This is a genomic window from Variovorax sp. V15 (assembly GCF_041154425.1).
GTDB lineage: Bacteria > Pseudomonadota > Gammaproteobacteria > Burkholderiales > Burkholderiaceae_C > Variovorax > Variovorax guangxiensis.
The window spans coordinates 5,306,887-5,417,886 of record NZ_AP028659.1 but is presented as its reverse complement, the minus strand read 5'-3'; the positions used below and the strand labels follow the sequence as shown (position 1 = coordinate 5,417,886).

The 111,000-nt window shown below is 68.5% G+C and carries 105 protein-coding genes and 1 tRNA gene (2 of these 106 cut by a window edge); 55 read left to right on the top strand and 51 right to left on the bottom strand.

What is annotated here, in order from left to right; genetic code table 11:
* The 12 genes from ACAM57_RS25885 to ACAM57_RS25830 all read left to right on the top strand — a co-directional run.
* Positions 1 to 670, top strand: the 3' portion of a protein-coding gene (locus tag ACAM57_RS25885; protein WP_126023001.1) for an ABC transporter permease. It extends 95 nt beyond the left edge of the window; only the last 670 of its 765 coding nucleotides appear in the window; its start codon lies off the left edge, out of view; it ends in the stop codon at positions 668 to 670.
* A 21-nt stretch (positions 671 to 691) separates the two neighbouring features.
* Positions 692 to 934, top strand: a complete 243-nt coding sequence (locus ACAM57_RS25880; RefSeq protein ID WP_019654412.1) for a BolA family protein — start codon at positions 692 to 694, stop codon at positions 932 to 934.
* A 42-nt stretch (positions 935 to 976) separates the two neighbouring features.
* Complete coding sequence (murA, locus tag ACAM57_RS25875; RefSeq protein ID WP_369659444.1) at positions 977 to 2,269, top strand: UDP-N-acetylglucosamine 1-carboxyvinyltransferase; 1,293 nt, start codon at positions 977 to 979, stop codon at positions 2,267 to 2,269.
* Between the two features lie 28 nt (positions 2,270 to 2,297).
* Entirely contained in the window at positions 2,298 to 2,939 is a 642-nt protein-coding gene (gene hisG / locus ACAM57_RS25870; RefSeq protein WP_093196366.1) for an ATP phosphoribosyltransferase, read from the top strand.
* Positions 2,940 to 2,957: 18 nt separating this feature from the next.
* Positions 2,958 to 4,328, top strand: coding sequence for a histidinol dehydrogenase (gene hisD, locus ACAM57_RS25865; RefSeq protein WP_369659443.1), 1,371 nt, complete (start codon positions 2,958 to 2,960; stop codon positions 4,326 to 4,328).
* Between the two features lie 38 nt (positions 4,329 to 4,366).
* Positions 4,367 to 5,221, top strand: coding sequence for a hypothetical protein (locus ACAM57_RS25860; protein ID WP_369659442.1), 855 nt, complete (start codon positions 4,367 to 4,369; stop codon positions 5,219 to 5,221).
* 5 nt (positions 5,222 to 5,226) lie between these two features.
* A complete protein-coding gene (locus tag ACAM57_RS25855) occupies positions 5,227 to 5,577 on the top strand; it encodes a hypothetical protein (RefSeq protein ID WP_126023007.1) in 351 nt (116 codons plus the stop codon).
* Entirely contained in the window at positions 5,574 to 6,671 is a 1,098-nt protein-coding gene (gene hisC, locus ACAM57_RS25850) for a histidinol-phosphate transaminase (RefSeq protein WP_369659441.1), read from the top strand. The genes ACAM57_RS25855 and hisC overlap by 4 nt, the downstream gene beginning before the upstream one ends.
* A complete protein-coding gene (gene hisB / locus ACAM57_RS25845) occupies positions 6,668 to 7,294 on the top strand; it encodes an imidazoleglycerol-phosphate dehydratase HisB (protein ID WP_369659440.1) in 627 nt (208 codons plus the stop codon). The genes hisC and hisB overlap by 4 nt, the downstream gene beginning before the upstream one ends.
* Positions 7,295 to 7,313: 19 nt before the next feature.
* Complete coding sequence (gene hisH, locus ACAM57_RS25840; RefSeq protein WP_369659439.1) at positions 7,314 to 7,973, top strand: imidazole glycerol phosphate synthase subunit HisH; 660 nt, start codon at positions 7,314 to 7,316, stop codon at positions 7,971 to 7,973.
* Positions 7,974 to 8,036: 63 nt separating this feature from the next.
* On the top strand, positions 8,037 to 8,777 hold the full coding sequence (gene hisA / locus ACAM57_RS25835; protein ID WP_093299818.1) for a 1-(5-phosphoribosyl)-5-[(5-phosphoribosylamino)methylideneamino]imidazole-4-carboxamide isomerase: 741 nt from the start codon (positions 8,037 to 8,039) through the stop codon (positions 8,775 to 8,777).
* 19 nt (positions 8,778 to 8,796) lie between these two features.
* Positions 8,797 to 9,969 carry an AAA family ATPase gene (locus ACAM57_RS25830; RefSeq protein WP_369659438.1) on the top strand — a complete coding sequence of 391 codons (1,173 nt, stop codon included), beginning with the start codon at positions 8,797 to 8,799 and terminating at the stop codon, positions 9,967 to 9,969.
* Positions 9,970 to 9,978: 9 nt separating this feature from the next.
* Here the strand turns inward: ACAM57_RS25830 and ACAM57_RS25825 are convergent, their stop codons facing one another.
* Positions 9,979 to 10,896: an amino acid ABC transporter substrate-binding protein gene (locus ACAM57_RS25825; protein WP_369659437.1), complete on the bottom strand. Its 918-nt coding sequence runs from the start codon at positions 10,894 to 10,896 to the stop codon at positions 9,979 to 9,981.
* An 11-nt stretch (positions 10,897 to 10,907) separates the two neighbouring features.
* Positions 10,908 to 12,212, bottom strand: a complete 1,305-nt coding sequence (locus tag ACAM57_RS25820; protein WP_184635111.1) for a dicarboxylate/amino acid:cation symporter — start codon at positions 12,210 to 12,212, stop codon at positions 10,908 to 10,910.
* A gap of 170 nt (positions 12,213 to 12,382) precedes the next feature.
* Here ACAM57_RS25820 and ACAM57_RS25815 point away from each other — a divergent pair, with 170 nt between their 5' ends.
* The 9 genes from ACAM57_RS25815 to tatC all read left to right on the top strand — a co-directional run bounded on the left by ACAM57_RS25815 (position 12,383) and on the right by tatC (position 17,296).
* Positions 12,383 to 13,216 carry a D-hexose-6-phosphate mutarotase gene (locus ACAM57_RS25815; protein ID WP_369659436.1) on the top strand — a complete coding sequence of 278 codons (834 nt, stop codon included), beginning with the start codon at positions 12,383 to 12,385 and terminating at the stop codon, positions 13,214 to 13,216.
* A 26-nt stretch (positions 13,217 to 13,242) separates the two neighbouring features.
* Positions 13,243 to 14,028, top strand: a complete 786-nt coding sequence (gene hisF / locus ACAM57_RS25810) for an imidazole glycerol phosphate synthase subunit HisF (protein ID WP_126023015.1) — start codon at positions 13,243 to 13,245, stop codon at positions 14,026 to 14,028.
* Positions 14,029 to 14,085: 57 nt separating this feature from the next.
* Positions 14,086 to 14,484, top strand: coding sequence for a phosphoribosyl-AMP cyclohydrolase (gene hisI / locus ACAM57_RS25805; protein WP_184605003.1), 399 nt, complete (start codon positions 14,086 to 14,088; stop codon positions 14,482 to 14,484).
* Positions 14,481 to 14,876: a phosphoribosyl-ATP diphosphatase gene (locus tag ACAM57_RS25800; protein WP_126023016.1), complete on the top strand. Its 396-nt coding sequence runs from the start codon at positions 14,481 to 14,483 to the stop codon at positions 14,874 to 14,876. Before hisI ends, ACAM57_RS25800 begins: the two co-directional genes overlap by 4 nt.
* Before the next feature lie 13 nt (positions 14,877 to 14,889).
* Positions 14,890 to 15,279, top strand: a complete 390-nt coding sequence (locus ACAM57_RS25795) for a hypothetical protein (RefSeq protein ID WP_126023017.1) — start codon at positions 14,890 to 14,892, stop codon at positions 15,277 to 15,279.
* Positions 15,269 to 15,628, top strand: a complete 360-nt coding sequence (locus ACAM57_RS25790; protein ID WP_369659435.1) for a histidine triad nucleotide-binding protein — start codon at positions 15,269 to 15,271, stop codon at positions 15,626 to 15,628. The genes ACAM57_RS25795 and ACAM57_RS25790 overlap by 11 nt, the downstream gene beginning before the upstream one ends.
* A gap of 65 nt (positions 15,629 to 15,693) precedes the next feature.
* A complete protein-coding gene (tatA, locus tag ACAM57_RS25785) occupies positions 15,694 to 15,942 on the top strand; it encodes a Sec-independent protein translocase subunit TatA (RefSeq protein WP_093196339.1) in 249 nt (82 codons plus the stop codon).
* Positions 15,943 to 15,958: 16 nt separating this feature from the next.
* Positions 15,959 to 16,420, top strand: coding sequence for a Sec-independent protein translocase protein TatB (tatB, locus tag ACAM57_RS25780; RefSeq protein ID WP_019654392.1), 462 nt, complete (start codon positions 15,959 to 15,961; stop codon positions 16,418 to 16,420).
* A gap of 66 nt (positions 16,421 to 16,486) precedes the next feature.
* A complete protein-coding gene (gene tatC / locus ACAM57_RS25775; protein ID WP_184635118.1) occupies positions 16,487 to 17,296 on the top strand; it encodes a twin-arginine translocase subunit TatC in 810 nt (269 codons plus the stop codon).
* 158 nt (positions 17,297 to 17,454) lie between these two features.
* Here the strand turns inward: tatC and ACAM57_RS25770 are convergent, their stop codons facing one another.
* The gene (locus ACAM57_RS25770; protein ID WP_369659434.1) at positions 17,455 to 18,615 is read right to left on the bottom strand and encodes a trypsin-like peptidase domain-containing protein; all 1,161 of its coding nucleotides are present in this window, start codon (positions 18,613 to 18,615) and stop codon (positions 17,455 to 17,457) included.
* A 294-nt stretch (positions 18,616 to 18,909) separates the two neighbouring features.
* On the opposite strand from ACAM57_RS25770, the gene ACAM57_RS25765 reads away from it, so the two are divergent.
* From ACAM57_RS25765 to pdxA, 3 genes are read left to right on the top strand one after another with little or no spacing between them, the layout of a single operon-like run.
* Complete coding sequence (locus ACAM57_RS25765; protein WP_184635122.1) at positions 18,910 to 20,265, top strand: MFS transporter; 1,356 nt, start codon at positions 18,910 to 18,912, stop codon at positions 20,263 to 20,265.
* Positions 20,262 to 21,035 carry a Nif3-like dinuclear metal center hexameric protein gene (locus tag ACAM57_RS25760; protein WP_369659433.1) on the top strand — a complete coding sequence of 258 codons (774 nt, stop codon included), beginning with the start codon at positions 20,262 to 20,264 and terminating at the stop codon, positions 21,033 to 21,035. Before ACAM57_RS25765 ends, ACAM57_RS25760 begins: the two co-directional genes overlap by 4 nt.
* Positions 21,032 to 22,072: a 4-hydroxythreonine-4-phosphate dehydrogenase PdxA gene (gene pdxA, locus ACAM57_RS25755; protein ID WP_369659432.1), complete on the top strand. Its 1,041-nt coding sequence runs from the start codon at positions 21,032 to 21,034 to the stop codon at positions 22,070 to 22,072. Before ACAM57_RS25760 ends, pdxA begins: the two co-directional genes overlap by 4 nt.
* On the opposite strand, the gene mscL is transcribed toward pdxA, so the two are convergent.
* The 3 genes from mscL to ACAM57_RS25740 all read right to left on the bottom strand — a co-directional run bounded on the left by mscL (position 22,073) and on the right by ACAM57_RS25740 (position 27,813).
* Positions 22,073 to 22,504 carry a large conductance mechanosensitive channel protein MscL gene (gene mscL / locus ACAM57_RS25750; protein WP_126023023.1) on the bottom strand — a complete coding sequence of 144 codons (432 nt, stop codon included), beginning with the start codon at positions 22,502 to 22,504 and terminating at the stop codon, positions 22,073 to 22,075.
* 59 nt (positions 22,505 to 22,563) lie between these two features.
* On the bottom strand, positions 22,564 to 25,053 hold the full coding sequence (locus tag ACAM57_RS25745; protein WP_369659431.1) for a tetratricopeptide repeat protein: 2,490 nt from the start codon (positions 25,051 to 25,053) through the stop codon (positions 22,564 to 22,566).
* A gap of 177 nt (positions 25,054 to 25,230) precedes the next feature.
* Positions 25,231 to 27,813 carry a beta strand repeat-containing protein gene (locus ACAM57_RS25740; protein ID WP_369659430.1) on the bottom strand — a complete coding sequence of 861 codons (2,583 nt, stop codon included), beginning with the start codon at positions 27,811 to 27,813 and terminating at the stop codon, positions 25,231 to 25,233.
* 795 nt (positions 27,814 to 28,608) lie between these two features.
* Here ACAM57_RS25740 and ACAM57_RS25735 point away from each other — a divergent pair.
* The 7 genes from ACAM57_RS25735 to ACAM57_RS25705 all read left to right on the top strand — a co-directional run bounded on the left by ACAM57_RS25735 (position 28,609) and on the right by ACAM57_RS25705 (position 34,044).
* Positions 28,609 to 29,412: a LuxR C-terminal-related transcriptional regulator gene (locus tag ACAM57_RS25735; protein WP_369659429.1), complete on the top strand. Its 804-nt coding sequence runs from the start codon at positions 28,609 to 28,611 to the stop codon at positions 29,410 to 29,412.
* Positions 29,413 to 29,589: 177 nt separating this feature from the next.
* Complete coding sequence (gene petA / locus ACAM57_RS25730) at positions 29,590 to 30,207, top strand: ubiquinol-cytochrome c reductase iron-sulfur subunit (protein WP_126023027.1); 618 nt, start codon at positions 29,590 to 29,592, stop codon at positions 30,205 to 30,207.
* Between the two features lie 14 nt (positions 30,208 to 30,221).
* On the top strand, positions 30,222 to 31,658 hold the full coding sequence (locus ACAM57_RS25725; protein WP_126023028.1) for a cytochrome bc complex cytochrome b subunit: 1,437 nt from the start codon (positions 30,222 to 30,224) through the stop codon (positions 31,656 to 31,658).
* Between the two features lie 36 nt (positions 31,659 to 31,694).
* On the top strand, positions 31,695 to 32,468 hold the full coding sequence (locus ACAM57_RS25720; protein WP_184635135.1) for a cytochrome c1: 774 nt from the start codon (positions 31,695 to 31,697) through the stop codon (positions 32,466 to 32,468).
* Positions 32,469 to 32,564: 96 nt separating this feature from the next.
* The gene (locus tag ACAM57_RS25715; RefSeq protein WP_007835362.1) at positions 32,565 to 33,176 is read left to right on the top strand and encodes a glutathione S-transferase N-terminal domain-containing protein; all 612 of its coding nucleotides are present in this window, start codon (positions 32,565 to 32,567) and stop codon (positions 33,174 to 33,176) included.
* Positions 33,177 to 33,333: 157 nt separating this feature from the next.
* Complete coding sequence (locus ACAM57_RS25710) at positions 33,334 to 33,903, top strand: ClpXP protease specificity-enhancing factor (protein ID WP_184635137.1); 570 nt, start codon at positions 33,334 to 33,336, stop codon at positions 33,901 to 33,903.
* Positions 33,904 to 33,968: 65 nt separating this feature from the next.
* Positions 33,969 to 34,044: transfer RNA gene (locus tag ACAM57_RS25705), tRNA-Thr, on the top strand.
* A 44-nt stretch (positions 34,045 to 34,088) separates the two neighbouring features.
* Here ACAM57_RS25705 and ACAM57_RS25700 read toward each other — a convergent pair.
* From ACAM57_RS25700 to ACAM57_RS25660, 9 genes are all read right to left on the bottom strand, one after another.
* A complete protein-coding gene (locus ACAM57_RS25700; RefSeq protein WP_369659428.1) occupies positions 34,089 to 36,257 on the bottom strand; it encodes an SWIM zinc finger family protein in 2,169 nt (722 codons plus the stop codon).
* A complete protein-coding gene (locus ACAM57_RS25695; protein WP_184635141.1) occupies positions 36,254 to 37,378 on the bottom strand; it encodes a VWA domain-containing protein in 1,125 nt (374 codons plus the stop codon). Before ACAM57_RS25695 ends, ACAM57_RS25700 begins: the two co-directional genes overlap by 4 nt.
* Positions 37,375 to 39,843, bottom strand: coding sequence for a DUF5682 family protein (locus ACAM57_RS25690; protein WP_369659427.1), 2,469 nt, complete (start codon positions 39,841 to 39,843; stop codon positions 37,375 to 37,377). The genes ACAM57_RS25695 and ACAM57_RS25690 overlap by 4 nt, the downstream gene beginning before the upstream one ends.
* A 278-nt stretch (positions 39,844 to 40,121) precedes the next feature.
* The gene (locus ACAM57_RS25685; RefSeq protein ID WP_369659426.1) at positions 40,122 to 41,261 is read right to left on the bottom strand and encodes an AAA family ATPase; all 1,140 of its coding nucleotides are present in this window, start codon (positions 41,259 to 41,261) and stop codon (positions 40,122 to 40,124) included.
* 8 nt (positions 41,262 to 41,269) lie between these two features.
* On the bottom strand, positions 41,270 to 45,421 hold the full coding sequence (locus tag ACAM57_RS25680) for a DUF4132 domain-containing protein (protein ID WP_369659425.1): 4,152 nt from the start codon (positions 45,419 to 45,421) through the stop codon (positions 41,270 to 41,272).
* A 208-nt stretch (positions 45,422 to 45,629) separates the two neighbouring features.
* A complete protein-coding gene (locus tag ACAM57_RS25675; RefSeq protein ID WP_369659424.1) occupies positions 45,630 to 46,778 on the bottom strand; it encodes a diguanylate cyclase in 1,149 nt (382 codons plus the stop codon).
* 149 nt (positions 46,779 to 46,927) lie between these two features.
* Positions 46,928 to 47,779 carry an SDR family oxidoreductase gene (locus tag ACAM57_RS25670; RefSeq protein ID WP_126023243.1) on the bottom strand — a complete coding sequence of 284 codons (852 nt, stop codon included), beginning with the start codon at positions 47,777 to 47,779 and terminating at the stop codon, positions 46,928 to 46,930.
* 176 nt (positions 47,780 to 47,955) lie between these two features.
* Positions 47,956 to 49,677, bottom strand: a complete 1,722-nt coding sequence (recJ, locus tag ACAM57_RS25665) for a single-stranded-DNA-specific exonuclease RecJ (RefSeq protein WP_369659423.1) — start codon at positions 49,675 to 49,677, stop codon at positions 47,956 to 47,958.
* Complete coding sequence (locus ACAM57_RS25660; protein ID WP_369659422.1) at positions 49,674 to 50,642, bottom strand: hypothetical protein; 969 nt, start codon at positions 50,640 to 50,642, stop codon at positions 49,674 to 49,676. The genes recJ and ACAM57_RS25660 overlap by 4 nt, the downstream gene beginning before the upstream one ends.
* A 55-nt stretch (positions 50,643 to 50,697) precedes the next feature.
* On the opposite strand from ACAM57_RS25660, the gene ACAM57_RS25655 reads away from it, so the two are divergent.
* The 3 genes from ACAM57_RS25655 (at position 50,698) to ACAM57_RS25645 (ending at position 53,336) form a co-directional block, all read left to right on the top strand.
* On the top strand, positions 50,698 to 51,954 hold the full coding sequence (locus tag ACAM57_RS25655) for a lipoprotein-releasing ABC transporter permease subunit (protein WP_369659421.1): 1,257 nt from the start codon (positions 50,698 to 50,700) through the stop codon (positions 51,952 to 51,954).
* Positions 51,947 to 52,624: a lipoprotein-releasing ABC transporter ATP-binding protein LolD gene (gene lolD / locus ACAM57_RS25650; RefSeq protein ID WP_369659420.1), complete on the top strand. Its 678-nt coding sequence runs from the start codon at positions 51,947 to 51,949 to the stop codon at positions 52,622 to 52,624. Before ACAM57_RS25655 ends, lolD begins: the two co-directional genes overlap by 8 nt.
* A 115-nt stretch (positions 52,625 to 52,739) precedes the next feature.
* The gene (locus tag ACAM57_RS25645; RefSeq protein WP_369662478.1) at positions 52,740 to 53,336 is read left to right on the top strand and encodes an ATP-dependent Clp protease proteolytic subunit; all 597 of its coding nucleotides are present in this window, start codon (positions 52,740 to 52,742) and stop codon (positions 53,334 to 53,336) included.
* Between the two features lie 145 nt (positions 53,337 to 53,481).
* Here ACAM57_RS25645 and ACAM57_RS25640 read toward each other — a convergent pair whose 3' ends face one another.
* Positions 53,482 to 53,871, bottom strand: a complete 390-nt coding sequence (locus ACAM57_RS25640) for a RidA family protein (RefSeq protein WP_369659419.1) — start codon at positions 53,869 to 53,871, stop codon at positions 53,482 to 53,484.
* Between the two features lie 200 nt (positions 53,872 to 54,071).
* Between ACAM57_RS25640 and ACAM57_RS25635 the strand changes: the two genes are divergently transcribed.
* The 9 genes from ACAM57_RS25635 (at position 54,072) to ACAM57_RS25595 (ending at position 64,760) form a co-directional block, all read left to right on the top strand.
* Entirely contained in the window at positions 54,072 to 55,646 is a 1,575-nt protein-coding gene (locus ACAM57_RS25635) for an ABC transporter substrate-binding protein (RefSeq protein WP_369659418.1), read from the top strand.
* A 20-nt stretch (positions 55,647 to 55,666) separates the two neighbouring features.
* Entirely contained in the window at positions 55,667 to 56,926 is a 1,260-nt protein-coding gene (locus tag ACAM57_RS25630; RefSeq protein ID WP_369659417.1) for a lactonase family protein, read from the top strand.
* 11 nt (positions 56,927 to 56,937) lie between these two features.
* Positions 56,938 to 57,879, top strand: coding sequence for an ABC transporter permease (locus tag ACAM57_RS25625; protein ID WP_369662477.1), 942 nt, complete (start codon positions 56,938 to 56,940; stop codon positions 57,877 to 57,879).
* Positions 57,880 to 58,056: 177 nt separating this feature from the next.
* On the top strand, positions 58,057 to 58,896 hold the full coding sequence (locus tag ACAM57_RS25620) for an ABC transporter permease (protein WP_093196271.1): 840 nt from the start codon (positions 58,057 to 58,059) through the stop codon (positions 58,894 to 58,896).
* Entirely contained in the window at positions 58,896 to 59,942 is a 1,047-nt protein-coding gene (locus ACAM57_RS25615) for an ABC transporter ATP-binding protein (protein ID WP_184635164.1), read from the top strand. The genes ACAM57_RS25620 and ACAM57_RS25615 overlap by 1 nt, the downstream gene beginning before the upstream one ends.
* A 142-nt stretch (positions 59,943 to 60,084) precedes the next feature.
* Positions 60,085 to 61,062: an ABC transporter ATP-binding protein gene (locus ACAM57_RS25610; RefSeq protein ID WP_369662476.1), complete on the top strand. Its 978-nt coding sequence runs from the start codon at positions 60,085 to 60,087 to the stop codon at positions 61,060 to 61,062.
* On the top strand, positions 61,059 to 62,360 hold the full coding sequence (locus ACAM57_RS25605; protein ID WP_369659416.1) for an amino acid deaminase: 1,302 nt from the start codon (positions 61,059 to 61,061) through the stop codon (positions 62,358 to 62,360). The genes ACAM57_RS25610 and ACAM57_RS25605 overlap by 4 nt, the downstream gene beginning before the upstream one ends.
* A 10-nt stretch (positions 62,361 to 62,370) precedes the next feature.
* Entirely contained in the window at positions 62,371 to 63,282 is a 912-nt protein-coding gene (locus ACAM57_RS25600; RefSeq protein WP_126023046.1) for a MurR/RpiR family transcriptional regulator, read from the top strand.
* Positions 63,279 to 64,760: an amidohydrolase family protein gene (locus ACAM57_RS25595; RefSeq protein ID WP_369659415.1), complete on the top strand. Its 1,482-nt coding sequence runs from the start codon at positions 63,279 to 63,281 to the stop codon at positions 64,758 to 64,760. The genes ACAM57_RS25600 and ACAM57_RS25595 overlap by 4 nt, the downstream gene beginning before the upstream one ends.
* Positions 64,761 to 64,766: 6 nt before the next feature.
* On the opposite strand, the gene ACAM57_RS25590 is transcribed toward ACAM57_RS25595, so the two are convergent.
* Both ACAM57_RS25590 and ACAM57_RS25585 read right to left on the bottom strand, forming a co-directional pair.
* The gene (locus ACAM57_RS25590) at positions 64,767 to 66,017 is read right to left on the bottom strand and encodes a lactonase family protein (protein ID WP_369659414.1); all 1,251 of its coding nucleotides are present in this window, start codon (positions 66,015 to 66,017) and stop codon (positions 64,767 to 64,769) included.
* Between the two features lie 29 nt (positions 66,018 to 66,046).
* Complete coding sequence (locus tag ACAM57_RS25585) at positions 66,047 to 67,579, bottom strand: BBE domain-containing protein (protein WP_369659413.1); 1,533 nt, start codon at positions 67,577 to 67,579, stop codon at positions 66,047 to 66,049.
* A 313-nt stretch (positions 67,580 to 67,892) separates the two neighbouring features.
* Between ACAM57_RS25585 and ACAM57_RS25580 the strand changes: the two genes are divergently transcribed.
* On the top strand, positions 67,893 to 68,087 hold the full coding sequence (locus tag ACAM57_RS25580; protein ID WP_126023050.1) for a hypothetical protein: 195 nt from the start codon (positions 67,893 to 67,895) through the stop codon (positions 68,085 to 68,087).
* A gap of 38 nt (positions 68,088 to 68,125) precedes the next feature.
* Here the strand turns inward: ACAM57_RS25580 and ACAM57_RS25575 are convergent, their stop codons facing one another.
* Positions 68,126 to 69,076 (bottom strand): LysR family transcriptional regulator, encoded by a 951-nt coding sequence (locus tag ACAM57_RS25575; RefSeq protein ID WP_369659412.1) that lies wholly within the window; start codon positions 69,074 to 69,076, stop codon positions 68,126 to 68,128.
* 134 nt (positions 69,077 to 69,210) lie between these two features.
* On the opposite strand from ACAM57_RS25575, the gene ACAM57_RS25570 reads away from it, so the two are divergent.
* Both ACAM57_RS25570 and ACAM57_RS25565 read left to right on the top strand, forming a co-directional pair.
* Complete coding sequence (locus tag ACAM57_RS25570; RefSeq protein ID WP_184635175.1) at positions 69,211 to 70,107, top strand: amino acid ABC transporter substrate-binding protein; 897 nt, start codon at positions 69,211 to 69,213, stop codon at positions 70,105 to 70,107.
* 3 nt (positions 70,108 to 70,110) lie between these two features.
* Positions 70,111 to 71,406 carry an aminotransferase class V-fold PLP-dependent enzyme gene (locus ACAM57_RS25565; protein WP_369659411.1) on the top strand — a complete coding sequence of 432 codons (1,296 nt, stop codon included), beginning with the start codon at positions 70,111 to 70,113 and terminating at the stop codon, positions 71,404 to 71,406.
* On the opposite strand, the gene ACAM57_RS25560 is transcribed toward ACAM57_RS25565, so the two are convergent.
* The 6 genes from ACAM57_RS25560 to ACAM57_RS25535 are packed head-to-tail and all read right to left on the bottom strand — an operon-like array spanning position 71,394 to position 77,359.
* Entirely contained in the window at positions 71,394 to 72,845 is a 1,452-nt protein-coding gene (locus ACAM57_RS25560; protein WP_369659410.1) for an aldehyde dehydrogenase, read from the bottom strand. The genes ACAM57_RS25565 and ACAM57_RS25560 overlap by 13 nt on opposite strands.
* Positions 72,846 to 72,885: 40 nt before the next feature.
* Positions 72,886 to 73,605: an ABC transporter ATP-binding protein gene (locus ACAM57_RS25555; protein WP_369659409.1), complete on the bottom strand. Its 720-nt coding sequence runs from the start codon at positions 73,603 to 73,605 to the stop codon at positions 72,886 to 72,888.
* Positions 73,602 to 74,354: an ABC transporter ATP-binding protein gene (locus ACAM57_RS25550; RefSeq protein WP_369659408.1), complete on the bottom strand. Its 753-nt coding sequence runs from the start codon at positions 74,352 to 74,354 to the stop codon at positions 73,602 to 73,604. Before ACAM57_RS25550 ends, ACAM57_RS25555 begins: the two co-directional genes overlap by 4 nt.
* The gene (locus tag ACAM57_RS25545) at positions 74,351 to 75,289 is read right to left on the bottom strand and encodes a branched-chain amino acid ABC transporter permease (RefSeq protein ID WP_369659407.1); all 939 of its coding nucleotides are present in this window, start codon (positions 75,287 to 75,289) and stop codon (positions 74,351 to 74,353) included. The genes ACAM57_RS25550 and ACAM57_RS25545 overlap by 4 nt, the downstream gene beginning before the upstream one ends.
* Positions 75,286 to 76,164, bottom strand: a complete 879-nt coding sequence (locus ACAM57_RS25540) for a branched-chain amino acid ABC transporter permease (RefSeq protein ID WP_184635186.1) — start codon at positions 76,162 to 76,164, stop codon at positions 75,286 to 75,288. Before ACAM57_RS25540 ends, ACAM57_RS25545 begins: the two co-directional genes overlap by 4 nt.
* Before the next feature lie 4 nt (positions 76,165 to 76,168).
* Positions 76,169 to 77,359, bottom strand: coding sequence for an amino acid ABC transporter substrate-binding protein (locus tag ACAM57_RS25535; RefSeq protein WP_369659406.1), 1,191 nt, complete (start codon positions 77,357 to 77,359; stop codon positions 76,169 to 76,171).
* 229 nt (positions 77,360 to 77,588) lie between these two features.
* On the opposite strand from ACAM57_RS25535, the gene ACAM57_RS25530 reads away from it, so the two are divergent.
* Entirely contained in the window at positions 77,589 to 78,545 is a 957-nt protein-coding gene (locus tag ACAM57_RS25530; RefSeq protein ID WP_369659405.1) for a helix-turn-helix domain-containing protein, read from the top strand.
* On the opposite strand, the gene ACAM57_RS25525 is transcribed toward ACAM57_RS25530, so the two are convergent.
* Positions 78,520 to 80,181, bottom strand: coding sequence for a SulP family inorganic anion transporter (locus ACAM57_RS25525; RefSeq protein ID WP_369659404.1), 1,662 nt, complete (start codon positions 80,179 to 80,181; stop codon positions 78,520 to 78,522). The genes ACAM57_RS25530 and ACAM57_RS25525 overlap by 26 nt on opposite strands.
* A 122-nt stretch (positions 80,182 to 80,303) precedes the next feature.
* Here ACAM57_RS25525 and ACAM57_RS25520 point away from each other — a divergent pair, with 122 nt between their 5' ends.
* Together ACAM57_RS25520 and ACAM57_RS25515 are read left to right on the top strand one after the other, a co-directional pair.
* The gene (locus tag ACAM57_RS25520) at positions 80,304 to 80,933 is read left to right on the top strand and encodes a DUF4337 domain-containing protein (protein WP_369659403.1); all 630 of its coding nucleotides are present in this window, start codon (positions 80,304 to 80,306) and stop codon (positions 80,931 to 80,933) included.
* A gap of 176 nt (positions 80,934 to 81,109) precedes the next feature.
* Positions 81,110 to 81,364: a hypothetical protein gene (locus tag ACAM57_RS25515; protein ID WP_369659402.1), complete on the top strand. Its 255-nt coding sequence runs from the start codon at positions 81,110 to 81,112 to the stop codon at positions 81,362 to 81,364.
* A gap of 13 nt (positions 81,365 to 81,377) precedes the next feature.
* Here ACAM57_RS25515 and ACAM57_RS25510 read toward each other — a convergent pair whose 3' ends face one another.
* A complete protein-coding gene (locus tag ACAM57_RS25510) occupies positions 81,378 to 81,623 on the bottom strand; it encodes a hypothetical protein (RefSeq protein WP_369659401.1) in 246 nt (81 codons plus the stop codon).
* A 234-nt stretch (positions 81,624 to 81,857) separates the two neighbouring features.
* Between ACAM57_RS25510 and ACAM57_RS25505 the strand changes: the two genes are divergently transcribed.
* Positions 81,858 to 83,177 (top strand): Nramp family divalent metal transporter, encoded by a 1,320-nt coding sequence (locus ACAM57_RS25505; RefSeq protein WP_369659400.1) that lies wholly within the window; start codon positions 81,858 to 81,860, stop codon positions 83,175 to 83,177.
* Between the two features lie 16 nt (positions 83,178 to 83,193).
* On the opposite strand, the gene ACAM57_RS25500 is transcribed toward ACAM57_RS25505, so the two are convergent.
* Entirely contained in the window at positions 83,194 to 83,685 is a 492-nt protein-coding gene (locus ACAM57_RS25500) for a hemerythrin domain-containing protein (protein ID WP_369659399.1), read from the bottom strand.
* A 311-nt stretch (positions 83,686 to 83,996) separates the two neighbouring features.
* Between ACAM57_RS25500 and ACAM57_RS25495 the strand changes: the two genes are divergently transcribed.
* Both ACAM57_RS25495 and clsB read left to right on the top strand, forming a co-directional pair.
* A complete protein-coding gene (locus ACAM57_RS25495; protein WP_184635207.1) occupies positions 83,997 to 84,149 on the top strand; it encodes a hypothetical protein in 153 nt (50 codons plus the stop codon).
* A gap of 35 nt (positions 84,150 to 84,184) precedes the next feature.
* Positions 84,185 to 85,414 carry a cardiolipin synthase ClsB gene (clsB, locus tag ACAM57_RS25490; RefSeq protein ID WP_369659398.1) on the top strand — a complete coding sequence of 410 codons (1,230 nt, stop codon included), beginning with the start codon at positions 84,185 to 84,187 and terminating at the stop codon, positions 85,412 to 85,414.
* Here the strand turns inward: clsB and ACAM57_RS25485 are convergent.
* From ACAM57_RS25485 to fusA, 7 genes are all read right to left on the bottom strand, one after another.
* A complete protein-coding gene (locus ACAM57_RS25485; RefSeq protein ID WP_184635211.1) occupies positions 85,407 to 86,279 on the bottom strand; it encodes an SDR family oxidoreductase in 873 nt (290 codons plus the stop codon). The genes clsB and ACAM57_RS25485 overlap by 8 nt on opposite strands.
* A 32-nt stretch (positions 86,280 to 86,311) precedes the next feature.
* Positions 86,312 to 86,947 carry an isochorismatase family cysteine hydrolase gene (locus ACAM57_RS25480; protein ID WP_369659397.1) on the bottom strand — a complete coding sequence of 212 codons (636 nt, stop codon included), beginning with the start codon at positions 86,945 to 86,947 and terminating at the stop codon, positions 86,312 to 86,314.
* A 26-nt stretch (positions 86,948 to 86,973) separates the two neighbouring features.
* Complete coding sequence (locus tag ACAM57_RS25475; RefSeq protein ID WP_369659396.1) at positions 86,974 to 87,246, bottom strand: hypothetical protein; 273 nt, start codon at positions 87,244 to 87,246, stop codon at positions 86,974 to 86,976.
* Between the two features lie 142 nt (positions 87,247 to 87,388).
* On the bottom strand, positions 87,389 to 87,892 hold the full coding sequence (locus tag ACAM57_RS25470; RefSeq protein WP_369659395.1) for a DUF421 domain-containing protein: 504 nt from the start codon (positions 87,890 to 87,892) through the stop codon (positions 87,389 to 87,391).
* Positions 87,893 to 87,903: 11 nt separating this feature from the next.
* Positions 87,904 to 88,446: a DUF421 domain-containing protein gene (locus tag ACAM57_RS25465; protein ID WP_369659394.1), complete on the bottom strand. Its 543-nt coding sequence runs from the start codon at positions 88,444 to 88,446 to the stop codon at positions 87,904 to 87,906.
* A gap of 125 nt (positions 88,447 to 88,571) precedes the next feature.
* The gene (locus ACAM57_RS25460; RefSeq protein WP_369659393.1) at positions 88,572 to 89,045 is read right to left on the bottom strand and encodes a hypothetical protein; all 474 of its coding nucleotides are present in this window, start codon (positions 89,043 to 89,045) and stop codon (positions 88,572 to 88,574) included.
* Between the two features lie 127 nt (positions 89,046 to 89,172).
* Entirely contained in the window at positions 89,173 to 91,236 is a 2,064-nt protein-coding gene (gene fusA / locus ACAM57_RS25455) for an elongation factor G (protein WP_369659392.1), read from the bottom strand.
* A gap of 335 nt (positions 91,237 to 91,571) precedes the next feature.
* Here fusA and ACAM57_RS25450 point away from each other — a divergent pair, with 335 nt between their 5' ends.
* Entirely contained in the window at positions 91,572 to 93,143 is a 1,572-nt protein-coding gene (locus ACAM57_RS25450; protein ID WP_369662475.1) for a transporter associated domain-containing protein, read from the top strand.
* Positions 93,144 to 93,158: 15 nt separating this feature from the next.
* Positions 93,159 to 93,767, top strand: coding sequence for a flavin reductase family protein (locus tag ACAM57_RS25445; protein WP_369659391.1), 609 nt, complete (start codon positions 93,159 to 93,161; stop codon positions 93,765 to 93,767).
* A gap of 17 nt (positions 93,768 to 93,784) precedes the next feature.
* Here ACAM57_RS25445 and ACAM57_RS25440 read toward each other — a convergent pair whose 3' ends face one another.
* The 7 genes from ACAM57_RS25440 to ACAM57_RS25410 form a co-directional block, all read right to left on the bottom strand.
* Positions 93,785 to 94,591, bottom strand: a complete 807-nt coding sequence (locus tag ACAM57_RS25440) for a lysostaphin resistance A-like protein (RefSeq protein WP_369659390.1) — start codon at positions 94,589 to 94,591, stop codon at positions 93,785 to 93,787.
* Positions 94,592 to 94,641: 50 nt separating this feature from the next.
* The gene (locus ACAM57_RS25435; RefSeq protein WP_369659389.1) at positions 94,642 to 95,466 is read right to left on the bottom strand and encodes a ChbG/HpnK family deacetylase; all 825 of its coding nucleotides are present in this window, start codon (positions 95,464 to 95,466) and stop codon (positions 94,642 to 94,644) included.
* A 13-nt stretch (positions 95,467 to 95,479) separates the two neighbouring features.
* A complete protein-coding gene (locus ACAM57_RS25430) occupies positions 95,480 to 97,090 on the bottom strand; it encodes an ArnT family glycosyltransferase (protein WP_369659388.1) in 1,611 nt (536 codons plus the stop codon).
* On the bottom strand, positions 97,087 to 98,142 hold the full coding sequence (locus ACAM57_RS25425) for a glycosyltransferase family 2 protein (RefSeq protein WP_126023071.1): 1,056 nt from the start codon (positions 98,140 to 98,142) through the stop codon (positions 97,087 to 97,089). Before ACAM57_RS25425 ends, ACAM57_RS25430 begins: the two co-directional genes overlap by 4 nt.
* Positions 98,139 to 98,735 carry a phosphatase PAP2 family protein gene (locus ACAM57_RS25420; RefSeq protein ID WP_369659387.1) on the bottom strand — a complete coding sequence of 199 codons (597 nt, stop codon included), beginning with the start codon at positions 98,733 to 98,735 and terminating at the stop codon, positions 98,139 to 98,141. The genes ACAM57_RS25425 and ACAM57_RS25420 overlap by 4 nt, the downstream gene beginning before the upstream one ends.
* A gap of 168 nt (positions 98,736 to 98,903) precedes the next feature.
* Positions 98,904 to 99,356 carry a hypothetical protein gene (locus ACAM57_RS25415; protein ID WP_184635231.1) on the bottom strand — a complete coding sequence of 151 codons (453 nt, stop codon included), beginning with the start codon at positions 99,354 to 99,356 and terminating at the stop codon, positions 98,904 to 98,906.
* 180 nt (positions 99,357 to 99,536) lie between these two features.
* Positions 99,537 to 100,169: an OmpA family protein gene (locus ACAM57_RS25410; RefSeq protein WP_369659386.1), complete on the bottom strand. Its 633-nt coding sequence runs from the start codon at positions 100,167 to 100,169 to the stop codon at positions 99,537 to 99,539.
* A 275-nt stretch (positions 100,170 to 100,444) separates the two neighbouring features.
* Here ACAM57_RS25410 and ACAM57_RS25405 point away from each other — a divergent pair, with 275 nt between their 5' ends.
* Positions 100,445 to 100,771, top strand: a complete 327-nt coding sequence (locus ACAM57_RS25405) for a hypothetical protein (RefSeq protein ID WP_126023074.1) — start codon at positions 100,445 to 100,447, stop codon at positions 100,769 to 100,771.
* Between the two features lie 92 nt (positions 100,772 to 100,863).
* Here the strand turns inward: ACAM57_RS25405 and ACAM57_RS25400 are convergent, their stop codons facing one another.
* From ACAM57_RS25400 to paaD, 9 genes are all read right to left on the bottom strand, one after another.
* Positions 100,864 to 101,424, bottom strand: coding sequence for an isoprenylcysteine carboxylmethyltransferase family protein (locus ACAM57_RS25400; protein WP_369659385.1), 561 nt, complete (start codon positions 101,422 to 101,424; stop codon positions 100,864 to 100,866).
* Between the two features lie 29 nt (positions 101,425 to 101,453).
* On the bottom strand, positions 101,454 to 102,212 hold the full coding sequence (locus ACAM57_RS25395; RefSeq protein WP_184636695.1) for a glucose 1-dehydrogenase: 759 nt from the start codon (positions 102,210 to 102,212) through the stop codon (positions 101,454 to 101,456).
* 29 nt (positions 102,213 to 102,241) lie between these two features.
* Complete coding sequence (gene paaZ / locus ACAM57_RS25390; protein WP_369659384.1) at positions 102,242 to 104,314, bottom strand: phenylacetic acid degradation bifunctional protein PaaZ; 2,073 nt, start codon at positions 104,312 to 104,314, stop codon at positions 102,242 to 102,244.
* 153 nt (positions 104,315 to 104,467) lie between these two features.
* Positions 104,468 to 105,199, bottom strand: a complete 732-nt coding sequence (locus ACAM57_RS25385; RefSeq protein WP_369659383.1) for an ABC transporter ATP-binding protein — start codon at positions 105,197 to 105,199, stop codon at positions 104,468 to 104,470.
* Entirely contained in the window at positions 105,196 to 107,106 is a 1,911-nt protein-coding gene (locus ACAM57_RS25380; protein WP_369659382.1) for an ATP-binding cassette domain-containing protein, read from the bottom strand. Before ACAM57_RS25380 ends, ACAM57_RS25385 begins: the two co-directional genes overlap by 4 nt.
* A complete protein-coding gene (locus ACAM57_RS25375; RefSeq protein WP_126023079.1) occupies positions 107,103 to 108,131 on the bottom strand; it encodes a branched-chain amino acid ABC transporter permease in 1,029 nt (342 codons plus the stop codon). Before ACAM57_RS25375 ends, ACAM57_RS25380 begins: the two co-directional genes overlap by 4 nt.
* Before the next feature lie 131 nt (positions 108,132 to 108,262).
* Positions 108,263 to 109,408 carry an ABC transporter substrate-binding protein gene (locus ACAM57_RS25370; RefSeq protein ID WP_184635247.1) on the bottom strand — a complete coding sequence of 382 codons (1,146 nt, stop codon included), beginning with the start codon at positions 109,406 to 109,408 and terminating at the stop codon, positions 108,263 to 108,265.
* A 170-nt stretch (positions 109,409 to 109,578) separates the two neighbouring features.
* Entirely contained in the window at positions 109,579 to 110,664 is a 1,086-nt protein-coding gene (gene paaE, locus ACAM57_RS25365; protein ID WP_369659381.1) for a 1,2-phenylacetyl-CoA epoxidase subunit PaaE, read from the bottom strand.
* Between the two features lie 13 nt (positions 110,665 to 110,677).
* Positions 110,678 to 111,000, bottom strand: the 3' portion of a protein-coding gene (gene paaD, locus ACAM57_RS25360; protein ID WP_369659380.1) for a 1,2-phenylacetyl-CoA epoxidase subunit PaaD. 205 nt of this gene lie beyond the right edge of the window; only the last 323 of its 528 coding nucleotides appear in the window; its start codon lies off the right edge, out of view; the stop codon is at positions 110,678 to 110,680.

Here is a 111,000-nt window from a genome sequence, read left to right as displayed (position 1 = left end):
CGCGCTGCTGTACCTGATGGTGTTCGGCCACGTGCTCGAAGATCACGTGAAGGTCTACGGCACGGTCGGCTACACCGCCTTCCTCGTTCCGGGCCTGGTGATGATGAGCGTGCTGCAGAACGCCTTCGCCAACAGCTCGTCCTCGATCATCCAGAGCAAGATCATGGGCAACCTGGTCTTCGTGCTGCTCACTCCTCTTTCGCACTGGGGCTGGTTCTTCGCCTACGTGGGCTCGTCGGTCATCCGCGGGCTGGCGGTGGGGCTGGGCGTGTTCGTGGTGACGGTGCTGTTCGCGCAGCCGAGCTTCGTCGCGCCGGTGTGGATCCTGGTGTTCGCGCTGCTGGGCTCGGCCATGCTGGGCACGCTGGGGCTCATCGCCGGACTCTGGGCCGAGAAGTTCGACCAGATGGCGGTGTTCCAGAATTTCCTGATCATGCCCATGACCTTCCTGTCGGGCGTGTTCTATTCGATCGGCTCGCTGCCGCCGTTCTGGCAGAACGTCAGCCACCTGAACCCGTTCTTCTACATGATCGACGGCTTCCGCTACGGCTTCTTCGGTGTGAGCGACGCCTCGCCCTGGCTCAGCCTGGGCATCGTCGGCACCGCATGGCTGGTGGTGAGTGCCATCGCCATCCATCTCCTGCGCATCGGCTACAAAATCAGAGGCTGAACGCCTCCTTCCACGACTCCCATGACCGCTGACCAGCTCCAAGCCATCATCACCGCCCACCTGCCGTGCGAGCACATCTCGCTGGAGGGCGATGGCCGACATTGGTACGCGACCATCGTCTCGGCCGAATTCGAGGGCAAGCGCTCGATCCAGCGCCACCAGCGGGTCTACGCCACCCTGGGTGCGAAAATGCACACCGACGAGGTGCATGCGCTTTCGATGAAGACATACACGCCGGCCGAATGGGCGGCGGTGGAAAAATGACTCCCCGGCCCCTGGCGGCCTCCTGATTTCGCTGGAACTTCGATGGACAAACTTCTGATTCGCGGCGGGCGAGAGCTCCGCGGCGAAGTACTCATTTCCGGCGCCAAGAACGCAGCGCTGCCCGAACTGTGCGCGGCCCTGCTGACCGACGAGCCCGTGGTGCTGCACAACGTGCCGCGCCTACAGGACGTGTCGACCATGCTCAAGCTGGTACGCAACATGGGTGTTTCGGCCGAGCGCGATGACAACGGCACCGTGCAACTCAACGCGGCCGAACTCACCAAGCCGGAAGCGCCCTACGAGCTGGTCAAGACCATGCGCGCCTCCGTGCTGGCCCTGGGCCCGCTGCTGGCGCGCTTCGGCCACGCCAAGGTGTCGCTGCCGGGCGGCTGCGCCATCGGCTCGCGGCCGGTCGACCAGCACATCAAGGGCCTGCAGGCCATGGGCGCCGGGATCGTGGTCGACCACGGCTACATGGTCGCGCGCCTGCCGGCGGGGCGCACGCGGCTGAAGGGCGCGCGCATCCTGACCGACATGGTCACCGTCACCGGCACCGAGAACTTCCTCATGGCCGCCGCGCTGGCCGAGGGCGAGACGCTGCTGGAGAACGCCGCGCAGGAGCCCGAGATCGTCGACCTGGCAGAGATGCTGATCCGCATGGGCGCGAAGATCGAAGGCCACGGCACCAGCCACATCCGCATCCAGGGCGTCGAGAAGCTGCACGGCTGCGAGCACGCCGTGGTGGCCGACCGCATCGAGGCCGGCACCTTCATGTGCGCCGTTGCGGCCACGGGTGGCGAGGCCTTCCTGCGCCACGCGCGTGGCGACCACCTCGACGCCGTGATCGACAAGCTGCGCGACGCCGGCTGCACCGTCAAGTCCGAGAAGGACGGCGTGCGCATCGCGTCCAGGGGGCCGGCGTACGAGCACCTGAAGGCGCAGAGCTTCAGCACCACCGAATACCCGGGCTTCCCGACCGACATGCAGGCCCAGTTCATGGCCCTGAACGTGATCGCGCGCGGCGCCTCGATGGTCACCGAGACCATCTTCGAGAACCGCTTCATGCACGTGAACGAGATGGTGCGCCTGGGCGCCCACATCCACGTCGAAGGCAAGGTGGCGATGGTCGAGGGCGTGCAGCAGCTCTCGGGCGCCACCGTGATGGCCACCGACCTTCGCGCGTCCGCCAGCCTCGTCATCGCCGGCCTCGTGGCCGAGGGCGAGACGCTGGTCGACCGCATCTACCACCTCGACCGGGGCTACGACCGCATGGAAGCCAAACTGCGCGGCCTCGGCGCCGACATCGAACGACTGACGGGAGCCGCAGCCGCATGATCACCTTCGCATCACAGGAGTCGCAATCGTGATCACGCTTGCTCTGTCCAAAGGCCGCATCTTCGAGGAGACGATGCCCCTGCTGGCCGCCGCCGGCATCGAGGTCACCGAAGACCCCGAGAAGTCGCGCAAGCTCATCCTCGGAACCACCCGCCCCGACGTGCGCGTGGTGCTGGTGCGTGCCTCCGACGTGCCCACCTACGTGCAGTACGGCGGCGCCGACCTCGGCGTGACCGGCCTCGACGTGCTGCTGGAGCACGGCAACCAGGGCCTCTACCAGCCGCTGGACCTGCGCATCGCCGCCTGCCGCCTGAGCGTGGCCGTGCGCGCCGACTACGACTACGCCTCGGCCGTGAAGCAGGGCTCGCGCCTGCGCGTGGCCACCAAGTACGTGGGCCTGGCACGCGACTTCTTCGCGAGCAAGGGCGTGCACGTCGACCTGATCAAGCTCTACGGCAGCATGGAGCTCGCGCCGCTCACCGGCCTGGCCGACGCCATCGTCGACCTGGTCTCCACCGGCAACACGCTCAAGGCCAACCACCTCGTCGAGGTGGAGCGCATCATGGACATCAGCGCCCGCCTGGTGGTGAACCAGGCCGCGCTCAAGCTCAAGCGCGAGCCCATCCGCCACATCATCGACGCCTTCGCCTCTGCCATTCCTTCCGCCTGAAACCTTCCGTCCCGTTCCATGACCTCGAAAGCAGCCCCCCTCCGCCTGTCCACGACTTCAGCCAGCTTCGACGCTGAATTCAAGGCGCGGCTGCATTGGTCGGCGGACGCCGACGCGGCCATCGAGAAGGTGGTGGCGGACATCCTCGCCGACGTGCAAAAGCGCGGGGACGAGGCGGTGCTCGAATACACCCGCCGCTTCGACGGCCTTGGTGCGATCGCCATGTCCGAACTCGAACTGACGCAGGCCGACTTCAAGGAAGCCTTCGACTCACTGCCCGCCGAACAGCGCGACGCGCTGCAGGCCGCGGCCGACCGCGTGCGCAGCTACCACGAGGCCCAGAAGAAGGCCAGCGGCGAGAGCTGGAGCTACCGCGACGCCGACGGCACGCTGCTGGGCCAGAAGGTCACGCCGCTGGACCGCGTGGGCATCTACGTGCCGGGTGGCAAGGCGGCCTATCCGTCGAGCCTGCTGATGAATGCGATTCCGGCCCACGTGGCCGGTGTCGGCGAAATCATCATGGTGGTCCCCACGCCCGTGAAGGGCAGCGTGGCGACGGGCGGCGCGGGCGGGCAGTCGTCCACGAAAGGCGAGCGCAATGTGCTGGTGCTTGCCGCCGCCTACGTGGCCGGCGTGACCCGCGCCTTCACCATCGGCGGTGCCCAGGCCGTGGCCGCGCTGGCCTACGGCACCGCCACGATCCCAGCCGTCGACAAGATCACCGGCCCCGGCAACGCCTATGTGGCCGCCGCCAAGCGCCGGGTGTTCGGCACCGTGGGCATCGACATGATCGCCGGCCCCAGCGAGATCCTGGTGCTGGCTGACGGCACCACGCCCCCCGAGTGGGTGGCGATGGACCTGTTCAGCCAGGCCGAGCACGACGAGCTGGCCCAGAGCATCCTGCTGTGCCCCGACGCGGCCTACATCGACCGCGTGCAGGCCGAAATCGACCGCCTGCTGCCCACGATGCCGCGCGCGGAGATCATCGCCGCCTCGCTCAACGGCCGCGGCGCGCTGATCCACACGAAAAGCATGGAAGAGGCCTGCGAGATCAGCAACCGCATCGCCCCCGAGCACCTGGAGGTGAGCAGCAGTGAGCCGAGCCGCTGGGAGCCGCTGCTGCGCCACGCCGGCGCGATCTTCCTGGGCGCCTTCACCAGCGAGAGCCTGGGCGACTACTGCGCGGGGCCGAACCATGTGCTGCCCACCAGCGGCACGGCGCGCTTCTCGAGCCCGCTGGGCGTGTACGACTTCCAGAAGCGCTCCAGCCTGATCGAGGTCAGCGAGGCCGGCGCCCAGGTGCTGGGCCCCATCGCCGTGACGCTGGCCGAGGGCGAAGGCCTGCAGGCGCACGCCGAGGCCGCGCGGATGCGGCTGCGTAAGATCTGAATTCCAACAACAACCCGCATGCGGGGGGAGAACGCCTGATGATCGATCGTCTTTTCGGTTTGCGTTTGTTCGGTTTCTTCGGTTCGCGCCCGTTCAGGTTCGCCGCCACTGCCATCGCCGGCGCCGCGCTGCTGGCCGCCTGCAGCCAGATGCCGCAGGCGCCGCGCGAATCGGTGGCCGCTACTGCCACGCCCAGCGCCGCGCCGGCGGCGCCCGCGCCGCAACTCGGCACGCAGTGGGGCGAGGGCATCGAATCGAAGACCCGCACGGTCGACGCCAAGCGGCTTTCCAGCCGGCCGGACGACGTGGCCTCGCTGGGCTACAACGAAGCCTCCGCCGTGCGCCGCGCGGTGGGCGGCAATCCCGAGCGTCGCCTGAACCTGCTGCTGGCCGACGGCGACGTCGAATGGTCTGTGCTCGACGAAGACGGCCGCCCGCTGCCGCTGCAGCGCGCCCGCCGCGGCGCCGGCGGCGACGACATGTTCCGCCTGGCCGGCGTCGAGGGCTCGCGCTACACGCTGCGCTTTCGTAACCTGAGCGAGCGCAGCTACGAGGTGATCGCCACGGTCGACGGCCTGGACGTGCTCAACGGCAAGCCCGGCAGCCTGCGCAACGGCGGCTACGTGCTGCGTCCGCTGCAGTCGCTGACCATCGAAGGCTTCCGCAAGAGCCAGAACGAGGTCGCCGCCTTCCGCTTTTCCGCGCCCGGCCGCGCCTATGCCGCCAACACCGAGGCCGGCGACGCGCGCAACATCGGCGTGATCGGCGCCGCGCTGTTCGAGCTGGAGGAGCGCGACGCGCCCCGCCGCCAGCGCCGCGACGCAGTCCCGGCGCAGCCCAGCGCCTTCCCGGCCGACGGCGCCTACGCGCCGCCGCCGCGCTACCGCAAGTGAGCCCCATGAAGCGTGCCGCCTTCCTGCTGCTCGCGCTGGCGGCGGCCGCAACCGGCGCGCAGGCCATGAGCATCCGCGAACTGCGCACGCTCGAAGCCGGCGAGAAAGATGGCAAGGCCTACGCCAGCTATTACCTCGTCGGCGTGCTCGAGGGGCTGCGCGAAGGCGTCGAGGCTTCTCAGCGCAATGGGCAGAAGCCCATCTTCTGCATCGAGGGCCGCCGCCTCGAGCCTTCCATGGCGCGCTCGCTCTACCAGACGGAGCTGAGCCGCAACGCCGACAGTTACGAAGCCGACATGCCAGTGCAACTGGTCATGGCCGGCGCCCTCCGCAACAGCTACCGCTGCACCCGATGACCGCTGCTCCTTCCGAATCCGCCCGCCTTCCGCTCGACCGCATCCGCGAGGACGTGCGGTCCATGAACGCCTACGCGGTGCAGGACGCCACCGGCTTCATCAAGCTCGACGCCATGGAGAACCCCTTCGGCCTGCCGCCCGCGCTGCAGGCCGAGCTCGGCGCGAGGCTGGGCGCACTGGCGCTCAACCGCTACCCGGGCGAGCGCGGCGCCGACCTGCGCCGCGCGCTGGCCGCGCATGCGCAGATGCCCGAGGGCTTCGAGCTGATGCTGGGCAACGGCTCGGACGAGCTGATCTCGCTGCTGGCCATCGCCTGCGACAAGCCCGGCGCGACGGTGCTCGCGCCGGTGCCCGGCTTCGTCATGTACGCCATGAGCGCCAGGCTGCAGGGGCTGCGCTTCGTCGGCGTTCCGCTCACGGCCGACTTCGAACTCGACGAGGCCGCCATGCTGGCCGCCATCGAGCGCGAGAAGCCCGCCATCATCTACCTCGCGTACCCGAACAACCCGACGGCCAACCTCTGGGACGACGCGGTGCTGGAGCGCATCGTCGAGGCCCAGGGCGCGCAGGGCGGCCTGGTGGCGATCGACGAGGCTTATCAACCCTTCGCCGCGCGCAGCTACATCGACCGCCTGGCAAGGCACGGCCACGTGCTGCTGATGCGCACGCTCAGCAAGTTCGGCCTGGCCGGCATCCGCCTGGGCTACCTCATGGGCCCGGCCCCGCTGGTCGCCCAGATCGACAAGGTGCGCCCCCCCTACAACATCAGCGTCCTGAACTGCGAGTGCGCGCTCTTCGCCCTGGAGAACGCCGACGTGTTCGAGGCGCAGGCCCGGCAGATCCGCGAGGAGCGCGAGCGCCTGATGATGGGGCTCGGCCGCCTGCCCGGCGTGAAGACCTGGCCTAGCGACGCCAACATGATCCTGCTGCGCGTACCCGATGCCGCCAAGACCTTCGAGGGCATGAAGGCCCACGGCGTGCTGGTGAAGAACGTTTCTAAAATGCACGATCTGCTCGCAAACTGCCTGCGCCTCACCGTCGGAACGGCCGACGAGAATGCGCGGATGCTCGCGGCACTCGAAGCCTCACTATGACCACCCCCACCAACACGGCCGCCACGGGCGCTGCCGATCGCACCGCGACCGTCACCCGCAACACCGCCGAGACGAAGATCACCGTCAGCGTCAACCTCGACGGCACCGGAAAGGCCAGGCTCTCCACCGGCATCGGCTTCTTCGACCACATGCTCGACCAGATCGCCCGCCACGGGCTGATCGACCTCGAGGTCGACTGCCAGGGCGACCTGCACATCGACGGCCACCACACGGTGGAAGACGTCGGCATCACGCTGGGCCAGGCGGTGGCCAGGGCCGTGGGCGACAAGAAGGGCATCCGCCGCTACGGCCACGCCTACGTGCCGCTGGACGAGGCCCTGAGCCGCGTCGTCATCGACTTCTCGGGCCGCCCGGGCCTGGAGATGCACGTGCCCTTCACCAGCGGAATGATCGGCGCCTTCGACAGCCAGCTCACCTACGAGTTCTTCCAGGGCTTCGTGAACCACGCCTTCGTCACGCTGCACATCGACAACCTCAAGGGCGTCAACGCGCACCACCAGTGCGAGACGGTGTTCAAGGCCTTCGCGCGCGCCATGCGCGGCGCGCTCGAGCTCGATCCGCGCTCGGCGGGAATGATCCCGTCGACCAAGGGTTCGCTCTGAGGACGGCGGCCTGAAAGCTATGAAATCTGTAGCAGCCAACACCGTCGCGGTCGTCGACTACGGCATGGGCAACCTGCACTCCGTATCGCAGGCCGTGCGCCACGCGGCCGACCAGATCGGCGTGGAAGTGTTCGTCACCTCCGACCCGGACGTGGTCCGCAAGGCCACCCGCGTGGTGCTGCCGGGGCAGGGCGCCATGCCCGACTGCATGCGAGAGCTGCGCGACTCGGGCCTGCAGGAATCGGTGCTCGAGGCGGCGGCGAGCAAGCCGCTGTTCGGCGTGTGCGTGGGCATGCAGATGATGCTGTCGCGCAGCGACGAGGGCCCGACCGACGGCCTCGGCCTCATTTCCGGCGAGGTGGTCAAGTTCGACCTGGCCGGGCGCCTGCAGCCCGACGGCAGCCGCTTCAAGGTGCCGCAGATGGGCTGGAACCAGGTGCGCCAGGCCCAGCCGCATGCAGTGTGGGCCGGGGTGCCCGACCTCAGCTATTTCTATTTCGTCCACAGCTTCTATGCCCGCCCGGCAAACCCCAAACACAGTGTGGGCGAGGCGGAATATGGCGCGAGCTTTACCGCAGCCATTGCACGCGATAACATTTTTGCAACCCAGTTCCACCCGGAGAAGAGTGCGGACCATGGGCTGCAGCTATATCGCAATTTCCTCCACTGGAACCCCTGAACCTGTTTTCCCGACCGGGCCGAAGCTTTGACAGCCCGGAATTCGCATACTCGCGTCACTTCCATGCTCCTCATTCCCGCCATTGATCTCAAAGACGGCCACTGCGTTCGCCTCAAGCAGGGCGACATGGATCAGTCCACCATCTTCAGCGAAGACCCCGCCGCCATGGCGCGAAAGTGGGTCGATGCCGGCGCGCGGCGGCTGCACCTGGTCGACCTGAACGGCGCCTTCGCCGGCAAGCCGCAGAACCACGCGGCGATCAAGGCGATCCTGAAGGAAGTGGGCGACGACATCCCGGTGCAGCTCGGCGGCGGCATCCGCGACCTCGACACCATCGAGCGCTACATCGACGACGGCCTGCGCTACGTGATCATCGGCACCGCCGCGGTCAAGAACCCCGGCTTCCTGAAGGACGCCTGCAGCGCCTTCGGCGGCCACATCATCGTGGGCCTGGACGCCAAGGACGGCAAGGTCGCCACCGACGGCTGGAGCAAGCTCACGGGCCACGAGGTGGCCGACCTGGGCAAGAAGTTCGAGGACTACGGCGTCGAGTCGATCATCTACACCGACATCGGCCGCGACGGCATGCTCTCGGGCATCAACATCGAGGCCACCGTCAAGCTCGCGCAGGCGCTCACCATCCCGGTGATCGCCTCGGGCGGCCTGTCGAACATGGCCGACATCGACCAGCTCTGCGCCGTCGAGTCCGACGGCGTCGAGGGCGTGATCTGCGGACGCGCCATCTACTCGGGCGACCTCGACTTCGCCGCCGCGCAAGCCCGCGCGGACGAGCTGACCGCCTGACGCTCCCGCCGCGCAGCGCGTGCTCTCCGCGCTCGCCATCGCCAACTACCGTTCGCTGCGGCAGCTGACCGTGCCGCTGGGCCGGCTCACGGTCGTGACCGGGGCCAACGGCAGCGGAAAGTCGAGCGTGTACCGCGCGATGCGCCTGCTGGCCGACATCGCCAACGGCGGCGTGATCCGCTCGCTGGTGCGAGAGGGCGGGCTCTCATCCACGCTGTGGGCAGGGCCCGAGCGCTTCTCGGCCGCGATGCTGCGCGGGGAGGTGCCGGTGCAGGGCACCACGCGCAGCGAGCCCGTGGCGCTGAAGCTGGGCTTCGCCGGCGCCGAGGCCGACGACTTCGGCTACGCCATCGACATCGGCCTGCCGCCGCCCGTTCCTTCCACCGCGTTCTCGCACGACCCGCAGATCAAGCACGAGGCCATCTGGAGCGGCCCGCTGCTGCGGCCCTCCACGCAGCTGGTCGACCGCAAGGGCGCCGCGCTGCGGCTGCGCGAGGGCAAGGGCTGGCAGGCCATCGGCCGGCCCATTCCGGCCTTTGCCAGCATGATGACCGAGCACGCCGACCCGCGCGACGCGCCCGAGATGCTCACGCTGCGCGAGCAGATGCGCTCCTGGCGCTTCTACGACCACTTCCGCTCGGACGCCGAGGCGCCCGCGCGGCAGCCGCAGCTGGGCACCTACACGCCGGTGCTCGCCAACGACGGCGCCGACCTGGCCGCCGCGCTGCAGACCATCCGGGAGATCGGCGACAACGAGGCGCTGGACCGCGCCGTGGATGACGCCTTTCCGGGCGCAGGCATCGAGATCCGCGTCAACGGCGACCGCTTCGAGACGCTGATGCACCAGCACGGCCTGCTGAGGCCGCTGACGGCCGCCGAGCTCTCCGACGGCACGCTACGCTACCTGCTGTGGATCGCGGCGCTGCTCACGCCGCGTCCGCCCGCGCTGCTGGTGCTGAACGAGCCCGAGACCAGCCTGCATCCCGACCTGCTGCCCGCGCTGGGGCGCCTCATCGCGCAGGCGGCGCGGCAGTCGCAGGTGATCGTGGTGTCGCACGCGGCGCGGCTCATCTCGGCGCTGGACGACAGCGACGGCATGCAGCCGGTGGTGCTGGAAAAGCGCTTCGGCGAGACCCGCATCGCGAATCTCGACATGAGCGAGATCCCGCGATGGGAGTGGCCTGCAAGATAGCGGACCTGCCTATTCGGCCTTCACCGACATCGTCTGGATGATGGTTTCCAGTTGCGCGCTCATCGGCAGGTTGATGCTCTCGCCCGAGGGTAGCTTGCGCAGGAACCAGCGCTTGTACTGCCGCTCGATCTCGCCGTCTTCCGCGAGCACCTGGAAGGTGTCGACGACCACCTTGTTGAGCTGAGCATCGCCCTTGCGGTACATGATCCCGTAAGGGTCGTAGGAGAGGAAGTCGCCGACCACCTCGTAGTCGGCCTTCGCGGCATCCTTGGCGATCAGGCCGTAGAGCAGCACGTCGTCGGTGGCGAAGGCGTCGGCCTGGCCGCTCTTCACGAGGCCGAAGGATTCGGCATGGTCGCGCGCCACCTGCAGGTCGATGTTCAGCTTGAACTTCTGCGACAGGTCGCGCAGCGTCTTCTCGTTGGTGGTGCCGGCCGTCACCGCGACCTTGCGGTTGGCGAGGTCGCGGAAGGACTTGATCGGCGAGCCCTTCTTCACCAGCACCTTGGTGCCCGAGACGAACATCGTCGGCGAGAAGCTCACGCGTTTCTGGCGCTCGAGGTTGTTGGTGGTGGAGCCGCACTCCAGGTCGACCTGTCCGTTCACGACCGCGTCGATGCGCGAGTCGGAGGTGACGGGCACCCACTTGATCGCGAGGCTCCTGTTGACCGCGTCCTCGATGGCCGTCACCAGCGCGCGGCACAGCTCGATCGAATAGCCGATGGGCTCGCCGCGCGCATTGAGGTAGGAGAACGGCACCGACGACTCGCGGTAGCCGATGGCGATGGTGCCGCTTTCGCGGGCCTTGGCCAGCGTGCCGGTGAGCTGCTCCTGCGCCCGCGCGGGAGCGGCGGGCAGTACGGCAGCAAGAACCACGGCCGCCAGCAGCGCGGCGAAAGCGGATGGCAATGTGCCGATGCGCTTCATGGTGCTTCGGCTCAGGCGTGCGCCGGGTGGGCGAGGGTGGCGTTGGCTTCCTCGTCGAGCGCCTTGGCGTTGACTTCGGCGTCGGCCTCCGAGAGCAGCTCGCCTTCCCATTTGGCGACCACAGCCGTGGCGATGGAGTTGCCCACCGCGTTGGTGGCCGAGCGGCCCATGTCGAGGAAGGTGTCCACGCCCAGGATCAGCAGCAGGCCGGCTTCGGGAATGTCGAAGTGGTTCAGCGTGGCGGCGATCACCACCAGCGAGGCGCGCGGCACGCCGGCCATGCCCTTGGAGGTGAGCATCAGGATCAGCAGCATCGTGATCTGCGTGCTGATCGGCATGTGGATGTTGTAGGCCTGCGCGATGAAGAGCACGGCGAAGGTGCAGTACATCATCGAGCCGTCGAGGTTGAACGAGTAGCCCATCGGCATCACGAAGCTGGAGATCTTGCGCTTCACGCCGAAACGGTCGAGCGCCTGCAGGATCTTCGGATAGGCCGCCTCGGAACTGGCCGTGGCGAAGGACAGCAGGAAGGCTTCCTTGATGAGCACCAGCAGCTTGAGCACGCGCGGGCCCAGGAACAGGAAGCCCGCCAGGATCAGCACGCTCCACAGCACGAACAGGCCAAGGTAGAAGTCGCCCATGAACACCGCGAACTTCAGCAGGATGCCCAGCCCGTTGACCGCCACCGTCGCGGCCATGGCGGCCAGCACGGCCAGCGGTGCGAGCTTCATCACGTAGCCCGTGATCTTGAGCATCGCGTGCGAGAGCTCCTCGATGGCGGCGACCAGCGTCTTCGCCTTGTCGCCCAGCGAGGCCAGCGCCACGCCGAAGAACATCGAGAACACCACGATCTGCAGGATCTCGTTGTTGGCCATGGCCTCGACGAAGGACTTGGGCACCGTGTGGCTCACGAAGTCCTTGAGCGTGAACTTGGCGGTGGCGAGGTTGGCCGAGGCGCCGATGTCCGGCAGCGGCAGGCCGAGGTTCTCGCCGGGCTTGAGCAGGTTGGCCATGACCAGGCCGATGACCAGCGAGATCAGCGAGGCGGTGAGGAACCAGCCGATGGCCTTGCCAAACACGCGGCCCACCGACTTGGCGTCGCCCATGTGCGCGATGCCCACCACCAGCGTGGAGAACACCAGCGGGCCGATCAGCATCTTGATGAGGCGCAGGAAGACGTCCGAGACGATGGAGACGTAGTCCGCGATTTCCTTGGCGGCCTTCTTGTCCGGAAAGCTGGTGAAGATCATGTAGCCGACGATGATGCCCAGCACCATCGCGATCAGGATCCATGCGGCCATCGGCAGCTTCTTCATTCGTATCCCCTTTTGTCGTGTGAGAGTGGTTTTTTCCGGGAGCGCGGGACCGGCCTGCACCTTGTCTCCCGATGCAGGCCGCCACAGGGTATCCAAGAAGGCCCCGGGCGCGCAATGGCCCGGGATGCCAGTTCCGTGCCACTGCACGGGCGCTGCCTACAATTCCTCACATGGAAACCAGCCTGATCGAGTTCCGCGGCCAGCCCGCCATGCGCGCCACGGGCGCCGACGGAAGTACCGTCACCATCGCACTGCATGGCGCCCATGTGCTCTCGTGGACCACGGCCGACGCCGTGGAAAGGCTCTACCTGAGCCCTCGCGCGGTGTTCGACGGGCAGGCAGCCATCCGCGGCGGCATACCCATTTGCTGCCCTCAGTTTAACCAGCGCGGCATGTTGCCCAAGCATGGCTTCATGCGCAATTTGCCTTGGGAAAACGCCCCTTCCGACGACCCTCAGACCCTGCGCCTGACCCTGCGCGACAACGAGGCCACGCGCAAGCTCTGGCCGCACTCTTTCGAGGCACGGCTGGATGCCACCCTGAGCCCAGGTGGGCTGCGAACGGCGCTCGCTTTGGTCAACACCGATGCGTCGCCGTGGTCCTTCGCGGCCGCGCTGCACACCTATCTGCGCGTCGACGACATCGCCCAGGCGCGCCTCGAAGGCCTGCAGGGCGCCGATCGCTGGGATTCGCTGACCGACGAGCGCCATGCCGAAACGGCAGCGTCGCTGCATTTCGACGCCGAATTCGACAGCGTCTATGCCGCGCCCACCCAGCCGCTACGCTTGGCGCAACCCGGCGGCGCCCTCGAAATCTCGCAAAGCCCCACCTGCACCGAAACCGTGGTCTGGAACCCCGGCGCCGCGCTCGGTGCGAAACTCGCCGACATGCCCGAAGACGGCTGGCGCCACATGCTCTGCGTCGAGGCGGCCCGCATCGACGAGCCCGTGCTGCTGGCGCCCGGCGCCCAATGGCTGGGCTGGCAACAGCTGCGCGTTCTCTGATCACCCCACCGGTTCCTTACCCCACCATGCTTGCCAAACGCATCATTCCCTGCCTCGACGTCACCGGCGGCCGTGTCGTCAAGGGCGTCAACTTCGTCGAACTGCGCGACGCCGGCGATCCGGTCGAGATCGCCGCGCGCTACAACGCGCAGGGCGCCGACGAGCTCACCTTCCTCGACATCACCGCCACCAGCGACGGCCGGGACCTGATCCTGCCCATCATCGAGGCGGTGGCCTCGCAGGTCTTCATTCCACTGACCGTGGGCGGCGGCGTGCGCACCGTGGCCGACGTGCGCCGGCTGCTCAATGCGGGCGCCGACAAGACCAGCTTCAACTCGGCCGCCATCGCCGATCCGCAGGTGATCAGCGATGCGTCGCAGAAATACGGCTCGCAGTGCATCGTGGTCGCCATCGACGCCAAGCGCCGCAGCCCCGAGGAAGCCGCCACGCGCGGCGCGGGCTGGGACGTGTACAGCCACGGCGGGCGCAAGAACACCGGCCTGGACGCCGTCGAATGGGCCACCGAGATGGCGCGCCGCGGCGCCGGCGAGATCCTCCTGACCAGCATGGACCGCGACGGCACCAAGAGCGGCTTCGACCTGGAGCTGACCCGTGCGGTGAGCAACGCCGTGAACGTGCCGGTGATCGCCTCGGGCGGCGTGGGCAGCCTGGACGATCTGGCCGACGGCATCCAGACCGGCGGCGCCGACGCGGTGCTGGCCGCGAGCATCTTCCACTACGGCGAGCACACGGTGGGCGAGGCCAAGGCCCGCATGGCAGCGCGGGGCATTCCCGTGCGCATCGACCGCTGAATGACCCTGCCGAGGCCCGCCGGACGCCTGTTCGAGGGTCTTTGGCCATCCCCGACAATACCGTCCATGAACTGGCTCGATGAAGTGAAGTGGGACGCGAACGGCCTGGTGCCCGTGATCGCGCAGGAACAGGGCAGCAACGACGTGCTGATGTTCGCCTGGATGAACCGCGAGGCGCTCGAGAAGACCGCCGAGCTGGGCCGCGCGGTGTATTTCAGCCGCTCGCGCAACAAGCTGTGGTTCAAGGGCGAGGAGTCGGGCCACGTGCAGACCGTGCACGAGATCCGCCTGGACTGCGACAGCGACGTGGTGCTGCTCAAGGTCACCCAACTCGGCCACGAGCCCGGCATCGCCTGCCACACCGGCCGCCACAGCTGCTTCTTCAACAAGTACGACAACGGCGGCTGGAAGGCCGTCGAGCCCGTCTTGAAAGACCCGGAATCGATCTACAAGTGACGGCCACAGTGAACAACGACAGCACCTCCGACGCGCTCGCCCGCCTGGCCGCGGTCATCGAAAGCCGCCTGCCGGCACGCGGCGGCGACCCCGAGAAAAGCTACGTGGCGCGCCTGCTGCACAAGGGGCCGGACGCCTTCCTCAAGAAGATCGGCGAGGAGGCCACCGAGGTCGTGATGGCCGCCAAGGACGCCGACCACGGCGGCGACCGCTCGAAAATAGTGAACGAAGTGGCCGACCTGTGGTTCCACACCATGGTGGCGCTGGCGCACTACGGTTTTTCCCCGTCCGACGTCACGGCCGAGCTGGAGCGCCGCGAGGGCACCAGCGGCATCGAGGAAAAGGCGCTTCGCAAGGTGAAGGCGCGGGAAGCCGAAGCCCCCAACGATTGAAAGGACACCTGCCATGGCCAACGACATCGTGAACGTGGAACCCGACGACTCGCTCAAGACCTGGGGCTGGGTCAGTTACATCCTGCACCTGATCGTGGCCATCGGCGCCGTCGTGCCGGGGGCGCAGGCCTCCGTGCTGCTCCTGCTGATCGCGCTGGTGATCGACTTCGTCAAGCGCGACGACGCTGCGGGCACCTGGCAGGCCTCGCATTTCAGCTGGCGCATCCGCTCGGTGCTCTGGGCGGGGCTGCTGTACATCGTCACCTCGTGGCTCTGGCTGCTGTTTCTCGTGCCGGGCTGGATTGCCTGGAGCCTGATCTCGCTGTGGTTCCTCTACCGGATCGTGAAAGGCATGATCCGGATGAACGACGGCCGTCCCATGGAACCCAAAGATGTCATCTGATCCGAACTGCGTCTTCTGCAAAATCATCGAGGGCAAGATTCCCTCCCGCAAGGTCTACGAGGACGAGGACCTGTTCGGCTTCCACGACATCGCGCCCTGGGCGCCGGTGCATTTCATGCTGGTGCCCAAGAAGCACATCGCCTCGATGGCGCAGCTGACGCCCGAGGATTCGGCGCTCATGGGCAAGATCATGACCCTGGCGCCCAGGCTGGCCCTGGAGCAGGGCTGCAGGCCTTATCCGGAGGGGGGCTTCCGCGTCGTGGTCAACACGGGCGCGGAGGGGGGGCAGGAGGTTCACCATCTCCATGTCCATGTCATGGGTGGCCCCCGGCCATGGCTTCGCGGCTGACGGGCATTAGGACAAACTGTCACATTCCGCCCGACTAAAATCGGACACATTCTTAGGAGTTCTCCATGGGTTCTTTTTCTATCTGGCACTGGCTGATCGTGCTGCTCGTCGTGGTCATGATCTTCGGCACCAAGAAGCTGCGGAACATGGGGTCGGATCTTGGAGGCGCCGTCAAGGGCTTCAAGGACGGCATGAAGGACGGCGCGTCCTCCGATGCCCCGGCCGCCTCTTCGGCCCCCGCCCAGCAGGTGACCGGCCAGCCGGCCAACAGCGACAAGTCGGCGATCGACGTCGAAGCGCGTCAGAAGTCCTGAGCACGGGCAGCAGCACGTGCTCGACCTCGGCATTGAGAAGCTGGCGCTGATCGGCGTCGTGGCGCTGATCGTCATCGGCCCGGAAAAGCTGCCGCGCGTGGCCCGCACCGTGGGCACGCTGCTGGGCAAGGCGCAGCGCTACGTGAACGACGTCAAGGCCGAAGTCAACCGCTCGATGGAGCTCGACGAGCTCCGCAAGATGAAGACCACCGTCGAGGATGCGGCGCGCGACGTCGAGCACAGCATCCACACGGGCGCGAGCGAGTTCGAGAAGCAGTTCAGCGGTTCGGGCGAAACCCTCTCGGCGCTGGCCGAACCCGAGCCGCCGCCGCCGCCGGTTTACAAGCACCCCCGCAAGAACTGGCGCCTGAAGCAGGGCGCCACGCCGCAGTGGTACAAGGCGCGCAACGGCGTGCGCACCAAGGCGCTCTCGGGCGCGGCGCGCGTCGCGCGCTTCCGTCCGCACAAGATCAACTAAGGGCCGGGCTCCCACTACCGCGCTCCCGGGCGCCGGCCGGCGTCACGCTATCTCCTCTTCTTCCCAATGGCCGATTCCGACAGCAAGAGCAAAGACAAAGAAGACGAGCTCGCGGGCACCGAACAGCCGTTCGTGGCGCACCTGGTCGAGCTTCGCGACCGGCTGCTCTACTGCGTCTACGGCCTCGTGGTCGCGGGCATCCTGCTGGCCATCTGGCCGGGCCCGGGCGGCCTGATCGACCTGATCGCGCTGCCGATCAAGGCGCACATGCCGCACGACGCGAAGCTGATCGCCATCGGCGTGTTCTCGCCCTTCTTCGTGCCGCTCAAGGTGCTGATGATGGCGGCCGTGCTCCTGGCGCTGCCCTGGCTCATGTACCAGGCGTGGATGTTCATCGCGCCGGGCCTCTACAGTCATGAAAAGCGTTTCGCGCTGCCGCTGATCTTCTTCGGCAGCCTGCTGGCCTATGCGGGCATCGCCTTCGTGCAGCTCTTCGTGCTGGACAAGATGTTCAGCTTCATTCAGCGCTTCGCGCCGGCCGCGGTGCAGGCGACACCCGACATTTCCTCCTACGTCGAGGCGATCCTGTCGCTCTACATCGCCTTCGGCGTGGCGTTCCAGGTGCCGATCGTCGTCATGCTGCTGGTGCGTTTCGAGATGGTGACCATCGAGAAGCTGCGCTCCTTCCGCGGCTACTTCATCGTGGTCGCGTTCGTCGTGGCCGCGGTGCTCACGCCACCCGACGTGGTCTCGCAACTGGCACTGGCCGTGCCGATGTGCCTGCTTTACGAGGTGGGCATCATCGGGGCCAAGTACTTCGCCAGCACCGGCAAGAAGCCCGAAGAAGAACAGAGCGCCGACTCGGCTTCCAGCTAGTTTCCAGGGGTCTGGCGGCAGCATTCAGCCCACCCTGCGGCCGTCAACGTCCCCAAGAAAATCCAGAAACACCGCGGAACCGGCTTTGCCGGGCCGCTGGTGTTGCCCCTCGGAAGGGGGGCGCAGCGACACGAAGTGCGCGAAGCCTGGGGGTGAACCTATTCCTGTTGATTGGGCACCTGCCGCACCGGGCTCTTCGGCCGCAGGCCCGGTGTCACGTCCAGTTCCATCTTGTCGCTGCCGCGCTGCAGCGCGAAGCGCGAGGTGCTGCCGGGCTTCAGGCCGGCTACCGCGGTCAGCAGGGCCTGCACGTTGTCCGTCTTCTTCTCGCCCACCGAGGTGATCACGTCGCCCGGGCGGATGCCTGCCTTGGCGGCGGGGCCGTTCTGCAGCACGCCGGTGATGATCACGCCCGCGTCGGCCTTCACGCCGAAGGTCTCGGCCAGTTCGGGCGACAGGTCGCTCGGCTCCACGCCGATCCAGCCGCGGCGCACCTGGCCTTCCTTGACGATGCCCTCGAGCACGATCTTGGCCATCGACACCGGAATGGCGAAGCCGATGCCCATGCTGCCGCCCGAGCGCGAGTAGATCGCGGTGTTGATGCCCTGCAGGTTCCCGTTCACGTCGATCAGTGCACCGCCCGAGTTGCCGGGGTTGATGGCGGCGTCGGTCTGGATGAAGTTCTCGAAGTTGTTGATGCCCAGCTGGTTGCGGCCCAGCGCCGACACGATGCCGCTGGTCACGGTCTGGCCCACGCCGAAGGGGTTGCCGATGGCCAGCACCTGGTCGCCGACCTGCAGGCCGTCGGAGTCGCCCAGCACGATCACGGGCAGCTTGTCGAGCTCGATCTTCAGCACTGCCAGGTCGGTGTCGGGGTCGGTGCCGATCACCTTGCCGCGGGTGTGGCGGCTGTCGTTGAGCGTCACCTCGATCTCGTCGGCGCCTTCCACCACGTGGTTGTTGGTGAGGATGTAGCCGTCCGGGCTCACGATCACGCCGCTGCCCAGGCCCACCTGGGGCTGGTCGTCCTGGTCGCCGAAGAAGAAGCGGAACCACGGGTCGTTGCTGCGCGGGTGGCGCTGCGCGGCCTTGCTGGTGTTGATGCTCACCACCGCCGGAGAAGCCTTCTTGGCCGGCGCGCTCAGGCTGCCAGGCGCCGCGATGTTCGGGTTGCTCGCTGGCGCCTCGACGATGGAGACCACCCCGCCCAGCGAGGTCGCGCGCTTGTTGATCCACTCGGGCTTGAGCGTCGCGACGACGAAGTAGACCGCCAGCAGGACGGTCACGGCTTGGGCAAATAGCAGCCAGGTGCGTTTCATGAAAGATTGGTGAAAAAGGCGTTGGAAGACCGCATGCAGCGCGGCAATGTTGTCAATTGTCCCTCAACCGGGCGGACCAGAACCCGCTCCGGCCGGTCGAGATTCGGGCCGCCGGGGGACGTGAATCCGGGTTAACACTTACGATTACGGGTCGGCCCCACCCGGTCCGTCTGTTTTCCGGCCCCCGTGCCGCCTATCCGGCGGCTGCGGCCAGGCCTTCCGTCGGCGCGCCATTCTTCCGTTTTCTCACCCGGTCCTGCGGGCTGGCGCGCGGCCAAGACCTTCCTGCCAGCCATGACTTCAGAAGCAACCTTTCCGGACGGCGCGCAGCCGGTGCCGGCGCGCACGCTCGGTTCGAGCGACTACAAGACCCTCGGCCTGTCCGCCCTCGGCGGCACGCTGGAGTTCTACGATTTCGTCATCTACGTGTTCTTCGCCACCGTTCTGGGGGCGCTGTTCTTCCCGGCCGACATGCCCGACTGGCTGCGCCAGCTGCAGACCTTCGGCATTTTCGCGGCCGGTTACCTCGCGCGCCCGGTCGGCGGCATCGTCATCGCGCATTTCGGCGACATCTTCGGCCGCAAGCGCATGTTCACGCTGTCGATCTTCCTGATGGCGGCGCCCACGCTGGTGATCGGCCTGCTGCCGACCTACGCGAGCATCGGCGTCGCGGCGCCCCTGCTGCTGCTGGCGATGCGCGTGCTCCAGGGCGCGGCCATCGGCGGCGAAATGCCCGGCGCCTGGGTGTTCGTGGGCGAGCACGTGCCGGGCAAGCGCTACGGCCTGGGCATCGGTGTGCTGACTTCGGGCATCACCGGCGGCATCCTGCTGGGCTCGCTGATCGCGGTGGCCATCAACCGCCACTACTCGCCCGAGCAGGTGAGCGACTTCGCGTGGCGCATCCCGTTCATCCTGGGCGGCGTGTTCGGGCTGGTATCGGTGTACCTGCGCCGCTTCCTGCACGAGACGCCGGTGTTCAAGGAACTGGCCGGTCGCCGCAGCGCCTCGCGTGAGCTGCCGCTACGCACCGTGCTGCGCGAGCACCGCCTGGCCTGCGTGTACGTCGGGCTGCTGACCTGGGTGCTGTCGGCCGCCATCGTGGTCGTGGTGCTCTACACGCCCACCTATCTGCAGAAGGTGCATCACATTCCGGCCGCCATGGCGCTGGAAGCCAACGCGCTCGCCACGCTGACGCTCACGCTGGGCTGCGTGCTGGCCGGCTGGGCCAGCGACCGCATCGGCACCCGCACCGTGATGCTGATCGGCTGGGGCGGCCTGCTCGTCACGGCCTACCTGTTCTACAGCGGCCTGCCCGGGACGCCGGCGACGCTCTTCTGGCACTACGGCCTGGTGGGCCTGTTCGTGGGCACCATCGCCACGGTGCCGATCGCGGGCGTGCGCGCCTTTCCGGCGCCGGTGCGCTTCACCGGGCTCTCCTTCGCCTACAACATGTCGTATGCGGTCTTCGGCGGGCTCACGCCGGTGATCCTGACGCTCTGGCTGCAGCACGACACGATGGCGCCCGCGCACTACGTGGCGGCGCTGGCCGCGCTGGGCTTCCTGCTGGCGCTGCTGCCCCTGGCCGCGCGCGGCCATGCGATGCGCGACGGTGGCGTGGCGCCCGCGCACGGCGCGACAATGGGGCGATGAGCACAACCCGCCACGAACTGCTTCACGCATTCGACCTGCTGCTGGCCCCCGGGCGCTTCAAGGACTACGGACCGAACGGCCTGCAGGTCGAAGGGCGTACCGTGGTGCGAAAGATCGTCTCGGGCGTGACCGCCAGCCGTGCGCTGATCGAGGCCGCGATTGGCGCCGAGGCCGACGCCATCTTCGTCCACCACGGCCTGTTCTGGCGCGGCCAGGACGGCCGCGTCACCGGCTGGATGAAGCAGCGCCTCGGCCTGCTGCTGGGCCACGACATCAATCTCTTCGCCTATCACCTGCCGCTCGACGCGCACCCCGAACTGGGCAACAACGCCCAGTTGGGCCTGAAGCTGGGTCTCGTGGCGCACGCCGGCCCGGGCGGCCGCTTCGGCGAGCAGGAACTGGGCTTCGTCGGCACGCAGGAAGGCGGCGGGAGCTTCGACAGCGCCAAGGCGCTGGCCACCCACGTCGAGAGCGTGTTGAAAAGACCGGTGACGCTGGTCGAGCCGGCGCAGCGTGCCGTGAGGAACATAGCGTGGTGCACCGGCGGCGCGCAGGGCTACTTCGAAGCCGCCATCGCGGCCGGTGCCGATGCCTTCATCACCGGCGAGATCTCTGAGCCGCAGGCCCACTACGCGCGCGAGATGGGCGTGGCCTTCCTCGCCTGCGGGCATCACGCCACCGAGCGCTACGGCGCGCCCGCGGTGGCCGCGCACGTGGCTGCGCAGCTCGGGCTGAAGCACGAGTTCATCGACATCGACAACCCGGCATGAGCACCCCCATTGCCATCACCTTGGGTGACCCCGCGGGCATCGGGCCGGAAATCATCGTCAAGGCCTTCCGCGACGCGCCCGACGCCACGCATGGCACCTTCGTTGCCGGCGACGTGGGCATGCTGCGCAAGGCATCGCAGGCCCTGGCCGCCGATGGCCGGCCGGGCTGGCCAGTGCTGGAAATCGAATCCGTCGCCGAGGCCGCGACCGTACCGCCGGGCTGCATCCCGGTGCTGCAGGTGATCGCGCCGCCCAATGGCATCGAAACGGGCCGCATCAGCGCCGAGGCCGGCCGTGTGGCGGGCGAGTGCGTGGTGTGGGCCGCGCGGGCCGCGCTGCGCGGGGAGATCGGCGCCCTCGTGACCGCGCCGCTGCACAAGGAGGCGCTGTCGGCCGCCGGCTTTCCGTACCCCGGCCACACCGAGTTGCTGCAGGCGGAGGCGGCCGCGCATCTGGGGCGCACCGTCGCCGACGTGCCGGTGCGCATGATGCTGGCCAACGACGAACTGCGCACAGTGCTCGTCAGCATCCACATGTCGCTGCGCAAGGCCATCGAGGCGGTGCGCTTCGAGGGAGTGCTCGAAACGCTGCGCATCACGCACCGCGCGCTGAGCCACGCGCTGGGCCGCGCGCCGCGCATCGGCGTGGCGGGTCTCAACCCGCATGCGGGCGAGGGTGGGCTGTTCGGTTCGGAAGAGCGGGAAATCATCGCGCCGGCCGTCGAGGCTGCGCGCGCCGAAGGCATCGATGCCAGCGGTCCTCATGCGCCCGACACCGTCTTCATGCGCGCGCGCGCCAAGGCGGGAGTGCCGTCCAGCGGCGAATTCGACGTGGTGATCGCGATGTACCACGACCAGGGCCTGATCCCGGTCAAGTACCTGGGCGTGGAGAAGGGCGTCAACGTGACGCTGGGGCTGCCGCTGGTGCGCACCAGCCCCGATCACGGCACCGCGTTCGACATCGCGGGAACGGGGCTGGCCGATGCCTCGAGCCTTGTCGAGGCGCTGCGCATGGCCCGGGTGCTCGGGGGCGTTTGATCAGGAGCGTTTGAGGCTGTCGCGGATCTCGCGCAGCAGCACCACGTCTTCGGGTGTTTCAGGGGCTGCGGCGGGCGCCGGCTCTTCGCTGCGCTTCAGGCGGTTGATCTGCTTGACCATCATGAAGATGATGAAGGCGAGGATCACGAAGTTGACGGCGATGGTGATGAAGTTGCCGTACGCCAGCACAGGAACGCCTGCCTTCTTCAGGTCGGCCAGCGTGTTCGCCACCCCTGGCGGCACGGTGCCCAGCACCACGTAGAGATTCGAGAAATCGAGCTTGCCGAACACCACGCCCACCAGCGGCATGATGATGTCGGCCACGAGCGAGTCGACGATCTTGCCGAAGGCGGCACCGATGATCACGCCGACCGCGAGGTCGATGACGTTGCCCTTGACGGCAAATTCCTTGAATTCACTGAGGATGCTCATGATTCAAAAGGCTGCTGGAGCTCTGCTGTTGAAGGAGAGCCGAGTATGCCCGCGATTGCTCACTTCTCCAGCGCACGCGGTACCACATCGACATGCGCCGCCGGCAAACCTTCACGACTGCGCGCGGCAATCTGCCTGTAGCCGTCTTCCAGGTGGCGCACGAAGCGCGGCGTGTCGAAGTAGCCGCTGCGCGTGTCCTTGGCCCGCGCGAGCCGCGAGCGCAGCGAGGCCAGCTCCTCGGGGTGCGTGGCGTAGTGGATGGCCTTGCTCACGTATTCCGCGTGGTTCGTGGCCACCAGCTCCGGCAGTCCGATGGCATGCAGCAGGCTGCCCGCCATGCGCGACACCATCGTCGTGCCCGTGAGCGCCAGCAGCGGCACGCCCGACCACAGCACGTCGTTCGCGGTGGCACCGCTGCTGTAGGGAAAGGTGTCGATGAACAGGTCGGCCAGGCCGATGCGCGCCAGGTGCTGGTCGACCGGCATGCGCGGCGACACGATCAGCCGCTGGGCCGGCAGGCCCGCCTTCTCCCATTGCGCGCGCAGGTTCTGCTCGAAGCCGTTCGGGCCCTGCGCCAGCCACAGCACCGAGTTCGGAATGCCCTGCACGATGCGCACCCATGCCTCGAAGGTCTCGGGCTGGATCTTGAACGACTGCGAGAAGTTGCACAGCACGAAGGCGTCGTCGGGCAGGCCGTGTTCGGCGCGCGTGGGCCTGTGCGGGTTGGTCGGGCGCTTGGTGTCGATGACCTGGAAGGTCTCGGGCAGGCGCAGCAGCTTCTCGGAGTAGCAGTCTTCCGTGCCCGGCGGCGAGAGGAAGTTGTCGGACACCAGGTAGTCGTAGTTGGGCGTGCCGCTAGTACCCATGTAGCCCAGCCACATGAGCTGCGCCGGCGCCGCGTGGTAGGCCATCACCTGGGGCTTGGCTCCGCGCGTGTCGCCCGAGAGGTCGACAAGGATGTCGATTTCGTCGTCGCGGATGCGCTCGGCCATCTGCTGGATCGACTGGCCCTGCATGTCGACGAAATGCTCGACCGATGAAGCGATGCGTGCCCGCGCGGGGTGGCCGTCGTCGGGGCCGTAGGAGTACACGAAGACTTCGAACTCCTTGCGGTCGTGCTGGCCGTAGAGCTCGGCCGTCAGGTGCGCGACCGGGTGGTTGCGGAAGTCGAACGAGAAGTAGCCCACGCGGATGCGCGGCGAGGTGCGGCGCGCGCCAGCGTCGGCAAAGGGCCGAATGGCCGCGTTGCGGTCGGCCAGCAGGGCGGAGCGCTGCGTCCAGTTCATGAGGCGGCGCGCGTCGTCGTAGTTCGACATCAGGATGAACGACGAAACCGTCTGGTCGTTGCTCGGGTTGTCGAGCAGCGCCGCGATGCGCTCGCGCAGCTCGGGCACGCCGCTCCAGTCGGCAATGTGCGCCTTCTCGCCCAGCATCCACACCATGGCGGGCATGAAGTCGGGGTCGTCGCGCAGGCACTGCTCGAACTCCGCGATGGCTTCCTTCGACTGGCCGGCCATCACGTAGGTCACGCCCAGGTTGCACCGCGCGAGCACCTGGCGCGGATGCACCTCGAGCGCTCGCTTCAGCACCTCGATGGCGGTGTCGAAGCGGCCCAGGCGGAAGTTCACCGTGCCCAGGTTGTTCAGCAGCAGCTCGTGCTCGGGCAGGCTTTCGAGCGCCAGCCTGTAGAGCTCGGCCGATTCGCCGAAGCGCATCGACACGCCTTCGAGCGCGCCGCACACGCCGTAGAGCGCGGCCACGCCCTCGGGGTCGGACAGCGCCTTGTGGCGCTCCTCGGCCGGCCAGTTGCGCATGGCGCGCTGCATGGGCGCGATGGCTTCCTCGATGCGGCCGCAGGCCTGCAGCGCCCTGGAGAGCATGAAGGCGGCCTCGCAGTCCATCGGGTCGGCGGCGGCCTGCTCGTACGAGCCGAGCGCGGCGGCCCAGTCCTTCTGGTGCGCGCGGATCTTGCCGATGTTCTTGTGCGCGGCGGCGTAGCCGGGGTCCAGCGCCAGAGCCTGGCTGAACTGCGCGATCGCCTCGTCGAAGCGGTCCTGCTCCATGTCGATGGCGCCGGCGTTGTTCCATGCGGCGGGTGCCTGCGGCGCGAGCCGCGTGGCCTCGGCGGCGGCCTCGCGCGCCTGGCGGAACTTCTTCTGCTGGCGGTAGACCGCCGACAGGTTCACGTAGGCCTCGGGATAGTTGGGCTGCGCCTTGATTGCGCGACGCAGATCCTGCTGCGCCTCGGCCGGCAGGCCCATGTGCATGAAGATCGTCGCGCGGGTGTTGAAGTAGAAGTGGTGCGGCGAGCGCGCGATGGCCCGGTTCACGTAGTTCAGCGCCAGCTTCGGGCGGCCTTGCCGGTACAGCGCCTCGCCGCTCAGATGCAGCGCGTCGGCATGATCGGGAAAGAGCGACAGCAGCGCTTCGTAGACCTGCAAGGCCTCGGCGAAGCGGCCCACGCGATGCAGCGCCAGTCCCTGCTCCAGGAGCTGGCCGGCGTTCGCGGCCGGAATGGAGGGAGCGGGAGCGAGAGAAGGTGGGTTCATGAATCCGCGTGATGGACGGGTCGGCACAGGAGAGGGCCGCCGCTTCGGCGCCGGCCTTCGCGCGCAGCAGGGAGCCATGAAAAAGGCCGGTTACCCAGTATAGGGGCCGGCCTTTCGTTTGCATCCGCTGGCAATCCCGCGGCGCACACGCTGGCGCCACGTGAGTGCCGGGCCGGATTACCAGGACCAGGAGGCGCCGATGCCGCCGCCGACCTTGCCGCTGCTGCCGCTGCCGATGTTGACCTTGATCTGCGCGCCTTCGCCGATGCGGAAGCTGGCGGCTGCCGCGATGGCCGAGCGGCCATCGAAGGAGCCCACGCCCACGCCGATGCCGAAGCTCTTGCCCGCTTCGAGCGCCGGCACCGAGGCCGCGGCCAGCGCGATGGCCGCGCCGGTGCTGCTGGTCTTGCGCATGTCCTGCACCTCGTTGCGGACCTGGTTCAACTGCGACATGTTCGCGGCGTCCGTCGGCAGGATGCCGGGGGCCACGTTCTGCACGCGGCCGTTGGCGACCATGCCGTTGCCCGCCGTGATGGTGCCGCCCGCGGTCACGTTGCCGGTGACGTTGACCGTGCCCGCGTTCAGCGTCGTGACGTTGCCGGTCACGGCGTTGATCGTGGTGATGTTGCCGGTCTGCGTGTTCAGCACCGTGATGTTGCCGTTGGCCGCAGTGATCGTCTGGAAGTTGCCGGTGGTGGCATTCACCGAGCTGGCGTTCACCGTCGTGGCGCTGACCGTGCCGGCGGTCAGGGCGTTGACCGTGGCGCTGGCAGCCGACAGGTTGGTGGTACTCACGTTCGTCGCGCTCAGCGTGTTGATCGTGCCGCGGCTCGCCGTCAGGTTGGTCGTGCTGACGTTGGTGGCGCTCAGCGTGTTGATCGTGCCGCTGTTGGCCGTCAGGTTGGTGGTGCTGACGTTGGTGGCGCTCAACGTGTTGATCGTGCCGGCATTGGCTGTCAGGTTGGTCGTGCTGACGTTGGTCGCGCTCAGCGTGTTGATCGTGCCGCTGTTGGCCGTCAGGTTGGTGGTGCTGACGTTGGTGGCGCTCAACGTGTTGATCGTGCCGCTGTTGGCCGTCAGGTTGGTCGTGCTGACGTTGGTGGCGCTCAACGTGTTGATCGTGCCGCTGTTGGCCGTCAGGTTGGTCGTGCTGACGTTGGTTGCGCTCAGCGTGTTGATCGTGCCGTTGTTGGCGGTCAGATCCGTGGTGCTGACGTTGGTCGCGCTCAACGTGTTGATCGTGCCGCTGTTGGCGGTCAGGTTCGTGGTGCTGACGTTGGTCGCGCTCAGCGTGTTGATCGTGCCGTTGTTGGCGGTCAGGTCCGTGGTGCTGACGTTGGTGGCGCTCAGCGTGTTGATCGTGCCGTTGTTGGCGGTCAGGTCCGTGGTGCTGACGTTGGTGGCGCTCAGCGTGTTGATCGTGCCGTTGTTGGCGGTCAGATCCGTGGTGCTGACGTTGGTGGCGCTCAACGTGTTGATCGTGCCGTTGTTGGCGGTCAGGTCCGTGGTGCTGACGTTGGTTGCGCTCAGCGTGTTGATCGTGCCGCTGTTGGCGGTCAGGTCCGTCGCGCTGACGCTGGTGGCACTCAGCGTGTTGATGGTGCCGTTCGACGCCGTCAGGTTGGTGGTGCTGACGTTCGCCGAGCTCAGCGTGTTGATCGTGCCGTTGCTGGCCGTCAGGTTCGTCGTGCTCACGTTGGCTGAACTCAACGTGTTGATGGTGCCGTTCGATGCGGTCAGATTGGTGGTGCTGACGTTCGTCGAGCTCACCGTGTTGATCGTGCCGTTCGACGCCGTCACGTTGGTGGTGCTGACGTTGGTGGAGGTCAGCGTGGCGATGCTGCCGGTGTTCGACGTCAGGTTGGTGGCGTCGATGTTGGTCGAGGTGATGCCGGTCGCCAGCACATTCGTCGAGGTGACGCCGGTCGCCAGGATGTTGGTCGAGGTCAGCGACTGGATCGTGCCGTTGCTCGAGGACACACTTCCGGTGGTCACGCTGCCCGCGCTCACGGTGTTGGCGGTGATGCTGGTGGAGCTCAGCGTGCTGATCGTGCCGTTGGTGGCCGAGACGTTCGTGGCGCTGACGCTGCCTGCAGACACGGTGCCGGTGCTGATGCTCGAGGAGGTCAGGTTGGTAACCGTGCCGTTGGTGGCAGAAAGGTTCGTCGCCGTGACGTTGGCCGAGGACACGGTGCCGGAGGTGATGCTGCCTGCAGATACGGTACCCGCGGTGATCGTGCCGGTGCTGATGCTGGAGGAGGTCAGGTTGGTGACCGTGCCGTTGGTGGCAGAAAGGTTCGTCGCCGTGACGTTGGCCGAGGACACGGTGCCGGAGGTGATGCTGCCTGCAGATACGGTACCCGCGGTGATCGTGCCGGTGCTGATGCTGGAGGAGGTCAGGTTGGTGACCGTGCCGTTGGTGGCAGAAAGGTTCGTCGACGTGACATTGGTCGACGACACAGTGCCGGAGGTGATGCTGCCTGCAGACACAGTGCCCGCTGTGAGCGTAGCCGTGCTGATGCTCGTGGAGGTCAGGCTGGTGGCCGTGGCCGAGGTCGCGCTCAGGCTGGTGGTGGTGACGCGCGTTGCGGTGATGCTGCCTGCCGCAACCGTGCCAGAGGTGATGCTGCCCGAACTCAGGGTATTGATCGTGCCGTTGGTCGAGGTGATGGTGCCTGCGGTGAGGTCCGTTGCCGTCAGGTTGGGCGTGGAGATGCCATCGTCGGAAGTCAGTACCCCGTTGTTGGGGCCCCCGGTCACGTTGACATTGTTGCCACCGACGCGAACCTGGGCATGTACCACCGGCAAAGTCAGTACATAACCAGCGCTCAAAAGCACTGAAGCGAGAAGCTTGCTGACGGCCGGACGGCGAACAATGAAAGAGCGGACACTGGAGCGCTGGGATGTAGTCATTTGGACTTTCTTCCTTGAAGAAATCAGTTGCCATTTCTGGTCTTTCACACGCCCTCGTCGCGTGAAAGCAGGGTTGGGTTTCATCGAGTTACCCAATGCAACCGATGCTAGGAATCGAGGTCTTCGCTGAACATCACCGGTATCCGTAGTTATGGATGTATGCATGTCGACGGCGCGCCATCGACGCATGCATACATAGCCTGCAAAGCCAATGCACATGCGGGTTTGCGGCCATCGCATGAATCGCGTATTGACGTTTGGAGATGTGGTCTCGCACGCGTTTCGCGTGTCGCGGTGCTACGTAACAGGCGCGGTAACCCGCACGTAACAACGGCCTGAAAACGGCCTTCGCAAGGCCTTCGCGCGAGCTCGTTCTTCAGCTCGTTTCGGGCAATTTCTTCAATGAAATCAAAGTACTACACGCGTCCTTGCGTGATGTGCGCCGACGCTCGTCCGAGTGGGCATCGTTCCTGCGGTATCTGAAACGAAAGACAACATTTCGAAGCTGCCCACGGGTGGCGAAAGAGCCAGAGGACGTCGCGTGATCAATTTTTTCTTGGACATCGTCAACGGCATCAGCGCATGCAGCACGGACCAGGTCCGCTGCGGCAAGGCAGGAGAAGACGCAGCAGGAGCGCGGACATGGAAATGAACATCCACTACACCTCCTCGGCCGCATCGACGCCGGTACCCACGGCAGCGCAGTTGTATGGCGGCGTCTTCCATGCCGCACTGGTCGTCGCGGACGACGCTGCCTGCGCCGACCGCATGCGGCGCATCCTCTGCGAGCTCGCGCCGCATCGCCGCGTGGTGGTCGCATCGGGCCGGGCCGAGGCGTTCAATCTGCTGGCGGCATTGCCCTATGACCTGGTGCTGGTCGACATGCGGCTGCCGGGAAGCGACGGTGCCGCCGTTCTTCATCATGTGCGCCAGACCTATCCGCGCGTCGAGAGCATCGGCATGTCGGCGTCCGACGACCAGCAGCAGGTGAATGCCGCGATCGCGGCCGGCGCCATCGGGTATCTGCTTACCGAAGCCGACGACGCGGAACTCGCCTATCTGCTGCGCTCCATCGAACGCGGAGGCTCGCCGATGGATTCGCGCATCGCGCGGCGCATCCTCGGTTCTATCGCCGCGTCCGCGAAGGCGCGCACGATCGAGGCCATCCGCGTGCAGGGCCAGCCGCCGCAACAGCAGCAGAAGCACAAACAGCAGCCGCAGGGAGAAGCTCCCGATTCCAGGCTGCCGCAGGGCCTGCTGTCGCCGCGCGAACTCAAGGTGCTGCGCCTGATCGCGCAGGGCTGGAGCAACCGGCAGATCGCCGAAGCGGTGTACCTGTCGGTCAATACCATCGAGTTCCACGCGAAGAGCATCTATCGCAAGCTCTCGGTCAAGTCGCGGACCCAGGCGGTCCACGAGGCGATGCAGCACGGACTGCTGAACTGAAGTCCCCGCGGCGACAGTCTTCGTCGCCCTGTGCAGCCCCTGGCGGGCGCCCGCGGACGCGGCGCGCCCCGCCCGCGGCCGCCGGCCATGCGCATGGCGGCCATTGAATATCCTTACAGCGCCCCGCTACAATCGCGGGTTGACTCCTGCTCCAGCGAAGAAGACAAGAGGATCCCCATGAGTGACATGACCTCCGGCTCGCACCGGATCGACACCAGCAAGCGCACGTGGTTGATTGCATCCAGCTGCGCTGGCGTGGCGGGCGGCGTGGCCACCGCCATCCCCTTTGTTAGCACTTTCCAGCCTTCCGAGAAGGCCAAGGCTGCGGGTGCTGCGGTCGAGGTCGATATCTCGGGCCTCAAGGTCGGCGAGAAGATCACCGTCGAATGGCGGGGCAAGCCGGTCTGGATCCTCAAGCGCTCCCCCGAGCAGGTCGCGGAACTCCCCAAGCTCGACGGCCAGCTGGCCGATCCCCTCTCCAAGCGTCACCCCGACGAATTCACCCCCAAGTACGCACAGAACGAGCACCGCTCCATCAAGCCCGACGTGCTCGTCGTGGTCGGCATCTGCACCCACCTGGGCTGCTCGCCGACCGACCGCTTCCAGGCCGGTCCGCAGCCTTCGCTGCCGAACGACTGGGAAGGCGGCTTCCTCTGCCCCTGCCACGGTTCCACTTTCGACCTGGCCGGCCGGGTCTTCAAGAACAAGCCTGCGCCCGACAACCTGCCGGTGCCGCCGCACATGTACCTGTCGGACACCAAGCTCCTGATCGGTGAAGACTCCAAGAAGGCCTGAGGCGGAAGAAGAACATGGCTGAATTCCACGAGATTTCCCCCAACGCACCCGCCGGCGCCAAGCTGCTGAACTGGGTCGACAACCGTTTCCCGCTGAGCAAGCTGTGGAACGACCAGTGGGGCAAGTACTACGCGCCGAAGAACTTCAACTTCTGGTACATCTTCGGCTCGCTGGCGATGCTGGTCCTGGTGATCCAGATCGTCACCGGCATCTTCCTCGTCATGCACTACAAGCCCGACGCGAACCAGGCGTTCGCATCGGTCGAGTACATCATGCGCGACGTGCCGTGGGGCTGGCTGATCCGCTACATCCACTCGACGGGCGCCTCGGCGTTCTTCATCGTGGTGTACCTGCACATGTTCCGCGGCCTCATGTACGGCAGCTACCGCAAGCCGCGCGAGCTGATCTGGGTGTTCGGCTGCGCGATCTTCCTGTGCCTGATGGCCGAGGCCTTCATGGGCTACCTGCTGCCCTGGGGCCAGATGTCCTACTGGGGCGCCCAGGTGATCGTGAACCTGTTCGCCGCCATTCCCTTCGTCGGCCCCGACCTGGCCCTGCTGATCCGCGGCGACTACGTAGTGAGCGACGCCACGCTGAACCGCTTCTTCAGCTTCCACGTGATCGCCGTGCCGCTGGTGCTGCTCGGCCTGGTGGTGGCCCACCTGATCGCGCTGCACGAAGTGGGCTCGAACAACCCCGACGGCATCGAGATCAAGGCCAACCGCGGCCCCGACGGCCATCCGCTGGACGGTATTCCGTCGCATCCGTACTACACCGTGCACGACATCTTCGGCGTGGTGGTGTTCCTCACGATCTTCTCGGCGGTGATCTTCTTCGCCCCCGAGGCGGGCGGCTACTTCCTCGAATACAACAACTTCATTCCTGCCGACTCGCTGAAGACGCCGAACCACATCGCCCCGGTGTGGTACTTCACGCCGTTCTATTCGATGCTGCGCGCGACCACCGACGACATGGTCAACGTGTTCTCGCTGATCATCGCCGCGGCCGCCATCTGGAACTTCGTCAAGGGCAAGTCGGGCATGGGCCTGAAGATCGCGGGCATCGTCGTCGCGGCCGTGGTGATCTTCCTGCTCAAGACCTTCGACGCCAAGTTCTGGGGCGTGGTCGTCATGGGCGGCTCGGTCATCATCCTGTTCTTCCTGCCGTGGCTCGACCACAGCGAAGTCAAGTCGATCCGCTACCGTCCGGGCTGGCACAAGTATGTGTACGGCCTCTTCGTTTTCTTCTTCCTGATCCTGGGCTACCTGGGCATCCAGCCTCCCGGCGTCTGGGGCGAGCTGGCCATCGGTTCGTTCAAGCTGGACATCGCGCAGACCATCTCGCAGATCGGCACGCTCGTGTACTTCGGCTTCTTCCTGCTGATGCCGTGGTGGAGCCGCAAGGGCGAATTCAAGACCGTGCCCGAGCGCGTGGTCTTCGCCGCCCATTGATGAGAACCAGAAGCCAAGAGAGCTGAGAGAAACACGATGAAGAAAAGCATTTCCGGCTGGCTCGCGGTCCTGGGTCTCGCGCTGGGCCTGACCTTCTCCGCGGCGGCATCGGCCGAGTCCGGGGGGCTCGCGTGGGACAAGGCCCCCAACAAGACGAACGACGTGAGCGCGCTGCAGAACGGCGCCAAGCTCTTCGTCAACTACTGCCTGAACTGCCACTCGGCCGCCTTCATGCGCTACAACCGCCTGCAGGACATCGGCATCACCGAGCAGCAGATCAAGGACAACCTTCTGTTCACGACCGACAAGGTCGGCGAGACCATGAAGGCCAACATCGACGCGCGCCAGGCCAAGGACTGGTTCGGCACCACGCCGCCCGACCTGACGCTGGTCGCGCGCTCGCGCGCCGGCCACGGCGGCACTGGCGCCGACTATCTCTATACCTACCTGCGCACCTACTACCGCGACGAAACCAAGGCCACCGGCTGGAACAACCTCCTGTTCCCGAGCGTCGCCATGCCGAACCCCCTGTGGGAACTGCAGGGCGAGCGCCGCCCGGTCTACACCAAGGTCGAACAGCACGGCCACGAAACCGAAGTGTTCAAGGGCTGGGAGCAAGTCACTCCCGGCACCATGACGCCCGTGCAATTCGACAATGCGGTCGGCGACCTGGTGAGTTACCTGCAATGGATGGCCGAACCGGCTCAGAACACCCGCGTGCGCATCGGCGTGTGGGTGCTGCTGTTCCTGGCCATGTCGGTGGTATTCGTGTGGCGGCTGAACGCCTCGTACTGGAAAGACGTCAAGTAGTTCCGTGCACGCCGACCGGATACCTTCGGGCATCCGGTCCCACAGAGTGGGTTGCCAACGCGACCCACTCTTTTTGATTTTTAGGAGTCTCTCGCCATGATGGTCTTGTATTCAGGAACGACCTGCCCCTTTTCCCACCGCTGCCGCTTCGTGTTGTTCGAAAAGGGCATGGACTTCGAGATCCGCGACGTCGATCTCTACAACAAGCCCGAAGACATCAGCGTGATGAACCCGTACGGCCAGGTGCCGATCCTGGTCGAGCGCGATCTGATCCTGTACGAGTCGAACATCATCAACGAGTACATCGACGAGCGCTTCCCGCACCCCCAGCTGATGCCCGGCGACCCGGTCGACCGCGCCCGCGTGCGCCTGTTCCTGCTCAACTTCGAGAAGGAACTGTTCGTGCACGTCTCCACCCTCGAGAACCGCACCACCAAGGGCAACGAGAAGGCGCTCGAAAAGGCCCGCTCGCACATCCGCGACCGCCTCACGCAGCTGGCGCCCGTGTTCCTCAAGAACAAGTACATGCTGGGCGACAACTTCTCGATGCTCGACGTGGCCATCGCTCCGCTGCTGTGGCGCCTCGACTACTACGGCATCGACCTCAGCAAGAACGCCGCGCCGCTGCTGAAGTACGCCGAACGCATCTTCTCGCGCCCGGCCTACATCGAAGCACTGACCCCGTCCGAAAAGGTCATGCGAAAGTAATTAAGATCGCCCCCAGGCTTCGCGCACTTCGTGTCGCTTCGCCAACCCCCTTCCGGGGGCAACGCCTGCGGCCCGGCAGAGCCGGTTCCGCGGTGTTCCGCGAAGAGACGGTGGCCTGTCCGAGGCCGCGATTTCGCGATTGCACGGTACCAATTTCATGATCAACGCGCTCGAGTCGTCCTCCACCCGCCCGTACCTCATCCGGGCGCTGTACGAATGGTGCACCGACAACGGCTTCACGCCCTACGTCGCGGTGCAGGTCGACGAAACCGTGCAGGTCCCGCGCGAGTACGTGAAGAACGGCGAGATCGTGCTCAACATCAGCTTCGATGCGACCAGCTCGCTCAAGCTCGGCAACGACTTCATCGAGTTCAAGGCCCGCTTCGCGGGCACTGCGCGTGAAATCAGCGTGCCGGTGGGGCGCGTGATCGCGATCTACGCGCGCGAGAACGGGCAGGGCATGGCGTTTCCCGCGCCGGCTCCGGCCGTTTCGTCGGATGGCAACGTCGATGCGCCGATGCCCGTCCAGGCACCTGCGCGAGCGCCGCTGCGCGATGCCTCGCGCAGCAGTGGCTCCGAAGGCGATGCCGGCAAGATCGTCCACCTGGTGACGGGCGAAGACGGCAGCGAGACAGTCGATGCCGGCGCGCCCACCGACCCAGTCGACGAACCGCCGCGCCCGCCGTCGGGTGGCGGCGCCCGGCCGTCGCTCAAGCGCATCAAGTAGGCGGTCGCGAATGGCGCCTGGCGGGACCAGTCGGTACCGCCACTAGAATCACGCATTGGAATTCAGCCGCTTTAGCTCAATTGGTAGAGCACCCGCCTTGTAAGCGGAAGGTCGTCAGTTCGATTCCGACAAGCGGCACCAAGCAAGAAACCCCTGAGTCCTGAACAGCTCAGGGGTTTTCTTATTCATGCAGAGGCCGACTGTGCCACCCCCTGCATAGCCAACCCCAGCATCGCCAGTTGCCCCACCAGCGCCAGCCGCTGCGCCGAGCGCACGTTCTCGAGCACCGTTCCCAGCAGCGCAGCGCTGCGCCCCAGTCCGGCCTGCTTCAGCCGCAGCACCTGCGCCTGCGCCCGCGACAGTGCGCCGCCGCTCTGGTGCCGCAGGCCCTGGCGCAGCCACAGGGACAGTAGTTCCAGCGTGTCGCCGGCCAGCGCGTTCAGCGCGGGCGTCTCCTCGATGTCGCTTTGCAGGCCCAGCGGCTGCGGTGCGGCGGTTTCGACCTGGAGCACCACGGCGCGCTGATCGGTGAGCACGGTCAGCGGCTGCATGACAGCCTGGTCGCCCTGCAGGTGCACGGTGCCCGCCACCGCGCGCAATACACCGTGCTCGCCGGCCAGGGTGCGGGCCAGGGCGTCGACGGCACCGGGGGTCACCGAGCGATGCGGCAACGCCAGGCGCAGCCGCGATGCGTTGTCGTCCGCCGTGTCCTCCTCATCTTCCGTTTCCGGCGCCTGCCCCAGCCGCGCATGTAGCACCTGCGCCGCGGCGTCCCAATGGCATGACGCCACTTCCATGCGCTCGAAGGCCACCACGTGCAACTGGCCGGATGCGCCGGCCGAAGCGCCGCTCGCGGCCTGCCTGGGCTTCACGAAATCCGGCTGCGCCTCGCGCAGGTGCGCCACCAGCGCGGCCACGCTGTGCTGCCGCAGCGGCGCGACGAGGTCGTCCCACGACTTGGGCGACAGCGGCAGCACGCCGGTCTGCCGGGCGCCGGCGGTGATGTCTACCAGCCCGTTCGCGCGCCGGGTGGCGGTCTTGGTGATGACCTGTCCGCTCGCCAGTTGCCGCAGCGGAAAGCCCGCGACGCGCCGGTTCATGAGGCTGGGCGCCGCGCCGCCGGCGGAGGCGTCCGCCGTGCGTGACCATTGGCGCTCCAGCACGGTCACGTTCTGGGTGTCGGGGTCGGCAAAGAGGATGCTCGCGCCTTCGGCCGTCTCGTCCGACCAGAGCTCGGCGCCGAGCGAGACCAGCCGCAGATGGTCGAGCGCGACTTCGCCTTTCACACCGATGCCGAGGATCTGGCTGGCCGGCAGCGCGGGCCGGGCAGAAGAGCCATCCGGCGGATGGCCCGCGTGCGCCGCCGCCCGCAGCCGCGCCCACAGCTCGGTCGTCACGCGCAGCAGCCGCAGCGGCTCGAAGCGGCTGCTGCGCGCCTGTTGCGCCTGCAGGAGCTGCCAGAGTTCGTCGAGCGCGTCGTCCACCCAGCTCCAGCCCAGCGTGCGTGCCTGTTCGCGAACGGCCTCGAAGCGGGCGGCCAGCGCCATCGCGGGTTGGCTCGATCCGTCGAGCCAGAGCGACAGCAGCAGGGCGTCGATGCCCGAGCGCAGCGCGACGGCTGTCTCGCCCTGCATCACGGAGGGCGCCGGCGATGCAGCCGAATCCTCTTCGGACGACGCGGCCGGCTGCACCTCGACCATCACCTCCGCCGAGCCCGGCTCCAGCGCTCCGGCCTGCCGGAACGCCCACAGCGCGATCACCACGTGCGCGCAGCCGCCGCCCTGCTTGCAGTCGCAGCGCGCATGAACCAGCGAACTGCGCGAGAAGAAACGCACGCTGCACATCGGCAGGCGCGCCACCGGCGGCGCGCTCGCGCTGCGCCAGGCCTGCACGCCGACCACGGGACGCGCGGCGGCGAGCTTGACGGCCTGGTCGAGCACCGAGGGCGCGAAGCTCGCGGCCAGCGCGGCATCGTCGAACTGCGCGGGGCTCCAGGCGGCTTCGGGCTCGGGCGGTGAAGCTTCGACCGACGCGATCGATGCATCGCCCGTCGCGGGCGCCGCTTTCGCCAGCGCCTGATAGGCCAGCACCAGCATGACCCGGTGCCTGCACATGCCGCTGGCAGGGCAGCTGCACTGCGCGTCGCGCAGCGTGCGCCCCGGCGGCAGGCTGGTGCGCACGCCGTCGTCGAACTGCGCCTGCACCGTGCCGTCGGCGCCGGTCTCGAGCTTCGGCAGCAGCCCGGCCGCCACGTCCTTCTGCGCGCGCTTGACGAAGCCGGCGTTGGCCAGCGCGGTCAGCGCCTCGGGCGTGAGTTCGAGCAGGTCGGCCCTCGATGCGATGTCGCCGCTCATCCCTGTACCTTCTCGGCCAGCCAGCCGGCGAGCTGGCCCGGCGTCATCGCGCCGATCTGCGCGCCTTCGCGCACCAGCCGCGCCGCCATCTCGCGGTCGTAGTTGGGCTCGGCGTTGGAGTCGAGCGCGGCCAGCCCCAGCACCTTGGCGCCGGATTCCACCAGCGCCTTCACGCGCCGCACCAGTTCGTATTCGCTGCCGCCCTCGTAGAAATCGCTCACCAGCACCACGATGCTCTTCGAGGGGTTGGCGACCAGCGACTGCGCGTAGGCCACCGCCTTCGCGATGTCGGTGCCTCCGCCGAGCTGCACCTTCATCAGCAACTCCACCGGATCGGAGACGTCGGCGGTCAGGTCGACCACCGCCGTATCGAAGGCAACGAGGCGCGTGCGCATGCCGGGCAGTTGCCACAGGCAGGCGGCCATCACCGCGCTGTGGATCACCGAGTCGACCATCGAGCCGCTCTGGTCGATCAGCAGCACGATGTCCCACGGTTCCGCATGCCGCTTCGTGCGGCTGATGAACACAGGCCGCTCCACGTAGAGCTTGCGGCGCTGCGGGTCGTAGCGGTGCAGGTTGGCGGCCAGGGTCTGCCGGAAGTCGAAGTTGCGCGCCACCTTCATGCGCGAGCGGCGACGCCTGTCGCGGCTGCCGCTGAAGGCCTGGCGCACTTCGGTGGCGAGCTTCTCCATGATGCGCCGCACCACCTCGGCCACCAGCTTGCGCGCGGCGGCCAGCACCTCGGGGTTCATCAGGTGCTTGGTGTGCAGCACCGCGCGCAGCAGCGATTCCGAAGGCTCGATGCGCTCCAGCACTTCGAGGTTGGTCACCACCTCGTCAATGCCGTAGCGCTCGACGGCGTCCTGCTCCAGCCGCTCGATCACTTCCTTCGGAAAGAGCGTGTGGATGGTGTTGATCCAGTCGGGCGTGCTCAGCGACGACGGGCCCAGGCCCGCGCTGCGTTCGCCGCGGCTTTCGCGGTCGGTGTCGCGGCCGTAGAGCCAATCGAGCGCGGCGTCGGCGGCCTGCGCCTCGGCGCTGAGGCCGCCGCAGGCCGATTCGGCCGGATCGCCCAGCAGCAGGCGCCAGCGCTGCAGCGGATCGGGAATGTCGAGGCTCATGGGCGAGGGGCTTTCTCGGTGTCTTTTTCTTCTTCGTCTTCCAGCGTCACGCCCCAGGCGGCCAGGCGCGCGAACACCGCGTCCTCCACCCGGCGGGCTTCGGCCAGTTGCTCGGGCGGTGCCTCGCCGCTGCGGTGGGCGGTGAGGGCGCGGCGCGACAGGTGCGTGGCGTCGTGCAGCGCCAGCACCTGGTCGGCGAGCAGGCCGCGCTCCTGCGGCGGCAGCCAAGCGAAGGCGGCGCGCAGGCTGGGCATGGCACGCACGAAGTCGGCGTTGTCCAGGGCCTGCACGGTGCGGTCCATGCCGGCGACGAAGGCGGGCTCCGAAGCGAGTTGCTCGCGCGCGAGCGCCAGCAGACCGGTGAGTGCATCGCCGAGCACCGGCGCGGGCAGCGACTGCAGCAGCTGCATCGCCTCGGCCGCGCCGCTCTCGCCCTGCGCATGCGGGTCGTCGGTGCGGCCTGCCAGGCTCAGCGTCGCTCCCAGCGCAGCGCCTCGGCTCAGGGGGGAAGCGGCGGGGTCGGCGGCCTTGCGCTGCCACACTGCGAGCGCGCGGGCCGGCTCCAGGTCGAGCAGTGGCTGGGCGTCCGAAGAATGATCCTGCGCATGCGCCAGCATGTCGGCCACGATGCGGCGCAGTGCCAGATGCCCTTCGAGGTGCGACTGCATATCGGCCGGCGCGATGGCCGCAGGCGGCTCCAGCAGCCACAGCGCGCGGTCGAAGCCCGACTCGATCACCACGCGCAGCACCGGCGCATCGGCCATGCCCAGCATCTGGCCGTGGCGCAGCAGGGTGTGCAGCACCGAGAGGGCAGGGCCCAGCGCCTCGAAGCGCTGCTCGGCGGCGATCGCGCCGCGCAGTTCGCGCAGCAGCGTGTCGCTCAGCGCGGAAAGCCCCGCCCACGCGGCCTGGTTGAGGCCCTCGGCCAGCGGGCCGATGCGGCCCTGGGCCTGGCGCAGGTCGTCCTCGAGCCGGGCGCGCGCCGCATCGTGCAGGCTCGCGCCCCAGGCGCCGGCCTCGATCAGCGCCGCCTGCTGCTCCAGCGGCTCCGAGAGCGACCACAGCTCGGTGCGCTCGCCCGACATCGCGAGCTTCGGCCCCTGCGTGCGCCGCACGCCGGGCAGCCGCAGGATCGCGAGGCGATGCAGAACGCGGCTCCTCGCGCGGTCGGTTTCGGTGAGCAGATCGAGCTTGAGCTGGCCGCGCAGCGCGATGCCGTGCGCCGCGAGCTCGGCCTGCACGGCGGCCACCAGCGGCGGCTGCGGCGTGCCGGGCGCGAGGCGGCCGACGATGTCGCCGGCCAGTACGTCCATGGCCTGCACCAGCACGGGGTCGGTGCCGGGACGCATCTTGCCGCGATAGGTCCAGGGCAGCGGCGCATCTAGCGCGTCCTTGACCAGCGCGCCGGCCAGCGCATCGAGCCAGTCGGAGCGCAGTGGCTTGTCGTGTCCGCGCAGCCGCGCGAGCCCCTGGGCGCGCAGGTGCACGGCCATCAGGTCGGCGGTGGAGGCGGGCAGCTTCTTGTCGCGCAGGCGCTGCATCACCAGCTGCAGCGCGCGGTGCGCGGCGCCCTCGGGGCCGTGGTCCCACACCCACTGGTAGTAGGCGGGCGACGGCATGCCCGAGGCATAGCCCGCGAAGGCGTCGAGGCGCTTGAAGGTGTAGGGCACGAGATAGGAGCCGAAGCGCAGCGGGGCCTGCGGGCTGGCTGGCTGGACTGGCTGTGCCTCGTCTTCATCCTCGTCGGTGGTCTCCGGCGAAGGCTGCGGCGTCTCAGGAAGCGTGGCGGGCAGGCCCTGCCACAGCCGCGCGAGCGCCGGCGCGTGATAGCCGCCGCACACCGCCAGCGCCTGCGCGCGGCCGGGTTCGCCCGGCTGCGCCATCGCCCATGCGATCCAGCGCGCCATCATGTCCTCGCGCGCCTGGTTGCCCTGCGAGCCGGGGTCCTGGCCGCGCAGGTGGTCGAAGTAGGTGGAAAGGCGCTGCGCGAGCTCGGCCACGTCGCAGCCGTCCTCGAACAGGTGGTCCCACAGCGCATCGCGGCCCTGCACCGAGAGCTTCTCGGTCAGCGCGCGTTCGTAGGCTTCGGCGCGCTCCTCGTGCTCGTGGTCGGCCACGTCGGCATAGCGGTTCTCCATGCGCGAGAAGGCGTCGTGCCAGGCCGGCAGGTCGATGAAGCGCACGGTCGATCCGACCTCGCGCGCCACCTGCAGCGCCTGCCACTCGGGCGAGTGCTCGGCGAAGGGCGACCACGAGCCGCGGTGCGTGCGGTCGCTCGACAGATAGCTGTAGATCGCCACCGGCGGGCTGTGCTGCAGGTAGAGCTCGTCGAGTCGTTCGTTGAAGTCGGCCGGGCCTTCGATGAGCACGTACATGGGGCGCAGCGCGCGGATGCGCTCGGCCACCAGCCGCGCGCAGGCGGGGCTGTGGTGGCGCACCCCGACGATGTGAAGTGATTCGCTCATCTTCGTCATCGATGGAGCGCCAAGCGAAGCGAAGGCCCTTCGCGAAACACCGCGGAACCGGCTTTGCCGGGCCGCTGGTGTTGCCCCCTGCAAGGGGGTTGGCGAAGCGACACGAAGTGCGCGGAGCCTGGGGGTTTGCTCATATGACGCGCCAAGCGAAGCGAGGGCCCTTCGCGGAACACCGCGGAACCGGCTTTGCCGGGCCGCAGGTGTTGCCCCCTGCAAGGGGGCTGGCGAAGCGACACGAAGTGCGCGAAGCCTGGGGGTTTGCTCATATATCAGGGGAGACGGTGGCGGGCTTCGTAGTACGCGCGCCAGTGGGTGCCGCTGCGCTTGGCCGCCTTCTGCTCGAAGTAGCGCCGCAGCTTCGCGCGGTCGTCCGCGTTGTCCTTCACCACCGTGCCGGCGATGCAGTCGACCAGGTCGGCCGGCGAGCCCTCGCGCTGTTCGAGGAACCATGCGCGCACGCCCACCGCGTGCGCCACGTTCACCGCCTCGGCGGTGGACATCACGGCGGTGAGCCGGTCCATGGCTGCATCGCTGCCGCCATTGCCGCCATCGCCCTTCGCGGGCGCGCCGCGCAGGTCGCGGAAGGTGGACACCAGCAGCTCCAGCACGGGCGCGGGCACCGTCTTCGGAATGCCGCTCTGCGCGAGCAGCCGAGCCGACGACTCCTGCACCAGCGCCAGTTCGCGGTCGAAGTCGAGGATGGGGAACACGGTCTCGAAGTCGAAGCGCCGTTTCAGCGCCGCACTCATCTCGTTCACGCCGCGGTCGCGCGTGTTGGCGGTGGCGATGATGTTGAAGCCCTCGCGCGCATACAGCATGCCGTGCTCGCCCGAGAGCTCGGGCACCGCCATCACGCGGTCGGAGAGCATGCCCAGCAGGCAGTCCTGCACCTCCAGCGGCGCGCGCGTGATTTCCTCGAAGCGCACCACCTGGCCCTGCTGCATGCCCAGGTACAGCGGCGCCGGCACCATCGCGCGCGGGCTCGGCCCCTCGTTGATGAGCAGCGCGTAGTTCCAGCCGTACTTGATCTGGTCCTCGGTGATCGAGGCGCCGCCCTGGATGGTGAGCGTCGAGATGCCCGAGATGGCGGTGGCCAGCAGCTCCGACAGCATCGACTTCGCCGTGCCCGGCTCGCCCACCAGCATCAGCCCGCGCCCGGTGGCCAGCGTGACCAGCATGCGCTCGATGCTGGCCACGGGCGCGACGATCTTCGGCGCGATGTCGAGCGCCGCGTCGCCGAGGATGAACGAGCGCGCGGCCTTCAGGCTCAGCGCCCAGCCCGGCGGGCGCGGGTCCTTGTCCTGCGCGCGCAGGCGGGCGAGCTGGCCGGCGTAGAGGATTTCCGCCGGCGGGCGCTGCAGCGCGGCGGGAGTGGCGGTGTCTTTGGATGTCTTGCTTGCGGTGGCCATCTGGTCGTTCAGGCGCGAAGGCCCTCCATGTCACGAATGAGTTCGCTCGCCGAGATCGGATCGAGCTGGTTGAGCGTCTCCGCGTTCTGCATGTTGCCCCAGCCCGAAGGCTTGCCGACCTGCACTTCGCCGAGTTCCTGCTCGGGGTACTCGTCGACCATGCCGACGATGATGCCCGGGTCGAGGTACAGCTCGATCACGCGGTCGGTGCCCAGCGGCTTGGTGAAGTACCAGATGCCCCCGCCGTCCTGCGCCTCGCCGCGGCGCCAGCCCTTGTTGACCAGGCCGAGCACGCGGCCGGTGGGCACCTTGGCGCTCTTCCAGCGTTCGAGCTTGTTGCTGCCCTTTTCTTCGTCGGTGAGCGTGTAGACGTCGCGGCCGATCTGCGCGAAGGGCTGCAGCAGCTCGTAGTCGGCGAACACCTGGCCGAAGGCGGCGGCGTCGGCCGCCGAGAGGTCCAGCGCGTGCGGCACGCCGATGCGGATGTTCTCGCCGGTGGGCAGCTCGAACGCATCGTCCTCGGCCGTGGTGTAGCTGCCATCCTCCGCCACGCGGAAGCAGGCCTTGAGCGTGCCGCCGTAGCTGCCGCCGCCGGCCACTTCGTACACGCCCCAGATCAGGCGCTGCACCAGGTGGCGCACCAGCGGATGCTCGACGAGGAAGGTGCGGAACACCTCGGGCGTCCAGCGGCGGCGCGTGCACATGGCGACCTCGAGGCGCAGCAACTGCTGGCTCGCGATGGTGCGCGCGTCCTTCTTGAGAAGCTTGAAGCGCTCCACGGCTTCCTTGCCGAGCTCGGCGTCGTCGGTCTTCTTGGGCTTGGGCAGGTCGGGCAGGCGGGCGCCGGCCACGCCGTCGGCGCCGATCTCGCGCACGTAGGGCTTGAGCGTCTCGTCGAAGCCCACCTTGAAGGCGCGCGGGCCGAAGTCCAGCCGCATGGTGCCCTGCTCGTCGAGGCCGAGGTCGGGCGCGAGCCGGTCCTCGAGTTCCTCGGTGCTCAGGCCGCGCGCCTCGGCGATGGCGTCGATCTTCTCGCGCGCCTTGTCCTGCAGGCCCTTGAACTTGACCTTCTGCGCGATGCCGTTGAGCAGCATCAGCGCCACGTCGCTGCCGATGTTGGCGAGCACGTCCAGGCCGGTGACGGCGCGCGCGTGCGCCGCCTCGCCGGGCCAGGCGCGTATGAAGGGTGTGAGCCTGCGCGCGGTGTCGTCGTTGCCCAGGTGGCCCAGGCTGGTGAGGGCCCAGCCTTCCTTGCTCGGGCCGCTGGCTTCCAGCCAGGCGGTGAAGGCGTCCCAGGCGAAGTCGGCGAGCGAGGCGGCGTCGCAGGCTTCCTTGACCACGGCGATGCCTCCGTAGACCTCCTCGTTGGTCGGGAAGGTGAGCATCTGGCCCAGGTGCTCCAGCGCGTCGTCGGGCAGCGCCTTGCCGTTCTTGAGCACCGGGCGGCGCCAGCCGCGCGGCTGCCAGAACTCGGGCAGCTTCGCGCGCTTGGTGGGGAAGCGGTCGAGCGGGCTCTCGTCGAGCACGGCGCGCAGCGCCTCCACCACCTCGGGCCTGCCATAGCGGCCTGCCACTTCGAGCAGCAGCGCCTCGTGGCCGTTGGCATGCAGCAGGCGAAGCGCCGAGCCGGCACAGTCGCGTGCCTCGCCGGCCTTGCCCAGCGCGGGCGCGATCAGCCCGCAGGCGGCGTGCTCCGGGAACTTCAGCAGCCATTCGCGCCCGGTGGCGCGCAGCGTCTTGAGCTTGGCGAAGGCGCGCGCGGCGGGCAGCGCGAGTTCGGGCGCGCCGTAATAGAGCGCGAAGGACAGGTTCTCGCCCGGCTTGGCGCGCACCATCGACAGCAGGCCCGGCAGCACCGCCAGGCCGTGCGTCGCGAGGATGCGGCCGATGCCGTAGTCCTCGGCCTCGCCGGCGATCGCGTTCCAGAAGGGCACGCCGACGGCGGCCGGCAGCATCGCGGCGTAGTCCGACTGGAAGCGGAACCAGTAGTAGCGCTCCTTCTTGCGCTCGACCACCATCGCGCGCCAGCTGGCGATGAGCGCGTCGGCATCGCCGGCGGCGACCGCGGCCACGGCCGCTTCGTTCAGGCCGCGCAGCGGCTGCTTGCTGCGGTCGAAGCCCAGCTCCTCGAGCAGCACGCGCACGTCCTGCTGCGCGCTCGAATGGCGGCTCTTCTGCCACGAATTGGCGCTCAGCGCGTTCGCGCGCGCCGCCTCGTCCCAGCGCTCCACGGGCGCGAGCGCCAGCGGCTCCAGCACCAGCGCGCCTGCCGCCTTCTTCTGCACCTTGGCGAGCCACGGCGGCGCGGCCAGCACGCCCGGCAGCTCGTCGGCGCGGGCCACTTCGGCGGGGCCGGCCAGCAGCGCGAGCTGGCGGTCGATGACGGCCTGCGCGCCGGCATCGAGCCAGGGCCGCAGGGCGTCGATCGAGCCCGCGTGCGCGCGCAGCAGGCGCGTGAGGCTGGGCGTGACGAGGTTGGCGTCCTTGCCGCCGGCGGCCACCAGCCGCGACAGCGCCACCAGCGCCGCCTGCGGCCAGCGGTCGACCGAGAGCGCCAGGCGCGCGAGCGCCGCCTTGGAACTGCCCGCCACGCGCGCCAGTGCCTGCACCGCCTCGGGCGTGCCGATGGCGGCGAGCCCGTCGCCGGCCTCGTCGCTGGCCGCGCCACGCTCCAGCCCTTCGACCGCATCGATGCCGCGTTCCTGGATCAGCGTGGCGACCATGTTGTCGTGGCCCCAGAAGCCGGTGGAGTAGCCCACGCGCGTCTTCGCGGCCAGCGCGATCGCGGCGGGCTCGGTGGCGGTGAGCGCCAGCCAGTGCAGCGTCTCGGGCGTGTCTTTTTCGGCCGCGAGCGAGTGCGCCAGCGCGTTCGAGATCTCGGGCGCATCGGGCAGCAGCATCGCGATGATCGGCCGGCGGCTCGCGTGCAGCTGCGGCAGGGCCGCCTCGATCCGGTCGCGGGCTTCCTGCCAGGCCTCCTGCGGGGCCGCGGCCAGCTGGCGCCGCATGGCCTGCTCGCCCTGGCCCAGCGGGCCGCGCCAGCCGTTGCTCATCGGGCGGGTCACGGCGCTGGTGAAGCGGCTCTTGCGGGTCTTGGTGCTGTGGCTGTAGTCGGTCTCGACCTGCACGCGCTGCGCGTCGAGCATGACGCCGGTGGCATCGGCCAGGCCGTACTGCGCGACCAGGTAGTCGACGATGGCCTCGGCCGGCTCGCTCTCGCCGTAGTAGCCGGAGGTGCTCAGCGCGAGCGCGAGCATCAGCGCGTCGGCTTCGGTGTCGGGGCCGGGCGCCGAGCCGGCGGCCGGCGCGCCCACGCGCTCGACCACGCGCTGCGCCGCGGGACGCAGCGCCGCGTCGGTGCCGTCGAGGTCGATCGAGCCTTCCAGCTTGCGCTGCGCCAGGAACCACGCGGCCGTCACGCCACGGCTTTCCACCGGCTGCGGAAAGCGGCGCGATGCGAAGGCCACGCGCCGCATCTCGGGCGTGAAGCGCACCGGCGTGCCGGCGGCCAGCCAGGGCGGGGTGTCGGTTCCGGCTGCCGCATCGGAGGAGGGCAGGGCGGCCGGTGCCCCGGTGCCGCCGGATGCGGCCGCAGCTGCGAGCTGGCGGGCGATTTCCCTGGCGCGCTTGCCCGGCGTGGCGGTGGTGCCCCAGCCGGAGAGCAGGCCCTGGTCCTTCAGCCGCTTGAACGCGAGCGCCGCACCCTGTTCGCTCACGCCGTGCTGGCGCTTGAGCACCGCCGCCGAGATGGCATCCGTCGGCTTGAGCTGGTCGGCCTCCAGTTGTGCACGCACGGCTTCGAAGACACGGTCGGCCTGCGCGTCGATGCTCTCGGTGGGGGCTGCCGCCACCGGCTCCTGCGCTGCCGCCGCTGCTGGTGCTGCCGCTTCCGCCTTCGGCGCCGCCTCGGCCTTGGGCTTCGCCTCGGTCTTGCCGATGGCCGCGTCTGCGGCCACGCCGACTTCGCTGTAGCCCTTGCCGGTCTTCTCATTCACCAGCTTGGTCAGCGCAGTTGCCGCCTTGGCGGCGTCGGCGAACGACTTGGTCTGGCTCTGGCCCGCGGTGCCGATGCGGCCCCAGCGGATGTTGAGCTCGGTGTCTGCCTGCTCGATCTCCCAGAATTTGCTGGCGGTTCCCTCGATCAGTTCAAAACGGCGCATGGAAAAAACGTCCTCCTGTGAATCGATGAAGAGCGGTCGGAGACGGCGGCCCCGGGCCTTGTTGCCGGGCGCGCGGGCAGTTCCCTTCCGCTGGGTCGCCGCCGAGGATAAGGGGCGGGCGTGAAGGCTCGGCCGTCGCGCGGTGCCTGTCGGCAAGAAGATTTCGCTTTCCGCACCGGCCGGTGCGTGGCGGTTACGAAGAAACTATTCAGGAGGCGCGCCCGAGCTCGTTCGCGAAGACATAGGCAGGCCCCATGCGCTGCCGGTTGCAGTGCGCCAGCGCGCGTTCGGCCGCTTCCAGCAGGCCGGCGAGCGTGTCGCCGTCGCCGGGGTGGCAGGCGATGCCCATGCTGATTTCACCGCCCGCAAGCAGCCGGCCCTCGTGGGCCACCGGCCTCGCGCCGGCTGTCTCGATACGGATCGCCATCTCGGCGAGCTTCTGCCGCGGCGGCATGCCGACCAGCAGGATCGCGAAGCTGTCGGGGCCGAGCCGGGCCACCATGTCGTCCGCGCGCACCTGCTCGCGCAGGCGCTGCGCGATGGCGGCCAGCACCGCGTCGCCGCCCGCCTGCCCATGCCGTTCGTACACGGCGTCGAAGCCGTTCAGGCCGATCAGCATCAGCGAGAAGCTGCGGCCCTCGCGCAGCCATTCCTCGCCGCGCAGCTCGAAGCCGGCTTCGCTGGCGGCGCCGGTGAGCGCGTCGATGCCGGGAGCGGCCATCAGGGCCTGTGCGCGTGCCTCCAGGGCCCTTTCATCGCGGATGCGCGCGGCGGCGGCCAGGGCCAGCAGCGCGAGTTCGGCCATCACCGCGGCCTGCGCAAGGCTCGCGTGGCCCGGCGTCCACGGCTGCGCGCCCCAGGCGGGGAGATGCGCGGCCGAGACGCCTGCGAGCATCAGCACCGCGCCCACGCAGAAGAGCAATGCGGGCCATGGCATGCGGCGGCGCACCGTCAGCGCGCCAACCGCGAGGAGCACGGTGGAGGCCGCCACCAGCGCCTGCAGCACGCGCAATATCCAGGGCAGGCGGGTGTCGACGGCGGCATGAATCGTCGCCGCGGCCAGCGCTGCGAGCAGCCCGAGCGCGATGCGATCCAGACGCGGCGCAAGCCGGTTCAGCCGCAGCAACTGCCGCGCGAACGCCACCCGGCAGGCGGCCCACAGCGTCAGCGCCGACGCGGCCCAGTGCGCGAGGGAACTGCCGGGTGCGATGCGGTCCAGCCCCGCGAAGCCCGCCAGCGCAAAGCCGCAGGCCAGCACGTACCAGCTATGCATGCGCGCGTTGGCGGACACCAGCAGCAGCACGAGGCCGCAGACCATGAGGCCGGCCAGCAGGCCGAGGCTCATGCCGGTTTGCATGGGCGATGGTGGTTGGCTGCAACGGGGCGAGGGCTGGGCGGCATCCGGTCGGCTTCAGGCAGAAAGTCGGAAGAAAGTCGCCGATCGTAGCCGGGGCCGGCAGCGCCCGCGCAAGCCCTGCGTGCGGGCACGCAGGAAAGGGAGTCAGCTCAGACGAAGGGCCGGGCGTGCTGCTGTTGCTGCTGGTGCACTTCGCCGCTGCCGGGTTCGGCGATCCGCCGGTGCTGTTCGGCGAGGCGCGGCGCCGACATCACGCGCGACAGCGCCACCTGCATCTTGTTGCGCCAGCCGGCGATCACGCCGCTTTCGCCGCGCATCATCGCGTCGAAACCGATGCGCGCTACCTCGGCCGGGTCGGCCTTGTCGCTCTGCCGGCCGACGCGCGTGTCGAGCATGTCGGCGCGCGCGAAGAAGTGGGTGTCGGTCACGCCCGGCATCAGGCAGGTGACCGACACGCCCGTGCCCTTGAGCTCGTTGCGCAGCGCCATCGCGAAGGAATCGATGAAGGCCTTGCTGCCGTTGTAGACCGCCTGGAAGCTGCCCGGCTGGAAACCCGCGATGGAACCGGTGATGAGGATGCGGCCCCAGCCCGCCTCGCGCATGCCGCGGCCCACGCATTGCACGAGGTAGATGGTGCCGGTGATGTTGGTGTTGATGACGTGCTGCACGTCATGAAAATCCTGGTCCAGGAAGCCGTGGCCAAGCCCGTGCCCGGCGTTGGCGAACAGCGCGTCCACGCGGCGGCCTTCGGTGGCGGCCAGCAGCGTGTCCACTCCGTCGCGGGTGGCGAAGTCGGCGCGCACCGAGAACACGTTGGCCCCGAGCATGCGCAGCTCGGTCTCGGCCTGCGACAGCGGCTCGTCGGCGCCGATCAGAAGGTCGTAGCCCCTGCGTGCCGCGAGCAGCGCGAGCTGGAAGCCGATGCCGGAGGAGGCCCCGGTCACCACGGCAAGGGGGCGCGTGTCGAGGCGAGGCGGCGGCCGGGTGTCTGTGGTCTGCATGTCGTTCTCCTTGAAGCCGACGATGGAGTTCATCCCATCGCTCAAGTGGCTGAAGTGGTGGTTGTGTTCTTCCACCGTAGAACGACGACTCGGCGCATGCGTAGGAATCCGTCCCGACCGCGCGCGCGTCATCGCTTGCGAACGGGAACCCCGCGACCTTCCGCTGGAACTTTCTTCTAGAACTCCGCGCCTTCGACCAGGAAGCGCAGCCGCCGCACTCCTTGCCACTCGTCCGCGTCGAGCCGGAACGCCAGCTTGACCTTCGGCGGCAGCGGCTCGGTGTGACTGAACCACATCGCGTCGATGGGCTGGCCCTGGTGCCTGAGCTTGAGCGACAGGTGTTTCTCGCCCACCAGCCGCTGCGACACCACTTCCACTTCCTCGCTGAAGGTGGGCGGCGCGAAGCCCTGGCCCCACACCTCGCGGTGCAGCGTGTCGACGAGGTCGATGCGCATGTACTCGCGCGCGATGGGGCCGTCGGTCTCGATCTGGCGCGTGAGCGCCGACTCGGCCAGCAGCTCGCGCGCGACCTGCGCAAAGCCTTTTTCGAAAGTCTCGAAATGCTCGCGCGCCACGGTGCAGCCGGCGGCCATCGCGTGGCCGCCGAAGCGCAGCAGCACGCCCGGATGGCGCTTGGCCACGAGGTCGAGCGCGTCGCGCAGGTGGAAGCCCGGGATCGATCGGCCCGAGCCTTTCAGCTCCTGCTCCTTGCCCGGCGCAGCGCTCGCGGCGAAGACGAAGGTGGGGCGGTGGAAGCGGTCCTTGATGCGCGAGGCCACGATGCCGACCACGCCTTCATGGAAGCCCGCGTCGAACACGCTGATGGCCGGCGGCGGCGCCTCGATGCCCTCGCCATCGGTGGCGAACAGCGACTCGGCCAGCAGCAGCGCCTGGTCGCGCATGCCGCCCTCGATGTCGCGCCGCTCGCGGTTGATGCCGTCGAGCATGCGCGCGAGTTCTTCGGCGCGGCCGGCGTCGTCGGTCAGCAGGCATTCGATGCCCAGCGTCATGTCGGACAGCCGGCCCGCTGCGTTGATGCGCGGGCCGAGCGCGAAGCCGAAGTCGAAAGTGTTCGCAACGGAAGCGTTGCGCCCGGCCGCCTTGAAGAGCGCGGCGACGCCGGCCGGCATCGCGCCCGCGCGGATGCGGCGCAGGCCCTGCGCCACGAGCCGGCGGTTGTTGGCGTCGAGCCGCACCACGTCGGCGACCGTGCCCAGCGCGACGAGCGGCAGCAGCGCATCGAGCTTGGGTTGCGTGGCCGTGTCGAACACGCCGCGCCGACGCAGCTCCGAGCGCAGCGCGAGCAGCACGTAGAACATCACGCCCACGCCGGCGATGCTCTTGCTCTCGAAGCCGCAGCAGGGCTGGTTGGGGTTGACCAGCACGTCCGCCGCGGGCAGCTCGGGCCCGGGCAGGTGGTGGTCCGTTACCAGCACCTGCAGGCCGCGCGCCTTGGCGGCGGCCACGCCCTCGACGCTGGCGATGCCGTTGTCGACGGTGATGAGCATGTCTGCGCCGCTCGCGGCCACGCGCTCTGCAATCGGCGGCGTGAGGCCGTAGCCGTCGACCACGCGGTCGGGCACGAGGTAGCTCACGTTCTTCGCGCCCAAGAGGCGCAGGCCGCGCACGCCGACCGCGCAGGCGGTGGCGCCGTCGCAGTCGTAGTCGGCGACGATGCACAGGCGCTTGTCCTGCGCGATGGCGTCGGCCAGCAGCGCGGCGGCTTCGCGCGTGCCGTGCAAGGTGTCGGGCGGCAGCAGCAGCGCGAGGCCGTCGTCCAGCTCTTCCTTGGCGCGCACGCCGCGCGCGGCGAAAAGGCGGGCCAGCAGCGGATGCACGCCGGCCTGCTCCAGCGCCCAGACGGTGCGGGGCGGGATCTCCCTGGCTATGATTTTCATAGCGACTCCAGCAGAGCGGGCGCCTGCTTGCGGTCGAACAGGCTCTTCGCCCAGCGGGCCAGGCCGCGCGGCTGCACGGTGTAGCGCTGCGAGGCGCGGTCGCCGCACAGCGTGAGCGAGATGTCGCTGGCGCCGCGCGTGTACTCGGCCAGCAGGGCGGCGACAGGGCCGGCATCGAGCGCCTGCCAGGCCTCGGCCCAGCCGATGCCGTCGTCGCGCAGCGCGGGGGTGCGCAGGGAGTCGTTGACCGTCGGCGCGACGGAGGTTGCGGCTTCTTCATTCTTCAGCGCGCCGGTGCCCGCGAGCCAGAAGGAATTGATGGGCGGCACGCCGCGCGCGGCGCGGTCGTCGTTCACGCGCTGGGTGTACAGCAGCATCTGCATTTCGTTCTGCAGCCGGCGCAGCGGCCGCGCGGCGTCGGCCAGCGGCGACCACTGCGAAACGGGGTAGCCCACCGCGCGGTCGATGGAGGCGGTGGCCAGCCCGTCGAAGATGCCGGCGCGCGCCAGCCAGCGGCCGGGCACGGGCGAGGCGTGCAGCGCGATGCCGTCCTCCTCGAAGAAGGGGCGGGCGGCTTCCAGCAGCGCGGCCGATTCGGCGGCGTCGATCTCGATGGATGACGGGTCGCCCAGCACCACGTCGTCGATACCCACCTGCCAGTTGCACAGCGTGACCGTGCCCCAGCCCTCGGTATCGCCCGCCGTGGCGATGCCCAGCCGGCGCGCTTCGAGCGCGGCCCAAGGAATGCAGCCGTCGGGCGCGGCGATGCCCAGCGCCTGCGCCAGGGCGCGTTCATGCGGAGGCGAGCGCGTGCTTTCGTCCTGCGTGTCGGTGTCCGCGAGGGTCAGCCGCGCGAGCAGGTTTTCGAGATTGGGGAGCCTGAGCGTGGAGAGGGCCGCGCGGCACGACGGGGAACCGCGGCCGGCGAAAGGGATCAGCAATTGGCGTGGGGAGGTTTCGGCCATTCCCCTATTGTCCGGGAAGCCTCAGGTTTGCCCGGAATGCCACAATCCCGCCCCTATGCGACTTCCTTACGAACTGCAGCTCGGCTGGCGCTACACGCGCGCAGGACGGGCGACGCGGCGCAACGGCTTCATCTCCTTCATCTCCGGTGTCTCGATGCTCGGCATCGCGCTGGGCGTGGCGGCGCTGATCATTGTGCTCAGTGTGATGAACGGCTTCCAGAAGGAAGTGCGCGACCGCATGCTCGGCGTGGTGTCCCACATCGAAATCTTCTCGCGCGACGGCCAGGCGCTGCAGAGCCTCGACCAGATCATGGCGGCGGCGCGCAAGCACCCCGAGGTGGTCGGCGCGGCGCCCTTCATCAACACGCAGGCGCTCATCGCGCGCGGCGAGGACATGAAGGGCACGCTGGTGCGCGGCATCGATCCGAAGCTCGAACCGGAGGTCACCGACATCAACGGCATCGCCTCCAAGGGCACCTTCGACAAGCTCGTGCCGGGCCAGTTCGGCATCGTGCTCGGCGCGGAGCTGGCGCGTTCGCTCTTCGTGCAGCCGGGCGACCAGGTCACGCTGGTGGCGCCGGGCGGGCAGGTCACGCCGGCGGGCGTGGTGCCCAGGCTCAAGCAGTTCACCGTGGTCGGCACCTTCGACTCGGGCCACTACGAATACGACTCCGCGTTGGCCATGGTGCACGAGCAGGACGCCGCCAAGGTGTTCCGCCTCGAAGGCCCGACCGGCATCCGCCTGAAGCTCAAGAACCTCAACGAGGCGCGCGACGTGGCCGACCAACTCGCCGTGACGCTGCCGGGCGAGTTCCTCATCCGCGACTGGACGCGCCAGAACAAGACCTGGTTCGCGGCCGTGCAGGTCGAGAAACGCATGATGTTCATCATCCTCACGCTGATCGTGGCGGTGGCGGCCTTCAACCTGGTGTCCACGCTCGTCATGACGGTGACCGACAAGCGCGCCGACATCGCCATCCTGCGCACGCTGGGCAGCTCGCCGCGCAGCATCATGGGCATCTTCGTGGTGCAGGGCGCGATGGTGGGTGTGATCGGCACCGTGGCCGGCCTGCTGCTGGGCCTGGGCATCGCCTACAACATCGACGTGATCGTGCCCTTCCTGGAGCAGCTCTTCCACGCGAGCTTTCTGCCGAAGGACATCTACCTGATCAGCAAGATGCCCAGCGATCCGCAGCAAAGCGACATCGTGCCCATCGCGATCATTTCCCTGGTGCTGGCCTTCGTCGCCACGCTGTATCCGAGCTGGCGCGCCAGCCGCGTGAACCCCGCCGAAGCCCTGCGCTATGAGTGAAGTTGTATTGAAGGCCCGTGGACTGACCAAGCGGTTCCACGAGGGCAGGCTCGACCTGACCGTGCTGCACGGTATCGACCTCGACGTCCACGCCGGCGAAACCCTGGCCATCGTCGGCGCCTCCGGCTCCGGCAAGAGCACGCTGCTGCACCTGATGGGCGGGCTCGACGAGCCCACCGCCGGCAAGGTCGAGCTGCTGGGCAAGGACATCGCGCACGCCGACCCCGCGGAGCAGGGCCGTTTGCGCAACCAGCACCTGGGCTTCGTCTACCAGTTCCACCACCTGCTGCCCGAATTCAGCGCGCTCGACAACGTGGCCATGCCGCTGAAGATCCGCCGCGTGGAGAAGCAGGCCGCCGCGCAGTCGGCCGCGAAGATCCTGGAGAGCGTGGGCCTGGGCCAGCGCCTGCACCACCGCCCGGCCGAACTCTCGGGCGGCGAGCGCCAGCGCGTGGCGATCGCGCGCGCGCTGGTCACGCAACCGGCCTGCGTGCTCGCCGACGAGCCCACCGGCAACCTCGACCGCAGCACGGCCGACACGGTCTTCGAACTGATGCTCGACCTCGCGCACAGGCACGGCACCGCCTTCGTGATGGTCACGCATGACCAGGACCTGGCGAAGCGCTGCGACCGGGTGCTGCAACTGGTGGCGGGGCGCCTGGCGGGGTGATTCGGGCCGGCCTGGCACGGCCGGCGCAATGTCGCGAAACTGGGGGGCGCCTGTCCGTCAGGACGGGCCGAAGTCCAAAACCACAGGAGCCCGTTTCATGCTGCCCATGTTCTCGATGGAATCCGACGACGACACCAAGCCCGCGGCCACCGCCGAACCGCGCAATTCGTATCTGGAAGAGAAAGCGTTCAAGTCGCGCACGCTGCTGATCTTCGGCGCCATCAGCGATTCGGTGGCCGCCGACGTCACGCGCCGGCTCATCGCGCTGGATGCCGACAGTTCCGACAAGCCCATCGACATCCTCGTGAGCTCGCCTGGCGGGCACCTGGAGTCGGGTGACGCCATCCACGACATCGTGCGCTTCATCAGCGCGCCGGTGAACATGATCGGCACCGGCTGGGTGGGCAGCGCGGCCACCCACCTGTTCCTGGCGGCGCCGCGCGAGCGCCGCGTGTGCCTGCCGAACACCCGCTTCCTGATCCACCAGCCCAGCGGCGGCGCGGGCGGCCAGGCGACCGACATCGCCATCCAGGCGCAGGAAATCATCAAGGCCCGCCAGCGCATCGCGCACGAGATCGCACGCGAGACCGGCAAGCCCATCGACGTGGTGCTTGCCGACATCGAGCGCGACCGCTGGCTGTCGGCCGAGGAGGCCGTGGAGTACGGGCTGGTCTCGCGGATCATCCAGCGCAAGACCGAGCTGCACGGCTGAGGGGTCGGGTAGCCGAACGCAGAGGTCGCGAAGGTTCCGCGAAGGTCGCAGAAGAAAACCGATGAAGGTTTCTTCCGCGACTTCTGCGTAGCTTTTGTCTTCCTTCTGCGTTCGGCTGTCCGATCCCGCTTTCTTGGGCCTTCGCTCAGGCCTTGGGCTTGTAAGCCACCACGTCGATCTCCACCCGTGCGTCGATCATCAGCCGCGCCTCGGTGGTCGAGCGAGCCGGCTTGTTTTCACCGAAGTAGCTCATGTAGATGCGGTTGAAGGCACCAAAGTCGCGCGCGTCCTGCAGCCAGCAGGTGCTTTTGCAGACGTCGTCGAGGGTGGCGCCGGCCAGCGCGAGCACGGTCTTGATGTTCTCCATCACCTGGCGCGTCTGCGCCTCGATGCCGCCCACCACGAGTTCGCCGTTCTTGTCGACCGGTACCTGGCCCGAGACATAGATGAAGTCGCCGGCGCGCACGGCCGGGGAGAAGGGGCGGACCTGACGGTCGGAGGCCAGGGGCGGGGCGCCGAGGTATTCGAGGGGCATGGGAACTCCTGAGTGATGACTGGAAAAGAGAAACGGAAAGGGCGAAACGATCCGCGAGTATCCATCCGATTTGAAAATCTATTTCAAAATAACCCCTGAACAAGGGTTAACACGGATGATTAGGCATGAATACTGCTTCAAAGTCCGGGCCGAAGAGAAAATTTCTTTCACAATTCGCCCGCCCCAAGAAGGAGTTCCCCATGCCCCACGTCGGTCCTGTCCAGCGCCTGCCCATGCTGTCGAAGCGCAGCCTGCTGGGTGTCTCCCTGCTCGCGATGCTGTGCGCCGCGCTGCCCCACCAGAGCGCCCACGCCCAGGGGCCGCGCAACTTCGCCACGCTGGCGATGGTGGCGGAGCCGCAGACGCTCGACCCGATGGCTTCGACCGCCGACCTGGTCGGAACCATCATGCAGCACGTGTACGAGACGCTCTACACCTTCGACGCCAAGTGGAACGTGGTGCCGATGCTGGCCGAGGGCATGCCGAAGATCTCGGCCGACGGCAAGACCTACGCCATCGCCCTGCGCAAGGGCGTGATGCTGCACAACGGCCGCGAACTCACGGCCGACGATGTGGTGGCGAGCCTGCAGCGCTGGATGGACCAGTCGCCGCGCGGCAAGGCCGTGGGCAAGGAAATCGACAGCCTCAAGGCCAAGGGCCCGCTGGCGGTCGAAGTGGTGCTGAAGGAACCCTATGCGCCGCTGCTCTCGCAGCTCGCGCTGCCCAGCGGCATGGCGGCCATCATGGCCAAGGATTCCATCGCCTCGCCGCTGAAGGAGTTCGTCGGCACCGGCCCCTACAAGTTCAAGGAGCGCCGCCCCGACCAGTTCGTGCTGCTCACCCGCTTCGACAAGTACAGCGCGCGCAAGGAAGCCGCCAGCGGCTACGGCGGCAAGCGCGAGGCGGCCATCGAGGAACTGCGCTTCGTGCCCGTGCCCAACGCCAGCACCCGCGTCGAGGGTGCGCTGGCCGGCCAGTACGACTTCGCCGACCTGCTGCCGGTGGAAGCGCTGCCGCGCCTGGAAAAGTCGGGCGGCAAGACCGTGCCGATCATGACGCCCTCGTTCGGCTTCCCGTACCTCGTGCTCAACACCAAGGAAGGCGTGGCCGCCAGCCAGCCGGTGCGCCAGGCGATCCAGACCGCGCTGGGCGAGGGCGAGATGCTCGCGGCCGGCTTCGGCGACACGCGCTTCTTCACGGCCGAGCCCAACCACTTCCCGAAGGGCTCGCCGTTCTACTCGACCGCGGGCGCCGACCAGTACAACCAGCGCAACGCCGCCAAGGCCAAGGAAGCCGCCGCCAAGGCCGGCTACAAGGGCGAGCCGATCCGCGTGCTCACCAGCCGCCAGTACGACTTCCACTACAACATGGCGCTCCTGATGGCCGAGCAGCTCAAGCGCGCCGGCTTCAAGGTCGATCTCAACGTGGTCGACTGGGCCACGCTGGTGCAGCGGCGCAACGACGCCAAGCTGTGGGACATCTACGTCACCCACTCGGGCCAGTTCCCCGAACCCATGCTCTCGCCGCCGCAGCTCGGCGACGGCGCGCCCGGCTGGTGGGAAACGCCTGCCAAGAAGTCGGCGCTGCAGGCTTTCAACGTCGAGAGCGACCCTGCCAAGCGCGGCGCGCTGTGGGGCAAGGTGCAGCAGGTGGTGTACGACGAGGTGCCGTACATCAACGTCGGCAAGTTCAATGGCCTCTCCGCCAAGAGCCCGGCGCTGGACAACTACCAGCCCGCGACCTGGCCGTTCTTCTGGAACGCGAAGATCAAGTAAGAAGGCGGAGACACACAGCCATGCCGTCGCGTCGCCAACTTCTGCAGGCCAGCGCACTGGCCTCCGGCCTCGGGGCCCTGGGGCTTACCGCCTCCACGGCTCAGGCCGCCACCTCCGGCCCGGTCTACGCCTACGTCGGCACCTACAGCGACGGCGGCAAGCCGTGGCGCGGCGGGCGCGGGCAGGGCGTGCACCAGTTCGTGCTCGACAGCGCCACCGGCGCGCTCAAGCCGATTCCCGGCGCGCCGGCCGCCGTGGCCAGCACGGGCGAGGGCGCGAAGCTGCGCAACCCCGCCTCGCTCGCGCGCCATCCGAAGCTGCCCGTGCTGTACGCGGCCAACGAGTTCGAGGCCGGCTCGGTCTCGGCCTTCCGAATCGGCGCCGACGGCGCTCTGAGCTTCGTGTCCGAGACGCCCTGCGGCGGCAAGGACCCGGCCTACATCAGCGTGCACCCCGACGGCCGCTTTCTGTTCACCGCCAACTACGCGAGCGGCGATGTCAGCGTGCTCGCGCTGCGCGCCGACGGCACGCCCGACCCGGCAGTTGCCGCCGTCGTCTACAAGGACGTGGATGCCTGCGGCGCGGGCACGCCCTGCAAGCCCGGCGCCGACGTGGTGCCGGCGGCCGCGCGTTCGCACGAAGGCTTCGCCACCAGCGACCACGACGGCCCGCACGCGCACATGGTGCATGCCGACCCGAAGGGCAACTTCGTGCTGGTGGCCGACCTGGGGCTCGACCGCGTCATTTCCTACCGCTTCGATCGCATCACCGGCGTGCTGAGCCAGCCCAGCACGGTGGCCGTGTCGGAAAGCTCGGGCGCGCGCCATTTCGTGTTCCATCCGAACGGCAAGTGGTTCTACCTGGTGAACGAGGAGGCTTCCACCATCGCCTTCATGCGCTACGACAACGCCACCGGCGTACTCACGCTGGTGAGCGAGACCTCGGCGCTGCCCAAGGGCTTCAAGGGCACCAGCTACGCCTCGGGCATCCGCATGCTGCCCGACGGCCAGCACTTCGTGTCGCTCAACCGCCTGCACGACTCGATCTCCATCTTCAAGGTCGACGCCCGCACCGGCGCGCCCACGCTGGTGCGCGAGGAATGGTCGCGCGGCAACTACCCGCGCAGCTGCACGCTCGACCCGAGCGGGCGCTTCCTCTACGTGTGCCACAACAAGCAGGGCGACAACGTGGCCGTCTTCCGCGTGCAGGGCGGCGACGTTCGCTTCACCGGCCAGTACGTCGCGGTCGGTTCCGCCGCCGCCATCGAGTTTTCCGCGTGATGAAGAAATCGCTGTTGCGCTACATCGCCTCCCGCGCCGCGGGCATGCTGATCGTGCTCGCCATCGTGGCGGTGCTGGTCTTCGTGCTCACGCGCGCCGCTTCGGGCGACCCGGTCTCGGTGCTGCTGGGCGACCAGGCCACCGCGGCCGACATCGCCCGCGTGCAGAAGGAGTACGGCCTCGACAAGCCGCTGCCCGTGCAGTTCGGCTACTGGCTGCGCGAGGTGCTGCAGGGCAACCTCGGCCAGTCCATCTTCCTGCAGCGCCCGGTGACGCAGGCGCTGTGGGAGCGCTCCGAACCCACCACGCTGCTCGCGCTGATGGCGGTGGCCATCGCGGCGCTGATCGGCGTGCCATGCGGCATCGTCTCCGCCGTGTTCCGGGGGCGCGTGGTCGACCAGCTCTTCACCGGCATCGCGATGCTGGGCGCGAGCATTCCGAGCTTCTGGCTGGGCATCGTGCTGATCCAGATCTTCGCCGTCTCATTCGGCTGGTTCCCGGTGTCGGGCTACGGCGCGCCCGATGCGCCATTCGCCGAGCGGCTGCACTCGCTGGTGCTGCCTGCCACGGTGCTGGGCCTGCTGAATTCGGCGCTCATCATCCGCTTCACTCGCGCCTCGATGCTCGACGTGCTGGGCGAGGACTACGTGCGCACCGCGCGCTCCAAGGGTTTGAGCGAGCGCACGGTGGTGCTCAAGCACGCCCTGCGCAACGCGCTGGTGCCCATCGTCACGGTGATCGGCCTGACGGTCGCGCTGATGATCGGCGGCGCGGTCATCACCGAAACCGTGTTCGGCCTGCCCGGCGTGGGCAACCTCGTGGTCAGCGCGGTGCTGCGGCGCGACTACCCCGTCATCCAGGGCGCGCTGCTCGTCATCGCGGCGATCTACGTGCTCATCAATTTCTCGATCGACCTGCTGTATGCCGTGGTCGATCCGCGCGTGAAGGTGTGATGCAAATGCAAAGCCGAACAGCCGAACGCAGAAGTCGCGAAGGTTTCGCAGAAGTCGCAGAAGAGAAAACCAAAAGATGTCTTCTGTCTTTTCTGCGACCTTTGCGTAGCTTTTGTCTTTCTTCTGCGTTCGGCTGTCCGATCCCGTCTTTCTTCCCGCAGTACTGAAGAGCCCCCAATGCAAATGCCCCGAATGCTCCGCCAGCTGATGCACAGACGCATCGTGATGGTGTCCGCGCTGGTGCTGCTGGTGATCGCGGTGCTCGCGATCGGCGCGCCGCTGTTCGCCTCCATCGACCCCAACGACACGGCCGTGCTGGAGCGCCTGAAGGCGCCCAGCGCCGAGCACCTGCTCGGCACCGACGAGCTCGGCCGCGATCTCTATTCGCGCATCGTGCACGGCGCGCGCTACTCGCTGGCCATCGCCGCGCTCACCGCGCTGGGCGCCGTGATCGCCGGCACCGTGCTGGGCCTGATGGCGGGCTTCTTCCGCCGGCTCGACGCGCCGCTGATGCGCGTGGTCGACGCGATGATGTCCTTCCCGGACATCCTGCTGGCCATCGCGCTCGTGGCCATCCTCGGGCCTTCGCTGGTCAACACCGTGCTCGCGCTGGTGCTGGTCTACACGCCGCGCGTGGCGCGGGTGGTGCGGGCCTCGACGCTGGTGGTGCGCGAGCTGCTGTTCGTGGAGGCCGTGCGCGCGCTGGGCGTGCGCACCTCGCGCATCCTGTGGCGGCACATCCTGCCGAACCTGATGTCGCCGATCCTGGTGCAGGTGTCGTTCATCTTCGCCTATGCCATCCTGGCCGAGGCGGGGCTGTCGTTCCTGGGCGTGGGCGTGCCGCCCGAGATCCCGACCTGGGGCACCATGGTCGCGGGCAGCCAGCAGTACGCGCACCAGGCCTTCTGGGTGGTGCTGTTCCCGGGGCTCGCGATCATCTTCACCGCGCTGTCGCTGCAACTGCTGGGCGACGGCGTGCGAGACCTGCTCGACCCCAAGCTGAAGAAAGGCGCGTGATGACGACGACCGCCAACAACAACCAGACCCCGCGTCTCACGGTCAGCAACCTGAGCACCAGCTTCCCGACCGAGGACGGCCTCGTGCGTTCGGTCGCCGACGTGAGCTTCTCGATCCAGCCCGGCAAGACGACGGCGCTGGTGGGCGAGTCGGGCTCGGGCAAGTCGGTCACCAGCCTCACGCTGATGCGCCTGTTGCCCAAGACGGCCAACGCGCAGGTCAGCGGCAGCGCTTCCTTCGTGACGCGCGAGGGCAAGGCGCTCGACCTGCTGCAGATCGGCGAGCGCGAGATGCGTTCGCTGCGCGGCAACCAGCTGTCGATGATCTTCCAGGAGCCGATGACCAGCCTGAACCCGGTGTTCACCATCGGCGAGCAGATCGCGGAGAGCGTGCGCCTGCACAAGGGACTCGACCGCAAGGCGGCGCTGGCGCACGCGCAGCGCATGCTGGAGCTGGTGGAGATCCCGGCGGCCGCGCAGCGCATCCACGAGTACCCGCACCAGCTCTCGGGCGGCATGCGCCAGCGCGCGATGATCGCGCTGGCCATGGCCTGCGACCCGACGCTGCTGATCGCCGACGAGCCCACCACCGCGCTCGACGTGACCATCCAGGCGCAGATTCTCGAACTCATGCGCCGGCTGCAGGCCGAGACGGGCATGAGCATCCTGTTCATCACGCACAACCTCGGCGTGGTCGCGCACCATGCCGACGACGTGGTCGTGATGTATTCGGGCCGCGTGGTCGAGAGCGCGCCGGTGCGGCCGCTGTTCGCGCAGCCCGAGCACCCGTACACGCAGGGCCTGCTGGCCTGCCTGCCGGGCAAGGCGCGCCAGCCAGGCCAGCCCAAGCCCAAGCGGCTCTTCGCGATTCGCGGGCAGGTGTCGAGCCCGCTGGCGCCGCCGCCGGGGTGCGCCTTCGAGCCGCGTTGCGACCTCGCGCTCGCCGAATGCAGCGCCGCGATGCCGCCGCTGCTGGACATCAGGCAGGGGCGGCAGGCGCGATGTGTTCGTGTGCAGCCTGAGCAACCACTCGCGAGGGCCGCATGACGAACGCGCTGTTCCTGTCTTGCTCCCTCTCCCGCTTGCGGGAGAGGGCTGGGGTGAGGGTGGCCCCCGTGGCCCTCGCACGCACCCTCATCCCCCGCCTTCTCCCCCAAGCGGGAGAAGGAGCCAATACCGAATGCCCACGATGACCACCGCCGCTCCCCTCATCGAAGTCCGCGGACTCAAGAAATACTTCGGCAGCAGCGACCGCCCGGTACGCGCCGTCGACGACGTCTCCTTCGCGATCCAGCCCGGCGAGACGCTGGGCCTGGTCGGCGAATCGGGCTCGGGCAAGAGCACCATCGGCCGCACCGTGCTGCGCCTGCTCGAGCGAACCAGCGGCCAAGTGTTCTACCGGGGTGACGACATAGGCGAGCTCTCGGCCGAGCGCATGCGCCGGCTGCGCAGCAAGCTGCAGATCATCTTCCAGGACCCGTACGCCAGCCTGAACCCGAAGATGCGCATCAGCGCGATCCTCGGCGAGGCGCTGTCCACGCACGGCCTGCACAAGGGGGCGGCGGCGCGCGACAGGCGCATCGCCGAACTGCTCGAAACCGTGGGCCTGCGCGCCGAGCATGCCAACCGCTTCCCGCACGAGTTCTCGGGCGGGCAGCGCCAGCGCATCGGCGTGGCGCGGGCGCTGGCCGTGGAGCCCGAATTCATCGTGGCCGACGAGCCGCTGTCGGCGCTCGACGTGTCGATCCAGTCGCAGGTCATCAACCTGCTGGCCGACCTGCGCGAGCGGCTCGGGCTGACGATGCTCTTCATCTCGCACGACCTCGACGTGGTGGAGTACCTGTGCGACCGCGTGGTGGTGCTCTACCTCGGCAAGGTGATGGAAGTCGCCACCACCGAGGAACTGTTCGCGCGCCCCTCGCACCCCTACACCCGCGCGCTGCTGGCCGCGAGCCCCAAACCCGACCCGGAGATGACGACCGAGCGCATTGCACTGAAGGGCGACATCCCGAGTCCCATCGCGCCGCCCTCGGGCTGCGTGTTCCGCACGCGCTGCCCGCACGCCATCGATGCCTGCGCTCAGACGGTGCCGCCGCTGGAGGAGATTTCAGCGGGACACTACAGCGCCTGCATCCGCAAAGAACTGCCATCAAACATTGCCGCATGACCATGACCGCCGCCACCGACTTCACCGACCCGCTGCTGGGCAGCAACTTCAAGGGCTATCCGCGCACCGCCGCGCCGCGCCGCCGCAGCGAGATCGGCGCCGCCGGCTGGAACGTGCTGGCAGGCGACCTGCCGCTGCCGCTGGCCGTGCTCAAGCGCGAGGCGCTGGAGCACAACCTGGCGTGGATGCAGTCGCGCGTGCGCGAGTGGGGCATCGACCTCGCGCCGCACGGCAAGACCACCATGTCGCCGCAGCTTTTCCGGCGCCAGCTCGACGCCGGCGCCTGGGGCCTGACCTTCGCCACCGTCACGCAGCTGGCCGTGGGCGTGGCGGCCGGCGCGCGCCGCACGCTCATCGCCAACCAGGTGGTGAGCGACGAGGACCTGGCCGGCATCCAGATGCTGCTGAGCGAGCATGCCGACCTGCGCATCGTGTTCCTGGTCGATTCGCTGGCGCAGCTGGCGCTCATCGAAGACTGGTCGAAGCGCCATCCCGAGAGCGTGCCCTTCGACGTGATGATCGAGATCGGCGTGGACGGCGCGCGCACCGGCTGCCGCACGCACGAGGAAGCCGTGGCGCTGGCCGCGCGCCTGCGCGCCAGCGAGGCCGTGCGGCTGGTGGGCATCGAGTGCTACGAAGGGCAGGGCGCCACCGGCCAGAGCGAGCCCGACACGGCCTATGCCAAGGCGCTGATGGACCGCGTGGAAGCCGTGGCGCGCCACTGCGACGAGAACAGTCTTTTCGAGACCGACGAGGTGCTGGTCTCCGCCGGCGGCTCGGCCATCTTCGACCTGGTGGCCGGCCGGCTCAAGCCCGCGCTCGGTGCGCCGGTGCGCGGCCTGCTGCGCTCGGGCTGCTACGTGACGCACGACCACGGCTTCTACAAGCGCATGGTGAGCGCGGTGGACGAGCGCCTGGGTTGCGGTTGCGGAGAAAGCCTGGTGCCGGCGATGGAAGTCTGGGCCACGGTGCAGTCGCGCCCGGAGGCCGGCCTGGCGATCCTGGCGGTGGGCAAGCGCGACATCTCCTTCGACCTCTCGCTGCCCGTGCCCATCGCGCGCGCTGCGCGCGGCGTGCTGCAGCCGCAGGGCGTTCCCGCCGGCTGGAAGATCACCGCGCTGAACGACCAGCACGCCTACCTGCGCTGGGACGCGAACGAGGAAGCCGAGGCGCCGAAGGTCGGCGACCGCGTGGGCCTGGGCATCTCGCACCCCTGCACCACGTTCGACAAGTGGCACTGGATGCCGGTTGTCGAGCAGGACTACCGCGTGAGCGACGCGGTGGCCATGCACTTCTGATCGCATCCCGATGACCCCATCACTGCTCCAGAAGATCGCGGACATCCGCAGCGACGCCCCGGCGACGCGGCGCGCGATTCTCGACCTGATCCTCGAAGACCCCGACCGCGTGCTCGAAGAAAGCTTCGAGCAGCTGGCCGAGCGCTCGCGCAGCTCGGTGCCCACCATCATGCGCACCTGCCGCGACCTCGGCTTCGCGGGCCTGCGCGAGTTCAAGCTCGCGCTCGCGCAGGAACTCGCGCTGGGCGGCTCGCCGCTGCACCGCCGCGTGAACATCGAGGACGCGGCCGACGAAGTGGTCGGCAAGATCGCGCGCAGCGCGGCGGCTTCGGTTTCGGGCGTGCGCGGCCAGCTCGACATGCAGGTGCTCGACGGCGCCGTGGCCGCCATCGCGGCCGCGCCGCACGTCGACCTGTACGGCGCGGGTGCCACTTCCTGGTTCATGGCCAACGACCTGCAGGCTCGGCTCTTCCGCCTGGGCCTGTCGGCCAACGCATGGGCCGACTACCACTTGCAGCAGGTGGCGGGCGCGGCACAGCGGCCGGGCGGCGTGGTCATCGCCATCTCGCACGTGGGCGGCATGCCCTCGCTGCTCGACGCGGTGGACATCGCGCGCGGGCAGGGCGCCAAGGTGGTCGCGCTCACGCGGCCGGGCACGGCGCTCGCGGCCAGGGCCGACTTCCTGCTGGGCCTGTCGGTGCCCGACGACGCGGTGATGCACGTGGGCATCGACGCCTACCTCACGCACCTCACGGTCATCGAGATCCTCACCGTGCTGGTGGCTCAGCGCCGCGGCGAGCCCGCGGTGCAGCGCCTGCAGCGTGCGCGCGAAGCCTTCCAGCGCCACGGCATCGACGCCACCACGCATCCGCTGCAAAGCTGGGACGGCGGCGGCGTGAACGACGGAGGGAGCGCATCGTGAGCGGAGACGAGAACAGGGCCGTGCTGCTCGAAGCGGGCCTGGTGGTCGACGGCTCGGGCGGACCTTCGTGGCCGGGCGACGTGCTGCTGCAGGGCGACCGCATCGTCGCGCTCGGCGAAGGCCTGCGCGACCGGCTGCCGCAGGGGCTGGCGCTGGCCGATGTCGAAGTCGTCGACTGCCGCGCGAAGGTGATCGCCCCCGGCTTCATCGACGCGCACACGCACGACGACGCCATCGTGCTGCGCGACCCGCTGTGCCTGCCGAAGGTGTCGCAGGGCATCACCACGGTGGTGACGGGCAACTGCGGCATCTCGCTCGCGCCGTACCGCACGCCGCAGTCGCTGCCGCCGCTCACGCTGCTGGGCGCCGATTCGTTCAGGCACGCGACCATGGCCGAGTACCGCGCGGCCGTCGATGCGACGCAGCCCGCGCTCAACGTGGCTGCGCTGGTGGGCCACACCACGCTGCGCTTCGCGGCCATGCAGGCGCTGGACCGCCCGGCCAGCGCCGAAGAGCTGGCGCGCATGGAGGCGCTGCTCGACGGCTGCATGGCCGATGGGGCGCACGGCATGTCCTCGGGCCTGTTCTATGAAGAGGCCTTCGCGGCGCCCGCCGAAGAAGTGACGGCACTGGCGCGCGTGGTGAGCCGCCACGGCGGCGTCTACGCCACGCACCTGCGCAGCGAGATGCAGCAGATCATCGAGGCGCTGCACGAGGCCGGCGACTGCGCCTTCGAGGCCGGCGTGCCGCTGGTGATCTCGCACCACAAGTGCGCCGGCCCCGCCAACTGGGGCCGCACCAAGGAAACGCTGCCGCTGATCGAGTCGCTCGCGCAGCGCCAGAAGATCGCGATGGACGTGTACCCCTACGTGGCAGGCTCCACCGTGCTGCGCGAGGACCTGGTGGACGGCGTGATCGACGTGCTGCTGACCTGGTCCGACCCGCACCCGGAGATGACGGGGCGGCTCATTTCGGACATCGCGCGCGAGTGGGGCGTGAGCGAGCAGGAGGCCTGCTTGCGGCTGAAGCCCGGCGGCGCCTGCTACTTCCAGATGCAGGAGGAAGACGTGGAGCGCGTCATCTCGCATCCGCTCACCATGATCGGCAGCGACGGCCTGCCGCACGACCGCCATCCGCATCCGCGCCTGTGGGGTGCCTTCCCGCGCGTGTTCGCGCGCTACTGGCGCCAGCGCCGGCTGTTCACGCTGGAGCAGGCGGTGCACAAGATGACCGGGATGACCGCGCGCAACCTGCGCATCGCCGACCGCGGCCTGCTGCGCGCCGGCACCATGGCCGACGTGGTGGTTTTCGACCCCGAGACCATCGCCGACACCGCCACCTACGACAAGCCGCATGGCGTGAGCCTGGGCGTGGAGCGTGTGTTCGTGAACGGCGTGCTGGCCTATCGCGGCGGCGAGGCCGAGGCCCGCGTGCTCGCGCGCGCGGGGCGGATGCTCACGCGCGGCAGCGCGAGCTAGCTCCGGTCAGGCGAACACAAGGCAGACCGGCGTAGGCACCTGCGCCACCTGCACTGGCTGGTCGAGCCGGCCGGTGGCGGGGTCGATGCGCAGGCGCAGTATGGTGTCGCCCTTCTGGCTCAGCGCGTACAGGTGCCTGCCATCGGCGGCGGCAGCCAGGGCGCGCGGGAAGCGCAGGCCCTCGCTCCAATGCTGCAGCGGCGTCAGGTTGCCGCTGGCCGCGTCGACGCGGAACGCGGCGATGCTGTCGGCCAGCGGATGCTCCGACTTCAGCCTGCGGTTGCTTGCATAGAGGAACTGCCCCGAGGGATGCATCACCAGCGCAGCCGCGCTCTTCTGGCCGGTGTAGCCGTCGGGCAGGGTCGAGACGCGCTGCCGCTGCGCCCCGACAGCGCCGCTCGCCGCGTCGTAGCCGTAGCAGCTCACGGATGCATCGAGCTCACCCACCACGTAGAGATGGCGCTGCGACGGATGCAGCGTCAGGTGGCGCGGCCCGCTGCCGGCCTGCACGGCCGTGCGGCCGATGGGCGCCAGCTTGCCTTCCGCGAGGGTGAAGACGTTGATGCGGTCGCTGCCGAGGTCGGTCGCGAGCACGCGCCCACCCGAGGCATCGAACTGCACCATGTGCGGGTGCGGAGACTCCTGCCGCTCGGTGTCGGGGCCGGAGCCGGTTTCCTTCTCGATGCCCGAGACCTTGCCGAGCGCGCCATCGGTGCCGATGGGCAGCACGTTGTAGGCACCGCCGCCATACAGCGCTACCACCAGCGCCCGGCCGTCGGGCGACACGGCCAGGTGCGCCGGGATCACGCCCGAGAGCGACAGCGGCTGGCGGTTGACCAGCGTGAGCCGGCCGCTGCGCTCGTCGATGGCGTAGGCCTCGGCAGTGCCGGTGGGCAGGCCCTGGTACGTGTCGATCTCGTTGATCGCGTAGAGGAAGCGCCGGTTCGGATGCACGGCCAGGAAGGACGGGTTCGCGCTTTCCACCGTCTGCAGCGGCGTCCAGCCTCCGTCCTGCATGGCGAGCACGTAGATGCCTTTCGAGGCCGGCCCGCCGGCCGTGCCGCCGGGAGCGTCGAAGGTGTAGGTGCCGACATAGGCGAAGCGGGGCGCCGGCCCGGCGGGCGCTTCCGCGGGCACGGCTGGGGCCGGGGCTTGTTGCGCATTGGCGGGCAGCACGGGCGAGAGCGCGCCGAGCGTGGATGCGCCGCCGAGCCATTGCATGACGGTGCGGCGGTTCTGGCCGGTCTGGGCTGTCATGGTGTCGTTCCTCTCTCGATCGGGCCTCGTCACGGACGCACCGACATCGCGTGGTGGAAGATGTTGTTCGGGTCGTAGCGGCGCTTCACCTTGCGCAGGAAGTCGTAGAGCCCCTGGTCGCCGTAGTAGAGCTGCGGCCAGAAGGGGTAGGCCAGCATGTCGTTGTCGGGGTAGTTGATGTAGCAGCCCTCGTAGCGCTCGCCGGGGTAGGGCGTGCCGGCGCGGCGCTCGGGCACGTCGGGCGTGCCGTACACGTCGCGGTAGAAGTCGCCGATCCAGCGCAGGTGGCCGGCGTCGTCCTTCGCGTCGCGCCAGTAGGTCTGGTACTGCAGCTTCATGATCGATGCGCGCTGCGGCACTGCGGTGTCGGCGATGCGCTCTGGGTTGTTGACGGCGCCGCCGTACGAATCGACCTGCAGCAGCGACTGGCTCAGGTCCACGCCGGCGATGGTGCGCGTGAGGTGCGTGTAGATGCGCTGCGCCTCGCGCGCGCTGAAGTTCTGCTTCATGTAGGCCGACTTGTACTTGCCGCGCTGGTTTTCGCCGGAGCCGTTGAGATATTGCGTGGCGGTGAGCCAGTCGTAGCGCGTCACGGTGTGCGGCCTGGAGCACAGCAACTGGCCCGCGTCGCGCTGCGGTGCCGGGCCCACGCCGAACGGGCGGCCCTTGGCGGGCACGGGCGCGCAGGCGCGGAAGCGGTCGAGGAAGTCGTTGAGCACCGTCAGGTCGTTGCAGGTGCCGTCGGGGTTGCAGAACTGGGTGAGCATCACGATCTGGCCGGCCGAGCGGTGCGTGAGCTTCAGCAGCGAGAACATGCCCCAGGTGTCGGGGGACTTGCCGCGCGTGGCCCAGTAGTCGCCATAGGTGGTGAGCAGGGCGGTGAAGCGCTCGGGCGTCATGCTGGCCCAGTCGAAGGCCACCACCGCCAGCGCGACCTCGCGCGGCGCCGTGGGAAGTTTGTCGAACACGTAGCTGGTGATCGCGCCAAAATTGCCGCCGCCCGCGCCGCGGCAGGCGCGGAACAGGTCGGGGTCGCGGTCGGCGTCGACGGTGCGCGGCACCACCTTGCCGCGGTTGTCCACCGTGAGGATGTCCACCGCAGAGAGCCAGTCGACCGTGAGCCCCTGCAGCCGCGACAGCAGGCCGTAGCCGCCGCCGCAGATGTGGCCGCCCGCGCCCACCGAGTAGCAGGAGCCGCCGGGCAGGGTGACGTTGCCGCGCTTGTAGAGATCGAGGTAGCCGGTCCAGTTCTGCGTGCCGGGGCCTATGCGGAAGCGGCCGTCGCCGCGGGCTGCGGCGCCGGCCTGGTCGAGCAGGCTCAGGTCGAGGATTGCGCCGTCGGGATTGTTGGAGACGAAGTCCTCATAGCAATGCCCGCCGCTGCGCAGGGTGGGGCGCAGGCCCGCGTCGACGATGCGCTGCAGCGCGGAGGCCGCGTCGGCGGCGTTTTCCGCCAGCTCGATGCGGGAGGCGGCGTCCGATTCCGTCGAGGGCCATCGCAGGTTGAAACCCTTCTTCAGGGTGTTGTAGCGGGCGTCCTGGCGTGTCACGGTGATGGTCATGGGCACCTTCCAACGGATGTCTTGCAACGGAGCTTTTGGTTTGTAGAAACGGCAAGGCTTGAAATGTTTTTTCTTATATGCCTTGTTTTTCGCTTGGATTTGGCTTTTTACTGGCTCACTGGCGCGAATTTTTGGCTGTATTGAAAAATACTTTCACCGTAGGAACCCTTAGATGCCGACCGCCCTGCCGGCGCACTTCGTCGCAGTATTTCGACAGCTATAACCCTGAGACCGCTAAAGTTCTAACGTTCACGGTCAAAATCAGTCAAACTTGCGCATCTACATCGGCCGTCGAATTCCTACTGGAGCAAAGATGGACAAGGACGCTGAAGGCCTTGGCGCCGACTTCGAGCTGTGGCAACAGCTCACCGACGATTACGAAGCCGCGCTGGGCGCACTCGCCCGGGGCGAGCCGGGTGCGCGGGAGCGCGTGGTCCGGCTGTCGCTCGCGCTGCAGCACATGCATCCCGATCTTTCCGACCTTTCCCCGGTCGGCGACAGCCGCTGACGCGGCTTCATCAGAATGGGCGTCCTCGGCGGCGGCGCTCAGGCCGGAGCCGGCCGTCCGTACTCCTTCTTCTCTTCCTCCCCTTGCGCCTGGAACATGCGCGTGAAGTCGCAGCACTCCTGCGCCAGCATCACGATCGACGAGGTGAGGGCGCTGCGGTGCTCGCCCTTGTGCATCGCCACGTAGCGCACCACCGGCAGGGCGGGCGCCACCTCGACCACTGAAAGCATGCCGGCCGTCACCAGCGGCTGAAGGCACTCGCGCGGCAGGTAGCTCACGCCCAGGCCCGACACCGTCAGCCCGGTCAGCGCCACCAGGTTGCTCACCACGATCACGTCGGCGGGCTGCACGCCCTGCTCCTTCATCCATGCGTCGTAGGCGCGGCCGGTGCCGGAGTTGTTGCCCTGCACCAGCATGCGGTGGCGCGCCAGTTCGTGCAGCCGCATGGCGGCGCCATTGGAAGGTGAAGGCACCACGCCCGGCTTGCACATCCACGCGCTCCTCACCTGGCCGATGACCTTGTGCGGCATGCGCGAGTCGGCGAAGGTGTCGGGCACGATGACCAGGTCGAGTTCGTCGGCCAGCAGCTTGTCGCGCAGCTGCAGGCTGTCGTCCACGTCCGGCTCGAGGATCACCTTCGGGTAGTGCTGCCGGATCAGGCCGACCAGCCGCGGCAGCCAGGTCATCGCCGTGAGCTCGGTCACGCCGAGGCGGATGCGCCGCTCCACCACGCCCGGCTTGCCGAACTGCTCGATGGCCGCGTCGCGCTGCTCCAGCAGCTTGCGCGCGAGCACGAACATCTCCTCTCCCTTCTCGGTGAGGCGGGCGGTGCGCTGGCTGCGGTCGAACAGCTCGGTCTCGAACAACTGCTCCAGCTCGTGCACCCGCTTGGAGATGGCCGACTGCGAGGTGTGCAGCTGGTTGGCGGCCTGCGCGAAGCCGCCGAGGCGGGCGATCCAGTACAGGGCTTCGAGTTGCTTGAAGGTCATCACGGTGGAGCGGGCTCCGAAGGAACGCTTTTTCTCATGTGATTCGATCACAAAAAATCGCTTTTGGAAATTGATGGCGAGGCTGAAGATTCGCCCCGATCCACCGTCATCGACTCTTCTTCAAGGAACCCGCCATGGACTTCAGGAAACTGCCCCTCGCATTCGGACTGGCTCTCGCATTCGCCTGTGCCGCCGCCAGCGCCCAGGACGGCGGCACGCTGCAGAAGATCAAGGACAGCGGCACGATCCAGATCGGCGCGCGCGACAGCCAGATCCCGTTCTCGTACAAGCTCGGCTCCGACGGCGACCCCATCGGCTTCACCAACGACATCTGCCTGAAGATCGTCGACGCGGTGAAGGCCAGGCTGGGCCTCGCGAAGATAGAGGTGCGCTACACCATGCTCAACTCGACCAACCGCATTCCGCTGCTGCAGAACGGCACCGTCGACCTCGACTGCGCGACCACCACCAACACCACGCAGCGCCAGCAGCAGGTGGACTTCGCGCCCAGCCACTTCGTGGCCAACATCACTGCCGCCGTGCGCAGGAACTCCGGCATCGACACCTTCGCCGACCTCAACGGCAAGAACGTGGCCACCGTCTCGGGCAGCACCTCGATCCAGCTGCTGCGCGTCGCGCGCAAGAGCGGCGCCATCGAAGTCAACGAGATCCCCGGCAAGGACACCTCCGACGGCTTCCTCCGGCTGTCCAACGGCCGCGCCGACGCCTATGTGCTCGACGACGTGCAGCTCGCCGGCATGATCGCCAGCGCGCCCAACCCGGGCGAATACAAGATCCTCAAGGAATCGCTGCGCCAGGAGCCCTACGGGATCATGCTGCGCAAGGACGATCCGCAGTTCAAGGCGCTGGTGGACGAGACCGTCACGGGCCTGATGAAGTCGGGCGCCATCGAGCAGCTCTACACCAAGTGGTTCCTCTCGCCGATCCCGCCGAGGAACGCGAACCTCAACTTCCCGATGACGGACGCGGTGCGCGAGATCTACAAGAACCCGAACAACAAGGGCGTCTGAGCGATGGGTTCCGAGCTGTCTTCCAAACACCCCCACGGACTGGCCTTTCCTGACGCGCTCATGCGCGAGGTGAAAGCGCGCTTCCTGCAGGTCGACCACGACCACCATGGCCGCGAGCGCCTGTACTTCGACAACGCCGGCGGCTCCTTCCGCCTGAAGGCCGCGGCCGAGCGTTTCGCGCAGGTCGATGCCATTCCCGACAACACCGAGCGCATCCACGCCACGGCCGTCGAGCTGCAGCAGATCCAGGCCAGGGGCTGCGACGACCTGCGCACCATCCTCAACGCCACCGGCGGCAGCGTGTACGCCTCGCTCACCGCCTCGGGCGCGATGTTCGACATGGTGCGCGCGGTGGCCGAGAACGTGCCGGGCACGAACATGGTCACCACCGTGCTGGAGCACCCCTCGGCATTCGACGCGATGAGCCTCTACGCCCAGCGGCTGGGCCGCGAGCTGCGCGTGGCGAAGAGCAACCCCGTCACCGGCGGCGTGGACGTGGACGAGATCGTGCGGCTGGTCGACAAGGACACCTGCCTGCTCAACGTGATCCACGCGTCGAACATCTCGGGCGCCAAGCTCGACATGGAAGCCATCGTGCGCCGCGCGCGCGAGATCAAGCCCGACCTGTACATCCTGGTCGACGCCGTGCAGCACGCGCCGCACGGTCTCATCGACCTGCAGAAGACGCCGGTGGACGGCATCAATCTCGCGCCCTACAAGTTCTTCGGCTGCCGGGGCTCGGGGCTGTCGTGGGTGTCCGAGCGCGCGGCCGTGCTGCCGCACCACAAGCTGGCCGGCAAGAAGCCCGGCTACTGGGACCTGGGCAGCGCCTCGCCGTGGCAGTTCGCGGTGCTCACCGAGATCGTCGACTACGTGTGCTGGCTGGGCGGGCACTTCACCCAGGCCACGGATCGCCGCGCGTTGTTCGTCGCGGGCATCACGCACATCGAGCTGCACGAGCGCGCGCTGCTGTCGGCGCTGCTCGACGGCAACGCGAACGCCATAGGCATGCGCAAGATGGAAGGCGTCAACGTCTTCCTCGACTACGAGGACCTGAGCAAGCGCGACCTGATCCTGGGCATCGGCTTCGACCGCATCGACTGCACGCAGGCGGTGGTCGAGTATGCAAAGCGCGGCGTGACGGTCTACGAGCGCGTGGCCAGCAGCATCTACTCGAAGCGCATGCTGGAATCCTTCGGGCTCGCGGGCACGGTGCGGGTGTCACCGCTGCACTGCCACTCGATGGCCGACATCGAGAAGTTCCTGCGCATCACCCGCGAGATCGCTCAGAACGGGTAGTGCCGCGGCGTGGTCTGCACGGTCACCCAGCGCAGTTCCGTGAAGGCCTCCACGCCCGCACGCCCGCCGAAGCGGCCGTAGCCCGAGGCCTTCACGCCACCGAAGGGCATCTGCGCCTCGTCATGCACCGTAGGTCCGTTCACGTGGCAGATGCCGGACTCGATGCGCTTCGCCACGTTCCACGCGCGCGCCACGTCGCGGCCGAACACCGCTGAAGAGAGGCCGAACTCGTTGTCGTTGGCAACCGCCACCGCTTCTTCCTCGCCGTTCACGCGCACCACCGCCTTCACCGGCGCGAAGGATTCCTCGCGGTAGATCTCCATCGCCGGCGTCACATGGTCGAGCACGGTGGCGGGCATCAGCGTGTTGTCGGCCTTGCCGCCGCACACCAGCTTGGCGCCCTTGGCCAGCGCGTCGTCGATGAGCGCGTTGCAGCGCTTCACCGTGCTCATGTCGACCACCGAGCCGAGCACCACCGGGCCTTCGCGCGGATCGCCCAGCGGCAGCGACTGCGCGCGGGCCGCGAACCTGGCGACGAACTCGTCGGCCACCGCGTTGTCGACCACGATGCGCTCGGTCGACATGCAGATCTGCCCCGAGTTGGCGAAGGAGCCGAAGATGGCCGCGTTCACCGCCGCGTCGAGGTCCGCGTCGTCCAGCACCACGAAGGGCGCCTTGCCGCCGAGTTCGAGCACGGCGGGCTTCAGGTACTTCGCGCAGGTCTGCGCGATGAGCCGGCCCACGCGCGTGGAGCCGGTGAAGTTGACTCGCCGCACGGCCGGGTGCGCCACCATCGCCTCGACCACCGCGCCGGCGTCTGCGGGCGCGTTGGTCACGAAGTTGACGACGCCCCTGGGCAGCCCGCCTTCGTCCAGCGCCTCGATGATGAGCGCGTGCGTCTGCGGGCACAGCTCCGAGCCCTTCAGCACCACGGTGTTGCCGCAGGCCAGCGGCGTCGCGATGGCGCGCGTGGCGAGGATCACCGGCGCGTTCCACGGCGCGATGCCGACCACCACGCCCGCCGCCTGCCGCACGCCCAAGGCGAGGCTGCCGGGCACGTCCGAAGGAATCACCTCGCCCGCGATCTGCGTGGTGAGCGATGCGGCCTCGGTGAGGATGCCTGCCGCCAGGTGCACGTTGAAGCCTGCCCACAGCGCCGATGCGCCGGTCTCGCGTGCCATCGCCTGCACGAAGGCATCGGCGCGCGCTTCGAGCGCATGCGCGGCCTTCAGCAGCGCGGCGCGGCGCTCGCCGGGGCCGGTGGCCGACCATGCGGCGAAGGCGCGGTGCGCGGCCTCGACGGCGGCGACTGCGTCGGCCGGCGTGGCGGCCGGCGCGCGCGTGGCGATGCCGCCGTCCAGCGGGTTGCGGCGCTCGAAGGTCGCGCCGCCGGTGGCCGCGCGGCGCTCGCCGTCGATGAGCATGGAAATGTCGGTCATGGGAAGTCCTTTGCGAGGAGAAAAGAAGAAAGAGGGGGTATCAGGCGACGCCCAGGTAGGCCTGGCGCACCGCGTCGGAATTCAGCAGCGCCTGCGCCTCGCCCGAAGCCACGACGCGCCCGCGTTCGAGCACATAGCCCCGGTCGGCGGCCTGCAGCGCCTTGCGCACGTTCTGCTCGACCATCAGCACCGTCACGCCCTGCGAGGCGATGCGGCGCACGATGGACAGCAGCTCGTCGACCATGCGCGGCGCGAGGCCCAGGGAGGGCTCGTCGAGCATCAGGAGGCGCGGCCCGCTCATCATGGCGCGGGCCACGGCCACCATCTGCTGCTCGCCGCCGCTCATGGTGCCGGCGAGCTGCGTGGCGCGCTCCTTCAGGCGCGGAAAGTCGTCGAAGGCGCGCGCGAGGCGCTCGGCGCGCAGCCGCGCCGGAATGAGCCAGCCGCCAAGCTCCAGGTTCTCGGTGACCGTCATCTGCGCAAAGAGCTGGCGCCCCTCGGCCACCAGCGCGAGGCCGCGCTTCACGCAAGCGGCAGCGTCGGCCGAAGGCAGGGCGACGCCGTCGAGCAGCACCTCGCCGGTTCGCGGCAGCAGGCCGGCCAGCGCCTTCAGCAGCGTGGTCTTGCCCGCGCCGTTGGGGCCCAGTACGACGGTGACGCCGGGCTGCACTTCCAGGCTCATGCCCTGGATGACCTGGAAGCCGTGATAGCCGGCCGACAGGCCGCGCGCGCTCATGTGGCTCATGTTCGTGCCGCTCATGCCGTCGCCTCCACCTCGTCGCCGAGGTAGGCCTCGACCACCTCCGCGTTGCGCACCACCTCGGCGGGCGTGCCGTCGGCGATCTTGCGGCCCTGGTGAAGCACCAGCACGCGCTCCACGTACTTCAGCAGCGTGGCCACCGCATGCTCGATCCACACGACCGTGAGCCCGTGCTCGTCGCGCAGCCGGCGGATGCGCCGCGCCATCGCGTCGACCTCCGCCTCGGTGAGCCCCGCCGCCACCTCGTCGAGCAGCAACACGCGCGGCCGGGTGCCGAGCGCCATGCCGATCTCCAGCAGCCGCTGCTGCGAGGGCGTGATGCCGGCGGCGGTGTTGTTCGCGAGCGCGCCGAGGCCCAGCATGTCGAGGATCTCGCCCGTGCTGCCCAGCCCCGCGATGGGCTCGCGGTGCCTGCCCGCGAACTGCATGCCGAAGCGAACGTTGTCTGCCAGCGTCATGTCGGCCATCACGCGCGGCGTCTGGAAGGTGCGCGCGATGCCGTGGGCCGCGTACAAGTGCGGGCCGCGCCGCGTCAGCTCGATGCCGTCCTCCACCAGCAGCCGGCCGGAGGTCGGCATGACCACGCCCGAGATGGCGTTGAAGAAGGTCGTCTTGCCCGCGCCGTTCGGTCCGATGATTCCGACGATCTCGCCCGAGCGCAGCGTGGCGCTCACCGAGTCGACGGCGGTGAGGCCACCGAAGCGCACCGTGAGCTCGCGGGCTTCCAGCAGGATCCGCGGATTGCTCATGGCCGCGCCTCCCTCGACGCCGGCGCCTTGCGCCGCCACAGCGACGCGAGCCCGTCGGGCAGGTACATCACGCAAAGGATCAGCAGCAGCCCCAGCACCATCATGTAGCCGTAGGGCAGCTGCAGCCGCAGCGTTTCCGACAGCAGGCTGAACACGACGGCCGCGGCCACCGGCCCGCCGATGCTGGCCGCGCCGCCGATCATCGCGATCAGCACGGTCTGGAAGCCGATGAAGGGGCTGAACACCGCTGGCGGGTCGATGTAGGTCCAGCGCACCGCCATGGCCGCGCCGACCGCGCCCGCGAAGGCGGCGGTGAGCGCGAAGCCCATCACCTTCGCGCGGCGCGTGTCCACGCCCAGTGTCTGGGCACGCTGCTCGTCGGCGCCGATGCCCGCGAGCGCCAGCCCGAAGCGGCTGCGCTTGACGAGCAGCGCCGTGGCGATGGCGGCACCGGCTATGGCCAGCACCGTGAGATACACCGTCTCGTTCGATGGCACCACGCTCAGCACGCGGCCCACCGTGCCCGAGACCTGCTTCTCGACGAAGGTCACGGCGTGGCGGATCAGCTCCGTCATGCCGAAGGTCAGCACCGCGAAGTAGGTGCCGCGCAGGTGCAGCACTGCCGCGCCCATCAGCACCGCCACCGCGCTCGCGACGGCCGCGCCGCTCAATATCACCAGCGGCCAGGGCAGCACCTCGAGCAGCGTCGCGCTCGCATACGCGCCGAGCCCGAAGAAGGCCGAGGTGGCGAGCGAGAGATAGCGCGTGGCACCGCAGAAGAGCGACCAGCTCGTGGCCAGTGCGATGTACATCAGGCAGCCGAGCGCGACCGAAGCCACGAACTCCGTCGCCACCCATGGCACGGCAGCCGCCAGCACGAGGCCGGCGCCGAGCACCCACCAGGGCTTGTTCGTTGCAGACAGGAGAAGAGTCATTTTCTGGAGAACAGTCCGTTGGGCCGCCAGATCAGCACGCCGATGAACACGGCGTAAGACAGCAGCATCTTGAGCGAGGGGCTGGTGAAGTGCATGCCCAGCGCCTCCACCACGCCCAGCAGCAGGCCGCCGACCAGGCTGCCCGCGACGCTGCCGAAGCCGCCGAGGGTGATGACGATCAGCGCCGTCACCGTGTAGGGCTCGCCCATCGAGGGAGAGATTTCATAGGTCATCGACAGCAGCGAGCCGGCCACGCCCGACAGGCCCAGGCCGATGCCGAACATCAGCGGATGCAGCCGCCTGGTGTTGATGCCCACCAGCTGCGCGCCGGTGGGCGACTGCATCAGCGCGCGCACCGCCTTGCCCAGCAGTGTGAGCTTGAGCAGCGCGATGAGCACCAGGCTCAGCGCCAGCGCCACGCCGAAGAGCACCAGCTTGTTGGCGGTGAAGCGCATCTCGCCCAGTTGCACCGGGTCGGCCAGGTAGTCGTAGCCGCGCAGGTCGCCGCCCCACACGAGCAGGGCGGTGTTCTGCACCAGGAACATCAGGCCGAAGCCCACCATCAGGCTGCGCGCCTCGAACACGTCGACGTTCGGCGCGCGCGCCGCCACCTGCCGGAAGCACAGCCGGTGCACCGCCATGCCCAGCGCCATCAGCAGCACGAAGGCCACCGGCATGAACAGCAGCGGCGACACGCCCAGCGCGGTGTGCGCCCACCAGGTCGCGAAGGCGCCCAGCATCAGGAACTCGCCGTGCGAGATGTTCATGATGCGCATCAGCCCGTACTGCAGGTTCAGCCCGATGGCCACCAGCGCGTAGATGCCGCCCGTGATCAGTCCGCCGGCCAGAAGCTCGGCCCATCCGGAGAAAGACACGTGCCTACTTCCAGGCCGGCTTCGGCATCAGCTGCGCGGTGGCGCGGTCTTTCGGCCAGACCACTTCGAAGTCGCCGCCCTGCCATTGCGACACCGTGCCCGGAATCGACGCGTTCTCGCTGCCCTCGAAGCGGATCGGGCCGAGGATGGTCTTGAACTCGTTCTTCGCGATGTGCTCGCGCAGCGCCTTGCGGTCCAGCCCGATCTTCTCCACCGCCTGCTGAAGTATCTGCAGCCCGGCCCATGCATGGCCGCTGGCCCAGCGATCGGGCTCCTTGCCGAACTTCTTCGTGTGTGCGTCGAAGTAGGCCTTGGCCTCGGGGCTTGTCTTGCCGTTCCACGAGCCCATGCCGATCACGCCCTCGGTGTTGGCGGCCATCACGTTCCTGTAGAGCTGGAAGGCGGTGCCGACAGAAGCGTAGAAATGCTTCGGGTTGAATCCCACCTCGCGCGCCTGCCGGCTCGCGAGGATGGTGTCCGGCGGGTAGGTGATGCCGATGAAGGCGTCGGGGCTCAGGTCCTTGATGGTGCGCAGCACCGGCGCGAGGTCTTTCACGCCCAGCGGGTAGCTCTTGCGCTCCACCACCTGGATGCTCGTCTTCTTCAGCGCGTTGTTCAGCGCCGCGAAGTTCTCCAGCCCGAACAGGTCGTCCATGTAGACGATGGCGATGGTCTTCACGTTGTTCGCCACCAGCATGTCGACCAGCGCGCCCATCATCTTGTCGGGCTGCTGCAGCAGCGAGAAGAAGAACGGCAGGCGCATGTCGATCAGCTTGCGCGAGAGCGCGGTGGGCGCCAGCAGCGGATAACCGAAGCGGTTGGCTAGCGGCGCGACCGCGAAGTTGGCGCCGGAGCCCCAGGGCGGCAGCACCAGGTCGACCTTGTCGCTGCCCATGAGCTTCTCGAAGGTGCGAACGCAGGTCTCGGTCTCGCTGCGGTCGTCGTAGCCGATCAGCTCGATGGGGCGCCTCGTGCCTTTCACCGAGAGCCCGCCCGCCGCGTTGACCTGCTCGGCCCACAGCAGGTAGTTGGGTTCCTGGCTCACCTGCGCGCCTGCCGCCCAGGGGCCTGTGCGTGCGATGGCGTAGCCGATCTTCACGGGGCCGCTCTGGGCGAACAGTTGCGGCGCGACGGCGGCCGCTCCGAAGGCGGTGGCGGTGCCCTTGATCCAGGTGCGGCGATCGGGTCGAAGCATTGAAGTCTCCTCCGGGCGTCGGTATGCGCCCGCTGCCCGGAATCGTAGAAATCGCAGCCTTCGCGCGCTGTGCCAGCCGCGCACAAAGCACTTGACGCAGCGTGCACGCGCCTAGTGGTTAACCCGCAATCCCTTGGGCCGCGAAGGCGCTTCACAATGCGCGGCAACCCGGCTTCGTGCTGAAATCTTTCGTTCTCGTCTCCACTGCCGTTACAGCCGCCCAGCCCGCATGACCGCCTCGCTGCTCCTGTCCACCGACCAGATCCCGCCCAAGGAGCGCGGGCCGCTGTGGTGCGAATGGGTGTGGCGCCACTTCGGCGGACTGGGCTCCGACCTCTACGACGACAGCGAATTCGACGGCCACCTCGCGGCCTCGCACGCGGGCGACGTGATCCTCACGCGGCTGGAGGCCAACCGCCACCGCGTGCTGCGCACCACGCAGATGGCGCGGCTGAGCGAGGCGCCCTACCTGAAGATCGTCGCGCCCTGGCAGGGCTCGGCCGAGGTCACGCAGCGCGGCCGCGCGGCGGCGGTGCGCTCGGGCGGATGGACGCTCTACGACACCACCGCCGACTACACCGTGGCCAACCCCGAGCGCAGCGACCACCTGATCGTGATGCTGCCCAAGAACCAGATCGCATCGCCCGCGCTGCCGCTCAACGACCTGGTGGCGCGGCGCATCGGCGGCGGCAGCGGCATCTCGCGCGTGGCGCTGGAGACCATGCGCAACACCTACCTGGAGCTGCCCTTCATGAGCGAGGCCGCCGCGCGCGGCGCGGGCGAACTGCTGATCCAGCTCGTGCGCCTTTCGCTGATGGAGCTGGCGGGCCAGGAAACGCTGCAGACGCAGCGCGAGGCCCTGAAAGACCGCATCCGCCGCCACGTTGCGCAGAACCTGCACGACCCGGCGCTGTCGATCGACAGCATGGCCCTGGCCCTGCGCTGCAGCAAGCGACTGCTGCACAGCGCCTTCGCCGACGACGACGAAACCCTCAACGGCTACATCCAGCACCAGCGGCTGGCGGCAAGCATCCGCGAGCTGCTGGACCCGGCCAACGCCGCGAGGTCGATCACCGACATCGCGCTGGCCTCCGGCTTCGGCAACCTCTCGCACTTCAGCCGCGTGTTCCGCGAGCACACGGGTGGCAGCCCGAGCGAGTTCAGGCGGCAGGCGAAGCTGCGCTGACCGGCGGCACCGCATCGTCCACGCTCCACGGCGCATACACCTCGGCGTGCAGATCGGGCGAATTCACCTTGGCCAGCAGGTCGCGCACGTCGTCCTTCACACGCGCCAGCGACAGGCGCACGCCGCGCACGCGCACGTAGGCCGCGAAGTCGCACAGTGCCTCGATGCTGGTCGCGTCGAGGTCGGGCGATTCCTCCAGGCTCAGCACCATGCGCTGCAGGCCCGGCGTGACGTCGATGCGCGCGCGGATCGACGCGAACACCGCGTCCGCATTGCCGAAGAAGAGCGGCACCTCGGGCCGCGCGATCAGTACACCCGGGGGCACCACCGCCTCGGGGTGGCGCGCGGTATCGACGAAGTCGTGGCTCTGGCCGAGCCGCCCGAGCCAGCTCACGGTGGTGCGCGTGAAGCCGCGCAGCAGCAGTAGGATGCTCACGCCGATGGCCGCCAGCAGACCGTTGAGCACGCCCAGCACCAGCACCGCCGCGACCGCCACCAGCGCCACCAGCCGGTCGCGCCGCCACTGGAAGTAGGGCCGCAGCGCCGTAGGGCTTAGCGTGTGGCTCACTGCGTGGATCACGATGGCCGCCAGCAAAGGCTCGGGAGTGTGCGCGATCCACGGCAGCAGCGTGAGCACCGCCACCAGCACCACCAGCCCCGCCACGATGCCGGCCGCCCGGCTTCTAGCACCCGCGGATTCGTTGGCCGAGGTGGCCGAGTAGCCTGCGCCCACCGGCATGCCCTGGAACAGCGCCGACAGCAGGTTCGCGCCGCCCAGCGCCAGCAGGTCGCGGTTGGCCGACACGTTGTCGCCATGGCGCATCGCGAAGGTACGGATCGAGCCGTAGGATTCCGCATAGAGGATCAATGCCATCGCGAAAGCCAGCCCGCCGAGGTTCTGCCACTGCGCCCGGTCGAGCTGCGGCACCGTCGGATGAGAGAAGTCGAGCGAAATCGGCCCCACCGCCGCCACGCCCCATGCGTGGCAGAGGCCGCACACGTCGAGCACGATGCCGGCCACGATCACCAGCAGCGCCGCCGGCACCGCGCGCCAGCGTGCAAGGCCGCGCAGCAGCACCAGTGCCGTGAGCGCCATTGCCGCGCCCGCGATGTTCCAGTGCCGCCAGTCGGCCACCAGCCCTGCGAAGAGTCGGAAGAAATCGCTGTGCGCCGGATGCACGTCGAGCACCTTGGGCAACTGCTTGACCACGATGGTGAGCGCCAGCCCCAGCGCGAAGCCGCGCAGCACGGGCTTGGCGATCAGGCTGGACACCGCGCCGAGCCGGGCAATGCCCGCGATGACGAAGAACACCCCGGCGAGAAGAACGATGCCCATGCCCATCGCCAGCCGCGTGGCGGTGTCCACTCCCGTCACCGACGTGGTGGCGGCGAACAGCACCGCGGCAGACGAAGAGGTGGCGGAAACGATTGCGAAGCGGCTGCTGCCGAAGAGGCCGTAGACCAGCAGCCCCGCGAAGAGTGCGATCACTCCGGCCTGCGGCGGCAGCCCCGCGATGCCCGAATAGGCCACAGCCTCGGGAAGAAGCAGGCCGGCGATGGAAATGCCGGCCACGATGTCGGCGAGGCCGGGGTGGCGGGCGTTGGCTGTCGGTGTCGGCGAGGGTTCGGCGGCCATGGGCAGGCAAGTGTGCTGTTGTCGCCCCATGCTGGCAATGGCTCGCGGACCGGAAGCTGACTCATCGAACGGGCATACTCGCGCGCGCCCGAAAAACCATATGTCTCTACAACAAGGATCCCATGTCAGGACACGGCTTTCACGTGCACGGCCCGCACGATCACGAACTCGAACACGCCGCATCGGGCGGCCACGGTCATGGCGACGGCCATCACGCAGCCTCGGCGGCGGAGCACTCCGGCGGCATGAGCATGACGAGCAAGATCGCCATGTGCACGGCCGTCATCGCCACCTTCGGCGCCATCTTTGCGTACATGGGCGGTGCCACGCAGGCCAACGCGGGCATCTACAAGAACAACGCCGCCATCAAGAAGACCGAAGCCTCCAACCAGTGGAATTACTTCCAGTCGAAGAGCACCAAGCAGGCCCTCGCCGAATTCGCCCGCGACACCGCGGCCGACGAAGCGCGCAAGCAGGGCTGGCAGGCCAAGGTGGCGCGCTACGAGCAGGAGAAGACCGACATCCAGACCGAGGCGAAGAAACTGGAGGCGGAAGCAAGTAAGTGGGATGCGAAGTCGGATGAGCAGATGCATCAGCATCATCGGTGGGCTCAGGCGACTACCGTGCTGCAGGTTTCTATTGCGTTGGCTGCCATTGCACTGTTGACGAAGAACAAATGGCTGGAGCGGGCGATGTTCGGGGTGGCGGTGGCGGGGCTTGCCGTGGGTGGTTTGGCCGCATTCCACGTGTAATCCTCCGGGCCCCTCGGGCTCCGAAATCGCGCCGAAACCGGACACCCGTCAAGAAACCCTCCCTCCGGAATAAAGCTTGGCGCGCGCCAGGCAATGCGCGTATGGTGGGTTCACTTGTTGCTCGCGCCAACCCATCGATCCTGGTGGCACGCCTGTACTGAGTACCGGGGTGTGCCATGGATGGAGAAACTTTCGTCTACGACGGCCGGGCAGGGCCGTGGACCTGCACTATCAGCCTGCTGAAGGCCGATGACGGCAACTTCGCCGCGGTGGGGGACATCGCGTTCCGGGGCGAGCATCGGTGCAAGCTGGTGCTGACGCGGCCCGGCATTTCGGTCGAGACCGGCATCGGCATCCTGAAGTGCCGCTGCATCGCCTGGATAGAGCAGGCGCAACTCGACGACGAACAGCAGACGACGCTTCCCACCTGAGCAGCCTGCCTGCCTACTTCTGCTGCTGCTGCGGAGCCGTCGGCGCAGTGGTGGGAGCGGTCTGCGCGCCACCCTGCACCTGCGCGGCCGGCGGCGGGGCTGTTTCACGCGAGGGGCCTTCGCCGCGCTTGTCCACGGCGTAGAAGTAGATCAGCGCGCCGAGCATCACGAGGATGGCCACTGTCACGCTGAACACGAACACGCGCTGGTTGTCGCGCCGGTCGTCCCTTGCCTGCTGTCTTCTCGATAGTTCGCTCATGGCATCTTTCCTTTCCTGCGACGGCGCGGATGAATGCAGGAGCGCAGACATCCGCACGTTCAAGGGAAACGCTAGGACTTCATGAGGCGCCACGTGTCGGACATCCACTGAGGCCCCTGTCGCGAAGACACCCGAACGCTGGCAACGCGAGATGCTCTTGTCCGACACCCCGGCACCGGTGCCTCGTCCAGATTGACCGGGCCGGCAGCCAGAGCACCCGGCAAGGAGCACGCGATGACTCAGATGGAAGCGGCGGGACCGGACGCGGGAGGAGAGCGGGGGCAGGCGGAACCACCCGGGCGCAAGGAGGGCTGGCTCTCCAAGCTCGGCCCGGGCCTCATCACGGGCGCGGCCGACGACGACCCCAGCGGCATCGCCACCTACTCCCAGGCCGGCTCGAAGTTCGGCTACGACATGGGCTGGACGCTGCTGCTGACCTATCCGCTGATGGTCGGCATACAGCTCGCCAGCGCGCGTATCGGCCGGGTCAGCGGCCATGGGCTGACGGAGGCCTTCCTGCGGCTGTGGCCGCGCTGGGTGGTGTGGCTGCTGGTGGGTTCGCTGGTGGTTGCCAACGTGATCAACCTGGGTGCCGACCTGAACGCGATGGCCGATGTTTCCGCGCTGGTGGCGGGGGGCTCCAAGGCAGCCTATGCAATCGGCTTCGGCGTGGTGTCGCTGGCGCTGCAGATCTGGCTGCCCTACGAACGCTACGTGCGGGTGCTGAAGTGGCTCACGCTCTCGTTGCTCTCGTACGTGGCGGTGGCCTTCGCCGCCCACGTCGACTGGGCGGCCGCAGCCAAGGGCGCTCTGCTGCCGCACCTGCAGTGGAACAAGGACTTCATCACCACCTGGGTCGCGATCCTCGGCACCACCATCAGCCCTTACCTGTTCTTCTGGCAGGCCTCGCAGGAGGTGGAGGAGATCAAGCGCGTGCCGCAGGACCAGGCCCTGCGGCACGCCCCCGCGCAGGCGCCGGGCCAACTGCGCCGCCTGAAGATCGACACCTGGGTGGGCATGGGCTTCTCCAATGCCATCGCCTTCTTCATGATCATCGCGACGGCGGCCACCCTGCATGCGCACGGCCAGACTTCCATCGAGACGACTGCGCAAGCAGCGCAGGCGCTCAAGCCGGTGGCGGGCGAGGCGGCTTTCGTCCTGTTCGGCATGGGCATCGTGGGAACCGGGCTGCTTGCGTTGCCCGTGCTCGCCGGCTCGGCCGCGTATGCGCTGGCGAGCCTGCTGGGCGTTCGCAAGGGCCTGGACCATGCGCCGGGCAAGGCCCCGGCGTTCTACGCCATTCTTGCGGCTGCGATGCTGATCGGGCTGGCCATCGGCCTCTCGGGCATCAGCCCGATGACTGCGCTGGTCTATGCCGCCATCATCAACGCGCTGGCCTCGGTGCCGATCATGATCGGCGTGATGCTGGCCGCGTCGAGCCGCGCGGTGATGGGCGAACTGGTGATTGCGCGCCGCCTGAAGATCGTGGGATGGGCGGCCACCGGCGTGATGCTGGTGGCCGCCATGGCGACGCTCGCTGCCGCGTGGTCCTGAGCGGGCCCGGCCCCGGTCAGGCCATCACCTCCATCTCGGCCATCAGCTCTTCCTTGCGCTGCGCAAGCTGCTCGCGCATGGCGACGAGGTCGAGCCCGCGCGTCGCGCGCGCCTTCACGAAGATCTCGTTGCGCTCTTCCTTCACGTGGTGGTCGATGTATTCGCCGAGCACCTTCACCTTGGCGTCGAACTTCTCGTCGATCTCGGTGGCGTCCTGGATCTGCGCGATCAGCTCCTTGGCGCTGGCGTGCTCAACCTCGGCCTCGTCGAGCAGGTCGGTCTCGCTGATGGCTTCGCGCAGGGCGGGGTAGAAGATTTCTTCCTCGATCTGCGTGTGCACCTGCAGCTCCATGCAGATCTGCATCGCCAGATCGCGCTTCTTCCCGGGTGCGCTCTGGGAGCGGGAGTGGGCGAGTTCGTCGTACGCCGTGAAGAGCTTCTTCACGTTCTTGTGGTCGGTATCGAGGAGGCTGCAGGCGTCGGGGGTTGCACGGCGGGTCGTTGACATCGTGGGCTCCATGGTGGGTTGATGAAAAGGGAACACAAAGAAGAAAAGAAGGTGAAGCCGCAAGATGGACCGCGGCTCGCCCGCTTCGCGTAGGAGAGCGTCGTACGCCCCTGGCGGCGCTTTTCTCTGCGCGCAACAAGCTGCAACACCGGTGTTCGAAAGCCGGCATCGCCAGCGAAATCCCACCCCCACGTAGTGCATGGCCTGACAGAGAGGCCCGGTGGGCGCGCTAGCGTGCATCGACGGCGCACCGATCCGGGTCGCGGGCGCGGTGCCCGCGAGGTCAGGTGCTTCGGCGAAAGGACGCTCCCATGATCCGCAAGCTCGCATCCGGCCAGTACCGCCTCTACGCCCGCAAGGTCGACCCGAAGACTGGCAAGCGGCGCAACCTCGGCACCTTCGATTCGCGCGAGGCGGCGCAGCAGCACGAGCGCGAAGTGCAGTACTTCAAGCGCCACGGCTGAGCCACCGGCACGAACAGTCAGCAAGGCCTCGGCAAGTGACGCGCGAGGACTGGACCCACGGCAACGCGGCGCGCCTGCTGGAGAACGGCGACGAATTCTTCCCGCGCGTCTTCGATGCCATCGCGCAGGCTCGCCAGTGGGTGCTGCTCGAAACCTTCATCCTCGAGGAGGACAAGGTCGGCCTAGCGCTGAGCGACGCGCTGCGCGAGTGCGCAGCCCGCGGCGTGCGCACGGTGCTCACCATCGACGGATTCGGCTCGCCCCGGCTCTCGGGGCGCTTTCTCGCGCGGCTGACGCAGGCGGGTGTGGAAGTGCACGTGTTCGATCCGGGGCGGTCGCTCTTCGGCCAGCAGCTCAACCTGCTGCGGCGCATGCATCGCAAGCTCGTGGTGGTCGACGACACAGTGGCCTTCGTGGGCGGCATCAATTTCTGCGCCGACCAATTGCTGGACTTCGGCGAGCTGGCCAAGCAGGACTACGCGGTGGAACTGCGCGGGCCCATCGTCGGGCGCATACGCAGTTTCATGCAGCACACCGCGGGAGACACCCGCGTTCCCCAGGATATCGAGGCACCGCCGCCGGCCGCCGGCAAGGCCGCGGTGCTGTTCGCGCGAAGGGACAACAAGGCCTCGCCCGACAGCATCGAGAAGATCTACCGCCAGGCCATCCGCACCGCGCGCGCCCGCATCGTCATCGCCAATGCCTATTTCTTTCCGGGCTATCGCCTGTTCCGCGACCTGTGCCGGGCCGCCGCGCGTGGCGTGGAGGTGAAGCTGTTCCTGCAGGGCATGCCCGACATGAAATCGGTGCGCTTCGCGACCCAGCTGCTTTACGGCCACCTGCTGGGCGCGGGCGTGGAGGTGCATGAATACTGCGCGCGCCCGCTGCACGGCAAGGTAGCCATCGTGGACGACGCATGGAGCACCGTGGGCTCCAGCAACCTCGATCCGCTGAGCCTCACGCTCAACATGGAGGCCAACGTGGTCATCGTGAGCCGCGCGTTCAATTCACAGGTGGCCAGGCACCTGGCGGCGCTGGAGACCGAATGCGAGATCGTGCAGCGCGAGAAGCTGTCCGCATGGAACCGATGGCCGCCGCTGGGCAGCTTCATCGTCTTCCACGTGCTGCGCTGGGTGTCGCGCATCGGCACCTGGCTGCCGGGCAGGCGGCAGAAACTGGAGGTGCTGCCGGGCAGGCGGCAGAAACTGCAGGTACTGGCGGGCAGCGATGGCGGCGCGCGCCAGCCGGCCCCGCCACTCAGATGAAGGGCACGCCCCCGGTCACCGCCACCGTGGCTCCCGAGATGTAGCTCGCCTGGTCGGAGGCGAGCAGCACGTACACCGCCTGCAGCTCCGCCGGCTGGCCGGGCCGCTTCATCGGTGTCTGCATGCCGAAGTTCTTCACCTTGTCGGGCGGGAGGGTCGAAGGGATCAGCGGCGTCCAGAACGGGCCGGGCGCCACGCAGTTCACGCGGATGCCCTTCTCGGCCAGCAGCTGCGCCATGCCGCCGGACATGTTCTGGATCGCCCCCTTGGTCGCCGCGTAGGCCACCAGCGTGGCGTTGGGCTTGTCGGCGTTGACCGATGCGGTGCTGATGATGGCGCTGCCCGGCTTCATGCAGGCGGCCGCTGCCTTGCAGAGGAAGAAGTTGGCGTAGACGTTGGTGCGGAAGGTGCGGTCCAGCTCCTCGGCCGTGATCTCGGCCAGGTCCTTGTGCGCCATCTGGAAGGCCGCGTTGTTCACCAGCACGTCGAGCTTGCCGAAGCGCTCCATGGCGGTGTCCACCAGCTTCTTGCAATGGGGCTCCTCGCGGATGTCGCCGGGCACGGCAACGCAGGTGCGGCCCTCCTTCTCGATGAGTTCGGCGGTGCGACGGGCGTCGGGCTCTTCCTCCGCAAGATAGGAGATCAGCACGTCCGCGCCCTCGCGCGCGAAGGCCAGGGCGACGGCGCGGCCGATGCCACTGTCTCCGCCGGTGATGAGCGCCGCCTTCCCGACGAGCTTGCCGGAGCCGACGTACGAAGACTCGCCGAAGTCTGGCGGCGGATCCATCCGCGATTCGAGGCCGGGCGGGGCCTGGCGGGGTGTGTCGAAGGGTGGCTTCGGGCCGGATTGCATGGGGTGTGTCATGGCTTTCTCCAAAACGGGTTGAAACAACGGGCTCAACGCTTGCGCGCTCGCCCGGCGGGCAGGCGGATGCGCGAGCCGGAGGTGGTCGCGATGCCGAAGACCGTGTCGCACTGCTCCAGCAGCATCGCGTGGCGCCTGGCCGTCTGCGTGGCCGTGCAGTCCTTGGGAAGCACCACCTCGAAGCCGCGCATGCGCGCGTCGGAGGCCGTGCTCAGCACGCACTGGTCGCTGGCCACGCCGGTCACGACGAGGCGGCGGGCCTTCAGCACGCCCAGCAGCTGTTCGAGTGGCGTGGCGACGAAGGCGGATTGCTGCGGCTTGAGCACGAAGTAGTCGTCATGGTCCGGCGCGAGGCCGGCAGTGACGGTTGCGCCGGGGCCGCCATCGGCCATCGACAGATCGACCAGCGCGCTGAAGTCGGAGCGCCAGCGCCCGCGGTTGTCGTTGGCGTAGATCACCGGCACGTCCCGCGCCTTGCACCGCCGCTTCAGGGCTGCGATGGCAGGCGCGACCGCCACGGCGGCGGGCAGCAGCCTGTCGGCGTCGGGAAAGTCCCAGCAGCTGATCATGTCGACGATGAGAAGGGCGGTCCCGCCATTGGCCGCCTCGACCGCCAGCGCGCCGCGCGGCGGCGACGAACTGGCGCTGAGGCGGCGAGCTGTGGCCATGTGCACAAGCCGGAAAGGTCGCTCGCTCAGCTCTTGCCGGGGTCGCGATTGGTCTCGGGCGTGAGATCCTCGGTCAGGCCGAAAGGCGCGGAGTCGTCGTGCTTCGTGCCTTCCACGTCCTTTTTCCTGTCCTGCATGCGTTCGCGCGGCGCGGGGCCCGCGACGTCTTCGCCGGCCTTGGTCTTGCGCGCGGTGAAGGACTCCGCGCCGCCGATGTTGTCCACGCCGCCGCTGGTGGTGGGGCGGGTGCCGTCTCCGGTGCCGGTGACGCGGGGGTTGCTGCTGGTGCTGCTGCTCATTGCGGTCTCCTTGCCTGCGATGAATTGGGGATGAAGAGGGGTCATCCTGCGCACCAGTGTTCGCAGCGGCTGCGCACGCGAGCGAAGCAATCGCCGCCGCTGCGGGTCGGTGGTTTCTTACGTGAGCGGCATGGGCTGCGGCTCAGGACCGTCGCTTGACGATGCTCAGCTTGCCGTCGCGCTCGAGCACCGCGCGTTCGACTTCGTGCAGGGGCACGCCGCCGGCCTGCTGGCGCAGGGCCTCGTCGAGGTCCTTGCGCGACACCAGCGCGTGGCGCATCTCGTTCTCGTCCATCCGGCCGTCGCGCACCAGCGTGATCTTGTGGCCGTTGATCAGGTCCTCGAAACCCTGCCACCGCATGCTCGCGAGCGCGACCAGCCGGTGCGTGACGACCAGCGCCGCGCCGGCCGCCATGGTGCTCCAGAAGGGCGAGGCACCGACCACCGCGCGGCTCAGCACCGCACCCAGCAGCACCGTGATGCAGGTGTCGAAGGGACTCTGCTGCCCGAACGACCGCCGGCCCGAGGCGCGGATCATCGCCAGTGCGAGGAAGAAGACGACCAGGGCCCGCGCGGCCATCTGCCACGCAGCGAGTTCGGAGCCTTCGCCGAAGAGCCAGTCGATGAACTGCATCGCCGTCGTCATCACCGCAGCCGCTATTGCACCGGAGGCTTGGAGGGCTTGGGTGCCTGATGGCTGTCGTCGCAAGCCTGCTTCTTCTCTTTCTTGAACACGCTGAGCGTTCCGTCGCTCTCCAGCCGCGCGACGCGCACCTCCGAGAAATCCGCCACGCCTTGCTCGCGCAGTTTGCCGAGCAGTTCTTCGGTCCTGATCATCTCGCGCCTGAGCGCCCGCCGGTTCAGGCGGCCGTTGCGGATGAGGACCTCGGGGCGCGGCTCCAGGAAACGCGCTACGGGCTCGAAGTGAAAGCTCAGCCAGTCCAGCGCGAAGTTCCAGGCGACGAGCGTCGCGAGCAGCACGAACCCGTCGTCGATGGACTTGTATTCGCCCTGCATCGCGTTGCTCGACGCATCGGCGACCAGCACCACGAAGAGTAGGTCGGCGACGCCCATCGAGCCGATGTCGCGCCGCAGCACGAAGCGGAACACGAGGAGCAGGACCCAGTACACGACCGTGCCCCGCACCACCATGTGCCACACGGGAAACTCGCGCGCGAAAAGTTCGGCGACTTCGCTCATGCTGTCTGCCCTCTCGATCAGCCTCCAACATAGGTTCGGCCCTGATGGAGCCGTGTCGGCAGGCGCATGAGCGGGCTGTAGGCGATGGCCACCCCGGCCCCGGATGCACCCGCGCTATCGCGCGTTCACGCGACCCACCAGTTCACCGCGAGGAATGGCGTCGGGTCGTCGGGCAGGTGGAAGAGGATGTCGCCCCGGCCTGCGAGGGGGCCGGCCCTGCTTGCGAGGTAGCGGACCGTGACGTGGGGCTGCGGCTGGGGCGTGGTGCCGCAGAAGATGGAGGCCAGGCCTTGCTCGATGAAGCGGGACAGCAGGTGGTGGGCGTCGGGGTCGAGCGGGGCCGGGGCGGCGTCGCCGCCCGATGCCGATTTCAGCAGCGCCTGGGCGCGTTGGCCATCGATGCGCGCCAAGCGCTCCTCTTCGGTGCTCCACTGAATGGACGCGGCCTGCGCAAGCTGCTCCAGCTGAACTCGTGAGAGACGCACGATTGCATGTCCGACGGGCACCGCGATATCCGGCTGGGCGACGGAGAAGGGCAACGCGATCAGGCGTCTTTCGTCGGTGTCTTCACCGGCGCGAGGGCGAGGGGTATCGGGCATGGGCATCGTCGCGCGTGGTGTCGGGAAGGAAAGATGGCGTGGCATTCTCATTGTGCGCTCGACGCCAATCGAGGGCGGCGGCTCGACAGGGCGCGACATGGCCACGCTGCGCGGCCTCACTGACCCCTCACTGGTCTTCTTCCCGCCCTCGGTACTGCGCCATCAAGACCTGCTGCACATTCGGCGGCACGGCCTCGTAGTGCGACAGCGCGATCGTGTACCGCCCCTGTCCGCTGGTCATCGCGTTGAGCCGCGATTGATAGCTCGCCAGCTCCGCCATCGGCACCTGCCCCCGGACTGCGGCGGCACCGGCTCCGATGGTCGACGTACCGGTCACCAGCCCGCGCCGTGACGACAGATCGCTCGTGACATCGCCCACCGCATGCTCGGGCGCCACGATCTCTATCTGCACGATCGGCTCCAGCACCACTGGCCTGGCCTCGCGGATGGCCGCCATGAAGGCCTTGCGGCCGGCGGTGGCAAACGCGATGTCCTTGCTGTCCACGCTGTGGTGCTTGCCGTCGTGCACCACCACGCGCACGTCCACCACGGGGTAGCCGGCGATGGCGCCGCATGCCAGCACTTCGCGCACGCCTTTCTCGACGGCGGGAATGAACTGGCCCGGAATCGCTCCGCCCCTGACTTCATCGGCGAACTCGAAGCCGTCGCCGCGCGCGAGCGGCTCGATGCGCAGGAAGACTTCGCCGAACTGGCCCGCGCCGCCGGTCTGCTTCTTGTGGCGGTGATGGCCCTCCGCCGGCGCGGTCACGGTCTCGCGGTAGGCGATGCGCGGCGGACGGGTCTGCACTTCGAAGCGGTACACCTCGCGCAGGCGGTCCAGCACCATGCGCAGATGCAGTTCGCCGAGTCCGTAGAGAACGGTCTCGTTGGTCGCGGCCACGTGCTCGATGCGCAGGCAGGGGTCTTCGGCCGCGAGCTTGCCGAGGATCTCCCATGCGCGCTGCTCGTCGCCATGGCGCTTGGGTTCCACGGCCAGTCCGTGCACGGGTACCGGAAACTCCAGCGGCGCGAGATGCACATGGCTGTCTTCCGCCGCGTCGTGCAGCACGGCGTCGAACTGGATCTCCTCCACCTTCGCCACCGCCACGATGTCGCCCGGCACGGCGCGCGGCACTTCCACATGGTCCTTGCCCTGGAGCATGAACAGGTGGCCCACCTTGAAGGGCTTGCGGCCGTCTCCGATGTAGAGCTGGCTATCGCTCGCCAGGGTGCCCTGGTGCACGCGCATGATGCCGAGCTTGCCGACGTAAGGGTCGCTCGTGACCTTGAACACATGGGCCAGCACGTGCAGCGAAGCATCGGGCCTGGCCTGCATCGGCTTTGCATCGGCGCCTTCGCCGAGCAGGAAGTCCGGAGGATTGGCTTCGCTCGGGTCGGGCAGAAGCTTGACGATGATGTCGAGCAGCTCGGCCGCGCCCGCGCCGCTGCGTGCCGAGATGAAGCACACGGGAATCAGGTGCCCTTCGCGCAGCGCCTGTTCGAGCGGCGCATGCAGCTCGCTGGCGTCCACGTCGCCATCGTTCAGGTAGCGCTCGACGAAGGCCGCATCGACTTCGACGACCTGCTCGACCAGCGCGCGGTGCGCCGCATCGACCGAACCGATGTCGGACTCGCCTTCGCGGTTGTAGAAGCAGTCGATCACGCGCGTGCCGCCAGCTGCCGGCAGGTTCAGCGGCAGGCATTCGCGGCCGAAGGCGGCCTGGATCTGCGCCAGCAGGCCGGCGAGGTCGGCGCCGGGGTCGTCGATCCTGTTGACGACGATCAGGCGCGCGAGGTGGCGCGATGCCGCGTAGTCCATCATGCGCAGCGTCATCGGCTCGATGCCGGCGCTTGCATTGACGACGATGGCGGCGGTTTCCACCGCTTCCAGCGCGGGCAGGCTCTGGCCCAGGAAGTCGGCGCCGCCGGGGGTGTCGATGAGGTGGATGCGCGTGCCGTCGTGCGCCAGGTGCATCAGGGTTGCATTGAGCGAATGCTGCATCCGCTTCTCGAGCGGGTCGTGGTCGCTGACGGTGGTGCCGCGCTCCACGCTGCCGCGTGCCCCGATGGCGCCCGCCTCGTGCAGCAGGGCCTCCGCGATGGAGGTCTTGCCGGACGCGGAGGCGCCGACGAGCGCCAGGGTTCGCACCGCTTCCATTTCGGCCGCGAGGCCGTTCGATCGGCTTGGCATGCGTGGCTCCTTCACGCCCGCAAGACAGGCCCGGCGGCCCGCTTGGGCTCGGGTGCTGCGCGCGGACGCCGGGTCAGCCTACGGTATTGACCGTACCGATGCAAGCGGAAATGGCCGGGTCGCGAAGGGGGCCTTCGTTAAACTGCGCGGGTGAACTCCTCCTGCGAGCCTCCCAGTAGGCCGCTGGCCTGCGCCAGCAACAACCTGCAACGCGGTGCTGCGACCGATCCTTCCGCAGCCGCCTTGCGTATTCAGTTTCCCCAGTCACCCGTTGCCGGAATGGCCCGCGCCGCTCCGGGACGCGGCCGTTTGCGCGCCTCTTTTCTCCAATCATGATCGAACTGCTCTCCGACCCGGCCGTCTGGCTCGGTCTCCTGACGCTGGTCGTCCTGGAGATCGTGCTGGGCATCGACAACCTCGTCTTCATCGCGATCCTCGCGGAGAAGCTGCCGCCGCGCCAGCGCGACAAGGCAAGGCTCATCGGCCTGAGCCTCGCGCTCTTCATGCGGCTGGGGCTGCTGTCCATCGTCTCGTGGCTGGTGACGCTGACCACGCCGCTGTTCTCCCTGTGGGGCCAGGATTTCTCCGGCCGCGACCTGATCCTGCTCGGCGGCGGCCTGTTCCTGCTGTTCAAGGCCACGTCCGAACTGCACGAGCGGCTCGAAGGCGTTCCGGAGCACACGGCCAGCGGCCCGGTGGTCTACGCGGGCTTCACGCTGGTGGTCACGCAGATCGTGATGCTCGACGCGGTGTTCTCGCTCGACTCGGTGATCACCGCCGTGGGCATGGTCGACCACCTGCCGGTGATGATGGCCGCGGTCGTCATTTCCATCGGCATCATGCTGTGGGCCTCCAAGCCGCTCACACGTTTCGTGAACGCGCATCCGACGGTGGTGATGCTGTGCCTGAGCTTCCTGCTGATGATCGGCCTGAGCCTCGTGGCCGAGGGCCTGGGCTTCCACATTCCCAAGGGCTACCTCTACGGCGCCATCGGCTTCTCCGTGATGATCGAGGCGCTGAACCAGTGGGCGCGGCGCAACGCGCTGAAGCACGAGGCGCGCAGACCGCTGCGCGAGCGAACGGCCGAGTCGGTGCTGCGGTTGCTGGGCGGCAGGGCGCGCGGCGAGCCGGTACCAGCCGGCGCGGGTCCCTCCGACGCGACGCCCGAGACGCAGGAAGAGCCCGCCTTCGCCGTCGAGGAGCGCAACATGGTGAGCGGCGTGCTCTCGCTGGCCGACCGCACCGTGCGCTCGGTGATGACGCCGCGCACCGACATCTCGTGGGTCGATCTCAACGACGACCCGGTCGCGGTGCGCGAGCAGTTGCTGGACACGCCGCACGGCATCTTCCCCGTGTGCCGGGGCTCGCTGGACGAAGTGGTGGGCGTGGCGCGCGCCAAGGACCTGCTAGGCCAGCTGATGCGCAACGGCAGGATCGACGAGAGCGCCGGCCTGCGAGCACCCATCTACGTGCCCGAATCGACCACGGCCATCCGCCTCATCGACACGCTGCGCGGCGCGCGCGGCCAGCTCGCGCTGGTCGCCGACGAGCACGGCACGCTCACCGGCGTGGTGACGCCCATCGACGTGCTGGAGGCCATCGCCGGCGAGTTCCCCGACGAAGACGAGACGCTGGAAATCATGCAGACCGCACCCGATGCATGGACCGTCTCCGGCAGCGCCGACCTGCACCTGCTGGAGCAGGCACTGCAGACCCACGGCCTCGTGGGCGACGACGACAGCTACACCTCGGTCGCTGGTCTGCTGCTGGCGCGCTTCGGCGGACTGCCCCCGCGCGATGCCCGCTGGACGCACGACGGGTACGATTTCGTGGTGACCGAGGTCGATGCGCAGCGCATCCGCACGGTCATCGTCCGCCGGGTGCCGGTGGACGATCCCGGAACCTGACCTGCACCGACCACCATGATCGCCAACCACCGCCAGCCCGTCGCGCTGAACAAGGCTTATCGCCTGCTGAACCACGGCCCCACCGTGCTCGTGAGCGCCGCGCATGGCGGCAAGCGCAACATCATGGCGGCAGCGTGGGCCATGCCGCTGGACTTCGATCCGCCCAAGGTGGCAGTGGTGCTCGACAAGAGCACCTGGACGCGGGAGCTGCTCGAAGGCGCCGGCGCTTTCGCGCTGCAGGTGCCGGTGCGCGCCCAGCTCGACCTGACCGAGACGCTGGGCAACAGCTCCGGCCGCGAGATCGTCGAGAAGTCGGGTCATGACAAGTTCGCCGCCTACGGCCTCTCGACCTTCGCGGGCACGGCCACCGACGCGCCGCTGCTCGAAGGCTGCGCCGCCTGGCTCGAATGCAGGCTGCTGCCCGAACCGGCCATCCAGCAGCGCTACGACCTGTTCCTCGGCGAGGTGATCGCCGCGCAGGCCGACGAGCGCGTGTTTTCCAACGGGCGCTGGCATTTCGAGGGGCACGACGAATTGCGCACGCTGCACCACGTGGCGGGCGGGCACTTCATCATCGACGGCGAAGCGGTAGATGCGCGGCCGCTGCAGCGGCCGCCCCGCTAGGGAAAGAGCAAAGAAGCTCAGGCCGAGGAGCCGTCGCGCGCCGCGCGCGGCACCAGCATCGCGCGCAGCACGAGCACGCCGCACACGGCCGCCGCCAGCGCCATCAGCACGGCCCACAGCAGCCGCGAGGGCGAGGCCGCATCGAGCCAGTCGCCCAGCAGCAGCGTGGTGGTGTTGTAGGCGGCATGCAGCGCGATGCACGGAATGAGCGAGCGCGTGCGTTCATAGAGCCAGCCGAGCACGGTGCCGATGACGAGGCCGACGATGAACTGGTAGATGTTCATGTGCGCCGCGCCGAAGAGGAGCGCCGAGATGAAGATCGCCTGCCATCGCGGATAGCGGGTGAGGAAGCCGCGCAGCACGATGCCGCGGAAAAGCATTTCCTCCAGCAGTGGTGCCACCACGCACACCGCGAGCACGGCCGCCACACTGCCGTCGGCCATGCGGCTGAACATCGCTTCTTCCCACGCGGAAGGCGGTGCGATGCGCATCACGATGTTGAGCGCCGAGGTGAGCGTCAGCAGCAGCGCGGGCACCAGCAGCAGCACCGGCGGCACCACGAGCATCAGCATTGCCCCGGCGGAGGCGCGCGACTGGTGGAATAGCGTGCGGTAGCTGAGCTGCTGGAAGTGCATCACCACCGCGAACACGCAGCCGTTGCCCAGCACGGCCGCGAGCACGCCGATCTGCATGCTGGTCAGGCGCAGCCACCCGTTGGCGTCGCGCAGCGCCGCGCCGATGACGAGTTCGCAAAGGAACAGCGCCACTAACAGGAGGACGGCTTGCGCCACCGAGGGGAAGGCGGCGCTTTTCGGGGAGGGCATGGGCGGAAGCGGGGCAGGGAGACGGCGCGCATGTTACGCGAGCGGCATGTTCAGCCGCGTTTCAGGCACCGTGAGAGTGGCGCGAGCGCGATCCCGCTGTATTGGCCGACCCCGAGCGCCAGCGCGCGCAGCGCCGTGTATTCGTGCAGCCGCGCGCCGCCATGCGGGTCGCCGGGCATGATGCCGGCGGCCGGGTGGCACATGAGCACGTCGCCGGTGCAGCAGGCCGAGAGCCATTCGGACAAACGCTGCTGGTGGCGCTCCATGTCGCCCGAGAAGTCGTAGACGCCCAGCAGCCGGCTGCTGGTGGGAATGCCGCGCCGGGCGGCCAGTGCAGCGAGCCGCGCGCCGCCCAGCATGTGGATGACGCGGGCCTTCAGGCTGTCGGGCCCATGACGCCAGCCCGGCGCCGTGTTGCGGACCCAGGGCGGCGAGGAGGGATAGCGCCGCGAGATTTCTTCCACCAGCAGCTCGCGCACCACCGGGAACTGGTGCACGTGCCGGTGCCCGTCCACGAAGGCGGGGGCGCGGCCCATGGCGTCCTCGAAGCGGGTGAGCTGGTCGCGGATGTCGGCCTGCAGGCCCGGCGCGAAGATGGTGCGCGTGTACGTGCGCGCGAGCAGGCCGCCCAGCCCCGGCTCGGGGCCGCCGGCATGCGCGGGCCGCGTGAGGTCCAGGTGCAGGCCGGTGTCGAACTCCGCTGGCTCCAGGCGCCGCAGCAGCCTGGCTCCGGCCAGCCAGGCCTCGCGGCGCACCATGCCGCTGGCGGCGGAGATCTTGCCCTTCTCGGCGAGGTCGAGCACGGCCGAGTTGATGCCCGCGCTCATGCCGAAGTCGTCGGCGCAGATGCAGAGGCAGCGGGGCGATTCAGCCATTGCCGTTCGCGCCCTAGTGCGGGGCGGGAGCTGGGGGCGCCGCCGGGACTGCGGCGGGGAATGGGGCGGTATCCAGGCAATGCGGATCGCCCGTGGCGCTTCCCTTGAAGCGCCATGCCGCCAGCCCGTCGTTCACCGCCACCAACTGCGCATGGTGCAGCCAGGGGTTCGCGAGATGCGCCGTGTTCGAGCCGACGACCCAGGTGGCGTGCGGCACGCACAGCACGTCCGCGAGCTCGGTTCGGTCGACCAGCGTGCGCGCCGCGCGCGCCGGATCGAAGCGGCTGGCGTCGAAGATCTCCTTGCGCCAGTTGTCGCGCATGTCCTCGGCCGCCGCCTTCCAGTCGTCCGCCACCAGCACCGGCTCGTGCAGGTTCCAGTAGAAGGGAATCTCGTAGTGGTAGCCGTCGAGCATCAGCACCTTTTCACCCGGTGCCACCGCTTGCCCAGCCGGCAGGCGCAGGCGCGTACCTGGCGGCGACGAGTACACCATGACCGCGACCACGCAGCCGATGCACACCGTTGCCGCCGCCAGCGTCATCGCGCGAACCTTCGGCAGCAGGGCTTCGAGCGAGCGGCTCGCCAGCACCCGCTGCGCGATCAGGTACGCCAGCGGCGGGAGTGCCGGAAGAACGTAGCCCACCAGCTTGGAGCGCGGCAGCGAGAAGAACACCACGATCACCGCGAGCCAGATCCACATCAGCCGGTCGATGTCCGGCTGCCGGGGGCGTGCCGCGTCGTCGCTCGTTCCCTCGTTCGACCCGCGAGGGACGAACACCCATGCGAACCACGGCAGCGTCAGGCCCGCCAGCACCGGCAGATAGAACCAGAAGCCGTGCTCGTTGTTGAAGCCCGAGGACGCGAAGCGCCGGAAGTGCTGGGTGACGACGAAGTAGTCGAAGAACTCCGGATACCGCAACTGCATCGCGACGAACCACGGCCCGGCCACGGCCAGCAGCACGGCCCAGCCGGGCAGCCACAGCGCGAGCCGCAACGACGCGAGCCTGCGCGTCGTTGCGCACCAGATGAAGATCACCATCGCGGGCAGCACCAGGCCGATCAGCCCCTTGGCCAGCAGGCCGGCCGCGGCGAACAGCCAGGCGCCGGCCAGCAGCGCTCGCCACGGTTCCTCGCGCTCCCGGGCCAGCGCCGCGCCGGCCGCCAGCAGCACCGTGGCCGAGATGCAGCCCGCCACCAGCATGTCGAGGTTGGCGAACTGCGCGCCGAGGAAGAAGAAGGGCGTGGTCGCCAGCACCGCCGTGGACAGCAGCGCCAGCCGCGCCGTCGACCAGCGTCGCAGGAAGAGGAAGAGCGCCGCCGCGGCCACTGCGCCGCCCAGGACGGACGGCAGCCGCGCGGCCCATTCCACCGGGCCGGTGACCGACATGGCCGCCGCGCTTATCCAGTAGAAGAGCGGCGGCTTGTGGAAGAAGGGCAGCCCGTCGAGCCGAGGCACCAGCCAGTCGCCCGAGCGAAGCATGGCGAGCGCGACGCCGCCGTAGCGGCCCTCGTCGGGCGCCATCAGCGGGCGCATCCATGCGGTGGCCAGCAGCCAGGCGAAGAGGGCGACGATGATCCATAGCGGTCGGGGGGAGGTCCACCATGCGGGAGCGGCCCGTTTCATGTCCGCCCGGTCTCCAGCCCCGTGCCGCGCTCTCGGCGCACCACGTAGAGCGGCCTTCCCTTCACCTCCTCGTAGATGCGCGCGATGTACTCGCCCACGATGCCGGTGGAGATCATCTGGATGCCGATGAAGAACATCAGGCTCGCGACGATGGTGGTCCAGCCCGAGACCGAGTTGCCGAACAGCAGGTAGTCGACCGCCACGAAGGCGCCGTAGGCGAAGGCCGGCACCGCCAGCATCAGCCCCACCACGCTGACCACCCGCAGCGGCCAGGTGGTGAAGGCGGTCAGCCCGTCGATGGCCAGCCCCACCAGCCGCCGCGTGTTGAAGCTGCTGGCGCCTTCCGCGCGCGGCGCGGGCGTGTAGGGCAGCGCCACGGCGCGGAAGCCCACCCAGGCATACAGGCCCTTCATGAAGCGGCTGCGCTCGGGCAGGCTCATGAGCGCGTCGACCACCTTGCGGTCCATCAGGCGGAAGTCGCCCGCGTCCCTGGGCACGGCGAAGCGGTCGGACGCGTTGACCAGGCTGTAGAAGAGCCTGCTGCCGAGCTGCTTGAAGCGGCTTTCGTCGCTGCGCTGCTCGCGCACCGCGTACACCACCTCGGCGCCGGCCACCCACTGCGCGATCATGGTGTGGATGAGTTCCGGCGAATGCTGCAGGTCGCCGTCGAGCAGCACCACCGCGTCGCCCGTGGCGGCGGCGAGGCCCGCGGTGAGCGCGGCTTCCTTGCCGAAGTTGCGCGACAGCGAGATGCAGCGAAAGCCCGAGAGCTCGCACCATGCCTCGGCAACGGCCACGGTGTCGTCGGTGCTGCCGTCGTCCACCACGATGATCTCCCAGCGCAGGCGCGTGGCCCAGAGGATGTCCTCCAGCAGCGGCAGCAGGCGCCGCAGGTTCGGCCCCTCGTTGAAGCAGGGGATGACGCAGGAGATGCTGCGCGCTTCGTCCGGCGGCGCGAACGCGACGGCCGCGCGCGTCGCGGGAGCATCGTCGGCCTGTTGCAGCCGGATCGGGGCGCGCGAGTGCCGGCTGTTGTCGGTCGATGAAATCATGGATGCCTCCAGAAAGAAGCGGCCGCTGGCGTGTCGTCGCGAGTGCGGCCAACGGGCGACGCCGGAAAAGAAACGAAGCGGTGCACCAGCAACTGCGCGAGCGCGAGCAGGCCGGCGATGGCGCCCCCGAGCAGCATGCCGGCGACGATGTCGATCGGGAAATGCACGCCCACGTAGACGCGCGCCCAGCCCGTGACCGCCGCCAGCGCCAGCAGCGGCACGCCCAGCCTGCGCAGGCCGGGGCGCAGCAGTAAGGCCAGCGCCACCATGAACATCACGGTCGCGTGCGTGCTGGGCAGCGAGCCGCGGCCGGCGTGCTCGATGTAGGCAGGAGCAAGCCCGAGGACGAACGGGCGGGGCGTGTTCAGCGCCAGCGCGATCGCGTGGGAAGCCATCGATGCGAGGCCGGAGAAGGCCGCGACGATGAACAGATAGGCGCGTTCGGCGCGATGCCGCCACAGCGCGAAGACGAGCACGCCCGCGCACAGCCAGCTGCCCCAGAGCGCGAAGGCTGATGCGAAGGACAGCACCCACGGCGTGGGCTGGCTGCCGGCGGTGAGCCACTGGAAAAGCGTGATGTTCAGTGCGTTCATGACGCCACCTTCATGGGCGTGGTCGGGAACTGGAAAACGGCGGGCGAACGAAGCCACGCGGCGCCACGGGCGCAGCAGGAGAAACTTGACATGGTCGGACCTTTCGACAGGGAAGAGAAAGCCCGCTGCGAGGCGCAGCGGACCACCCGACGCGCGAGGCGCCGTGTCTCAAGTGACGGAAGGTGGGGCGACGGTAGGCGGCAGTCGACGCCAGGGTTGCGCCGGAGGTGGCGCGCCGCCGTGCGGCGGCACGTGTTCGGGCGCTTCGCGCGCGATGGGAACGGCGAGCCGCGCGGCGGCCAGTGCCAGCGGCAGCATCGCGAGCACCATCGCCATCAGCATGCCCAGCGCGAGGTCGAATGCATCGGGGTGGTCGATGCTCGCGGCGGCCTGGGCGAACAGCGTGGTCTCGCGGTCGGACGGATGGTCCGCGCGGTCGTCGGCCTCGAATTGGGTGGTGTCGCTGGCGCTGCGCACGCGCAGCATCGGCTCGTCTTCCAGCCCGTCGCAGCGGAAGTGGGCCGCGATGAAGGGCTGCAGAAAAATCAGCAGCATGCCCGCGACGCACCACGCCTTGTGGTGTGCCTCGACGAAACGGCGAACGCGCGCGAGCAGCAGCATGCGCGAATGCTAGGAGGCTCGTGTGAACCGAACCTGATCGTGCGGGTCAGCATCCCGCAAGGTTGAAGATGACGCGCGTGTGAAGGGTTTCTGGGGTGGAGGGGCCGTCGACCCTGTGCCGGCGGCCCTGCCCGGGCAGGGCTGCCTCCGGCAGGCAGCGGCCGGGGCTTACTGTCTCGCCTACTGCGAGACGGGCTTCAGGTAGATCTCGACGCGGCGGTTCTGCGTGCGCCCGTCCTCGGTGGCGTTGCTCGTCACGGGCTGGGTCTGGCCTCGTCCTTCGGTCGTGAGGCGCGCGCTCTTCACGCCATGGTCGACCAGGTAGGCACCCACGCTCTGCGCGCGGCGCTGCGACAGCGCCATGTTGTGCTCGGCATTGCCGGTGCTGTCCGTGTGGCCGACGACGCGTGCGTTGATGTTGGGCTCCTGCGCGATCGTCTGGGCCACGCCGTCGAGGACATTGCGGAAAGATGGCTTGATGGTGGCGCTGTCGGTGTCGAAGGTCACCTGGCTGGGGATGTTGAGCTTCAGCGAGCCGTCGGGCTGATCGATGATCTGCGTGCCGGTGTCGGCGGTCTGGCTGCTGAGCTTGTTGCGGATGGTGGTCCAGTTGTAGCCGACACCTGCGCCAACGGCGGCGCCGACTGCCGCGCCGATGGCTGTGCTCTTCCTGTCGCGGCCGATGAGGTTTCCCACACCCGCGCCTACCGCCGCGCCGGCACCGGTGCCGACGGCCGTATGGGTTGCTTGCTCGGATGCGCAGCCTGCGAGGAGCGCCGCGACGATGGCGAGCGAGGTCATTGTGATTTTCATGTTCTTCCCTTTGCGATGTTTCTGATCCGGATCGGCGACTCCGCGGTCTGCCGCGTCGGCGCTCGATCCGAAGGGAACAACTCATGCACGCTCACTCCGGCCGACAGCGTTGGCCTCGCGGAGGCCGCGAAGCCTCATCTCTTTAATGCCGTCGTGAAATAGGTCTCGCGCCGTACGGCTCGTCACACATCGGGGTGAACATTCGTCAACTGCATTGCAGCGCGGGCGTTGGTCGCTGCATGCACGTGCTTTCGTGCGATCCACAAGGAGCGATCTTGAAGAAGACCCTTTTCCTGCTGGCGGCCAGTTCCGTCCTTGCCGTCTCCGCCTTTGCTCAACAGCCATCCGCTCCCGCGACGACCGCCCCTGCAGCCACATCGCCCGCTGCCGCCGCGCCTGCCCCGGCAGCGACCAAGCCCGCCGCAGCACCTGCCGCCGCCGCTCCCGCGGCGGTACCCGCCGCCGGCCAGGTGTGGGTCAACGGCAAGGTCTATCACTGCGCCAACGACAAGTACTTCGGCAAGACCAAGCGCGGCTCGTACATGTCGGAAGCCGATGCGAAGGCCAAGGGCGCGCACGCCGCCCACGGCAAGGCTTGCTGAGCATCGAGGCCACGTGAAAAGCGCCCCTGATGGGGCGCTTTCTCCTTGGCACAGCGGAAGGCCTTGCGCCCTCTACAGCGGGGCGGCAGGTCCTAGAACACGAACGGTATGAAGCGCCGCGTGCCGCGCATGTACGCGCGGTAGTCGTCGCCGAAGTGCGCGATGCATTCCTGCTCGTCGCGCAGGGCGGTCATGAACAGCAGCAACGTGGCCGCGAGCACCAGTGCCAGCGTGAGCCAGGTGAACTGCTTGAGGAAGGCGCCCCAGGCCAGCAGCATCAGCGCGGTGTACATGGGGTGGCGGATGTAGCGGAAGGCGCCGCTGCTGACGATGGCCGATGTCTTCTCGAAACCGTACAGGGCGGGATCGTCGTTGCGCGCGTCGCTGGGCTTGCCCTGCGCCTTGAGCAGCCGCACCGCGTGGATCGGCAGCCAGATCGACAGCACGAAGAAGAGCGAGGAAATGATCTGCCTGGCCGAGAACGGATCGTCATGCCACACGGGCAGGTTCAGCACGATCAGCACCAGCATGCATTCCCACGCGAAGAAGCGGTAGAAGCCGTGCGAGCCCGGCTGGCTCAGCGGGCCGCGCGACACGTACAGCAGCGCGGCCGTGCCGGCGACGAGGAGGAAGATCTGGATCCAGAAGAGCATGGCCGGCGAATTTACACGGCCCGCGGGCTTCAGCCCGAAATGGAGAAGCCGCCGTCAACGGGAATTGCGGTTCCCGTCACGTAGTCCGACGCGGCGCTCGCCAGGAACACTGCGGTGCCGGCGATGTCGCCCGGCTGGCCCCAGCGGCCGGCGGCGGCACGGACCTTGACGCGCTCGTACAGGCCGGGAATCTGGCTGCGCGCGCCGTCGGTCAGCTCGGTCTCGAACCAGCCCGGCAGGATCGCGTTGACCTGGATGTTGTCCGCCGCCCAGGAGAGCGCCGTCGACTTGGTGAGCTGCACGATGCCCGCCTTGCTCGCCGCATAGGCCGGGGCGTAGGGCGCGCCGAAGATCGACATCATCGAGCCGATGTTGATGATCTTGCCGCCGCCCGCGGCCTTCAGGTGCGGATGCGCGGCGCGGCTGCACAGGAAGGCGCTGGTGAGGTTGGTGTCCATCACCTTGTGCCACTCGTCCAGCGCGAGCTGGTCGACCGGCTTGCGCACCGTGGTGCCGGCGTTGTTGACCAGGATGTCGAGCCGGCCGCAGCGCGCGGCGGCGTCGTCGAAGAGCTTGCTCACCGAGGCCTCATCGCTCACATCGGCCTCGAGCGCGAAGCTGTCGCTGCCCAGCGCCCTCAATGCCTCGACTGCCGCGGCCGACTTCTGCGCGTTGCGCGCCGCGACGATGACGCGGGCGCCGGCCCTGGCCAGCCCCTGCGCCATGCCGAGGCCGATGCCTCCGTTGCCGCCCGTGACGAGCGCGACTTTGCCGGTGAGGTCGAACATGGAGGACTGGGAAGACGACGAAGAGGACATCAGGCGGTGGCCGAGGCGGCGGGTGCTTCGGGCTTCTTGGAAACGAGGGTCAGGATATCGTAGCTGGCGACCAGCTCGCCGTCCTGGTTCGTCACTTCAACGTCCCATGCCACCACGCCCTGGCCCTGGCCGCTCGCGTCCTTCTTGTTGCGGTCGATCTTGCGCTTGCAGGTCAGGCGCGCGCGGATGGTGTCGCCGATGGCCACGGGCTTGGTGAAGCGCAGCGTGTCCAGGCCGTAGTTGGCCAGCACCGGCCCCGGCGCGGGCGACACGAACAGGCCCGCGGCCGCCGACAGCACGAAGTAGCCGTGCGCGATGCGCTTGCCGAAGGGCGATTCCTTGGCCGCCACCTCGTCGAAGTGCATGTAGAAGTAGTCGCCCGAGATGCCGCCGAAGGCCACGATGTCGGCCTCGCTCACGGTGCGGCGGTGCGTGAGCAGCGAATCGCCGACGCGCAGGTCCTCGAAGTAGCGGCGGAAGGGATGCACCTCGCTCTCGCGCACGGCAGCGCCGCGCACGTGCTCGCCGGTGATGGCGGCCAGCATGGTGGGCGAGCCCTGCACGGCGGTGCGCTGCAGGTAGTGCTTCACCGCGCGCAGGCCGCCGAGCTCCTCGCCGCCGCCTGCGCGGCCGGGGCCGCCGTGCTTGAGCTGCGGCAGCGGCGAGCCGTGGCCGGTAGATTCGGCGGCGGCCTCGCGGTCCAGCACCAGCAGGCGGCCGTGCCATGCGGCGGCCACCGGAATCGCCTTGGCGGCGGTGGCCGGGTCGCGCGTGACCAGCGTGCCGACCAGGCTGCCGCGGCCGCGCGCGGCCAGCGCCAGCGCCTCGTCGATGCCGTCGTAGGGCATCAGCGTGCTGACGGGGCCGAAGGCTTCCACGTCGTGCGCTGCGTCGTGCTCGAGCGGCTTGCGGCTCAGCAGCAGCGTGGGTGCGAAGAAGGCACCTTCGCCCACGCCGTCGCCCACGGGCGAGAAGCCGTCGCGCTCGCCGTAGACCAGCTCGGCACCCTTGAGCAGCGTCGCCACGCGCTCGGCCACGTCGGCCTGCTGGTCTCGCGAGGCCAGCGCCCCCATGCGCACTTCCTCGCGCGAGGGGTCGCCCACGACCGTCTTCGCGAGCCGCGCGCGCAGGCGCTCGGCCACCGCGTCGAGGTGCTGGCGCGGCACGATCGCGCGTCGGATGGCCGTGCACTTCTGGCCGGCCTTGATGGTCATCTCGCGCGCCACTTCCTTCACGAAGAGATCGAACTCCTCGTCGTCGGGCGTCACGTCGGGCGCGAGGATCGCGCAGTTCAGCGAGTCGGCCTCGGCGTTGAACGGGATCGACTGGCGCACGATGTTCGGGTGCACACGCAGCTTGGCGGCCGTGTCGGCCGAGCCGGTGAAGGTGACCACGTCGGGCCCTTCGAGCCGGTCGAGCAGGTCGCCCGTGCTGCCGATGACCAGCTGCAGCGCGCCTTCGGGCAGGATGCCCGACTGCACGATCAGCCGCACCAGCGCTTCGGTGAGGTAGCTGGTGGCCGTGGCCGGCTTGCCGATGCAGGGCATGCCCGCGAGGAAGCTGGGCGCGAACTTCTCGAGCAGGCCCCACACCGGGAAGTTGAACGCGTCGATGTGCACCGCCACGCCGCCGCGGGGCACCAGGATGTGCGTGCCCGCGAAGCCGCCCTTCTTGCCCAGCGGGAAGGCCGGGCCTTCGTGCACCAGGTTGCCCGAGGGCAGCTCGTTGGTGCCGATGCCGGCGTAGGCGCTCAGCGTGCCGGCGCCGCCTTCGATGTCGATCCAGCTGTCGGCGCGCGTCGCGCCCGTGTGGGCCGAGATGGCGTACAGCGTTTCCTTGTTCGCGGCGAGGAACTTGGCCAGGGCCTTCAGGCGCTCGGCGCGCTGCTGGAAGTCGAGCTTCATCAGCGCGGGAATGCCGGTGCGGCGCGCGTACTGCAACGCCTCGGCGAAGTCGATGGCCTCGGCGTGCGTGGCGGCCACGGGCTTGCCGTTGACGGCGCTGCGCAGCTGCTGCGCGGCCTGCTGGCCGATCCAGCGGCCGGCGATGTAGCTTTGGAGGGTGGTGGTCATGGTGCGTGTCCTTTCGCGGTGTCTGTCTTGCTCCTTCCCCCTCTGGGGGAAGGTTGGGATGGGGGCAGGCGGCATCGGTTCTGCGCAGTGCCTTCCCGGCCGCCGCATGCCCCCACCCCGGCCCTCCCCCAGCGGGGGAGGGAGGAATTCAGCTCACTCTTTCTTGCCGATGCCCAGATAGGTATCGATGATCCGCTGGTCATGCAGCAGGTCGCGCGCCTTGCCTTCGAGCGCCACGGCGCCCATTTCCAGCACATAGGCGCGGTCGGCCACCTGCAGCGCGGCGCGGGCGTTCTGTTCCACCAGCAGCACCGACACGCCGTGGCTGCGCAGCTGCGACACCACGCGCAGCACCTCGCGCACCACCAGCGGGGCGAGGCCCAGCGAGGGCTCGTCGAGCATCAGCAGGCGCGGCCGCGCCATCAGCGCGCGGCCGATGGCCAGCATCTGGCGCTCGCCGCCGGAGAGCGTCGATGCCATCTGCGCGCGGCGTTCCTTCAGGCGCGGGAAGATGGCGAAGATCTCGTCCATGCGCGTGCGCTGGTCGCGCTTGCCCTTGCGCCACTGGTAGAAGCCGCCGAGCAGCAGGTTGTCTTCGACCGACATCTCGCCGAACAGCTCGCGCCGCTCGGGCACCAGCGCGACGCCGCGCGCCACCATGGTCTCGACGCTGGGGCGCGAGACGCGCTCGCCGTCCAGCATCAGTTGGCCGGTGGAAGGCAGCAGGCCCATCGCCGCGCACAGCAGCGTGGTCTTGCCGGCGCCGTTGGGGCCGATGACGGTGACGATCTCGCCCTCGTTGACCTGCAGGCGCACGCTGTGCACCGCTTCCACGGTGCGGTAGGCGACGCAGAAGCCGTCGAGTTGAAGCAATGGATGGCTCATCGTGCGTCTTCCAGCAGTTCGTCGTCGGCCCCGCCCAGATAGGCTTCGAGCACGCGCGGATTGGCCTGCACTTCGGCGGGCGTGCCGGTGGCGATGACGGTGCCGAACTCGAGCACCGTGATGCGGTCGGCGAGGTTCATCACGAACTCCATGTCGTGTTCCACCACCAGGATGCCCAGGCCCTCGGCGCGCAGCTGCGCGAGCAGTTCCGAGAGGGCGCGCTTCTCCAGGTGGCGCAGGCCGGCGGCGGGTTCGTCGAGCAGCAGCACCGAAGGCTGGCCGGCGAGCGCGCGGGCGATTTCCACCACGCGCTGCTGGCCGAGCGAGAGCGATGCAGCGGGCGTGTCGGCATGCGCGCCGAGGCCGCAGCGTTCGATCTGCCTGCGGGCCTCGGCCATCAGCGCGGCCTCTTCCGCGCGGTCCAGGCGCAGCATGGCCGACAGCCAGCCGCGCTTCGCACGCAGGTGGGCACCGAGCGCCACGTTCTCGACCACGCTGCGCTGGCCGAGCAGCCGCACGTGCTGGAAGGTGCGGCCCAGGCCCAGCGATGCGAAGGCGCGCGAGGGCTTGCCCGACATCGGCTGGCCCACCAGGCGCACTTCGCCGGTCGTCGGATCGTCCACGCCCGAGATCATGTTGAAGAAGGTGCTCTTGCCGGCGCCGTTGGGGCCGATGAGGGCATGCACCTCGCCGGCTTTCAGCGTCATCGAGATGTCGTTGTTGGCCACCAGGCCGCCGAAGCGCTTGCTCACGCCGTCGGCCTGCAGCAGCAGCGTGCCGGCGGCCGGCACCGCGCGCTGCGCGAGCTGCACGGTGGTCGATGCGGCGGGGCCGGCACCGGCCGCACGCGGCACTTCGCGCACCCAGCGGCGCGACAGCCGCGCGAGCGTGGGCCACAGGCCATCGGCGAAGCGCTGCAGCACGAAGAGCATCAGCAGGCCGAACACCACCACCTCGAAGTTGCCGCTGGTGCCCAGCAGCGCGGGCAGCACGTCCTGCAGCTTTTCCTTCAGCAGCGTGATCAGCGTGGCGCCCAGTACCGCGCCCCAGAGGTGGCCCGCGCCGCCGACCACCGCCATGAACAGCATCTCGATGCCGATGTTCAGGTTGAAGGGCGTGGGGTTCACGAAGCGCTGCATGTGGGCATAGAGCCAGCCAGAGATGGCCGCGAGCAGGGCCGCCAGCACGAACAGCTTGATGCGGTGGCGCGCAGTGTCCACGCCCATCGACTCGGCCATCAGCCGGCCGCCCTTGAGCGCGCGGATGGCGCGGCCCTCGCGCGAGTCGAGCAGGTTGTGCATGGCCCACAGCGCCAGCAGCAGCACCGCCCAGATCACCACGCCCAGCATGCGCGGCGTGGCGAAGGACACGCCCGCCACCACCAGCGGCGGAATGCCGGTGATGCCGGTCTGGCCGCCGAGGAACTCCATGTTGCCCAGCAGGAAGTACAGGCTCAGGCCCCACGCGATGGTGCACAGCGGCAGATAGTGGCCCGAGAGCTTGAGCGTGACCGCGCCGAGCGCCCAGGCCAGCGCGAAGGTCAGCGCCAGACCGAGCAGCAGGCCCAGCCAGGGCACCAGCGCCGAGCCCGCGAGGCCGCCGAGCCAGCCGGCGGCGGTTGGCGAGGTGCAGATCCATGCGGTGGCGTAGGCACCCATGCCGACGAAGGCGGCCTGGCCGAAGGAGGTCATGCCGCCCACGCCCGTCAGCAGCACCAGGCCCACGGCCACCAGCGCGTACAGGCCGATGTTGCTGAGCACGCTGACGGTGAACTCGGGCAGCCAGCCCCAGGCCAGCGCGAGCGCGACGATGAAGACGAGGGTGAGCACGCGCGGCGTCACCAGCGGGCGGCCCTCGGGTGCCGCACTGGCGGCTGCGGGAGCGGTGGTCGGTGAAGACGGGTTCATTCCTCGTCCTCCACGTGATGGCTGTTCAGCGAGCGCCACAGCAGCACCGGAATGATCAGGGTGAAGACCAGCACTTCCTTGTATGCGCTGGCCCAGAAGGAAGAGAAAGCCTCCAGCAGGCCTACCAGCAGCGCGCCCGCGAGCGCCAGCGGATAGCTCGCCAGCCCGCCGACGATGGCGGCCACGAAGCCCTTCAGGCCGATGAGGAAGCCGGTGTCGTAGTAGACCGTAGTGATCGGTGCGATCAGCAGGCCCGAGATGGCACCGATGACTGCCGCCAGCGCGAAGCTCAGGTCACCCGAGAGCTCGGTGGGAATGCCCGACAGCCGTGCGCCTACGCGGTTGATGGCGGTGGCGCGCAGCGCCTTGCCGACCATCGAGCGGCCGAAGAACCAGAACATCGCGATCACCAGCACCAGCGTGACGCCGACCACCACCAGCGACTGGCCGTTGACCGGAATGCCGCCGAGGTCGAAGCGCATTTCAGAGAACGCGCTGGTGCGCGAGCCCTCGGCGCCGAAGAAGAAGAGGCCCAGGCCGACCAGCACACCATGCAGCGCCACCGACACGATCAGCAGCATCAGCACGCTGGCATCCGCCAGCGGGCGGTAGGCGACGCGGTACAGCAGCGGGCCCAGCGGCGCGATCAGCACCAGCGTGGCGATCGACTGCATTGCGAGCGAGGTAGGCTTGAAGCCGAGCACCAGTACCGCAGCGATGGCCGGAAAGGCCACGCACCAGGTCAGCGCCGAGCGCCAGTCGACGGTGGCGCCGCGCTTCCAGCGCCAGGCTTCCACCACCAGCACGATGGCGGCAAGCGCCAGCAGCAACCACAGCGTGGAGGGCGCGCGCCCGCCCTGCAGCGCGGCCATCGACAGCGCACCGAAGGCGACGAACTCGCCCTGCGGGATGAAGATCACGCGCGTGACCGAAAACACCAGCACCAGCGCGAGCGCCATCAGTCCGTAGACCGCGCCGTTCACGATGCCGTCCTGCCCCAGCAAAAGGGCAATCTGCAAATCCATAAAACAACCTTCGGGCGTCGCCCGTGACTCAATTCAGGAACACCGAGGAACCGGCTTTGCCGGGCCTCTGGTGTTGCCCCCGGTAGGGGGTGGGAGAAGCGACACGAAGTGCGCGGAGCCTGGGGGCGAGCTTATGGTTGGTATTTCCAGGCGCCGTTCTCGATCTTGACCATGACGCGTGCGCGCTGGTCCAGGCCCAGGTGGTCCTGTGCGGTCATGTTGAACACACCGTGCGCGCCGGCCACTTCCTTGGTCTGCTCCAGCGCGTCGCGCAGTGCGGCACGGAACTCGGGCGTGCCGGGCTGGGCCTTCTTCAGCGCGACGGGCACGGCCGAGCTCATCAGCAGGCCGGCGTCCCAGGCGTGGCCGCCGAAGGTAGAGACCGAGCCCTTGCCGTAGGCGGCTTCATAGGCGGACACATAGGCGAGCGCGGACTTCTTCACCGGGTTGCTGGCGGGCAGTTGGTCGGCCACGAGCACCGGGCCTGCGGGCAGGAAGGTGCCTTCCACGTCCTTGCCGCCCACGCGCAGGAAGTCGGCGTTGGCCACGCCGTGGGTCTGGTACATCTTGCCGGTGTAGCCGCGTTCCTTCAGCGTCTTCTGAGGCAGCGCGGCCGGCGTGCCGGAGCCGGCGACCAGCACCGCGTCGGGCTTGGCGGCCATGATCTTCAGGGCCTGGCCTGTCACCGAGGTGTCGGTGCGGGCATAGCGTTCGTTGGCCACGATCTTGATCTTCTTCAGGTCGGCGGCCTTGGCGAACTCCTGCGACCAGCCTTCGCCGTAAGCGTCGGAGAAGCCGATGAAGGCGACGGTCTTCACGCCATTGGCGGCCATGTGCTCGGCGATGGCCAGCGACATCATGATGTCGTTCTGCGGCGTCTTGAACACCCACTTCTTCTTGGCGTCCATCGGCTCGATGATGCGCGCCGACGCGGCCACCGAGATCATCGGCGTCTGCGCCTCGGCGGCCACGTCGATCATGGCGAGCGAGGCCGGCGTGGTGGTCGAGCCCAGGATCACGTCGACCTTGTTCTCGGCGATGAGCTTGCGCGTGTTGTTGACGGCCGCGGTGGTGTCGGAGGCGTCGTCAAGCACGATGTAGTTGATCTTCTGCCCGCCGATCGTCTTGGGCATCAGCGAGATGGTGTTCTTCTCGGGGATGCCCAGCGAGGCTGCCGGGCCGGTGGCCGAGATGGTCACGCCGACGTTGACGTCGGCCCAGGCCGCGAGGGCCGTGGCGCACAGGGCGGCGGTCAGCAGGGGCTTGAAGAATTTCATGTTGCTTTGTCTCCGGGTTGAAAATCGATTGAGGCCTGAAGTATCTCCGTTGCAGGTGTCTTTTTCAGGGCACCCGTGGAACCGGCTTTGCCGGGCCACCGGGTGCGCCCCCTTGAGGGGGGATCCGGAGCGACACGAAGTGCGCGGAGATTCGGGGGTGGGTTCATCTTTCAGCGCTCGTCGAACGACAGCGTGACGCGTTCGGTAAGGGGGTGCGCCTGGCAGGTCAGTACGAAACCCGCGGCGACTTCATTCTTGTCGAGCGCGAAGTTTCTTTCCATGCGGACTTCCCCGTCCACGCACTTCGCGCGGCAGGTGCCGCACACGCCCGAGGTGCATGAGAACGGCACCTCGAGCCCCGCGGCCGATGCCGCATCGAGGATGCTGGGCTGCCCTTCGGTGAAGGTGATCTCGCGCTGCAGCCCGTCGCGCACGATGACGATGCGCGCCTGCTTCGCGTCGCCCGGCTGCGCCTCGTGCACCACCGCGCCCACCTGCGTGGCCGAGGGCAGGGCGACGCCGAAGCGCTCGATGTGGATGCGGTCTTCTGGCACGCCGGCCGCCAGCAGCGCGGCCTCGGCTTCGTCGTTCATCTGGAAGGGGCCACACACGTACACATGGTCGATGGCCGCGGCCGGCACCACGCTCGCGAGGAACTCGCCGATCTTCTCGCGGTTCATCACGCCGAAGCCCAACGGCGAATCGGTGTGCTCGTCGGAGAACACATGCTGCAGCACGAGGCGCGTCATGTAGCGGTTCTTCAGGTCCTCTATTTCTTCCTTGAACATCGTGGACTGCAGCTGGCGGTTGCCGTAGATCAGCGTGAAGCGGCTGTGCGGCTCGCGCGCGAGCACCGTCTTCATGATCGACAGGATGGGCGTGATGCCGCTGCCACCGGCAATGCCGACGTGATGGCGCGCCGAGCCCGGCTCGATGGGCACGAAGAAGCGGCCCTGCGGCGCCATCACCTGCAGCGTGTCGCCGGGCTTCAGGCTCGCGTTGATCCAGTTGGAGAACACGCCGCCGCGCACCTTGCGCACGCCGACGCGCAGTTCGCCGTCGTCGAGGCCGGCGCAGATCGAATAGGAGCGGCGCAGATCCTGGCCGTCGATCTCGTGGCGCAGCGTGAGGTACTGGCCCTGCGTGAAGCCGAAGACCTGCTGCAGGTCGGCCGGCACCTCGAAGGAGACGATGACGGCCTCGGCCGTGTCGGGCTCGATGGCCTTCACGCGCAGGGGATGGAAGAGGGTACTCATCGCGGGGGAAGTCTCAGATGGGTTTGAAGTGTTCGAAAGGCTCCTTGCACGCCATGCAGCGGTACAGGGCCTTGCAGGCGGTGGAGCCGAAGGCCGACAGCCGCTCGGTGCGCTCGCTCGCGCAGCGCGGGCAGGCGATGCGCTCGCCGGCGATGCGGCCGAAGAGCCTGATCGGCATGGCGGTGTTGGCGGCCTGCTCGGCGTTCAGGTGCGCGGGCGGGGCGATGCCGTAGGCCTTGAGCTTGGCGCGGCCCTCGTCGCTGATCCAGTCGCTGCTCCATGCGGGCGCGCGTCGCAGCGTGGCGCGGGCGCGGCCCAGGCCGGCCTGCTCGACGG

Bases quoted from the DNA above. Each gene is read 5' to 3' on its own strand.
- ACAM57_RS25645 (WP_369662478.1), top strand. From the start codon at position 52,740: ATGGAATCCGACGACGACACCAAGCCCGCGGCCACCGCCGAACCGCGC.
- ACAM57_RS25825 (WP_369659437.1), bottom strand. From the start codon at position 10,896: ATGAAGCGCATCGGCACATTGCCATCCGCTTTCGCCGCGCTGCTGGCG.
- ACAM57_RS25675 (WP_369659424.1), bottom strand. From the start codon at position 46,778: ATGCAAACCGGCATGAGCCTCGGCCTGCTGGCCGGCCTCATGGTCTGC.
- ACAM57_RS25640 (WP_369659419.1), bottom strand. From the start codon at position 53,871: ATGCCCCTCGAATACCTCGGCGCCCCGCCCCTGGCCTCCGACCGTCAG.
- ACAM57_RS25700 (WP_369659428.1), bottom strand. From the start codon at position 36,257: ATGAGCGGCGACATCGCATCGAGGGCCGACCTGCTCGAACTCACGCCC.
- ACAM57_RS25655 (WP_369659421.1), top strand. From the start codon at position 50,698: ATGCGACTTCCTTACGAACTGCAGCTCGGCTGGCGCTACACGCGCGCA.
- ACAM57_RS25570 (WP_184635175.1), top strand. From the start codon at position 69,211: ATGGACTTCAGGAAACTGCCCCTCGCATTCGGACTGGCTCTCGCATTC.
- ACAM57_RS25620 (WP_093196271.1), top strand. From the start codon at position 58,057: ATGCAAATGCCCCGAATGCTCCGCCAGCTGATGCACAGACGCATCGTG.
- ACAM57_RS25860 (WP_369659442.1), top strand. From the start codon at position 4,367: ATGATCGATCGTCTTTTCGGTTTGCGTTTGTTCGGTTTCTTCGGTTCG.
- ACAM57_RS25465 (WP_369659394.1), bottom strand. From the start codon at position 88,446: ATGAGCGAAGTCGCCGAACTTTTCGCGCGCGAGTTTCCCGTGTGGCAC.
- ACAM57_RS25635 (WP_369659418.1), top strand. From the start codon at position 54,072: ATGCCCCACGTCGGTCCTGTCCAGCGCCTGCCCATGCTGTCGAAGCGC.
- ACAM57_RS25460 (WP_369659393.1), bottom strand. From the start codon at position 89,045: ATGCCCGATACCCCTCGCCCTCGCGCCGGTGAAGACACCGACGAAAGA.
- ACAM57_RS25525 (WP_369659404.1), bottom strand. From the start codon at position 80,181: ATGGCCGCCGAACCCTCGCCGACACCGACAGCCAACGCCCGCCACCCC.
- ACAM57_RS25590 (WP_369659414.1), bottom strand. From the start codon at position 66,017: ATGACAGCCCAGACCGGCCAGAACCGCCGCACCGTCATGCAATGGCTC.
- ACAM57_RS25580 (WP_126023050.1), top strand. From the start codon at position 67,893: ATGGACAAGGACGCTGAAGGCCTTGGCGCCGACTTCGAGCTGTGGCAA.
- hisF (WP_126023015.1), top strand. From the start codon at position 13,243: ATGCTTGCCAAACGCATCATTCCCTGCCTCGACGTCACCGGCGGCCGT.
- ACAM57_RS25690 (WP_369659427.1), bottom strand. From the start codon at position 39,843: ATGAGCGAATCACTTCACATCGTCGGGGTGCGCCACCACAGCCCCGCC.
- ACAM57_RS25395 (WP_184636695.1), bottom strand. From the start codon at position 102,212: ATGTTCGACCTCACCGGCAAAGTCGCGCTCGTCACGGGCGGCAACGGA.
- paaZ (WP_369659384.1), bottom strand. From the start codon at position 104,314: ATGACCACCACCCTCCAAAGCTACATCGCCGGCCGCTGGATCGGCCAG.
- mscL (WP_126023023.1), bottom strand. From the start codon at position 22,504: ATGAGCATCCTCAGTGAATTCAAGGAATTTGCCGTCAAGGGCAACGTC.
- paaE (WP_369659381.1), bottom strand. From the start codon at position 110,664: ATGAGTACCCTCTTCCATCCCCTGCGCGTGAAGGCCATCGAGCCCGAC.
- ACAM57_RS25735 (WP_369659429.1), top strand. From the start codon at position 28,609: ATGGAAATGAACATCCACTACACCTCCTCGGCCGCATCGACGCCGGTA.
- ACAM57_RS25520 (WP_369659403.1), top strand. From the start codon at position 80,304: ATGTCAGGACACGGCTTTCACGTGCACGGCCCGCACGATCACGAACTC.
- ACAM57_RS25725 (WP_126023028.1), top strand. From the start codon at position 30,222: ATGGCTGAATTCCACGAGATTTCCCCCAACGCACCCGCCGGCGCCAAG.
- ACAM57_RS25375 (WP_126023079.1), bottom strand. From the start codon at position 108,131: ATGGATTTGCAGATTGCCCTTTTGCTGGGGCAGGACGGCATCGTGAAC.
- ACAM57_RS25605 (WP_369659416.1), top strand. From the start codon at position 61,059: ATGACCATGACCGCCGCCACCGACTTCACCGACCCGCTGCTGGGCAGC.
- hisB (WP_369659440.1), top strand. From the start codon at position 6,668: ATGACCACCCCCACCAACACGGCCGCCACGGGCGCTGCCGATCGCACC.
- ACAM57_RS25410 (WP_369659386.1), bottom strand. From the start codon at position 100,169: ATGAAAATCACAATGACCTCGCTCGCCATCGTCGCGGCGCTCCTCGCA.
- tatC (WP_184635118.1), top strand. From the start codon at position 16,487: ATGGCCGATTCCGACAGCAAGAGCAAAGACAAAGAAGACGAGCTCGCG.
- ACAM57_RS25880 (WP_019654412.1), top strand. From the start codon at position 692: ATGACCGCTGACCAGCTCCAAGCCATCATCACCGCCCACCTGCCGTGC.
- hisC (WP_369659441.1), top strand. From the start codon at position 5,574: ATGACCGCTGCTCCTTCCGAATCCGCCCGCCTTCCGCTCGACCGCATC.
- ACAM57_RS25765 (WP_184635122.1), top strand. From the start codon at position 18,910: ATGACTTCAGAAGCAACCTTTCCGGACGGCGCGCAGCCGGTGCCGGCG.
- tatA (WP_093196339.1), top strand. From the start codon at position 15,694: ATGGGTTCTTTTTCTATCTGGCACTGGCTGATCGTGCTGCTCGTCGTG.
- ACAM57_RS25660 (WP_369659422.1), bottom strand. From the start codon at position 50,642: ATGGCCGAAACCTCCCCACGCCAATTGCTGATCCCTTTCGCCGGCCGC.
- hisD (WP_369659443.1), top strand. From the start codon at position 2,958: ATGACCTCGAAAGCAGCCCCCCTCCGCCTGTCCACGACTTCAGCCAGC.
- ACAM57_RS25680 (WP_369659425.1), bottom strand. From the start codon at position 45,421: ATGCGCCGTTTTGAACTGATCGAGGGAACCGCCAGCAAATTCTGGGAG.
- ACAM57_RS25670 (WP_126023243.1), bottom strand. From the start codon at position 47,779: ATGCAGACCACAGACACCCGGCCGCCGCCTCGCCTCGACACGCGCCCC.
- ACAM57_RS25470 (WP_369659395.1), bottom strand. From the start codon at position 87,892: ATGACGACGGCGATGCAGTTCATCGACTGGCTCTTCGGCGAAGGCTCC.
- ACAM57_RS25505 (WP_369659400.1), top strand. From the start codon at position 81,858: ATGACTCAGATGGAAGCGGCGGGACCGGACGCGGGAGGAGAGCGGGGG.
- ACAM57_RS25600 (WP_126023046.1), top strand. From the start codon at position 62,371: ATGACCCCATCACTGCTCCAGAAGATCGCGGACATCCGCAGCGACGCC.
- ACAM57_RS25715 (WP_007835362.1), top strand. From the start codon at position 32,565: ATGATGGTCTTGTATTCAGGAACGACCTGCCCCTTTTCCCACCGCTGC.
- ACAM57_RS25585 (WP_369659413.1), bottom strand. From the start codon at position 67,579: ATGACCATCACCGTGACACGCCAGGACGCCCGCTACAACACCCTGAAG.
- ACAM57_RS25575 (WP_369659412.1), bottom strand. From the start codon at position 69,076: ATGACCTTCAAGCAACTCGAAGCCCTGTACTGGATCGCCCGCCTCGGC.
- ACAM57_RS25710 (WP_184635137.1), top strand. From the start codon at position 33,334: ATGATCAACGCGCTCGAGTCGTCCTCCACCCGCCCGTACCTCATCCGG.
- ACAM57_RS25555 (WP_369659409.1), bottom strand. From the start codon at position 73,605: ATGAGCGGCACGAACATGAGCCACATGAGCGCGCGCGGCCTGTCGGCC.
- ACAM57_RS25415 (WP_184635231.1), bottom strand. From the start codon at position 99,356: ATGCTGCTGCTCGCGCGCGTTCGCCGTTTCGTCGAGGCACACCACAAG.
- ACAM57_RS25480 (WP_369659397.1), bottom strand. From the start codon at position 86,947: ATGGCCACAGCTCGCCGCCTCAGCGCCAGTTCGTCGCCGCCGCGCGGC.
- fusA (WP_369659392.1), bottom strand. From the start codon at position 91,236: ATGCCAAGCCGATCGAACGGCCTCGCGGCCGAAATGGAAGCGGTGCGA.
- ACAM57_RS25815 (WP_369659436.1), top strand. From the start codon at position 12,383: ATGGAAACCAGCCTGATCGAGTTCCGCGGCCAGCCCGCCATGCGCGCC.
- ACAM57_RS25530 (WP_369659405.1), top strand. From the start codon at position 77,589: ATGACCGCCTCGCTGCTCCTGTCCACCGACCAGATCCCGCCCAAGGAG.
- ACAM57_RS25695 (WP_184635141.1), bottom strand. From the start codon at position 37,378: ATGAGCCTCGACATTCCCGATCCGCTGCAGCGCTGGCGCCTGCTGCTG.
- ACAM57_RS25610 (WP_369662476.1), top strand. From the start codon at position 60,085: ATGACCACCGCCGCTCCCCTCATCGAAGTCCGCGGACTCAAGAAATAC.
- ACAM57_RS25630 (WP_369659417.1), top strand. From the start codon at position 55,667: ATGCCGTCGCGTCGCCAACTTCTGCAGGCCAGCGCACTGGCCTCCGGC.
- ACAM57_RS25475 (WP_369659396.1), bottom strand. From the start codon at position 87,246: ATGAGCAGCAGCACCAGCAGCAACCCCCGCGTCACCGGCACCGGAGAC.
- ACAM57_RS25615 (WP_184635164.1), top strand. From the start codon at position 58,896: ATGACGACGACCGCCAACAACAACCAGACCCCGCGTCTCACGGTCAGC.
- ACAM57_RS25495 (WP_184635207.1), top strand. From the start codon at position 83,997: ATGATCCGCAAGCTCGCATCCGGCCAGTACCGCCTCTACGCCCGCAAG.
- ACAM57_RS25795 (WP_126023017.1), top strand. From the start codon at position 14,890: ATGGCCAACGACATCGTGAACGTGGAACCCGACGACTCGCTCAAGACC.
- ACAM57_RS25400 (WP_369659385.1), bottom strand. From the start codon at position 101,424: ATGCTCTTCTGGATCCAGATCTTCCTCCTCGTCGCCGGCACGGCCGCG.
- ACAM57_RS25745 (WP_369659431.1), bottom strand. From the start codon at position 25,053: ATGAACCCACCTTCTCTCGCTCCCGCTCCCTCCATTCCGGCCGCGAAC.
- ACAM57_RS25565 (WP_369659411.1), top strand. From the start codon at position 70,111: ATGGGTTCCGAGCTGTCTTCCAAACACCCCCACGGACTGGCCTTTCCT.
- pdxA (WP_369659432.1), top strand. From the start codon at position 21,032: ATGAGCACCCCCATTGCCATCACCTTGGGTGACCCCGCGGGCATCGGG.
- ACAM57_RS25385 (WP_369659383.1), bottom strand. From the start codon at position 105,199: ATGAGCCATCCATTGCTTCAACTCGACGGCTTCTGCGTCGCCTACCGC.
- hisA (WP_093299818.1), top strand. From the start codon at position 8,037: ATGCTCCTCATTCCCGCCATTGATCTCAAAGACGGCCACTGCGTTCGC.
- ACAM57_RS25485 (WP_184635211.1), bottom strand. From the start codon at position 86,279: ATGACACACCCCATGCAATCCGGCCCGAAGCCACCCTTCGACACACCC.
- ACAM57_RS25510 (WP_369659401.1), bottom strand. From the start codon at position 81,623: ATGAGCGAACTATCGAGAAGACAGCAGGCAAGGGACGACCGGCGCGAC.
- ACAM57_RS25420 (WP_369659387.1), bottom strand. From the start codon at position 98,735: ATGAACGCACTGAACATCACGCTTTTCCAGTGGCTCACCGCCGGCAGC.
- ACAM57_RS25820 (WP_184635111.1), bottom strand. From the start codon at position 12,212: ATGAAGAAGCTGCCGATGGCCGCATGGATCCTGATCGCGATGGTGCTG.
- ACAM57_RS25560 (WP_369659410.1), bottom strand. From the start codon at position 72,845: ATGACCGACATTTCCATGCTCATCGACGGCGAGCGCCGCGCGGCCACC.
- ACAM57_RS25720 (WP_184635135.1), top strand. From the start codon at position 31,695: ATGAAGAAAAGCATTTCCGGCTGGCTCGCGGTCCTGGGTCTCGCGCTG.
- ACAM57_RS25440 (WP_369659390.1), bottom strand. From the start codon at position 94,591: ATGCCCTCCCCGAAAAGCGCCGCCTTCCCCTCGGTGGCGCAAGCCGTC.
- ACAM57_RS25855 (WP_126023007.1), top strand. From the start codon at position 5,227: ATGAAGCGTGCCGCCTTCCTGCTGCTCGCGCTGGCGGCGGCCGCAACC.
- hisH (WP_369659439.1), top strand. From the start codon at position 7,314: ATGAAATCTGTAGCAGCCAACACCGTCGCGGTCGTCGACTACGGCATG.
- ACAM57_RS25515 (WP_369659402.1), top strand. From the start codon at position 81,110: ATGGATGGAGAAACTTTCGTCTACGACGGCCGGGCAGGGCCGTGGACC.
- ACAM57_RS25435 (WP_369659389.1), bottom strand. From the start codon at position 95,466: ATGGCTGAATCGCCCCGCTGCCTCTGCATCTGCGCCGACGACTTCGGC.
- ACAM57_RS25685 (WP_369659426.1), bottom strand. From the start codon at position 41,261: ATGGCCACCGCAAGCAAGACATCCAAAGACACCGCCACTCCCGCCGCG.
- ACAM57_RS25535 (WP_369659406.1), bottom strand. From the start codon at position 77,359: ATGCTTCGACCCGATCGCCGCACCTGGATCAAGGGCACCGCCACCGCC.
- petA (WP_126023027.1), top strand. From the start codon at position 29,590: ATGAGTGACATGACCTCCGGCTCGCACCGGATCGACACCAGCAAGCGC.
- ACAM57_RS25500 (WP_369659399.1), bottom strand. From the start codon at position 83,685: ATGTCAACGACCCGCCGTGCAACCCCCGACGCCTGCAGCCTCCTCGAT.
- ACAM57_RS25445 (WP_369659391.1), top strand. From the start codon at position 93,159: ATGATCGCCAACCACCGCCAGCCCGTCGCGCTGAACAAGGCTTATCGC.
- ACAM57_RS25770 (WP_369659434.1), bottom strand. From the start codon at position 18,615: ATGAAACGCACCTGGCTGCTATTTGCCCAAGCCGTGACCGTCCTGCTG.
- ACAM57_RS25430 (WP_369659388.1), bottom strand. From the start codon at position 97,090: ATGAAACGGGCCGCTCCCGCATGGTGGACCTCCCCCCGACCGCTATGG.
- ACAM57_RS25425 (WP_126023071.1), bottom strand. From the start codon at position 98,142: ATGATTTCATCGACCGACAACAGCCGGCACTCGCGCGCCCCGATCCGG.
- ACAM57_RS25380 (WP_369659382.1), bottom strand. From the start codon at position 107,106: ATGAACCCGTCTTCACCGACCACCGCTCCCGCAGCCGCCAGTGCGGCA.
- ACAM57_RS25760 (WP_369659433.1), top strand. From the start codon at position 20,262: ATGAGCACAACCCGCCACGAACTGCTTCACGCATTCGACCTGCTGCTG.
- murA (WP_369659444.1), top strand. From the start codon at position 977: ATGGACAAACTTCTGATTCGCGGCGGGCGAGAGCTCCGCGGCGAAGTA.
- lolD (WP_369659420.1), top strand. From the start codon at position 51,947: ATGAGTGAAGTTGTATTGAAGGCCCGTGGACTGACCAAGCGGTTCCAC.
- recJ (WP_369659423.1), bottom strand. From the start codon at position 49,677: ATGAAAATCATAGCCAGGGAGATCCCGCCCCGCACCGTCTGGGCGCTG.
- ACAM57_RS25545 (WP_369659407.1), bottom strand. From the start codon at position 75,289: ATGACTCTTCTCCTGTCTGCAACGAACAAGCCCTGGTGGGTGCTCGGC.
- ACAM57_RS25370 (WP_184635247.1), bottom strand. From the start codon at position 109,408: ATGAAATTCTTCAAGCCCCTGCTGACCGCCGCCCTGTGCGCCACGGCC.
- ACAM57_RS25790 (WP_369659435.1), top strand. From the start codon at position 15,269: ATGTCATCTGATCCGAACTGCGTCTTCTGCAAAATCATCGAGGGCAAG.
- ACAM57_RS25550 (WP_369659408.1), bottom strand. From the start codon at position 74,354: ATGAGCAATCCGCGGATCCTGCTGGAAGCCCGCGAGCTCACGGTGCGC.